Below are 115,343 nucleotides of genomic sequence, written 5' to 3'. Positions count from 1 at the left end.
GAATTCATAGTTGCCACTGTTATAGGCACTCTTCGCACTATCATCATTGTGGCACGCAATACAACTGTCGGCCTGATATTCAGACAACAGATCATAGCCTAGACCAGTGCAACCTTGAACAATATCCGTTTCCATATAACCCCAGGCATTTGCTTCATTGAGCCCGGTGAGCATAAATGCACCCAGCATCAATAACGTGAGTCTTTTATTCATTAGTTCGATCCTTTTTCTCCAATAATTAGAACCAGTGCATCTCCTAGGGCCTGTTAACACTAAGAAGTGGCACCAACCATATGACACTGCTTAATTGTTACAGCGAATAAATTGAACAATCATATAAATTCAACTGCACCTTACAATTGCAATGCACGGTGAAATAGTGAGGATTAAAGGTGGTTGCTTCTGTGAATAGAGACACAAAAGTCATGGGAGTAAAATCCCACTTTGTAAAATCCCCTGGGGACTTCACAACTCTGGCTTTAAATGGGGATCAACACTCAAAACAGAACTTTTGAATTCAAACAAACAATTAGTCACGCTTGACTTCAAATCAGTTAAGATAAGAATCTGATAGGTTCGTCTGTGCAACAGGCATCACAGTTGCTTGTAATAAATGATGTTACTTCAGGTTAACTCGCATACCTGTGCTATGCGTGTTTAATAATCTGATAGTTACAGCCGGAAAAGATAGTGATGCAGATACTGATTCAGTTACCCGCTTCCACACTCTGTTTGATCTCATCGAGCTTGCTAAACACCTGCGTGCTGTTCTCTTCCATCACCTTCAGGCTACGCATGAGGGCGTCATAATCCCGTTCACCTTGCAACAGGTCAAAGATCGCACGGGTGGTTTCATGTACGACTTCATGCGGGCGTTCAAGATCCTTGTAAGCCGCAGAGGAGGAGAAAAACTCACTGCCCTCACCCTCTTCATACCACTTACCGAGCCGACAGTTGTGGTGATCGACAAAATCGAATGCCGGTCGTCCTTGATTGATGGAGAGATAGGTGTTCACCTTCCACAGCAGGTGGTCCAGCTTCGCCAGCCCCATGAATACACTATCCGTGGTGGCGGAGATGTCACCGAAGTAACCCTTTACCTCGCCATTGATGCGATTAAGATTCTGTTCGAATCCCCGCACTTCGTCCTGTACCTGATTGATATATTCGATCAGGCGGGTTGAGTCATTACCAACAGATTCCACATTCTGCTGCATCGATTGGATAACTTCATTGGTCTCGCTGATTGCGGATTGGGTCTTGTCAGCCAAGCCACGCACCTCGTCAGCCACAACCGCGAAACCCCGCCCCTGTTCACCGGCACGGGCCGCCTCGATTGCAGCATTCAGTGCAAGCAGATTGGTCTGCTCCGCAATCCCCTTAATCAGCGCCAGAATTGAGCTGATCTCCGTGGCGCGGGATGACATGCTCTTTACGGAGCCATCAGCGTTGGTGGATAGTTTAGCCAAATCGTCCAGCGACCCGGTAATCTTGGCGATGTCGGTGCTGAGACCTGAAAAATAGGAATGTACATTGGTAGCACAACCGAGGGTTAATTTAGCCGACTCAACAGACCCGGCCAGATCGGACTGCACGATCCCAAGCCCCGCTTTCAACCGCTTGTTCTCGAACTCCATCAGGTCATTGAGTTGAGTTTCACTGGATTCGAGCCACTGATTCGCGGCCAAGATCTGTTCCTGCCCCTCTAGTTGTTGCTCCAGTTCAACTATTCTCTGTTTCAGCTGTTCTTTTTCTGCTTCCAGCTGTCCGATGCGCAGTTTATCGTCGTTATTAAACCATCCCATGGGTGTTCCCTCATATCCCTTGCATAGTGTGTCAGATTTGGTATCGGCCATTCACTAAAAAGCTTTAAGCGACCACAAACAGTAGATTAACTGTTTGAATTCACTCATCTATCAGACCAAGAGAACTGTCTAAGGCTGGGTTTGAACTGCTGGCTTAATCGCGAACTTATATGGGGCACTTTGACGTTTAGCCTCGTACATAGCCGCATCTGCCGCTCCGAGCAAATCATCAGCACTTGGCAATGTCTCCGTATTCAGTGTAGCTATGCCAATACTTGCCCCCACCGATAACCAGCGTCCCTCCCAAGCGTAAGACTCTGAGATAATTGCCGAGGCCTTTTCCGCTATATAGATCAGGTCTTCACTACAAGAGTACTCCTTCACCAGCAATGCAAACTCATCACCACCCAGGCGTGAAAAGGTATCATCCTCACGGAAAGATTTTTTGATCCGCTGCGCAATGACCTTGAGTGTCAAGTCTCCTGCGGCATGACCGAATTGGTCGTTAATTTGTTTAAACCCATTCAAATCCAGCAAATAAACAGCCAGATTCTGTCCATGACGCACGGCATGCGCATAACTACTATAAAATAAATCCATGAAGTAGAGCCGGTTGGGCAGACCTGTCAAGGTATCCGTATGTGCCAGACGTTGTAACTCCTCATTTGCGTGCCTCAGCTCACGGGTTCTTTCCTTAACAGTTTTTTCCAAGGAATGCGTATGTCCACGTAGATCCTCATTCGCAGCTAACAGCGCATTTTGAGTGCCTACAAGTTTTTGCAAAAGATTTCCAAATGTATTCGCGATAGTACCTATTTCATCATCTCGCTTCTCCAACTGGTCTGGAAGAGTTCTCGTTTGTTCCAGATTAACTGATTTGATGTGTTGTAGTAACGCATTCACCGGGAGACCTAAATTCCTTCGAAGAAATTCGAGCACTATTAACGTACCAACAATAGTAAGTACAACACCAACAACCAGCATTTTATTTAATAATGCATTCACTTCCACATCAATAGCGTTTTGATCCACAGTTATCAATACCATTCCGTTCTCATTATATGAAGGGAATTTCAAAGGGTGCCTTATTTGCAGACCACGCTTTTTGGTTACAGATTGCGTGTTTATAACCGATGATTTCTCAAGTGAACTGTTTTGGCTCGGATGATAACCACTTTGATACAGAATGTTACCGTTGTTATCGACAAGGGCTGCGTAACTGATCCCTGGATTGGTTTTAACGATCTCGATACACTGCTGTTCAAATCCGAGAAATTCATCCAGCAGCAAACCGAGCTGAAACAGCCTACGCGCACGGCTGGACAAATCCTCAGCCGCAATTTGCCCACGTTTATAGAAAGAATCGGTATAGTGTTTATTCACCTCCGTGAGCACGAAAGTAATCACCGCCGAAACAATAACGAACATACCAACAATAAAAAGAAACAGGATCTTTGCCCGGATAGAACTGAACATCAGTGCTCCCAGGTATAGTCTGTTATTGCGTCAATAGAGAGGAGTAAATTGACATTTGGCTTGATCCCTAGTTCACGCGCCCTCATCAGATTAATCATGGGGACACCCTCTGTACGAGTCTGTATTGGAATCTCTCTTGGAGAGACCCCATCGAGGAGGATTTTTTTAGCCATCTTTCCTGCCATGAATCCTTGTTGATAACCTGAAACTGCAACTGCACACAAAGTTCCACGTTCAACACGAGTCTGCCAAAATGAGAAATCCGGTAAATTACTGTTTTCTACCACCCAACGTTGAATCTTCTCGTAATCAACATCCTCTCCATTTTCATCCTTTATATTGAATACCCCCAACATTGCGATGGCGTCCACCCTATCCTGTAGCTGCATGACCTTATCTTGAAACTGCTGGAGTGTTTGAACCAAAGTCCAATCTGTTATTTCGACATCCGGTATTTGCCGAACACTGCTGCGCATGCGCCCCATGACTCCTTTCCATGTCGGATCGGCATCCACTATAACGGATATTCGTTTCACATCCGGTACCAGTTGTCGAAGCAGCCTTATAGTCGGAACTATGTGTTCATACTCCATGACACCTGTAACATTATCAGCACCCACGAAATTGTATTCGGACGGATCCCTGTTGACAGCACTGAACACGATCGGATAGTCACTACCAACATAATCTTGAATCAGATATTTCTGCGCATTGTCATCGTTTGCATAGATCAAATGAGGATTCCACTCATCGATTATGCGCTTTGCCTGCTCGACTTTTTTCTCAATCTCAACTGGATTGCTGTTTCGCTTAGTGTCTAGCTCAACGACCTTATATTCAACATCAAGCCCGGCAAAGACCGACTTGAAACCCTGGAACTGTTCACGATTCCATTTCCAGAACGCATGGTAACTCATGACATGGAGAATACGGAATCCACTCTTTTGTGGATCTGCATTGATCTCAGCAGTATTGAACAAAATCGAAAAAAAACAGGCTATCGTCAACCACTTGAGCATAGTTACTTCTCTTCAAACATAACTGGTACCCGATGATATCTTCCAGATATCCATATCCAGTATATAAAGAGACATAGTTGAAAGCGTAAACAGCTAACTATGAACCAACCTTGGAGTTAACAGCCATCATCGAAACAATTCCAATTACAAATACTCATAGCCCACATCAAGAAAGTGTTGAGCTGGTGTACTTTGATTATAGCGATAGAATGCCATATTTGTGCGTGACAATACACTTTCCCTATTAACAAAAGAATCTAATCGAAAGCTTTAGCAACTCTCCCAAGCTTATCATCTACAAAAGTATATACTGCACTAACCTATTGACGCCTGTAACCTTTCACCACACATCATCAACTGAGTGCTGTCGTTAACACGCCATTATGTTCAGTTTTATAGTTACTTCAGTTATCAAGTAGCCTGTCATAACGACAAGGAGAACCACAAGATTAATACATCGATTTGCTATATCTGACAATAACAACCTAAACCGAGGGCGGCGTTTTAGAATCTTCAAAAACGCCGCCCTCAACCACATCGATGTAACTAATTATGCGATGTCAAAACGATCCAGGTTCATCACCTTGTCCCAGGCCGCCACAAAGTCTTGCACAAACTTCTGTTGTGAATCTGCAGCCGCATAAACCTCGGCCAATGCGCGCAACTCGGAGTTTGAACCAAAGATCAGATCCACACGCGTAGCGGTCCAAACAGGTTCACCTGTTACCCGATCACTACCCACAAAGGCATCATCCTCTGGCGAGACGGGCTTCCACGTGACACCCATATCCAGCAGATTTACAAAGAAGTCATTGGTCAATGCCTCCTTCTGCTTGGTGAAGGCACCGTGCTGGGACTGATCGGCATTGCAATTCAAGACACGCATGCCACCAATCAGCACCGTCATCTCAGGCGGGGTCAGTGTCAACAGTTGCGCTCTGTCGATCAGTAACTCCTCAGCCGATACGGTATATTTTCTCTTTTGATAGTTACGAAAACCATCTGTAACCGGCTCAAGCACAGAGAAGGACTCCACATCGGTCTGCTCCTGGGAGGCATCCATACGACCTGGCGTGAACGGTACCGTCACCTCCTGACCGGCATTCTTCGCGGCCTGCTCGACACCCGCACATCCCGCCAACACGATCAGGTCGGCCATTGAGACTCGCTTGTTGAACCCACTCTGGATACTCTCGAGAGTCTGTATCACCTTGACCAACTGATCCGGTTGGTTGACCTCCCAATCCTTCTGCGGCGCCAGGCGAATGCGCGCACCGTTCGCACCACCGCGCATATCGGAGCCGCGGAAGGTCGAGGCAGACGCCCAGGCGGTAGAAACCAGCTCTGAGACAGAGAGTCCGGAATCAAGAATCTTAAGCTTCAGATCGGCTATCTCCTTGTCATCGATCAGTTCATGATCGAGGGCGGGGATCGGGTCTTGCCATATCAGTTCTTCCGCGGGTACTTCCGCACCAAGGTAACGGGCACGGGGGCCCATGTCACGGTGAGTCAGCTTGAACCAGGCACGTGCGAAGGCCTCTGTGAACTCATCCGGATTCTCGTAGAAGCGTCTCGAGATCTTTTCGTAATCCGGATCGAAGCGTAGTGCGAGGTCTGTCGTCAGCATCGATGGCACAAGACGTTTTGATGGATCGTGGGCATCGGGTACTGAATTGGCGCCTGCACCATGTTTCGGTATCCACTGATGGGCACCGGCCGGGCTCTTCGTCAGTTCCCAATCATATCCGAACAGGTTCCAGAAGAAGTTGTTGCTCCACTTCGTTGGCGTGGTGGTCCAAGTGACCTCCAGGCCGCTGGTGATCGTGTCACCAGCTTTGCCTGAACCAAAGCTGCTTGCCCAGCCCAGGCCCTGTTCCTCTATAGCGGCAGCTTCCGGCTCGGCGCCCACCAGTTCTGCATCGCCGGCACCGTGGGTCTTGCCAAAGGTATGACCGCCAGCGATGAGCGCAACCGTCTCCTCGTCGTTCATCGCCATACGGGCGAAGGTCTCCCGAATATCCTTGGCCGCCGCGAGTGGATCCGGATTGCCGTTGGGACCTTCCGGATTGACATAGATCAGACCCATCTGTACAGCCGCCAGGGGATCTTCCAGGTCCCGTTCACCAGAATAGCGCTTGTCGTCCAACCAGGCATTCTCATTGCCCCAGTAGATATCCTTTTCCGGCTCCCAGATATCCTCGCGACCACCCGCGAAACCGAAGGTCTTGAATCCCATCGATTCCAGCGCCACGTTGCCGGTGAGAATCATCAGGTCGGCCCAGGAGATCTTGCGCCCATACTTCTGCTTGATCGGCCATAGCAGCCTACGCGCCTTATCCAGGTTGACGTTGTCAGGCCAGCTGTTGAGCGGAGCAAAACGCTGGTTTCCGGTCCCGCCACCGCCTCGGCCATCACCGGTTCGGTAGGTGCCGGCACTATGCCATGCCATACGAATGAACAAGGGGCCATAATGGCCGAAATCCGCTGGCCACCACTCCTGGGAATCGGTCATCAGCCCATGCAGGTCCCGCTTCAGCCCATCGAGATCCAGGCTCTTGAACGCTTCAGCATAGTTAAAATCACCATCCATCGGATCTGACTTGGATGAGTGTTGGCGCAGAATTTCCAGGCGTAACTGGTTCGGCCACCAATCCCGGTTTACCGTGCCACCGCCTGCGGTGTGGTTGAACGGACACTTGTTACTTTCAGCCATCACATTGTCTCCTCTGTTTATGACATATTGTTGCTCCCACTGAAGTAAAGAATCGCCCCTGGAGAGTGATTTGTAAAATCAAATATTCCTAACGGTATGATAGTTTTTAAATATCACCAAAGAGGCCTGGAGATATCCATGGATGGGGCTCACCCTTGCGTCTCAAATACAAATCTACAGCCAGCGGCGCAACTGGTGAGATCACTCGTCATCCGTATGAAGAGGAGGTAGGGACTCAGGTTTCAAGACTTTAAGCCTCAACGTCAACAGGATGCGACACTGAATCCTTAAAGGAATAAATAACTTGCTTTTGCATGTAACCTTTGTCCACACTTCACTAAAGTATTCGGGCGGCATGACTTAAGCGTCGATAATAATCAAGGTGGACTTAAGCGGTGCAGGGATAACCAAGAAAGATATGGACTTTGCTTTAACGTCAGTGAAACAGATCAAAGGGTTGTTTTTTCTACTCTTGTTCTTTACCTGCACCTGTCAAGTCATGGGGGACGATCAGGCTAGGGTGAAGCCAGCCCACGAATCGAACCCACCACCACTTGGCTACCGCAACGAGCAGGGAGAGGCAGCCGAAGAACCTACCAGTATCAAACGCCATTGGCTGGGCCAGGTACATACCGAATATCAGGATGTACTGACAATCGTGGGAAGCCGTAACATTCCGCCCTTCAGCATGTTGAACCAGCAAGGGGAACCGATCGGTGTTGGTATAGACATGTGGCGTCTGTGGTCTAAAAAGACAGGCATACCAGTGCGCTTCCGTCTCACCGACATCTCAAGATCCCTGGATGAGATGAAGGATGGACGCGCAGGTCTGCATGCCGGTCTTTTACTCTCGAAGGAGCGTAGCGCCTGGCTCGACTTCACTCCCCCGTATCTGGAAACCCCGGCCTATCTATACTACCTGTTCAACAACAGTGAAGATCGTTCACTGAGCGACTTCACAGCTTCACGCATCGGCACACAGGGCCCTATTCCACAAGATCTATTCAGCAGACTCTTTCCCCAGGCGTCACAGGTGATTTTCGAAAATATCCCACAGATGATACACGCCGTGGAACGTGGTGAACTAGATGCCTTTATTGCTGATCGGCCCTCAACCGATTTTGCTCTTCTGCGCCTTGGTTTGCGGGGCGAATTCATCGCATTAGACAAGGTATTGTTCAAAATCTCCTTACGCGCCGCCGTCGTAAAAGAAAGCCCGAAACTGCTTGCGGCGGTCAAGGACGGACTCGGTAAGATCAACCGCCAGGAGATGGACGCCATCCTTGCGCGATGGGTCGACAAGTCGGCACGCATCGCAATCGATCTACCTTTACAATCGTCGTTAAAACTCAATCCACAGGAAGAGGCCTGGCTGCAACAGCACAACACGCTACGCATCGCCATCGATCCCGATTTCGCACCCTATGAATTCACTGACGAACAGGGTCGGCACCATGGTGTATCTGCAGATATGCTCAAACTCATCGGCCGTAAGCTCAATATCGCCCTCCAGCTGATACCAACCAAGAGCTGGGAGCAGACCCTTGATATGGCCGCAAAACGGCAGGTCGATCTCCTACCCCTGGCGAATCGCACCCAGCAAAGAGAGGCGTTCCTCGATTTCACCGAACCCTATCTTCTCTCCCAACGCCATATCATCACGCGCCGACAGCAAAGCGACATCCAGACAGAAGCGGATCTGTCCCAGAAAACCCTGGCACTGCCCAGCGGCTACTCGATCATCTCTATCGTGCGCAAGAAGTGGCCAAAGGTGAAGATCAACGAAGTGGCGGATATTCCGACAGCACTCCAGCAAGTCGCCTTCGGTGCAGCGGATGCCACAATCCTCAGCAGTGGCGTGGCCGGTTACTGGCTGGACAGGCATGAGATCACCAATCTGAGAGTGGCCGGCACCCTGGGTCAACCCAGTCGCCTTTCCATCGCGAGCCGTAATGACTGGCCTGAACTTGCGAGCATACTGGAGAAGGCATTGCTATCCCTTGATGAGGAGCAACGCGACACCATTCGGCGTCGCTGGGTCTTCCTGGATGACGGTGATCAAGACAAGACGCTGTATGGCCTTACCCCCAAGGAGCAGTCGTGGATAGCACAACACCCGGTGATTCGGGTCGGTGTCGAGACCCAGGCAAAACCGATCAGCTTTATGACCGCGGATGGAGATTATCGCGGACTCTCGGCCGATTATCTCAAACTCCTTGAAAGGCGACTCGGCTTGACCTTCACCGTGGTGACCGATAGTGACTGGTCCAGACTGCTCGATCAGATCCAGTCACATGAACTGGATCTGATCGGTACTGTTTCATTATCCGATGAACGCCATCAATACATGACATTCACCCTCCCTTATCATGTCTCACCCATCAAGCTCTACATCCGCAAGGACATGCACATTGGCGGACTTGACAACCTTGAAGGCAAACGGGTCGCCGTGGAAAAAGACTACTGGCTGCACGAGCGACTCTCAATAGAGCACCCTTCCCTGCAACTTCTGATCGTAGAGAATACCCGACAGGCGTTGGAAGCAGTGCAAATCGGCCAAGCGGATGCCTATCTCGGCAGCCAGACCGTGGCCGATCTGCTGATCGATGAATATCGACTGAACCACCTCAAGGCAGTCTCACCCGGTGAAAGCCTGAGCAAGACCGAACTACGCATGGGGGTCAGAAAAGACTGGCCGATACTGGCAAGCATAATTGACAAGGTCCTTGCAGACACCCCCCCAGAAGAGCATCGGATGTTGAAACATCACTGGCTCGCCAGTGAACGGGAACCCATGAACACCTCATTGGTACTCAGCAAAAAGGAGCGGGAGTGGCTGGCTCAACATCAACGCATCGATATCGGGGTGATGAATGCCTGGCCGCCCATGGACTTCATCGATGCACAGGGGCATGCCACCGGTATTGGTGCCGACATTATCCAGGCGTTGAATCGGCGTCTGGGCGGGGTGTTAAATCCCCAACCTGCCCCATGGAATGATATTTATACTGCCGTGAAGGAGAAGCGTCTACCCGCACTCATGGACATCACGCCGACATCCGAGCGCAGGCGCCATTTCCTGTTCACCGATCCCTACCTCACCATACCCCATGTGATCGTAACGCATAAGGGGTACCCACCCGTCCAGAGGATATCGAGTTTGACCGGTAAGCGGGTCGCCCTGGAGCAGAACTTCATGTTAGGCAGAATACTCGCAGATCGTTACCCAGCGATAAAACAGGTGGAATACAGCAACACCAGCGACGCCCTGGATGCGGTCTCCAGGGGCGAGGTGGAGGCCTATGTGGGCAATCGTGCCGTGGCTCTCTACCTTATCGAACACGAACTGATCTCAAATCTCAAGATACAGAGCAAGCTCGATGAGAGTGTCTCGGTCAACGCTATCGGTGTTAGGGATGACTGGCCTATTCTACGCGACATATTGCAGAAGGCCCTGGGTACACTCTCGCACAATGAACTGCGTGACATTCTCAAGAAATGGGTGCCAAGCGCCGAGGAGAGGGAGCAAGCCACCCCGGGGATGAAGCGCTTGCTGTTGAGCCCGCAAGAGCAGTCCTGGCTGGATGATCATCGAGAGATTCGTATTGGTATCGATCGCTTCTGGGAGCCCATCGAGTTCGTCGATGAACAGGGGAGACATCGTGGTATCTCCGCCGATTTCCTCTCCCGTATCCGGGATATGCTAGGCATTGAATTCACCTATTCCACATCCCTCAGCTGGGCCCAGGTAATGGCGGGTGCCAAAGCGGGCGAAATAGACATCTTACCGGCACTGACACCATCGCCGTCACGCTTTGAGTATCTCAATTTCACCCAACCCTATCTTCACTTCCCATTCATGGTGTTCACCCGTACTGACACCCCCTTGGTAACCGGCATCGATGATCTGCATGGTCTCAACATCGCGGTTGAGAAGGAGTATGTGACCGTTGAGTACCTGGAAAAGGACTATCCGCAACTCAACCTGAGAAAGATGGACACCACCGCCGAAGCCTTGCAGGCACTCGCCAGCGGTGAGGTCGATGCCTACATCGGCAACCTGACCCTTGGCAGTTATCTCATCGACAAGCTGGGCCTTGGCAATCTCAAGGTTGCCGCTCCCACCCCGTATGCCAATGATCTGGCGATCGGTGTGCGTAAGGATTGGCCGGAGTTGCAATCGATCCTGAACAAGGCCCTGGCGAGGATCGATGAGAATGAACGGCGCGCAATACGCCAGGATTCACTGGCCATTCGCTATGATGTGGAAGTGGACTATACACTGCTCTGGCAGGTGTTGGCGGTGGCCGGCTCACTGCTGCTGATCTCGCTGCTGTGGACAGCGCAGATTCGGCGCCAAAAGGCGGCCTTTGCGATGGCCAAGGCGGAGGCAGAACAAGCCAACCGTTTCAAGAGCTATTTCCTGGCCAATATGAGCCATGAGATCCGCACCCCGATGAACGCCATAATGGGATTCAGCCACCTCGCCCTGCAGACCCAGCTGACACCGAGACAGTTCCACTATGTGGATAAGATCAAGAGCGCCTCTCACACCCTGCTCGGGGTGATCAATGACATCCTCGATTTCTCAAAGATCGAAGCCGGTAAGCTGGAGATCGAGAAAACCCCCTTTTCGTTGGACGAGGTCATGGAAAACCTGGCCAGCCTGACTGTCATGCGAGCCGATGAAAAGGATTTGGAGATTCTCTTCAATCGCGACCTGAATATACCCGGCACACTGATTGGCGACCCACTACGGCTTGGACAGGTGCTAATCAATCTTACCGGGAATGCCATCAAGTTCACGGAGCGGGGAGAGGTCATGGTCAGCGCGGCATTGGAGAGGCAGGATGAAGCGGGGTTATGGATACGATTCAGCGTCAAGGATACCGGCATTGGCATCGATCAAGCCGAGTTGCCGCGCCTGTTCAAACCCTTCAACCAGTTGGACGGTTCCACCACCAGGCGGCATGGCGGCAGCGGTCTCGGCCTGAGCATCTGCAGGCACCTGGTCAAGCTAATGCAGGGGGATCTCCAGGTCGACAGCCACCCCGGCAAAGGCAGTACCTTCAGCTTTGTCATCCCCTTGGGCAGCAGTGAGGCAACAGTCAAACAGAGCTGGATACCGGACCCAGATCTGCGCGGCCTGAGAGCGTTGGTGGTTGATGACAACCCCACCGCCCTTGAATTGCTCAGTGAACGCCTGATTTCATTCACCTTTGACGTCACTTCCAGCATGAATGCCAGCGAAGCCCTGGAACTGCTGCGACAAGCCGATCAGGACGAGAAAAAACCCTACCACCTGGTCCTGATGGATTGGCGCATGCCGGGACTCAACGGTATCGAAGCCGGTCACCGTATCAAGCAGAACAGCGCCAAGCTCTCAACAGTCCCGGCAGTGATACTCATTACCGCCTATGGACGGGAAGAGGTTATGTTACAGGCGGAAGAGGCGGGGCTGGATGCCATCCTGATCAAACCCGTCAGTCCATCAGTTCTGTTCGATACCCTGATCCGGGTCTTGAATGATGAGGATGAGATCGCCCCCGTCAAGGCCGATGCAACAATGCCTGGTCAACGACTCTCAGGCTCGGTACTCTTGGTCGAGGACAATGTGATCAATCAGCAGGTGGCTCAGGAGCTGCTCGAGGGTTTTGGACTAATGGTGCATACGGTTAGCAACGGCCAGCAGGCGATCGAAGCCATCGACCGGCATCGCTTCGACCTGGTGCTGATGGATCTACAGATGCCAGAGATGGATGGTTATGAAGCAACTCGACGCATTCGTGCCGACACCAGGCACACAGAGCTGCCGTTGATCGCCATGACTGCCCACGCCATGGCCGACGAACGTGAGCGCTGCCTTGCCACCGGCATGGATGAGCATATACCCAAACCGATCGAACCAGCACGTCTCCACAGGGTTCTCAGCCGTTGGTTAAAGCCTGCCGGTGCACATTCAAAACAACAACGCCTGCAGCGTCCGCAGGACCTCAATATAGAGTTCCCCCCCACTCTACCCGGTATCGACCTGCAATGGGGCCTGCAGCGTGTCGGCGGCAATCGACGCCTATTTCGCAACCTGCTTGAAGAATTCGTCACCAACCACAGCCAGGATATCGCGAAACTTGAAAAGAATTTACAACACGCAGAGTTGGACAACGCCAAACGCACCTTGCATACCCTAGAAGGGGTCTCGGGCAATATTGGCGCCCACAGCCTGCAGCAGGCATCGAAAGACCTGCACTTTGAATTGACAAAAGAAGGAAACAGTCCGTTACCACACCTGCCCGATGCCTATCGTCAAACCTTTGCAGAGCTTTTCAATGGACTGCGTAATTTCCTGGAAGAGTCGACATCATCTGACACTCCAGTGACAGACGCAGCCAGCCCCATGCCTGGGGAAAGCCAGGTTAGTATCGACAAATTGATAGCTTCACTCGATGATATGTTGGCCATGGGAGATCCGGATGCAAAGAGGCTATTTAAAACATTGAACCAATTTCTGAAGCAGAAGGATGCGGCTGATCTTACTGACCGCCTGGGGAGTCAGATCCGGGATTACGACTTCGACCTGGCCAGGGAGAGCTTGGCGGCGTTGAGAGCGCACCTAGGGGAGGAATGATATGGAAGCTGACAGAGCAAAAATATTAATTGTTGATGACGAGACGCTGTATATCGACATTCTGGTCGATCTATTGAAAGATGACTACTCGACAGTGGTATCAAAGAGTGGTGCCCAGGCACTGAAGCGGGCTGTCGATGAACCAATCCCCGACCTGGTATTGTTGGATATCCTGATGCCGGGCATGGACGGTTACGAAGTCTGCCGCCTACTCAAGGAGGATCCGCGTACCAGGGGTATTCCGGTGATCTTCCTGACTGTGAAAAGTGAAGTCACTGACGAGGTGAGGGGTTTCGAGCTCGGCGCTGTCGACTATATTGCCAAACCGATGAGTCCGCCCATTGTGCGTGCACGGGTAAAATCCCACTTGGCACTGCACCAAGCTCAACAACAATTGCAGGATCATAACGAGCAGTTGGAACAGCGGGTCGGTGCCCGCACAGAGGAACTCAACCGGACAAAGGATGTGGCTATCTTCTGTATGGCCACCCTGGCCGAAACCCGTGACAGTGAAACCGGCAAACATATCCTGCGTACCCAGAACTATATCAAGGTACTCGCAGATCACCTTAAAACTCATCCACGATTTGCAGATTACCTGCAAATTGATGGCACCATCGAGATGTTAAGCAAGACATCCCCGCTACACGACATCGGCAAGGTCGGCGTGCCCGATCGCATTCTGCTGAAACCTGGCAAGCTCGATGAGGAGGAGTGGATATTGATGCAGAAACATGCCCAATATGGCCATGACGCCCTGTTGCGGGCAGAACAGGAGTTGGGAAGCACCGATTTCCTGCTGATGGCCAGGGAGATCGCCTACACCCACCACGAACGCTGGGACGGTAGCGGATATCCACGCGGATTGAAGGGTGATGACATTCCCATTTCAGGCCGTTTGATGGCAATTGCCGACGTCTATGACGCACTCATCAACAAGCGGGTCTACAAGGAGGCCTATAGCCACGAAACAGCGGTGGAGATCGTCAGACAGAGCGCCGGCAGCCATCTCGATCCGGATATCGTGGAAGCATTCCTCCAGCTACAGGATGAGTTCATGAATATCGCACTCCTCTACCGCGACGACGACTGATCCGGTCGGGATATATGAATAATCCACAGGTCTTGCTAGTCGACAACGGATCCATACAACCCCAGGCAACTCTCAACCTGAGACACCTGGCTGCCGAACTCAGTCAATGTAGCGGATCCAGTGTACATCCGGTCTCACTGCAACATGCGGATAGGATTCCCCATGACCAGCTGGACGGAAACCCTGCCCAGCTACTGGAATCATTTCTCTCGACCCAGCTTAATCATGGGAGTAGAGATTTCCTGATCGTCCCGCTGTTTTTCGGTGTCAGTCGTGCACTGACTTCACTCATTCCCGGTCTGGTGGAGTCACTGCAATCAAAACACGGTCTATTCCAGCTGCATATTGCCGACGTACTCTATCCCCAGCCCCAGGGAGAGCCGAGATTAGTCAGCATCCTGAAGGATCAAATTGATCCACTCATCGCCGGGGTTGTTCAACCACGGGTCATTCTGGTTGACCACGGTTCACCACTGCGAGAAGTGGCAGAGGTTCGCTCGCGCATCGCCTCAGAGCTACGCAATCTGCTCCCGTCCGAGACTCACTTTCTAGAGGCTGTAATGGAGCGTCGTGAAGGGAGCAAATACGACTTCAACGGTGAGCGGCTTGAGCAGATACTGGAGCGTGAGGCGCAGCTAAACCAGCACACTCCTATTGCCATCTCACTGCTGTTTCTCCTCCCTGGCAGACACGCTGGACAGGGTGGTGACATCGCCAGCATATGCAGAGAAACCGAGCAGCGTTACCCTGGACTGAAAATAGACATAACCCCCTTGGTAGGGGAGCATCCCCAACTGATCGGGATTCTACGGGATAGATTGGAATCAGGATTGAAGGCAATGCCTTCCATATAGGACCATGTCTAACGCAGCTCAACAATCATATGCCATCGTCTTTGCCGATATCGTGGGCAGCACCCGTATGTATGAAAATCTGGGTGACAGCCGAGCCAAACAACTGATCACGGAACTGGAGGAGGTCATAGCCAAGGTCGTTGCCGAGACCGGCGGTAATGTGGTAGAGGTTGTTGGCGATGAGGTCATGAGTCGCTATGCGCATGTAAGCGATGCAGTAGAGGGTGCCTGTCTCATGCAGGAGCGGGTCGATGAATATGCAAAACGGTCGGGTATGACTTTATCAGCCAGAATCGGACTCCACTATGGACCCGCCATTGTTGAAGGTGGCCGGATGTACGGTGACTCGGTGAATGTTGCCGCACGCATGGCATCGATCGCCCAGTCCCAGCAGATCATTACGACGGAACAGGTGGTGCAAAACCTGTCCGACGAACAACAGATAATCGTACGCCGATTCGATAAAGTAAAGGTAAAAGGCAAACTGGCGCGAATGGTCATTTATGATCTCTTGTGGCGAAAAGATGATGTTACCTTCCTGCATACCTCGCCACTGACGCAAAGTACGCTGGCAAGAGTCCTGGTCCTGGAATATGGCCATCAGCGCTATCAATTCCAACCCCAGCAGAACAGCATGCATATCGGGCGTGACGCCAGCAATGAGCTTGTTGTCAACGCTGCCGCAGCCTCCAGAGCCCATGCCGTAGTCGAGTACAACCGCGGTAAATACGTGCTTTCAGATACCAGTACCAACGGCACTTATCTGACAAATCAAACCCAGCAATCACTCTATCTAAGGCGTGAGACTGCACCCCTCTTGGGCAGTGGCAAGATCGGCCTGGGAGAACCTGTATCAGATGATAACCAGCATGTTATCAGTTACCATCTCATGGAACCTTGATACAAATACAAATCCTGTTACAAGTGTGATCAGCCACAAACTTTTAACCACATAGAGAAACCTTTTAATCATTTACACCACTAATGCAACTTCGGAATACTGATACATTTACATGCCCTACTCCGCAACAATCCGCCCGCCACAGCTAAGAGCGATATTTTTTGTTCTCCTAAGTCTCTGTCACGCACTGCCGGCATGGGCCGAAGCTCCAACCCTGCCACTCAAACAGAATCAGCCTATCACCCTCGACCAGTTGGAGCAGACCCGTACAACTATCAGCCGTGACGCCAGCCTGGATCAAGGCCAGAAGGATAAGGCTGTCGAGCTACTCAACCAGGCAGACAACTGGTTACGACAAGCCAACAAGGTAAGGGGGGAGATTACACGTCTTGAAAAACTGATCCAGGATGCACCGCAACGGATTCAGGATCTCAGAGCGGACATGAAACGAACCACTGATCTCGATGAATCCCTTGAGGGTTTCATTCAATCATCAGATCTTGCCACCTTGGAAGTACGTATCAGCAAAGAGGAGCTGAACCTGGTCCAGGCGCGGGATGATCAAGAAACCCAGTTAGACGAACTTGCCACACTGTTGGCTGGCAGCAGACAAATCAACACTGAAATCTCAGCGCGAAGCGAGGCCCTGGCACAGATTCGTTCCGATATAGAGACATTACCGCAAAATGAATTAAAGCAGATCAGACAAGCCCGACTGATGTCATTGATGGCTAGAGAAGCACTGCGCGAAGCGGAGTTTGATCTGCTCACGCTCAGGTTGGGAAACCTGAGCCTGTTGACCAATCTCACCCAGGTTCAAAGGGACGCGAACATAGCCCATATCAGCCAGCTACAGGTAAGTCTGAAGCGTCTGAACCAGGCTGCCGCCGAAATCAGGGAAACAGAGGCAAAACAGGCTCGTCAGGCCGCTGAGCAGTTGCAACAGGAGACTGCCTCTCTCCCGCTGCCACTGCAGATCATTGCCAGGGAAAATGCCAAGACCCGCTCCGAACTCGAACAACTTGTGTATTGGGAAAAGCGTGTCCAACAGCAACTGACAGCAACCAAACGCAAATTAGAGCAGATACAGTCTGACTTCGAGCACAGCAACCAACGTGTCGACGTTGTGGGTAGTAGTAAAGCGATAGGAAAGATGTTATCCCGCCGCCGGGCTGCGCTACCATCCCTGAGAAGCTACAGCCGCTCTTCCGCGAAACGTAAACAGGAAATAAACAAGGCCACTGACCGCCAGATCGAGATCGAAGAGCTGCTCCTGGAGCGCGGCAATATCTCAAACCATGTCGACGCTATCACTCAATCGTTACTGGATGACTTATCCGATAAGGAATCGAAACTTCTACAGAAGCAGGCATTATCACTTGCAGGCGCCAGACGCGAAGCACTGAATGAATTGCAAAAGGCCTACGGCCGTTACATCAGTCAACTCACCTCATTTGATCTTGCAGAACGCCAACTGCTGAATTTATCCAAATCTTACACCGACTACATCAACGAGCAGTTAATCTGGATATCAGGAGACGATGTAAGTCAATTGTTCAAACCCACCCAGCTCGCATCAAGCCTTGTTTGGCTTGTATCTCCAGAACATTGGCAAGAGCTGGGTACTGATTTGGTGAGCACAAGCCGATACAATGTCCACTACGCCTTCCTTCTGCTATTGGTTCTTTTAATCGTTGTCTGGAAACAACCGTTCGCGCGACTGCAGATACCCAATCTCGCCAGAGCCACACGTAAAATAGCTACTGATTCGATACGCCTCACTCTCAAGGCGCTGTTTTTCACCCTGGTAAAGATCATGGCCCTACCCGTGCTGATGATAGGCTTAGGTCTGCTGTTGAAAGCACTACCGACTGCTGCACCTTTCACCCTGGCCATGGCCACAGCCCTGATCACGGTAGGTATAACGCTGGCGGCAGCCCTGCTGTTGTATCAATTATGCCTACCCGAGGGTATAGGCACACGTCACCTGCGCTGGAACAACAAGATCTGTCAATCAGTGGCACATGAGCTACGTTGGGCCATCCCCGTGGGTGCGCCACTGCGCTTCCTGATTGCTCTTGGTGCGGGTGAGGGCTTGCCTGTCGAGGCGCTGGCGCTCAGTAGCGTGGCAACCATTGCATTGATGATCGTTTTTATTGCGTTCATCTACCGTTTGTTACGCAAGCAGGGATCACTCATGCTTACCTGGAGCAGCGTGAATCCACATGCCTTGCTGTTGCAATTGCATTTTTTATGGTTCCCTTTTTTGCTACTCATAGGGGTCGGCCTGATCTTCTCCACCGGGTTCGGCTACATGACTCTAACCTTAAGGCTACTTGATCACGTGGAAACAACCATCTGGTTTTTCATCGGCCTGTATACCTTAAGGGAACTGCTACTGCGCTATCTCTATATTGCCGAACGTAGATTACGCTATCACAACGCATTGCAAAGACGGAATGAACTACGTGCTCAGAGAGATCAGGAGCAACCACAAATCGAGGATGAGAGTAGCGTAATTACAGCCGAGATCCCTGAACTGAACTTCGATGCCTTGAGTGAACAGGCGAAAAGACTGGTACGCTTCGGTTATCTACTCGGTTCCGTGATCGGAACCTGGTTGATATGGTCGGACCTGCTCCCAGCACTTGATTTTCTCAACAACATCCAGCTGCCTGTAAATACGAGCCAGATGATCGACGGCGTGATCACAGAGACACCCTTGACGCTACGCGACGTAATAACCGGCGTTGTCATATTAATAATCACTTTTCTTGCAGCCAAAAACCTGCCCGGTGTGCTTGAAATCACCCTGCTCCAACGCCTGCCCCTCGAATCCGGAGCACGTTACGCACTGACCACTCTGCTACAGTACTTCATCGCCGGTACAGGGCTAATCATCGCTTTCAGTCTGATCGGCTTTCAATGGTCCAATATTCAATGGTTGGTTGCGGCACTAGGGGTGGGACTCGGATTCGGTCTACAGGAGATTGTCGCTAATTTCATCAGCGGTATTATTCTTCTATTCGAACGACCAATTCGCGTCGGTGATGTAGTAACCCTCGATTCAACGACAGGTGTCGTCTCCCGCATTCGCATCCGCGCAACCACCATCACCAATTATGACAAGCAGGAATTATTGATTCCGAATAAGGAGTTCATTACAGGCAGGGTTATCAATTGGACCCTGACCGACAAGGTCAATCGGGTCATCATCAATGTGGGCGTTGCCTATGGCAGCGATGTCAATAAAGCTATGGGATTAATGATCGAAGCCGCGGAAGAGAATGAAAACGTACTACAGGACCCCAGGCCAGTGGCTACCTTTGAAGCCTTTGGTGATAGCGCGCTGACCCTGTTACTTCGCGCCTATCTCGGGTCGATGGACAACCGTCTGGCGACAATAACCGCATTGCATGAAGCAATCAATAACAAATTCATCGAGGCCGGTATTGAAATCCCTTTCCCACAACGGGATCTTCATCTGATTAATCCTGATCCATTGGCGGTTAATATCAACACCCCGCCAAAACAACCTTAAAGACTACCATCGAATAATCCGTTAGAGGCAGACAAGCAGAATAAGCGACTCAAGGATTACCGTTTAAAGTAACTCCCACTCTCTCACTTTGCTTTGTGAGACTCAGCATGCTCACCAACTGCTCCGCCGGTAGCGGCCTGCTGAACAGATAACCTTGAGCCATTTCACAACCCTGTTGTTCTAAAAATTGCAATTGACTCTCTGTCTCGACACCCTCTGCGACCACACCAAGACCCAAACTTTGAGCCAACGCTATGATCGCCGATGTTATGGTTACATCGTCTTCATTATCAGGAATATCTTTGACGAAGGTACGATCAACCTTCAAATTATCCAGCGGGAAACGTTTCAGATAATTCAGCGAGGAATAGCCAGTACCGAAATCATCAACAGAGATACTGATACCCATCTCTTTGAAATCATTCAGCGTGGTTATGGTCTCGTTCACATTGCGCATGATGACACTTTCGGTTATCTCCAACTCCAGATATTTTGGATTCAAGCGGGTATTTTTAAGCGCCATCGCGACCGTCGCACTCAAGTCGCGTTGAATAAATTGCATACTACTCAGATTAACTGCTACCCGGATTGGGTTATAACCGGCATCCTGCCACTCCTTGTTCTGTCTACAGGCCTCGAGCAGCACCCACTCTCCAAGCTCAATAATCATTCCTGTCTCTTCCGCGATTGGAATGAATTCCACTGGAGAAACCATACCCAACTCCGGCTCATCCCAGCGCAGCAAGGCTTCAGCGGATACAATCTCACCAGTAGCGAGATCGATCTGGGGTTGATAAAAGAGCTTCATCTCATTGCATGTCAGGGCCTTACGCAGCTTCCCTTCCAATTTTAAACGCGTGGTTGCCAATACGTTCATCTGCTCGGAATAGAACTGGTAATTATTTTTTCCTACCGCTTTGGCATGATACATCGCTGTATCAGCGTTCTTCAGCAACTCCTCAACATCGCGTCCATCCCTTGGGAAGATAGCTATACCGATGCTGGGCGTAATGTAGACCTCATGTCCATTCAGGTTATACGAACGGGCAATCGCATCCTGAACCCTTTTAGCGACCAAAGCCGCCACTTCCGGTTTCTGAATATCCTCGAGTAACACGGTAAATTCGTCACCACCAAGCCTGGCAATATTCCGACACTCTACCTCATCTTCGTAATTAGCTCCCACAAGGTCCGTTTCCCTGAGCTGTCCCTCCAAACGGTTGGTAACATTTTTCAGCAACATATCACCAATATCATGACCCAAAGTGTCATTGATACGCTTGAATTCATCAAGATCAAGATATAAAATCGCGCCGACACGCTGGTGTCGCTTGGCGACTTTAATTGCTCGCGTAACCTGTTCCTTGAACGCCTGGCGATTTGGCAGCTTTGTCAATGAATCGCTATATGCGAGCATACGGATCTTTTCATCCCACTGCTTGCGCTCAGTGATATCTCTGGCGAATACACTCAGGGTGAACATTTCTCCAATTCTAGAACAGGAGATAGCCAGATCGAGGGGGAATTTACGACTATTGTTATCCCTGCCTTCGACTTCCAAGCGGACACCGGTAGGGTGATCCTTAGAGCCCTTGAACATCGGCTCGAGTGCATCTGTCGCTTCGACCAGTGACCGATGGGTAAGGATGAGTTGCAGTAGGTGGACACCAAGCACATCTTCCTCTTTATACCCGAACACCTCAACCGCCTGCTGGTTCCAGCTAAGGATCATACAGTTGGCATCAGCCGTTATCACAGCATCGAATGCGGTGTCGATGACGTGCGAGAATCTCTCGTCTTCTGCTGCGATTGCCGCGTTCGCTTCATCTTCCTTGAGCTGTGCTATGCGCATGTTTCGGTAGACACCGATAGCCAATCCGAGAATCAACAATGACAACATCCATATTGCTAGCACTTTCCACCAATCTATGACATTCACTCTCATCCTTTGGGTGACAGATAAGTCAAAATCAGTTCCATAGATCTCTATCTTTTGCCTGTACTTGAGCGTGCTCAGATCGACTGCCAATCTGGCTATACCGGACTTGCTGAGACGGGATAGAATTCCACCCCCCACCAACTGCTCACTGTCTACCATAGGCAACAGGGACACTTCATACGCTACACCGGGGCCGGCAAGCCCATTGATAAACTGTTCAAGTTCAATACTTAGAACCGCCATACCGTTGAACATATCAAGTCGTTCATGCACCCTTTTCGGAGGGTAGCGGCCAAGGTAGACAGGTTTCAGGACAAAATATTGTGTTTTGCCCGATCTATTTATATCAACAGGTCCGAAAGTTACGATATCGCCGCTTTTAATCGATCGTTGCAGGGTCTCAAATGTACCTGGTTGTCGCATCAGGTCATAACCGAGTAAATTCGCAGAGCGCGGGTCCATGGGTTCGATAAAACTCACCGGCAGATGGTATTTGTCGTTGCTCACCTGCATTCCATTCAACTGCCGATCGTTCTTCAATGTAAAGCTGACATAACCCTGTTCCCGCATTTCCGCCTCGAACTCTTCGCGCCTCTCATCGGGAATTCTTGTCATATGCAATATTCCACAGATGAACGGGTAGGCTTTCAGCATCTCCTGCGAGAATGAGGTCTGCTCAGCGATACCGAGAAAATCACTCGCATGGTACAACCCAACCAGGGAGGTCAAGACTGTTTCCAGGTTCGAGATCCGCTGTGTCAGAGTCCGATGAACCTCACCGGCACGATCATTGAACACACTATCGACCGCTCGCATCTCCACCCAAATCGACAACATCAGGGAGATCCACGAGAACAACAAAACCAACAACCAGAGAACAACAGCCCTATAGCCTGTAAAAACCTTCTCTCTGGAATTAAAGTACATCATGAATTGACTTTCTTCGCCTTTCTTAGCAGTGACTCCGGAAATCTGATTCCGCTCTGTTGCAAGATTGCATGATTAATCCAGATATCCCATTTGCGATTGGAGACAATAGGGATTTCAGAGGGCTTGATCCCATCCAGAATAGCCAATGCCGCCAGTGCGGCCCACTCCCCGTGCTCTTCCGGTATTTTTGTCAAGCCAAGCAGTGTATAGGGCATCATCCAGCCGTGATTGGTCAAGGTCAACGTGGTTGTGTTTTTTACCACGTAATCTGAAACAGACTCCGTATACCAGTCATTAATGCCGGAATTACTCCCAATCACTACAAAATCATAGCCCTGAGCCTCTTTGTAAGCGTCAAGCCATTCCTTGGTTGTATTCACAAGACGATGATCCATCAAGATACCGTGCTTTTCAGCAGCCCGTTTGAATCGATTCAGATTTTTCTTTTCAGTCAGGGTATTCGCTCCAATATAGATTGCCTGGTGGGCACCACCCTGTATATGTCTTGCATTGTCAAACAGCACATCGATAGGCGCCACTTCAACTATCCCGGTAGCATTGCTATATGGAAAACCGTACTCATCCACATTCCAGTTAACACCACAAAACACAAAAGGAACCTTGTGATCCTTGAAAAATGGTTTAATGACATATTTCGCAGCATTATCATCTGCAGTGATCACCACATCGGGTTTCCAACTCTCTATCAACTCTTTTGCTTTTAGCGCCGCCTCTTTTTTTGACTCTTCATCCTTGTGTCGTTTTGTGTCCATATCAAACTGTTTTACATCGCATTTGCCATCCAAGGTTTCACGCAATCCATTCTCAACTCCGTCAGACCATGCATAGCCTTTATGGTAGGAGGAAATAAATAGGCATTTATTGGCCATTGCCTGGCTGAATGGCAGTGCAATAAGCAAAACCAGCATCGTTGCCATCACATTTTTAGCCGTTGGAATTATTACCATATGTAACTCACTCCCTGTCTGATATAGATAGGCACAAATTCTAGGTTTGGTTCTTGAGATGTATCGGCAGGGAATGGAAAACTTTACACATTGATCACTATTTGAGAATGCTAAGCATATAAATCCTATCGATGGTTATATTGTTGATTTACAATACAATAAACAGGGTAAATATGGACATTGGAATGGCTATCACGGATTGGTGGCAGCTTTCTCACGGACTATTTTCCTGATCAGATCCGGGGCCAGCTCTAACTGCCTGACACGTTTCCACAGGCGCTCAGGATTGTGCTCATAAATAGCCAGCAACTCATCAGCAGTGATCCAGCTGAGTTCACGCCGCTTTTTGAACCTACCCACCGCATCGTCCCGCCACTCCCGATTCAACAGATTGACATCCCGATAGGGGAATTCGATGAAATAGGTCCTCCAGCTTTTGGGGTGGATACGTCTACACCACCAGTCCGGATAGATCGACAGGGTCTTTTCGAACAGTGTGTCGACGATAGGGATCTGTTGTTTGACTTGAACGGCATCCCGGCATGCCCGCTGCAGATTCTCGGCGAAATACATGCTCTCGGTCTCCTCGACAAACTCCCTGACCGCAGTCGCCCTATACCCCTCACCGATCCCCAGGCCACCGCCAAAATCGATCAAGTAACCGGCTTTACGGCCACTGAATGTGGACTGAAAGAGAAAAATGAGATCCCCATCATGCACGCAGAAGGGGATTACACCAGCCCCCATTTAAGTACCCCCGGATAATCACTGGAAAATTCCACATGTATATTTAACTCTACTGCTCCGCTGACACTAAACATCGCCATCCGACCATGAATACTTTTTCGATTGCTGTTCGAATATCGACTTGGACAGTTATACAGAAGAGACACATATTAACCTTAGCCCAGGGAAAAATACTTGCTGAATTGACCATCAAGGACCAAACTTTTCTCATGGGTATTGAAACATACAGCCGCCGTCTACTCGCCCCCTTTCACGGATTGCAGCAGATTATCAGCGTGGCAGGCGGTATTGCGGAGAGCATGAATGGCTGGGACTGGAAACTCTATGTGGCCGATGAAAGCATCGTCAGCCATACCGGCCTCTCCGAGATTGTTTATGGCAGTTGGAATCCTGCCCAAGGACTCAGTCGCTCGCGTATCCGCGGTGCCATACCGTCCAACCTGATCGAGCAGATAGGCGATCATTTACTCCATGCAGTCGAGCAACATGCTGAAGAGATACCCTTTCAAAGCATGGATTTTCATGAACTATGGTTGCTCGACGAGCAAAGTGGTCATCCCCTGGCTTTACTCGATAGCGCACTGGGCAGCGATATACGCACCCCTTATGACAACCCTGCCTGGTATCCAGGAGGTCAGGCTGGTAGACAATTCAGCTCTGCAGCCGGCAGCACAGATGAGCTCATCCACCTGGTCAAGCACGCAGCAGGTAAACAGCCAACCGCCATATGGATAGAACGAAATCGTGATGGTTCGGGTATTGACCGACATGGCAAGCACTATCCCGACACGATGTTTCCGACGTTGCTACTGCGTGAGAGTTGGAACGACTCCGCGCAACAACAACTGGTCTCTGATTTTCTGAATTGGCAGGCACCCTGGCTACTGCAGCTGCCACTCCGCCCTGAGATTCGCATACGACTGGAGAGAGCCGCATGGGAACGCCCCCTGGAAACCAGCCGAGTCTACCGGCTGTTTCCCGAGATACTCGATGAGAAAGGCCTGACCACCACCAGGGTCAAGGCCCGCATAATGCATGAGAAACCGCTCACACAGAGCGTCAACGAGCCCTTTTACCCATTCGTCAACGAATAGCTTACAGCGCCTGTCAGCGTTCAAACAACTGCTCCAATGCGGGTCGCATACGCCGGATCTCCTTCAGGCCTTCATCGATTGCCATTTCAGCCTCATCAAACTCCATCAGTCCCAATTTCGACATCCGGGGGGCCAGGGTGATCTCCGGTGGATCACCAGCCATGCGACTTCTAGTTATTCTGTCCTGCATGATATTGATTGAGCTGGCCAGCACCTCATAGAGTCCGGGAACGTTCCGGTTCTCTCCCAAAAGACGGTTCATCAGCTCCTTCTTTCTTGAATAGAGACTGCTCATCACCTGACCGGTGATACGTCCCCAAAGATCATCATCCCTGACCTCAGCCGGCTTATTCTGATCAGCGCTGCTTTGGCGCAGATGCTTACCGAGAATATCCCCATTCAGATTGACAGCGATTACGATATCAGCGCCCATTGCGCGACACAGGGAGACCGGGACCGGATTCGCCAACCCGCCATCCACCAGCCAACGACCTTCATGTCGCAGTGGCGTAAACAGACCGGGAAGACTGATGGACGCCCTTACCGCCTCCATCACCGGCCCCTGACGGAACCAGATCTCCCTACCTGTCTCCAGCTCTGTAGCGACCACCCCAAGCTGGCGTTTCAAGTCATTGAAATCCAGGTCCTTGACATATTCACTGATAAACTCGGCCAGCCTGTCCCCTTGAATCAGGCCGCCCCCCAACAGGGTGGGATCCAGAAACCGGATGATCTCTTTCCAGGTAAGGGAACAGGTCCAGGCCTGGAGCAGTTCCAGCTTATCCGCGGCATAGGCGGCCCCTACCAAGGCACCGATGGAACTGCCACTGACAATTTCAGGCTCGATGCCCATCTCAGCCAGGCCGTTGATAATTCCAATATGGGACCAACCACGGGCCGCGCCACTGCCAAGGGCCAAACCGACTTTCAACTCCACCAGACCACCATCCCTCTCCAATCCAGCACTAAGATGCCACAATCAGCTTACATGGACTGATTATACAGCAGGTCACGGAAGCAGTGATCAGGTAATATCCAAGGCATGCAGCACACGCTGTTTCAGCTCAAGAGGCTGGCGGGAGATCAGCGCGGCCGGCACCCCGATCTTCCTGGTCAGGCGTTGGTAGCTTTCAAAACCGAACGACACCATGAATGGGTGCATCCCTGAACCGACAGCTGCCACATAGTCGCATTTCTCATCGCCTGTTGCGTAGGCCCGGGCAGGATTGATCTGCAAACTCTCACGAATCGCCTGGAACGCCGTCAGCTTCTGCTTTCTCAATGGCAGGTGGATGAGAAAATCGAGCCCCGTAACATCGACCCCATTGCGCAGATAGAGTTTACGCAGGGTCTTTTCCGGCTCATGGGTGATATTGCGGGTAATCATGCCCACCTTGAGATCGGGTTGCGCAATCAGTCTGTTGATCATACCCCCCATGCCTTCAAACAACCTGGCCTGTTCCCTGTAGATCTCAGTCAGGGTGACAATCAGATCGGTACGCTGCTTCTCCTTCAGCTGTTTACGTAGATTTTTCGGCAACTCCTTGAGACCGCCGATATATTTGAAAATCTTACGCCGACCCTGAAAACGTTGTATATCACCGATATCCATATTGTGCGCTGAAAACGCCATATTGATCGCCTCGAACGCATCAATGGTAGTGCCATCCGCATCGAGTATTATGAGTCGGTGTTGATCAAACATGCTCAACAAAAAACAACCTCGGCATGGGTCCCGAAACGGCCGATCCGATTCGCCTTCAGGCAACGACACTCAGTCCAGGCATCGATAATATGCTGCTCTGCCCTTCGATGAGTATCATCCATGAGAATCACGCACTTCTCGCCCAGATGCTCCATCATAGTGGGCAGCAGACCGTAACGACCGCCTGGATTACTGCTGGGTGGACCGTCGCATATCACCAATGAAATCTTATCCACCACCAGGCCTTGGGGTATCAGGTACCATCGGTAACCGTCATAATCCACCAGTGGCGTATGCAGCAAGGTAATATGGGAGAACTCGAGGTAATCGAGGATCTTGCGCAGGTAGTCGTACCAGGTTTTATTATGTTCCAGGACGATAAACTGGCGGCCCCTATCCCGGGTAAGGGCACCCACCAGCAGGGTGGTAGCACCGGAACCGCACTCCAGAACAGCCCCTTTGGAACGAATCGCGTGTCCACCCACATGCCGGAGGTAGGATAATCCTGCAGCATATCCGAGGTTTCCCCAAGCCAGCGCGAGCAACAGAATATCAATGCCGCTCGGTGAGTTACCCATTGGCTTGTCGCGTAAACGGACACAAACCTTTGCCAGCAACATGGCCTTCAATGGGAAAAAAAGCGCTCTCAACCAGTTCATATTTTTACAACCATAATCAACTTCCACTGTAAAGAGATCTTAACCGAATGCTGTTACAGTCATATTGCGCATACGCACTCTAGTGGGCCAAGCGGGAAGACTTTACCGGATTCGAATAATGTGACGCCTTCACTGTGCACAAATATGGTTAAGGAGAGAACATGATCGATTGGGAGCAATTAGATCGGCAGCGGCAGGTCAAGCTCCGGGAGGCCTTTGGCCACCACCTTGACACCCTGCCGCCAAGCTGTTCACTAGACATGAAAATCGCCCGCTTTCAGGAATGGTTGAGCCTGAAGGGTATACAATACAAGGCTCCGGCACAGGAGAGAAATAGCGGCTGAACAGTCTCACCTGTTATATATGCTAGGGCCTTGATTGGCGCTTTTTCAGGCTCAACAGGGCGTATTGGATCAGTGATAACAGGCCCTAGTACTTGTCACGCAATAGCCGCACCAAACCATCACCATAATCGACCACGATACCGTCCCTGTCGATGGCATGCAGGCGATAGCCGTTCACACCAAGGGTGTCGCCTTCACTGTAGCGTCGCATGTTGATAATCACAAATCGTTGCGCCGGTTTCTCATGGTAGACATGGATCGTGGTGTTGAGCTGTTCCAACTCCTCCCGCAAGGCCTGGTCCATCTCCCAAATCAATGGAATCTGTTGTTGTTCCATCTGCTCAGCATCCGCAGCTTCATTCACTCTCGATTCAACTGCAGCAACCTGTTTGTCATCTACATCAGACACGGTTACACCTTGCTGTGACTTCTCCTTAACAGTGTCCCTTTTAGCTACGACCCTGGGTAGTGGCGCTTTAGGTACAACAGCGGGCAGGGGTGATTGCGCCCTGGTTGACTCTTTTACAGTTTGCCTCGGCGGAGTCTGCGCCTGTTCCATACGAGCGGGCTCAGGACGATCCGATATCTTCTTCGGCTGCCGCTTCTGGCTCAACATCGCCTCACTGACCAAGGGTCGCTGATTAGGCTGGCCACTGCTACGTATTCGCTCAGCAGTCAATCTCTCTTTTTGTACCGTCGGTTTGTTTTTTTCTGTCGCTCCGGCACTAGTGTCTTGCACTCTCGCCTGTGTGGCTTGTTGTTTCGTCGGCGTAGGTCCCTGCTGTTCGTTTTGGCCAGGCGTCTCAGGTTTGCTCGCATGATCAGTAAACAGAAACCAGAATATAGCAACGATCAATAACAGGAGTATTGCTAACACCAGCCAGCGTCGCAACGCGGAATGATTCTCATCAGGAAGCGACGTGGTATTAGGCAGGATATCGGTTTTACCCGGCATCCTCTCCTGGGAAGCCCTTTCCAACGCATCGAGTATGGAAGACATATCAGCCCCCCGTCCGGCGCAACACCGGCCTGGTTGAGTCAGTCACGCTGCCATTCAACTGAATTATTGTCTGCCTGCCCACAATGCCGTCCGCCAAAAGACCCTGGGCACGCTGAAAACGCATCACCCGCTGCTGTGTCTCCGCATCGAACCTGGCACTCGACGGGTCAAAACTCGATTCGGTCCCCTCGATGCGATCAAGCATCGATTTCAGCCATGCCACGTCCTTCCCTACATGACCAATACTCAACCTATCACTACTGAGCCTGGGTGGACGCCATAATATGATATAACTGCCGCTCCAGAGTTGATCGATCTCCTCGCGGGAGAAGTCAAAACGGCGGCCATTCAGATCGAGGGTCACTTCACTATCCGTCAGTGAGATTGCAACCACATTGTAGCGTTGCCCATCCTCCATGATCAGCTCCAGCACTGCAGGTCGATTATAGTAAGCCAGATTTTCCCAGGAGCCACGGCCGTAGATACAACTCAATCCCACCTCTTCCGCCTTGTCACAGGATGAACGTGATGCACCTTCCAAGGGATAGACACGCTGCCAATAACTAAACAGAGTGATAAATGCACTGTTTTCATTACCTAACATGCTGCCAAGCCCCGTCTGACCCCCATCCTCCAGGGTTACTTGCTGAAGCTCCGTGACAGACGCAACATGGGACTCAGGGGTGGCCGTGTCTTGAGCAGGCGGGTTTCCGGCTGCCGATGGGGACACCATGTCCATTGGGGCTGGATTGACGGTTTCAGCCGCCCCCGCAACAGACTGCGGGGTGGTTGTCATGGCTTGCTGATCCCCGAGACTCTCCTCAACCGGCACTGTATCGGGTTGGGCCTCGGTCGAAGCGAGGGATGGAACCAAGCGAATCAGTTGATCGGCGTTCCAAGCGAGTAGCACCGCCAAGGTACATCCAAGCAGGGTGACAACAACCCAGGCCCATGTAAGCTGGCGACGGGAACCTTCACCCAATCCGCTCAGTTCCTGGTACACCCGTTTGATCATGCCCCCGGTCACTTGCTTGCCACGCTCGGCATAGGCCATCAACATCCCCCGATGACAGAGGATATTGATAACCCTGGGAACACCCTTGCTATAGTGGTAGATGTTGCGCAATGCAGCGCCGCTGAACAGGGCATGCTGCGCTCCCGCCACCCTGAGGCGATGCAGAACATAGGCCCGGGACTCGGACTTGGAGAGCGGTGTCAGGTGATAACGTGCCGTCACCCGTTGCGCCAGCTGACGCAACCTATCCTGCTGCAATAAGCTTCTTAATTCAGGCTGACCGACCAGAATGATCTGCAGCAGCTTATGTTTCTGTGTCTCAAGATTGGTGAGCAGGCGTATCTGCTCTAGGGACTCGTAACTGAGGTTCTGCGCCTCGTCGATGATCACCACAGTGTGGCGTCCCTGGCTATGAGTCTCCAGCAGAAAGGCATTCAGAAAATCGACGATCTCCTTGATGCTGGTACAGCCCAGGGGGTAGAGAATATTCAATTCATCACAGATTGCCGCCACCAACTCCAAGGGTGTCAGGCGGGGATTGAAGATGAACGCCACATCGACCGCGCTAGGCAGTTCATCCAACAATTTGCGGCACAGCACTGTCTTGCCTGTGCCCACCTCGCCGGTGAGTTGCAAGAATCCTCCACCTTCGGTGACGCCATACAGCAGATGGGCGAAACCATTGCGATGCCTCTCGCTCAGAAAAAGGTACTTTGGATCCGGGGTAATGGAAAAGGGATCCTCAGTCAGTCCGAAATAGTTCTGATACATAGTGGCAGGTTGATTCTCTTGCTGCTTCGCATGTCTCGGTTTGTGGTGTATTTCCAGTGCTCGAGGTTTGAGTATACCTAAACACTTCCAGAGTGTTTTCGGCAAGCAAAACGAGAGTTGAATCTCAGTTTGAGAAATTAGCGATTATTTTCGCCCTTTGTATAAAAATAAATCAGTTACTCGCTGTCTATAGGGTAAATATTGTGAGGTATTTGCCGACTAACTATATGAGACACAAGGGTTACCCCGTATGTTCAGATAGCCGTCCCAGGACCTCATAACTGACGAGAAAAGGTAGCTCAGGGGTGAAATAGTCAATTTATCACAATCAATATAGGTAATTTATCACACTATTTAACTAATTACCTTCAAGATTGACTTGTAATTTATTGATATTTTGCTAATTTTTGTTGTACAAATGACCGATCGAGTTTACGACCATGACTGGCTTATACAAGACCCGCACCTGCAGAGAGTGCCCCCATCAGATCATCAACGGGATCGCCTGTGATTGGCAGCCCGGTGAGTGCCCGATTCAGATTGAAAAGAGACAGAACAAGAAGGTATCCAAGACCAAGGCCTTCTTCCTGACCAATCTGCTCATCGCGGATGATTTTGACGCGGTCCGCAGCAGCAACTAAAGCTTGCCGCTCAACCCTGGACAGCTATCTGGCAATCGCTGCCCGATGCAGTTTAATCGCGATACAGTAGGGACGCTGTGTCTACATCCCTCGTACGAGCGTGGGTGAAATCCCACGCCATAAAACAACCCAATCCAGGCTGTCACCCATCAACTCATCGTCGATCGAATGGCGTCCTCTGTTAAAAACCCGCTTTAAGCGACCATCACCAGAGGGCCGGTGACAGACGACACTCAATCTCAACGATCAAAGGTATAGAAGAAATCTCCAGACTGGGTACGCCCCGTCTCCGCCTCCAGCTGCCAGCGGTCCGTCAGATCATAACGCATACGCACCTTTGTCTCGCTGGTCGCCAGTTCGTTGACATATTGAACATAGAGCCGGGGTGACAGATAGGTACCCGCCACCAGGGCGGCCTCTTCCAGTGAACTCCCCGTCTCCACCCGCAACTCTTCCAGGCCCAGCTGCCGTCCCAATTCCGTGGCAACACTGCTTGCGCCCGTCGCCTGCAGGACCGCGAGCATGCCCGCGGTCTTGCCCGAGGACTCACCCGCCGGGCGGCCGGTGACGATATAGGAGAGGATATCGCTCTCTGACATGGAGGGGGATGAAAACAGCTTCAGCTTGGGCTTTTTCATGGTCCCTGAAATACGCATCCCGGCCTTGATCTCATCAATCTCCCTGACTGCGCGCACATCGAGACCGGGATTGTCCACCGGTGAGTCGGCAAACAGGGCGTATCCCCGCTCGATTTTCAGATCCTGGCCATAGGCCTGGTAGATGCCATCGCTGATGCCCAAGCGCCCACGACCCACAACCGGCCGCCCCGGTTCGTCGATGATCATCAGGCCGCCGGTGAATCTACCCCGCAGTCCGAAGCCGTCGAAACTGACCCGCTTACCCAGACTCAGGCGGATTTCAGCATGCAGCGGGGTATCGGGTTGCTCCTGCTCTGTCTCCGAATCACCGACGATCACCAGGTCTGAACTATCCGAGACCGCCGTCTCCGGCAGAGTGCGCGGCCTGATCCTGGCATAGGGCAGATGAACCTTGCCCTTGAGCACACTCTTTTGCGCACTGTGTTCAAGGCTTAGATCGGGTGAGAGCTGCACTTCCGCCTCTGGCGTGTTCACCAGCAACCACTCCTCTCCCTTGATCTTGATTGTGGAGGGAAAGCCTTTTTCGGCATCCATTCGAGTGGTTCCCTGAATTGATAAGCTCCCCTTTCCGGATCGTACCTTGCCCTCCAGAGTGAGGGTCTTCAGATCCGGGGTCTGCATAAGCATCTCCATGTCACGCAACTCTATGCCCAGTATCGGAATATCCACTGCCCCCCGGGTAAGCTTGGCATCGCCATGCACACTCGGCGCCCGTAGATACCCACCCAGGGTCATATCGACAGCCAGCTCACCTTGACTGTTTTGCAGTTGGGGTGAGAGAGCGGTAAGCATGCTCAGGTCCTTGATCCCGCCTTGGATGGTGCCGTGCAGGATCTGTTCATCGAGGTTCAGGTCAGCCAGGTCAATCTTCGGCAGCCCCAAGGTCAGATTGAATCCGCCCAGCTGCTGCAAGGGCAGGGCCATATCGGCCCGCATGCCCTCCCGGTCGATGCTGGCAGTGGCCTGACTGCCTGAAAAATCCACCTGCTCCTGAGCGGCGCCCAGGGGAAAATCAAGTCCACCCCGGGGGATTGTCAGTTCAGCGTCACCGCTGATGCCAGCCCCGGCATCGGCTTTGAATTGCGCCTCCAGGTCAGCCGCTCCGGCAATCCGCGTCTCATCCGGCAAAAAGGGTTGCAGTAGACTCAATGGCAGCTGACTGGCCTCCAATTTTGACTCCCAACCAGCGTTTTGCCCGGAGAAGCTGGCACAAACCCGCGCCTCCCCCGAAACCAGGCAGAGGGGTTTCAGATCCTGCTCGGCAACACCCAGTCTATAGGTCATGGCCGATTCAAGTCGCCACTCACCCGCCTCTGGCGCCGATAGCTCTAGTTGCTGTAGCTCCCCCTGCAAAATATTCTCCTCATCGATCCCGGAATCAGCCGCAAGGGAGATCTGAGGCACATCCTCACCCACCAGATCGATCTGCAGGCGATGCTCTGGAATACGTCCTTTGACATCGATATCCAGAGATGCCCACTGTTTGCCGAATCCACTCAGATCTTTGCAATGGAGTGCGATTGCCAAGCGCTGCTCGGTGGACATCTGCAGTTCCAAATCACCCTTCAGCTGCCCCACCCGATACGCCGCCAGGCCCAGCTCTCCGGCATCGATATTCGCCTTCAGTGTGGGTGCTTGAAGGGTACCACCCAGATCTCCCTCGGCCTGCAGCATGCCGCTCAACCCAGGCCAAAAGGAGGCCAGCTCCGGGGCATCCACCGACCAGCTCATTGCCAGGCGATCGCCGAGTGTGCCGTCCACTGCTATGCGGTTCCGACCAGTGACCAACTCCAAGCTGTGGATGTTCAAATCTCCCTGTTTGAGTGTCAGCTCTCCCTGCCCATTCACGGCATAGTCCCGCAGTGAACCAGACAGGTCGCTGAGCTGGAACTCAGCATCCGTCTCACCCTCCACAATCCCTCCTTGGGTAACGAGGTTGAATGCCAGGTTACCGGGGAACATGGGGTGTACCAACGCAGGGTCCACCCCTTCCCCAGACAACCCCAACTGCCAAGAGAGCACCGGGCTCCAGGCCAGCTTGCCACTGCCTTCGATCTTACCTTGCGGCAATTCAACCGCCAGGGTCGCCAGGTCGATCTGTTGCCCTGTCCCGGTGCCGGCAGCATCCAGTTGCACTGCACCCACTTCGCGCCTGGAGGCCTGCATCGCCAACTGATAGCGATAGACATCGAGTCTTCCCTGCAGTTGCAAACTGCCCGCATCGCTGCTGATCTCTGTGGTCTCCCCAATCAGCGGCCAGCGCAAACCCTGCCACTGCAGATCGGCAGTGAGTTCACCACTCTGCGCAAGGTAAGCCCCTTCGGCGGTTAGATCCAAACCATCCCCATTACTGATACGCAGCCCACCGATCCGGATGGCGCCCTGGTTGTAATCCCCACGGAGTTCAGCATCGATCTCACCGATCCGGGGCTCTACAAGCTGCAGATCTGCTGTCAGATCCACCACTTCGAAACTGCCACTGGCATGCAGCTGACCCGCTAGCAGTGCCGGAAATTCATGGCTGAACGCCGCCAGCTCACCCCTCTCCAGCTTCAGCTCGGCCCGCCATCCAGGCTCACCCTGCAGATCTGACAACAGTGCCTCCAGCTCACCCTTGAGGGGTGGAGCGAGCTGTTGAGTGAGTTTTATCTGCTGCAGATCCCCACTCAATCGTCCCTCGCCGGCCAGGTCCGGCCCCTCCGGGAGTGCATGGGTCCAGGCGAGATCGATGGCCATCGGCAGTTGTGCATCCAACCCTATAGACCCCTGCAGCGACAGCTCGGATGAGAATCCCGACACAACGAATTGAGAGAGTATGAGGCGATCACCTTCGGTTGCTGCCGAAAGGTTGAGTGTGTCGATGCGTACCGGATCAGCAGCATCTCCCTGAACCAGTTCAAACCCTTCTGATGAGAACCGCGACAGGGTAATAGCCAGGGGCAAGGCAATGCCCTGAAAAGGTTCGACAGGGGGTGTGGCTTCGCTGCCCTTTTGACCCGACGGCAGATTGACACGGGTCTCCTTGAATGAGAGTTCAGCAATATCCAGGTGCAACCCCAACAGCTGGGAAGGCCGCCAATCCAGAAAGATCCGCTCACTCTCGAACCTCAGACCATCCCCTTGTTGATAGACCAGACCGGTCAGCTCCAGGGGGCCGGCCAGACGCCCGTGCAAGATGTCCACCTTGAGATCCCCCGGCGCCAGCCTTTGCGCCATATAAAACAGGCGTCGGCTTCCGTCATGGGTGAACATGAGGTAATAGAGCATCGCGCAGGCCAGTAGCAGGACCACCAGGATGGTGAGGGAAATATAGCGGGCAAACCGTTTTAAGACATCCCTGGTCATAACTCCGGCCCTATGACGATATGCAGGCGCCAGTGGCGTTCATCCTCGACCCAGCCACGGGCGATATCGATCCTGATCGGCCCGACGGGTGAACGCCAACGGGCTCCCAATCCGAGGCTGTAAGCCGTTTCCGAATCATAATCGGGATCAAAGGCATTGCCCGCATCCATGAACAACGCTCCGCTCCATTTACCGCTGATGTGCCGCTCCAGCTCCACGCTGCCGACGGCGAAATAGCGCCCGCCAATCACCTCATCGTTCTGGTCCCTTGGTCCCAGGTCCTGATAACCAAATCCCCGCACGGTGTTATCACCGCCGGCGAAGAAGCGTTTACTGGGTGGCAGCTCAGTCAGATCATCGGCCCAGGTCGCCCCCAGTTCCAAACGATTCAACACCCGCCAGTCGCCGTCACCGAATCCCCGGATGAACTTGGCCGCAGCAGAGAGCTGAAAGAAGTTGGTGGTTGAAAGCAACGATTCCGAGGCGCCTTCAAGACGAAGTTCCAACCTTTTCCCACGTTGGATATAGGCCTTGCCGTCGCTCTTTATGCGCAACCAGCTAATGCTGGGCACCAGCAGGCGCGAGCTGTCCTCCTGTTCACCCACCTCGAAATCCTCATAGCTGTACTCCAATCCCAGGTCGCGCCGCCAACCCCGTTCCAAACCAACCGAATGGCTGGCACTCAGCAGCGCCCGGTTGCCTTTGTTGGTGTCCGTGTCGAAGTGCTCCAATGAGGCCCCGAAGCTGACAAAATCTACCGTCGGGCGTTGCAGTGGAACGATATATTCCGTACTCAGTGTAGTGAGCGGTTCTGAAATCTGCAGCTCGCTACGCATGCGATGTCCGTTACGCCCACGCCGGCGGTTCTTCCAATCCAGGGTCAGCCGAGGCCCCATGTCGGTGGAGTACCCCAGACCGATTCGGTAACGATTGCGTTTGTTGGGTTTCAGATTGATATCGATGGGAACCCTGTCCCCCTCGCGCTGATCACGCCGGGTCACCACCTCGACCTGTTTAAAATACTCTGTATCGATCAAGTCACTCTGCAGACTCAGCAGCGACTCCTGGCTAAAGGGGTCGCCTGAATTGAAAGGGACGAAACGGGCGAGAAACTCCGGATTCATGACCTTCTGCTGCATCCTCACCTCACCAAATCGCAACTGCATCCCGGTATCGAGGTGAAGCGTGATGGATGCGGTATAGCGCTGCAGGTCGACACGCAACTGATGTTGGGTAAAGCGGGCATCCAGATATCCCTGTTCGATAATCTCCGCCAAGATCTGTTGCTTGGCCTGCTCGTAGCGTGTTTGGTCCAGCACCTCGCCAGCCGTCATGGAAAAGCTTTTTACCAATCGCGGATCCTGCGCACCTTCACCGAGCAACTGGAAATCGACTTCGCTCAGTTTCACCGGGGGACCCGGCTGAATATGATATGACAACGAGAAACCCTGATCGGTGCGAACCATCGATGCGGTGACAGTCGGCCTGAAATACCCGAACGGGCGCAATGCAGCCTGAATCTCCTCCTCGGCTTTATCATGCAGCAGGCTCAATCGCGCAGGGTTCATGGATTCACGCTCTCGCTCCCGCTCCACCGAGAGGTAGGCCAGGACGTTATCCTTCAGTTTTGCATCCAATCCATCGACTTTGATTACCACATCAAGGGCATACAGAGGTATTGGGCACAACACCCAGGCTAAAATAAAAACTAGCTGCCGCATATGACTGCTGACACATCTCCTTTGGTTCGCCCGATCCAATCCACGGGGGTTTGGGTAACTATTGATCAAGAGAGTTCCAAGCGCAGGGCGTTTTGAATCTGTCTCTGCATCTCAACCGGCACCCCCGCCTGTTCGGCGAATTGGCGCCAGTTTGAGACCACCTCGAGTACCTCTGCGACGATCGCCTCCCCGCGGCCCCGCTTCATCGAGGCCGACTTGGCGCAGTCCTTGAAATCATCCATGCTGAAGCCGTATCGCTTGCCGTTGAGGGTCATCTGGTGGGTTGCGGTCCAAAGCCCGTCCGGATTGAAGCTGTAGGTCATGTCGAAGGCCGGCGACAGAGACCAGCTACCCGACTTATCCATCAGAAAAGCGATATTCTTGACATGGTCGTCCTGATTGCGGCCGATGATATTGAATGCCATACGGCGAAACTGCTCCTCGGTCGCCTGCATCGGCAGACCCAGTTGGCGTATCACCATCAATGCCTGTTCATAGCTGTAGCCACCCGCCATATTGAAGTCGTAGTGGGCCATGGCGCAGAGGGACTGCATATGCAGCTTTTCACCCCCGTCCAGGCGGTCGAATCGCTTGGTCATGAAGTGACGCCGTCCACCCTCTTCGAACAAGCGCGAATCGTTGATATGGATTCCGCTCGCCTTAGCCATCAGATAGTAGGCATATTCAATGGCGCCGTATCCCTGGGGGTCCTGCAACTCTTTATCCCGGTTACCGCTGACACCGTCGAACTTCAGCAGCCAATATTCGAACCCCTCATCGGCGCTGACCTGACCGGAGCGAACCTCGTTGCTGAGGGGATTCCAGGCGATTACCGCCTTCGCCCGCGCGCCCCCGGCGGAGGTACCGACACGCAGAATATCCCTGAGCGCATGCCCCTTGTCGGAATCGGCGAAAGAGTGGTGCAACTGCTGACGCTGGGTGAGCACCTGGGATGCCAGTTCAACCAGCCTGTCGATCTCAATGGGGCTCGTATAGCGGGTACGGGGTCCGATCGCCGGGACATACTCCAGCGCCCCCATGCCGCGTTGCCCGGTGTAACAAAGACGTTCAATACCATTGAAATCCTGGCTCGATCTTCCTTGGGAGGCGAGCCAGGCGTCGATCAGGAGATTGCCAAACCTGTCTGGCAGTGAGTCCGCCAACAGCCCGGGCAGACCATGAAAGGTCTCCCGGGCAAGCTGCGGAAAACGATACAGACGACTCGACAACGGCATCATCATCGGCGCCACCTCGATACCGCTGTGAACAAAGGCCGGATCATATTCAAACACCGCCGTGCTCTCACCATCCTGCAACGAAACAGCACCTATGGAGCGCCCCCAGAGACGCACCTCGGCAACCGTCGTCACGACTCATCACCCCAGCGCCAGGGCTTATCCTTGTCAGCCTTGTTACGCGGGGTGGATGCCCGCCTGCGCACCTTCCCTCTACGTTTCAGCAGGTCCATCGGCCGCTGGATCTGCTCAGGAAACAGCAGATCCAATCCGGATAGCAGTTCCAACACACGCAGCAGGCGGATCATACTCGACATCTGTGCCGAAGAGCCGGCCTCGATCCGCTCCACGGTACGCTTGGCAACCCCCGCCTGCTCGGCCAAGACCGCCTGGGTCATCTGCATTTCGAGACGACGCTGTAGAATACGCTGGCCTATCTCCGCCAGGACTGCCTCATCTGAGACTAGATCTGATATCTTCATATTCGCCTTATATTAAGAAATAGCTAGGTTCAATCTACTTATATCGTAAATTGTTGCGACCATTAAGGCATTTATTAAATATTTCTTAATATTTGACGAATAATTTACAATTATTATATATATTTCGTCATATATGTCGATATACTACATTGCTATTCTATCTGAATTAGCGCTGCACAGGATCGGGGATTCAGCCGATTCGCACTCGGCCCTGCACGCTTTAGTCGCCGGCGAAACTCGTCAATGCCCAGTTGGCAAGGTAGGCTAGGGTTATGCAGACAATCGACATCCACACCCATCTGCTAAACCGGGAAGTCGCCTTCGATCGCCCATTCGACAGAGCCGCCGTACATCTCTTTGCCCGCAGTCTTGGGGCCGATCCGCGGGCCTTAAAGCAGCAACCCTATCAGACCTATATTGAGGCCATGGCCAGGGCAGTCGCTGAGTCCAACTATGTGCGGAAGACCTGCCTGTTCGGTGTCGATGCCCGTTTCGATGAACAGGGCAGAGAGGTCGATCGAGACAGGACCGTCTGCGCCATGAACGAAGATGTAGTGGCGGTCGCCGCCAGCTATCCCGATCAGTTCATCCCTTTCCTGTCGGTCAATCCAAGGCGGCCCGGTGCCCTTGATCTGATCGACGAATTTGCGGAGAGAGGATGTCGTGGCGCCAAGTTTCTGCAGAACTACTGGGGAGTCGATCTGAATAGTGAACAGCTGATCCCCTATTATGAAAAATTGAAACAGCATCGGCTGCCATTGATTGTGCATATTGGAAGTGAATACACCATTCACTCCTATCCAAGCTATGAACGGGTGGAGATGTTGGATCTACCACTGGGTGCCGGGGTCACAGTGATTGCCGCCCATATGGGGTTGGGGCGTTACGAACACAAATTACGTGCATGGAGAAATCTCAGCAGACAACCCTGTTACTTCGACAGAGACTATTTTCGCTTACTCGAGATGTTGACCCAGTACCAGAATCTCTACGCCGATATCTCCGCAATCCTGGCGCCCTTTCGCGCCAGGGCCTTGCGTCATCTCTCGGAACAGCAGCAGGTACATGAGAAGATCCTCTTCGGTAGCGATTTTCCGGTTCCCTTTACGGTACGCCATAACAGCTTCGACCTGAACAAGGCAACCCGAAGGCGGATCGCACAGATTGAGAATCCCTTCGATCGTTATACGGCGGTGATGCTGGAGTACTTCCCCGCCGAGAGCCCCATCTACCGCAACCATACAAAGCTATTATCCGCTGTCAGCGAAAAATAGAGCGATTGGCTAGCCCTTCAGCGAAGCCACCACCTCAATTAACTTCTCGTTCAGTTCACTGTTTTTAAGCATCCCCTGTTGTACATCAAAGTTGTCATAAAAACTTGGAACAGGGAGGCTGCCCTTGAGCAAGGCGCTAAAGCGGGGAAGCGATGCGGTTGCCAAGGCCAGCACACTGGCGCCACCGCGCGCCCCTGGTGACGTGGAAAGGACCACCACCGGTTTATCGCTGAATATCTCCTTACGTATCCTTGAACACCAATCAAACAGATTTTTGTAGGCCACACTGTATGAGCCATTGTGCTCGGCAAAGGAGATGATCAACCCATCACAGGAGGCTATCTTTGCTAAAAAGTCATGGGCCAATTTCGGCTGTCCAAGCTCCTCTTCCCTGTCGACGCTGAAGAGTGGCAACTCGTAATCGTTGAGGTCCAATATTTCAACTTCTGCATCTTCCATCAGGCTGCAGGCATAGGTCACCAATCGCTTGTTAATCGATTTTTTACTACTGCTCGCTGCGAATGCTAATAGTTTCAAACTTGCCTCCTGGTCAATATGCTATGAGTTTTAAGTTTGACTCGGTTTGCGCACTTGGTTTACCGCTACTGTTTTGTACCGAATTTGCCTGAGTAATGATAGCTGTAAGCCATGAAAGCAATCAGCGCAACGGCGAAAAGGGTGATAACCAAACTGAACTCAACCGCACCCTCCAGGGAAAACACGATGCGTACTGCGGCAATCAATGCCACAACAAGCATGGTTGGAATCAGAATCCATCTTCTCTGCAAAGGCCTTCTATCGGCGATCAGCAACATCACTGCCCAGGAGAATGCAATTACCGAAGCCAGCCCCATGGGGTAAACCGTTACCGATACCCCCATTCTTTCAGGCATCCACACCAGAACTGCAACCACGAAATCTGCAATTGCCGCGATCCAATAGCTCAGTCTCAATAAAAGAACAGCTTTATTCATTTCCCTATGTACCAGGTGGGCGTTGAAATCTAAACACTAAAATAAAGGTCCTTGATGGGGCTTGTGATAATTGGCCGGATGCTGTTTGCGTGTCAGCAGGTTTTTTATATGCCAATGTTCACTCTCCGGCACGCCATCGTCGATGCTGATCTCCCCGCCCTGATTAGTTGCGATGGGTTTTCCATCTTTGTAGAGAATACGATGACCTGCTTGGGCAGTAATTCGCTTGCCGGGCGTAATGATGCCGGTTAGGTTCAGGGGGTCTGCACTGCTGATGCTTACCAACTCATCCTCATCTTTTCTCTTACGCACCTCACGCAGCATGCTCACGGCCTCCGGCAGGGCGAAGTGCTCACCGGCAAATTGCTGCACGAAACGGCCTCCCCTGATTTCACCCCGCGCCTCCAGACGTCGAAAACAATACAGCAGCTCGCGCCATGAGGGTAGATTACTCTCGCGCTCGAGCAGTTTTCTAAATACAACTCCATAGCGGGTTAGCAGGGTCCTGGCGATCTGCTCAATCCGTTGCGACTCCTCCTCATGACCTATTGGCGCACGTATCAACGACCAGCGTCCACCCGAGGCCAGGGGTGCCTGGAGTGCCGTACGACGCGGACTGCGTTTGCGGTTTTTCTCCGGCGTGATCATGGCACGCAAGCCCTGGTACTGGTCCGAGTTGACCAATCCCCAGGCAACCAGTTCGCCCAATGCACCCTCGAGTTGGGTCTTCAGCAGACCGGTTTGCTGCTGCAGATCATCGAAGAAACTGGCGCCCCACTGTTTCAGCACATCCAGCACCTTGATCGCTGTGGCACTCACCCCGTCCGGGACTGTGGTTTCGGCCTGGCACCAGACAGAGAGGCGTGGTCGAAAGACGAATGCCAGTGGTGTGGTCTTGATTGCCGGACTCTTGCGTTTACTCTGTTTGACATCAGTTGGATGCAAACGCAGCCAGGCAAGCTTGCCCGCAGCACACAACTCGTCCAGCTCACTTGAGAAGTAGGGCTGCAGCCGAGCGGGTAATATCTCCCCTTCCCAACTGCCAGCGGGCAGGCTGACACCTTCGAGCTGCAGCATCACCCGTTCCAGGGCAGCCACACCCTGCGCGGGTTCCTCCAATCCCTGCCAACTGAACAGGAAACGCATGAAGTCAGCGGGACTCACCGGTTCGATCTCACTGCGCAACTGTTTCAGGGTGTAGCGGTGGATACGTGCCAGCAGACCCCGCTCGCACCATTCAAGCTTCGATTCCCGTGGATCGAAGTGGCCCTGGATCACGTACCCCTCCTGCTCCAACTCTGTTAACGCCCTTTCCACCTCGGCGGTTGCCAGAGCCAGCGGTTTTGCCAACTGTTCAACGGTAACCGGCCCTAAACACTCCAACCGGCTGCGAAGGATTTCAGTGACGGCTGACGTAACCCTGTCAGCCTCACTTGCTGCTAAGGCCTCTATCTCCGGTGACATGGTATGTTCAGGGCAGATCAACGATAGCGCCTGCAGCCGTTCTGCCGCGACCCATAAAACCCCACTCACATTGGAGAGCCGTGTTGCGCGCCGCTGTCGCTGCAACTCAGCGAGGTAGTGCTGCCACTGCTCGAGCACCTCAGTGGCGATTTCCCCCTCTTCGATAAAGCCGGCGATCAGCAACCCATCGTGGAGTTCATCCGCGTTGCGCGGTTGTGGCCAGGCCTCCTGTCTCACCCGCTCAATCGCCTGCGGATTCAAGCGCCCCAATTCGGCAGCGCTGTGTGGATCCAGGTGGCGTCGCTGTTGTACAGCCAGGGCGCGTCGCTCTTCCGCCGGTGCATCATCGAGGAAGGCGTAGGGTCGGGCGTTGAGGATCTCCAGCGCCATCGGCGATGGCGTGGGCAACTCCTTTGCGGTCACTTGAATGCGCCCAAGCTCGATTGCGTCCAGCACCTGCTTCAGACCCTCGATATCCATCAGCTCATGCAGGCAGTCCCACAACACCTGGTTCACCAGCGGGTGGTCCGGTATCTCGCGATCGCCCTGGATGTTTTCAAAACAGGCAAGCTGGTCCGGAAACACCAGCGCCACCAGATCCTCCGCGTCATTGCGCTGGAAGGGTGCGGGCACCCGCTTGCCGCCGCGCATGCGCGGCACCGCCAGGGAGATATTGGTCACCCAGCGCCAGCGGGTCGGAAACATGGGTGCTGCCAGCAGGGCCTGAATCAATACCTGTTCGACACTCTTTGCTTTCAGATAACCCGCCGGTTCCTCCAGGGGAAAGCTGTGGGTCGGCCCCAGGGAGAGGATCAGGTTGTCCTCGTTGGCGGCCGCCTGCAGTTCGAAATTGAAACGGCGGCAGAAGCGCTTGCGCAGGGCCAGGCCCCAGGCCTTGTTCACCCGGGAACCGAAAGGCGCGTGAATGACGAAATGCATATCGCCGCTCTCGTCGAAGAAGCGCTCGAAGACAATATGTCGTTGACTCGGCAGCACACCGAACAGGGCCTTGGTGGCCGCCAGGTATTCCACCAGCTGTGAGGCGACAACCGGGTCGAGGTCATGGGCCTGCTCCAGGTAATCGAGTGCTGCCTGTTGCCCCCTATCCAGCAACCGGTCCAGGGTCTCATGCAGACGGGAGACCGCTTGGGAGAGCTCCTCACTCCGGCCGGGCGCCTCGCCGAACCAGAAGGGGATCGAGGGGGGTTGGCCGTGGGCATCCTCCACAAATACCCGGCCCTGCTCGATCTTCAGCATGCGATAGGAGAAATTGCCGAGCTGGAAGATATCCCCCGGCATGCTCTCGAAGGCAAAATCCTCGTTCAGGCTGCCAACGAAGAGCCCTTCAGGTTGCAGAATGACATCGTAGTCGAACTGATCGGGTATGGCACCGCCGTTGGTGATGGCCGTCAAACGGGCACTGCGGCGTGGTCGCAGCATACCGTTCACCCCATCCCGGTGGAGATAGTCACTGCGTCTTCCCCGCCGGGTGTGAAAACCATCCGCAAGCATCTTCACCAGATCGATGAAATCCTTCTCAGTGAGATTGTTATAGGGGTGTGCGCATTTGAATACCCGGTAGAGGGACTGCTCATCCCACTCCCGGGCCGAGACCTCGGCGACGATCTGCTGCGCCAGCACGTCCAGTGGATGTTCGGGAATCGGGATATGGTCGAGTTCGCCCCTGCGAATGGCATCGAGCATGGCCACCGACTCCACCAGATCGTCACGGCTGAGGGGGAAGAGCCTCGCCTTGGGGGTTCCTGTCAGTTGGTGCCCGGAACGGCCCGCCCGCTGCAGGAAGGTGCTGATGCTGCGTGGCGAGCCCATCTGGCACACCAGCTCCACATCGCCGATATCGATACCGAGTTCCAGGGAAGCGGTCGCCACCAGGGCACGCAGGGACCCCGACTTCAGGCGCTGCTCGGCATCCAAGCGGTGCTCCTTCGCCAGGCTACCATGGTGGGAAGTCACCGCCTCCTCGCCCAGGCGCCTCGCCAGTGCCGCCGCCGCACGTTCGGCGAGGCGGCGGGTATTGACGAAGACCAGGGTAGTCTTGTGTTGCGTTATAAGCTGCTCGAGCCGGCGGTAGATCTCCTCCCAGGCCTCGTTGGCCATCACCGCCTCCAGGGGTGAACCGGTCAGCTCGATGGCTAGATCCCGATCGCGTACATGACCGGTGTCGACAATGGTACAGGCCCGCTGCAGCGGGTCGTCGTGCTGCCCGGTGAGGTAACGGGCCATCGCCTCGATCGGTTTCTGGGTGGCAGATATGCCGATGCGCACCGGCGGCCTGTCACACAACTGGTTGAGCCGTTCCAGGCTCAATGTTAGATGGGCGCCGCGCTTGTTGCCGGCCAGGGCATGGATCTCATCCACGATCACGCTGCGCACCGTGCGCAGCATCTCACGCCCCGACTCGGAGGTCAGCAGGATATACAGGGACTCCGGGGTGGTCACCAGGATATGGGGCGGGGAGCGTTTCATCGACGCCCGTTCTGCCGTGGTGGTATCCCCGGTTCGCACCAGGGCGCGAATCGGCACGTCCGGGCATCCACATTCCAACAGGGCATCCCGGATACCGTTCAATGGCAGCTCCAGATTCTTGTGGATATCGTTGGAGAGCGCCTTCAACGGTGATACATAGAGCACGTGGGTCTCATCGGCCAGGGGAGATTCCAGCCCTTCACCCACCAGCCGGTCGATCGCCGCCAGAAAGGCCGCCAGGGTCTTGCCTGAACCCGTCGGTGCCGAGATCAGGGTGTTCTGCCCGGCCTGAATCGCCGGCCAGGCCTGGGCCTGGGCCTCGGTGGGTGCATGGAAATGGCGTTCGAACCATGTACTGACAGCCGGATGAAAATGGAACCTGGACATGCCCCCATGATAGCGCTATTTCCTTACCTGGGAGCTAATCCTATACTCGATATACTGTTATCGGCAGACTAAAAAAACGAAACCAGCGGTGGAGGGAGCCTTACCATGACAACAGCACTCATTGTAATCGTCATTCTGATTGCCATTCCCCTGATCTACCTGGCCACCCTGGATGGCAATTACAAGGTGAGACGCTCCCTGGAGATCGCCGCTGGGCAACAAACCCTGTTCGACAAGATCCGGGATTTCAAGAGCTGGTCCGATTGGAGCCCCTGGTTGATGCATGAGCCTGACACCATCCTCGCCTTCTCCGACACACCGGACCAGGAGGGGGGCTGGTACAGCTGGGACGGCAAAACCGTCGGCGCAGGCAAGCTGACCCATGAAAGATTCATCGGTATGGAGAAGATCGAACAGCGGATCGAATTCAAGCGCCCCTTCAAGTCTGTGTGCAGCGTCTGGTGGGAGTTTGAACCGACAGGCGGCGGCGCCACCCTGGTCCACTGGAATATGGCCGGCAGCATGCCCTTCCTGCTCCGCTTCATGGCAAAGAGAATGTCGGACTATATCAGCAAGGATTACGACACCGGCCTCTACATGCTACGCGGCGAACTGGTTGCGGATGCGGAGGTCCCACGCATCACTTTTGACGGTCCTGTGGAACTGCCAAACCAAACCGCGCTGACCATCCCGTTCGATGGTCATCTGGAAGCGATGAAAACAGCCATGAAGGAGGGGTTTCCAATACTGGGCAGATATTTGGATGAGAAACAGCTGACGGCCACAGGCTATCCATTCACTATCTACCACAAGGTCGATCTTAAAAGCATGCATTTCAACTGCGACATGGCGATACCGGTGGCCGCGGAGACCAGCTCTTCGGATTTCGTGATCAAGTCATTTCCCGGTGGTCGCTACTACAAGACCAGCTTGCAAGGCAGCTACGAGTTTCTCGAACTCGCCTGGTACCAGGCCTATGCCCACCTGCAGATGCAAAAGATAAAACCCCAGCATAAACATGCCTCCCGGGAGGTGTATGAGAACGATCCCACCACGGTCAGCCATAGCAATGAGGTCGTTACTTCGATCTACATACCCATCAAGTAGAATTCATGCATTAGACATAAAAAGTCAGACATATGCCTGGCCTTGATTCGACAACCGCATAACCTGGAGCCCGGCATGTATGCCGGGCTCGGCTTTTAAAGCGAAATCCGCTATTTCGCTACCTTTCGCCACTAATAAGTGAGGGCTTCCGCCTCATAGTGGATGCCGCTGCGCTCGGCCTGCTCGCGTATGGCGCTGTAGAGTTTATGGTCAAGTGAGCCCTTGGCTCCACCCGACTTCTTCACTTCCTGTTCAAGATACTCCTTGCGTTGTGCCGACAGGGTATCGATCTCCTTCTGCAGGGCCTGACGCTGTTGGGCCTTCTCGCTGATCACCGCCCGTTGCTCCTGTGGTGCCATGGCCTTTATGGATGCGGGCAGATGGTCCCGGTCGATAGAGTCGAGTTCCACCCGGCCGCTAGCCACATCGTCAACCAGTTCACTGTCACCCAACAGATTGGATTTACCGCTCTTGGTGGCATTGAACGTGGCACGACGGGCACGGGATGCCACCGAGGCAGACTCATGTAACTTATCAGCCGCCTTCAGTTTTTGACGTTTCTTCTCCAGCACCTCTTCCGATCCATAGTAGAGGCGGGTTGCATCCAGCTTCCTGGAGAGCTTGGCCAGATTCTCATCAAACGGCGTGTGAATCGCCACCGCGTTTCCGTCTTGAGAGACCTGGGCGTACTGCCCGAGGCCGGCCAGGGCAATCTTGCTCCAGACCAGGCGTGTCTGGGCTCTGTTACCGGCCTGAATGGTATTGACCACTATCCCCCTGGCGTTGGCCAACTTCAGGGTCTGCGGATACTTCACATCATCCTGATAGTCCATGTGGGGCGGCGCATCCCCCACCAGGAAGACCACACGATAGGCATCCTCATCCTGGCTCCAGGAGATCTTGTTGACCGCATCATGCAGGGCCTGGTTGACACTTTCGGGACCATCACCACCCCCTTCGGCGCGAAAATCCATCAGTGTCGCATAGACCGAGTCGAGATCTTCCGATAGATCCACCACCTGGGTGACGTAGCTGTCACCCCGGTCCCGATAGGCCACCAACCCCATCCTGATCTCAGGTGCGGGCTGGGCCTGGGCCATGGTTGAGGCAATAGACCAGATCTTCTCCTTGGACGCCTCGATCAAGCCCCCCATACTTCCAGTGGTATCCAGGGCGAATACCACTTCTATTTTCGGTTGTTCCTGGTTAATGGTGTGCACCGCCGGCACCTGGACAGGGTCCGGCAGGGGCATGTTAACCGCACCAACATCCTTGAGGGCGGGATAGAATGCGATACCACCGGCGGTAAAGGTGAACAGTGCTGCTGCAATAATTTTCGATTTCATGATCTTCTCCATGTTAACTAACGTTGAGTGGATAGTTTGGTGAGGGCGGCTTGCGCCGTGCGATGGGCGAGTTGGAAACGATCTTCCGCAACGTTTACTGCGTTAACTGATTTGCCCGATCGCTGCCAGGTGTTGGGGATATAGATAAACAGTGCCTGGACGAGAAAAAAGCTCCACACACTGAGAAACAGGTTACCGGTCTGCAGCATCGCCCATACCGCAGCCGCCAGGCCGAACAGCACCAGGCCCATATCAACCAATGCCGAGATGAGACTGGAATAGAAATAGAGGGAGCGGAGCAACCAGATAAGTCCCAGGTGGGCCATGAGATAGATCGGCAGGCTCAATCCCATCAACCAGATGCCAACTGCCGCCGCCAACCAGACGCTCATGCTGGTAAAACGTCCGACCTTTTCACCACTGCGACGCAACAGGTAGAGCACATACAACAATCCCATGCCCGCTATAAGCAGACGCAATATAAAGTCGGTGACGAAAACTGTCGTGAGTGCACTGAACAGCACGCCCCCACCGATAGTGGCGACCAGCGCAACGCCGACGCCTTGCATAAAGCTGGGCCGTTTCATGACTGGGTCCTCCTCTGCTTTTCACGCAGAAAGGCGAGTTCAATGTCATCCTCGCTGACTGCGAACTGCCCCATGAAATCCGGTTCGTTGCAGCTGGTATGCTCGGTCTCCTCCTTATCCGAGCCTGCCAGCAGTTCCGCCTTCTGTCGCATGGAGTCGAGACGCGAGCGATTTTCATCAATACGTTTTTTGAGGGCCTCCCCCGCTTCCTCAAACTCCTGTTGTTTGCGGGCGAGATAGTTGAGATAGCGTTCCGACTCCAGCTTGCGCTTCAACAGGGTCCTTGCCAAAGCCTCGTTACCGGTATCGAAACAGAGATCCAGCTCTTCAGTCACCCGATCGAGTCGTTGCTCAAGTTCACTCTGGCGCGACAGGATCTGCTTCTGCTCCAGCCGCATGACCTTGACCCGTTGATCGTCCTTGGCCAACGCCTCCTCCATATCCCGGACCGCCTGCTTGAGCAGGATTTCCGGCTCTTCCATACGATCGAGAACCGCATTCACGTCGGCTCGAAACAGTTGGGATACACGTGTGATGAGTGCCATGGGAGTCTCCTTGTGTTTGAATGTCTATCCAAAGTCTAAGAAGGAGACGGCATGGCGTGTAGGCAGAATTAGGTAAAACTCCGAAGTGCAGATTTACATAGAATTTACATTTCCCATGGGAAATCTTGTTAGTCTTCCAATGGAGCTATCATTGCTTATCTATGTCTGCTTTTTTACATATGGAGGAATATAGCCACAGGCGAGGGCCCATACCGCGCCCAGATACAGATTAACTTTTAATATTTGCGTTTATTCGCGTTCATTTGCGGACTGTTTTTTTACTACAGCCTTACGAGAAAGAATGGATACAACAGCATGAGCCAAAAACCACGTATTCTGATCGTCGAAGATGAAGAAGCCATCCGGGTGGGACTGGTGGACGTATTCATCTACCACGGTTTCGCCGTGGATAGTGCTGCCGAAGGTCCGGCGGGGCTGCAGAAGGCCCTGACCGGCACCTTCGATATGATCCTGCTCGACGTGATGCTTCCCGGAATGAACGGCTTCGATATCTGTAACCGCATCCGTGAACAGGACAAGGACCAACCCATCATCATGCTGACCGCCAAGACCAGCGATGAGGACATCGTCCATGGCCTGACCCTGGGCGCGGACGACTATGTGGCAAAACCCTTTTCGGTGGCGCAACTGGTGCTGCGCGTGCAGGCCGTATTGCGCCGCTCCCGAAACAGCGCAGCCGGCCATGACCAGATCCGCCTGGGTGACGGGATTGAGATCGATATTCTCAACCTCTCCGGCAAACGCGATGACCAGCCGCTCTCATTTACCAGACGGGAGATGGATATTATCGAATACCTGTTCAGCCACGGGGATCGCCCCGTATCCCGGGAAGAGCTGCTCAACAAGGTGTGGGGTTATGCGAAAAATGCCGATATCGAAACCCGAACCGTGGATATACATATCGCCAAACTGCGCAGAAAGATCGAAGCCGATTCGGCACAACCCCGGTTCTTGACCACGGTGCGGGGCGCCGGTTATCGCCTGTTGGTCGATTGAAATGGCTCGCACCGCCCTCAACGGCCTGAGTAAGAACAAGCTGCGCCTCTGGCTGATGGTGTTTTTCTTCGCCCTGGCCATTCCCAGCGGCCTGCTTGTCTATCAGGCCTACGATCAACTGAAGTGGGAGGCCTTTCACCGCCACCGGTTGCTGGCCGAGGAGCTGGCAACGCGCATCGACAAGGGTTATGCCCAACTCATCGAAGCGGAGGAGCGACGCGCATTCGTCGACTACAATTTTCTCGTGGTTGCCGGCGATCCCAAGAGCAACTTCATTCAACGTTCCGCATTGTCGAACTTTCCCGTGCGCTCCCCGATACCCGGTTTGATCGGTTATTTTCAGGTGGATAGCGAGGGTGTTTTTAAAACCCCGCTGCTCCCCGATTCGACCCTCGCCGCCAGCGAATACGGCATTCAGGCCGAGGAGCTTACACAACGCAAGGAACTTGCGAATCATTTACGGGCCATCCTTGGGGAAAACCGATTGGTAAGCGCGGAGCAGCACGAGGATAGAGCGGGCGCGCTCACTGAAGAGATGGTCACACCTGCTGAGATCCCACTCAGCGACAGTACGGGTTCCAACTACTTTTCCAGCACGGAACCGCGACCCACCCGGGATCGCGAGATAACCGTGGAGAGTGACAAGGCATCCGGGGATGACGGCATCAAGAAAGAGCTTGCTGCGGGGCAGGCTGTCTTTGACCGTCTATCGGAGCAAAAAGTGGATCGCCCTTCAAAGGCGCTTCCTGGGTCCAACGTGCTTGGCCGCGTGGAAGACCTGCAACTGGACAGCTCTTTTGAAGCCGCACAGGCACCTATGCGGCAACAACGGATTGCGCCCAAGACGAAAACAAAACTGGCGAAACGCGCCCCGCGCATAGAGCGCAGTGCCCTGCCCGAACCGGAATCCCTCCCAGCACAATCCACAAGCATGGCTGCCCCACAGGCAGCGGCAGTGGCACCGGCGCCGTTGCGCATCCGCACCTTCGAAAGTGAGATCGACCCCTTTGAAATGAGTCTCCTCGACAGCGGCCACATCGTAATCTACAGAAAGGTGTGGCGTGACAAGCAGCGCTATATCCAAGGCATGCTGGTGGAACAGAGCGACTTCCTGAGTGGCGTCATGGAAACCAGCTTTCGCGCTACATCCCTGGCGCTGATGAGTGAGCTGATCACCGCTTACCAGGGCAATGTGTTGACCGCATTCTCCGCAACCACGGGCGAGCGCTATCAGACCGGCACCCAAGCTCTGCGCGGCGCCCTCCTCTACCAAACCCGGCTTACCGCACCCCTCAACGGCCTGGAACTGATATTCACTATTCAACGCCTTCCCGCAGGCCCGGGCGGCACCGTCATCGCATGGATCGCGGTGATACTGTTTCTGCTGCTGAGTGGCGGTTTCTATGCCATCTACCGCTTGGGGTTGGGACAGATAAACCTGATCAGCCAACAGCAGGACTTCGTGTCCGCCGTCAGCCACGAGCTGAAGACACCCCTCACCTCGATACGCATGTATGGTGAAATGCTGCGCGAAGGCTGGGTAAAAGAGGATAAGAAACGCGACTACTACGACTACATCCACGATGAGAGTGAACGCCTGACACGTCTGATCAACAATGTGCTACAACTTGCGCGTGTGACCCGCAACGGTCTGCAGGTTCAGCTCAAGTCCGTCACGGCAGGTGAGTTGATGGATATGATAGGCTCAAAGATCGAGTCGCAGGCAAAGCGTGCCGGATTCGACCTCAGGCTCAACTGTCCCTCGGACTGTGCAGCTCGAACACTCCAGGTCGATCCGGACTATTTCACCCAGATCATCATCAACCTGGTGGACAATGCGATCAAGTTCTCCGCCAAGTCAGAGATAAAAGCCATAGATATTGAGTGTGGCGTACAACAGGATAGCTCGGTGGTGTTCAAGGTACGAGACTACGGACCCGGGATCGCAAAGGATCAGCTGAAGAAGATCTTCAAGCTCTTCTACAGATCCGAAAATGAACTTACCCGTGAGACAGTCGGGACAGGAATTGGCTTGGCTCTGGTGAGCCAGTTAGCCACCACAATGAAAGGGACAGTTGATGTGGTGAATATAGAACCCGGGGTGGAGTTTCGTGTGAGTTTTTTATCACATTGATGCGTTACCTACTCGGTAACGCCGATTGAGCACCTGGACTTTATAAACGCTTCGAAATCAATATTCGTCATGGGCCGCGCATACTTGAAGCCCTGACCTAATGTACATCCCTCCTTGATCAGGAAATTTTTTTGCTCCTCCGTTTCAATGCCTTCTGCCAACACTTCTAACGATAGGTTTTTCGCCATGCTGATAATGGCCTTCGAGATTGCTATATCATTCATGTCTGTCGTTATATCCGAAATAAACGACTTATCAATCTTAAGACGGGTGAGCGGCAATTGTTTAAGATAACTCAACGATGAATAACCGGTTCCAAAATCATCAACTGCCACTTTGACATCGATGTGGCGGAGCTGGGAAAGGATATGGCTGGTGACATCGGTTGATCGCATCATGATGGTCTCTGTTATTTCAACCTCCAGGCACGATGGAGAGAGCCCGATATTTACGATTTTCTGTTTGATCTCTTGAGCAAGCACGTCGCGATCAAACTGCTTGCCTGACAGGTTGACACTAATGGTAGTATCTTTTGTCAATAGACCTGAATCCTGCCACAATTTCATCTGCTGGCATGCCTCAGTCAATACCCAATTACCCATTGCCAGAATCATCCCAGTCTCTTCAGCCAAGGGAATAAATTTATTCGGTGCAACAAGCCCCATATCCGGATGCTGCCATCTCACAAGGGCTTCGACGCCAATCACCTGGTTGGAAATCAAATCGAACTGAGGTTGGTAATGAAGAATAAATTCTTTATTTTCTAACGCACTATGCAAACTGGAAGCCAGGAAAACACGCTCAACCGCTTTGGCTGTAAGCTCTTCGGAGTAGTAATTAAAGGTGTTTCGGCCCGCATCCTTGGCCTGATACATCGCGCTATCCGCATTGCGAACCAGTTCATCGACAGTTTCACCATGATCAGGATAGATACTGATACCTATGCTGGCGCCAAGAAATAACAGTTGGCCCTGTACCTCAAACGGATCCTTGAGGGTATGCAAAAGCTTCCTTGCTACTAAAGCAGCGTTTGATTCGTGCTTTAATTGCGTAAGGATAACGGTGAACTCATCCCCACCCATTCGCGCAATCGTATCTTCTTCCCTGAAAAGCGCCAAAAACCGAGTCGCGACCTCCTTTAGCACCCCATCACCACAAGCATGATCAAAACTATCGTTTACCTCCTTAAAACGATCCAAATCGATGAATAAAACCGCGAACTTTGTCTTATGTCGGTGGGATATGTGTATGGCTTGACTTAAGCGGTCGGCAAACAATAATCGATTCGGCAGTCCTGTCAATGAGTCATGTTGCGCAAGATGCGCATAGCTGAGCTCTCGCTCCTTCAGCTCATCAAGCAACTGAAGATGCTCCGTTACGTCGTGAGATGTCTCGATAATACCAACAATCTGACCATCATCATCAATTAATGGACTTGCGATGACCTCATATTTTCGTTTTACCCCAGTCTCAGAAACATTAGTATGGACAACTCTATTGGGTATGTGCGTTTTTAATACCATCTCTAATGGACATGGATGCTCACTAGTGTCACATGGTTGATCCCTCTGATGTGTAACCTGATAGCAGTGGACACTTTTTGGATCAAGTCCCAAAGACACCGCGGTACGCTTGGCCGCATTGTTCATCCTTAACACTTTGTAATCCAGATTGACAACCAACACTGGATCCTCTATTCCATCGATCACATGCTGTAAAAAGGTGCGTTCCTCTGCTATCGCTTGCTCCGCCTTCCAGCGGTGCGTGGTATCTATCAGATTCATCAGGCAGAATTTTTCACCATTGGCATCCTTATGCATCACACTATCCGCTCTGATATAACGCTCGCTCTCCTGACTTTTTGCCTTCAAGGGAAATTCACAAGAGATAGTTCCTTCACAGGAAAAGGCCTCACGTAGTTGCTTGAAGAGCACTCGGTTAGCACCTGAGGCCAGCAGGGTTGCAAGAGGGTGGCCCAACAATCCCGAACGCTCCCTCCCGAACATAGCTGCAGCGGCCAAGTTAAGATTTTTTATGGTACCTTTTTCATCAAGGGACACATATCCCACCGGGGAAAAATCGTAAAGATCCGCATATTGATCACGTATGGTTTCGAGTTCCTGCTGAGATTCCTTTAAATCCCGGTTTTGGATTTCCAGCTCGATTTTATGTTGCTGTAGATCATGTATGACGTATTGTGACTCAGCTTCATTCTCTACATGTAGTGTTTGTTCTGACTCTGCGAGCATCCTTTCAAGCTCGTGTCTGCTGAGGTTTCTATAGCGTCCCATAAACTTGGCCTCTATCAATCACTAATCAAGCGCTCTGTTGTCGTTATTGCAACCGGCTCCCCTTGAGCATTCACAAGCGCACTGGCCACTAGCCATATTTGGAGCACAGACCCGTCTTTCGCCATTCGTTCAAGCTGTATAGGTTCGACGTTTTTTCTCTCACGAACAGCCAATTGCAGTCGCTCAAGCTGTGGACGATCTTTTTCACGCACAATCTCCCTAATATTGAGCGCCAGGGCCTCCTCTTCTGTGAAACCGTAGATTCGTTCTGCCGCCGGATTCCAGGCCTTTATATTTCCTGCAAGATCCTGGACGGTGATCGCATCATTGGAATCTCTTACCACCGCCGCCAAATACCGCTCTTTTTCAAGTGATTGCCTAAATCGTTCTACGTCCTTTATGCTATCGATATTGAGAAATGTGACTACCGCACCATCAATACGATTATCCAGGGTTTTATACGGGCGCATGATTACAGAGTACCAATGACCCTGATCATCCTGCACCTCCTGTGTCTTGGTTGTCATGCTGTCGATCACTTGCAGGACATCCGCCTCCAGATTGTTTATTTCAATATTCGGTTTTATGTTACCTATGGGCCTATCCACATCGGCATCGATCAGATTGAGTAGACTCTCTGCTGGCCGGGTAAATTGACGTATGCGTAGATCGCTGTCCAACATGAGGATGGGCAGGTTGACATTGACCATCAGGTTGCTCAGATCGTCATTGATACGGGAGAGTTCCTCATTGCGATTCTCCAACTCCTCGTTGACCGTGGCCAGTTCCTCATTGGTGGATTGCAGTTCCTCCTTAGCGGTTTCCAACTCCTCGTTTATACTTTGCAACTCCTCGTTGGTGGACTGGATCTCCTGATTAGCCGAGCGCAACTCCTCGTTAGTGCCCTCCTGTTCCTCGACAATGGACTGCATGTACTCCCGCGTAGAGAGCACTTCACGCTCGAGCTCGGCATTGCGTAGCGCCAAGGCATCTGCAAAGCCGGAATCTCCTACTTCCACCTCACCATTGGTTTTCCCTTCATTCAACGGAGTCACGCATGGCTCGAACATTACAAGTAGATTGTGTTCGCCATCCACCACACCGCCCAATGACAGCACCTGTATATCGACACGTTGCTCCTCACCGTCGATTCGTAGCAGAACTTTCTCTTTGCGGACTTTGCCCCCTTCTTTGTTGACCTTGTGAATAGCAGCACGCAACTCAATAACCAGGTCAGGATGGGCTATTTTGTATAAATTAAGGGATGCAGCACCTTCTGTGGGCTCTATGTATGGCCAGGTACGACCGAGAAAACGCACAACATTCAGGTCCGGAGTGACGACGATACCCGGCGGCGCATAGGTATCCAGGAGTAATCGTTCTGCCTCCTTCCCTAAATCATAGACTTCAACATCATCAGCGACGCGCTCTGGCAGCTCAGTCCGTATGATTCCGTGATTCACCCGGGTGATCAAATCATCAGAGAGACGGCTAGCCACAGATTTCTTTTGATAGAGTTTGGATTTTTTATCCTTGACAGCAAACAGGTCAACCTGACTGCCGATAGTTTCCGAAGTACCAAGCAGCAGTAACCCATTCGGCTGCAGGGCGTAATGAAACATCTGTAATACCTTTTTCTGCAATGTAGAGCCAAGGTAAATCAATAAATTTCGACAGCTCAGTAAATCAATGCGTGAAAATGGTGGATCCTTGGCGATGTTCTGAACTGCGAATACACACATGTCGCGCAATAGCTTATTCACCTGATAACCGCTAGAAACTTTGATGAAATAACGTTTCAGGCGTTTCTGTGAAATTTCATTCTCTATACTTTCTGGGAAGATGCCACTGCGGGCATTTTCGATCGCTCTTTCATCAATATCACTCCCAAAAATTTGAATGTGGTACATATTGGCACGACCACCAAGGTATTCATGTAAGGCAAGCGCGATGGAATAAACCTCCTGTCCTGTTGAGCATCCAGGTACCCAAACTCGTATTGGCGCATCCACCGGGCGCTTATCCAAGAGCTGAGGGAAAGCGATGTTGTTCAATGATTCAAACGCCTCCGGATCACGAAAAAAAGCCGTGACGTTTATCAGAACGTCCTGGAATAGTGCATCGATTTCCTGTGGATTTTTCTGCAAATATTTTATGTACTGTGAGATCTCATCAAACTTATGTACCAACATACGCCGATTAATCCGTCGTTTCAGAGTTGTATCCTTGTAGTACGAGAAGTCATTACCTGTACGGGATCGCAGTAAAATAAATACTTTATTCAACTGTTCCGGCGTTACGGAGAGAGTCTCTTCTGATTTATCTTTAAAACTCCAGGTCCGTATTGATTTGTGATGGGCAAGCCAGAACAATTCCTTGGCAATTTTTTCAGGGCCGAGCACAAAGTCGACACAGCCGGATGCCTGAGCATTTTCCGGCATACCGGAATATTCAGCGCTTTCGTGATCCTGTGCAAAGGTGATACCACCCGCCTCCTTGATGGCACGGCAGCCAAGAGTACCATCGGACGCAGTACCTGAGAGGATAACACCAATCGCCTGCGCGCCACGATCATCGGCAAGGGCCTGAAAAAATATGTCCGCTGGATTGTAACGTCTAATGTTTTCTTCCTTGGGCAGGAAGATCAGCTGGTTGTGTAATATGGTCAACAGCTCATTGGGTGGGATGATGTAGACATGATCATGTTCAACGACCATACCATCAGTGATCTCCTTGACCGGTAAAGGACAATCCTTGGCCAGCAGTTCTGCAAGGATGGATTTATGATTGGGATCCAGATGTTGAATCAGTACGAATCCAAAGCCTGATTTGACAGGCAGATGCGAAAGCAAGCTTCTGAAAGCCTTGAGGCCACCTGCCGATGCGGCAACGCCAACGACAGGAACTATCGTCTCACTCTCTAATATTTTTTCGATACTTGATTGTGCGGATAGATTTTTCTTAGCAGAGACAACAGTCGCGGGTTTTCTCTTGGATCTTGGCATCGGATGGATAATCCCTCATCGGCAGAGCCTTTCTGTACCACTATTTGAGTACTATTTCAGGCAGATGCCAAGGTGGTTGGGGTGGCTCATTTTATTTTTGTATCGCTTATCATTCAATGATAGAACCACAACACAGCTTCAACAATAGGCAATTCACTGGCTCTATCTAATGTTGGCGCTGGCATTTGAATATCAAAGGCTGCATGGTTAAGCAGCCCCCCTGCCTTTAAACTACCTCGACATCATTTATTACGCACCGGTTCCTGCCATCCGCCTTGGCCTGGTAAAGCGCCTCGTCTGCCTTGCGTAGCAAACCCCCTGAAGATGTATTGCGATTGGGTACCATGGACGCAATCCCTATACTGATAGTGACCCAGTCATTAACCTCGGAATATTCGTGTGAAATTCGCAGGGTCTCCACAGCCTTGCGCAGGCGCTCTGCAACCTGTTTCGCCCCCTGCGAGTTTGTGCTCGAGAGCAACAGAACGAATTCCTCCCCACCAAAGCGTGCCAAACGATCATTCGGACGATACAGGCTTTCAGTAAGTGCGCGTGCAACCTGCTTTAGACATCGGTCACCGGCCAGGTGTCCGTAAGAGTCGTTGTACAATTTGAAATAATCAATATCCACCATCAGCAGGGACAGCGCTTGACCAGAACGTATATGGTCATGCCAGGTAATTTCCAACAACTCGTCAAAGGAGCGCCGATTGGCGATACCGGTCAGCCCGTCTATGCGGGCCAGTTCCGCCAGCTTCTGGTTGGCCTCCCGCAACGCCCGATCGGATGTCAAACGTTGAGTGATGTCACGAAACACCACCACTGCCCCTGTAATATTACCCTCCTCTAACAGCGGTGCTGCAGTCATTTCCACTGGAAAACTGGAATGATCCTCACGCCAGAAAATCTCCTTGTCACTGTAGGTTGTCTTACGCTCTTTAAACGCCTTGCGCACTGGGCACTCTTCCGCTGGGTTGGGTGAGCCATCGGCCTTGGTGTGGTGCACCAGGGCGTGATGATTGACGGACTGTAGTTTTTCCAACGGCCACCCCATCATAGATACCGCAGCCGGGTTAGCGAACAGCATATTGCCATGGATATCGACGCCAAAGATTCCCTCACCAGCGGTTGACAGAATCATCTCATTCTTGTGATTCAACTCACACAGTTTTTGTTCAGTCAAGCGACGCTGCTGGATAGCATTGCCAGCATGAATCAACAGCCTTAACAGCACACCTAGCAGAATAATACCGCCTATGATGCTGGATATTGTCAGGAGGTTGATCAACTTATCGATATAAGTGATACGGGGTGTAATATCGTAATAGATCTCAAAGGCCCCATCGAATGAGCCCTGTTTCGACATGATTGGGACATACGTCTCGACCACATCGGCCTGGTAGAGTTGGCCTTCTGCAGATAATTGATCTTGTTTTACCACCTTTGTATAGGAGTGACCTATGGCAACCAGGCTATGAAAATAGTCATGCTCATTGCGTATCCCAATATCATCGGGATCAGAAGAATAGAGAGTCATGCCATCAGGGGCGAACAACTTGAGTTTAACCAATCCCAAGTGGACCACCGCGTCGTGGCCATGCTGGTTCATGTCCGCCGGTAGTGCCTGCTTCGATAAACGCCTCTCGAGCAAATCCATGTGCACGGCCAGAAAACGTCCTGCACGGATAGCCTCCCGCTCGGTATTGTCGATAAGCGCCTGCTCGAACAGGGGATATACCACGAAGTGGCCAACGGCGGGCAAAATCAGGATGACAACCGCAGACAGCGCCAGAATATAGCGCAGAAACCGGTCTTGAAGAACTAATCTCAGATTATTATGAAACGGCATCGATTGCCTCACTGGATTGCGTGTAGCCTATCCCATCAGGAACTTCCAATATTCCTCTTTGGCAAACTTATCGGCCAATCACCACTAGGCTTGATTGGTCCGGTGATTGATCCCACATATTGAGCAACTCACGGTTCGCCGCAAAGAGCCAATAAACGTCATAAATAAAGCAGCGACCGGCGAACATTTCGAATCAGGGCATGACCTGTATGGCTCGGCCACTTTTATCAATTAAATTTTCTTCCACAGGCCAAATGGATTTCCTCGACCGCCTGAGCACTCTCCACCCCCACCAAGTGCTCCAATAAACAATTTAAAAATAGACGTCTTTTCTCTAATAAAACACCAGACCGGTTATACAGCCCGCTACATGCTTGTCTGATCAGATGTGCGGCATAATCCTGCTTCGCACCTTTTAGATGAACCAGCAGGCAGTCATCATAAGCCTCGTCTGCTGCGTAAATCAGGGTTGAGAAGATTAAAATAATGATCATCACAATTGCACGCATTTGCTTCATAACACTACCTAAACCTATCCCTGTATGCTATTTAAATAATCGCGGCCCACTCAATATAGCCCATACTACAACACTTCCTGACTATACATATCATATGCAATATTTAAAGGTTTGTATCTACACTTTATCATTGCCTGACAGGAGACAAGACGTACCCTGACCCAATACACTGACTGATTCACCCTGATGAGGCTTTGTCTAGGGTACATGTTGTTGGAATGTTTAAACTAAACGGTTCATTGACTTATCCGGAGACTACACCTGATGGATGCGATGCAGCGACTACTCGAAATCATGGCACAACTGCGGGACCCGGATAAGGGTTGTCCCTGGGATTTACGCCAGACCTACAGCACGATTGTTCCCTATACCCTGGAGGAGGCATACGAGGTCGCGGACAGCATCCAGCGGAGAGATATGCCTGAACTGCGTGACGAACTCGGTGATCTGCTGTTTCAGATTGTCTTCTACAGCCAAATCGCCAAGGAGGAGGGTCATTTCAATTTCAACGATGTGGCAAGCGGCATCTGCGACAAGATGATCCGCCGCCATCCCCATGTCTTTTCAGATGCGCAGTATCAAAACGAAGCAGAGTTACGTCATGCCTGGGAACAACAAAAGGCGGAGGAGCGGACGCAACGCAAGGAATCATCTGGCCCCGCCAGCCATATGGACGGGGTGGCCCATGCCCTGCCGGCATTGATACGCGCGGAGAAACTGCAAAAGCGAGCGGCGCGAGTCGGTTTCGACTGGCCGGATGCCAAAGGCGCCCTCGAAAAGGTGCGTGAAGAGTTTGATGAGGTCCAGGCTGAGATCGGCAAAGCTGATCAGGATCGTCTGGAAGACGAACTCGGAGATCTTTTGTTTTCCATGGTGAATGTGATACGCCTGCTCGGTCTGGATGCGGAACAGTCGTTGTGTCGCGCCAACGGAAAGTTTGAAAGACGCTTCCGTGCCATGGAGAGTGCGCTCTCTGAAAAAGGCATAACCAACATGCAAGATCTTTCGTTGGAGCAGCTGGATGCAGCATGGGAGAGGGTGAAACGAAATAAGTCGGGCGCCAAAGTATAGACGTACCATGACAGACCTGGCTTGCTGGATTATCGACGGACGCCGAATCTCGGGGCTGTATGGCTACTGCTCAGGTAAATAATACTCGCCGATCTACAATCGATTTCATCAGCGCAAGTTGAGGCACAACCCTGTCTGACACTGTGTAATCACAGTCTTAAAGTTACAAGTTACCTCTAATCAACAAGCCGTTTTCTCACAGAAAAGCTGTATGACTTAAATATCAGTGACTAGATGGGGCAACCATCTTGTTCAGTGATGCGCGCGGGTTGTTAGATTTGTGGTTGGGTGTCTTGTTTATCTTCCCCGGCTCACTGGGAATTTGCGCAGCGCCAGCGGAGCAATATGTCCAGTGAAGCCGATTGTTATGCACTTGGTTGTTTCTTGTGGAATGAATCACGGTGCTTATCACAAACTGATAAAAGCCACTTTTCCCACTTTTTAATGTGATCAAAACTCGAATCAAACTCAAATTTAACCCATGTATAGCGAGCATTTTCTCCTAGTTTTTTTGGATCGAGAGTTTTGATAGTTTGTACTAAGCTATCATATTCATCTATTTCTATTTGAAACGGCTTCCATGTCGCGCCAGGACTCATGCCGCCTTGCGACCCACCCGACCCAAATATAACGTTAATAATGTGATACGGCGGGAAAATACCACAAGCGCCAAAATACGGAATATCATAAACAAAGGTAGACAGCTCCGAACTTCTCTGTTCTGGATCACCATGAAATTCATGCCTTTCATATTCAACTACTCTCATATCTCTACCATTAGCAATTGCTGGAATTAGAAGGATGAAAAAGAGCAGGTGGTATATTTTCATTTTTAATGTGCATAACGGCCTGGCTCAGCGCGAGCTAGTGAGCGTCCGGCGACCGGAGGGAGCGAATTTGATGTGATTGTTATGTTTCATATGGGTTTGGCAGAATAAATATTACACCTTCTACAGTTATATTTAGCTTTCCATTGAGTGTATCGTCTCGCCATGAGTCGCCACTTGACTTTATGTTGTTTATTTCTGTTTCGGATATAGTCATTGTGCTCTGCCTTGATGCCATACCAAGATTTTTGTGCATTAACGAATCAAGGGTTTTTACCGATGCGCCATCTGGATAAGGAAGCTTCTCTATCTCAGTGTTTTCCTCGATGGTTCTTATTTGCCACAATTCAGAATTCGTTAGCCACAATTGATAAGTGCTTGGCCGTTTAGAGCCTGCCGATGTAGAAATAGGCGACATAGATAAAATGCCTCCATTTTCGGGTATTTTCATGCGGTTTTCGGAATGCTTGAAGAAACTAAACTCTTTTGATGAAGTCACCGATACGAAGGGATCGGGTTTCGCTATTTCTGCAGTTTGCGGATTCGTGAATTCGGGTTCCTTTTGAGCTGCTTCAAATGCTTTAGGTAGGAGATACGTCATACCTACAAACCAAACCACCACAAGTGCAATACCAAAACCTGTACCGAATATGAGCCCATGTAAAAACTTCTTTAGCATCTACTTTCCTCTTGAAACTGATCTTCCCCACCAAAAGTAGACACAGGTTTAAGCACACATCTGCAGGTACTCCTGCTCATACGCATTAGGGCTTTTGTAGCCCAATGCACTGTGTCGACGGTGGCTATTGTAAAAACATTCAATGTAATCAAAGACGCAGGAATACGCCTCGCGTTTGCTGGTGACATCCTCAGCGTAGAGCGCTTCTACCTTAAAGCGTGCGAAGAAGGATTCCATGGCTGCATTATCCCAACAGTTGCCTTTGCGACTCATACTAGGGCGTATCCCTTCATTGAGCAAGAGCGCCTGGTACTCCCCTGAGCGGTACTGCACACCCCGATCCGAATGTAGGATTAACCCAGGCTCCACGTGACGTGATGCGACCGCCATGTTGAAGGCATCCATTATCAATTGGTTAGTCATCGTCGTATCCAGCGACCAGCCGATAATTTTGCGGGAGAACAGGTCCATGATCACCGCCAGGTACACATGCCCCTTCTCCACCTTGATATAAGTGATATCGGAGACCCATTTTTCATCGGGTTTGCTTGCAGTGAAGTTACGCTTCAGCAGGTTATCGCTAACATGATTTCTCGCCAGAACATCTTGGAAGTATTTGTAACCCCTCCCATTCCTGGCCCTAAGCCCTTGTTCTGCCATTAGTTTCGCTACGGTGTTCTCACTGATGGCAAAGCCAGTCTCATTGAGCTCCACCGTCATCCGGGGCGAGCCATAGCGGGATTTAAAACGACTGAACAGGTTAATCAGGAGGCGTTCAGCCTCCCGTTTCCTCAACTCCCGCACACTGGGCCCACGATTGCGCCACTTGTAGTAGCCCGAGCGACTGACATTGGCCCAGCGGCACATCTTCACAATAGCGTGCCGGCTATGCAGGGATTCTATGAAGGCGTACCTCACCATTTGTCTTTGCTGAAGTACGCCGTCGCCTTTTTTAGGAATTCGTTCTCTTCTTTTAGGTCCGCCACCTGCCGCTTGAGCTTGCGGATCTCCTCGCTCTCTTCCATGGAATAGTCCACTCCATTTATGCTATTGAATTGTTTCTCGGATAAACGTTTGTATTGTCGGCGCCAATTGTAGATCTGGCCGGGGTGAATGCCCAACTCCTTCGCCACTTCGGCGGCGCTGGTGTTGGGGCCTTCTGAGCGACGCACGGCCTCCCGGCGGAAGTCCTCGGTGTAGTGGTTGTACTTGTTCTTGCGTTTCTTAGTCATCTTTAAAACACCTCGTTAGGTCGAAATGAGGTGTCTACTTTTCATGGGGAGCTTGGAAACATAACGCCGCATTCAGCGGCTTGTCCGCTGAGATGACTGGTTATGCATTATTTTCTCTGTTTAGTAGTAAGAAAAAAGGTATTAGACAAAAAAGTAAAGTAACCCATTGCCAAAACGGAACAATTATATAAACTAACCCTCCTTGAGCATCTAGATGTATATATAAAGCGTCAATTATTAACCCGAGCCCAAATACAGAAGTTGTGATAGCCAAGATTAATGTTCCTGGTATTGTTATTTGTGACTTAGAGAATTTTATTAAAATTGACAATAAACCATATGGTGATATAGCCCATACTATAAATCCTATTGCTGTTAGTGAGTAAGGCTCCATACTATCTATTCCAATTACTATAGTTACTAAAACTGCCAATCCACAAATTAAATACGAAACTTTCTTCATGTATTACGATGCATAACGCCAGAAATCACCGGAGACGAAAAGCAGAGCGCAGCGGCGCTTTTTGACGTCCGCGTGAATTTGCTTTGTTAGAAGACATTATTGGATTCCTAATTCCTTCTTTATATATGGAGCATATTTTTTATCTTCTTTATTGATATGCCCTATCCACCATTCTTTCAAGAATTTTAAAGTCAATTCTGGTTCTTTATATGAAACAGCCTCTCGAGTGATTTCTAATGTCTTTTTCATCAATCCTTCATGTAAAGTGACATGATCCTCAAATCCAGGATAAGAAGAAATTTTCATAAATGCTTCTTCGGTTTTAAAATGAATATGCGTGTACTCTTCTAAAATGTTTAAGGTTGGCTTAAGTGCGTCAAGCCCTTTACCTTCTTGAATAAAGTAGTGAAGAGAGTTAATAGTGGCAACAATGCCTCTATGTTGCTCATCGATTATTGGTATTCCTAAATTATTACTATCATTCCACGCGATATACAGCGCATATTTCATAATTCCGCTTCCTTTACTCTTCTAACATTACATTAGGCAGAATCTTTACTATTACCAATAGTACGGACGCGGCCTATTGTGCTATTGGCCGATTCGGCATAGCATGAAGACTGAAGTTGAGTAATTTCGGGCAGGATGCCCGAATTAGTAACAAGGAGAGTTTGTATGAATGATGCTTCTGTCATTGTCCCTGACCCCACCGACCGTTTCTTTGATAACTACCTGAAATGTCTCATTAAGGCCTCCATACCTGAGAAGCAATGCCGCTGGTATGTCAAGCGCCTAGAAGATTTCATTAAGGCGTAAAATGGTCACAAAATCAAGGCACTTTCAGCCCTAAACATTCACCACTACTTAGAGATAATAGGCCGCCAAAAGCAGCTCTCGGGCTGGCAATTCCACCAATGCATCGATGCTATACGGATTCTCTATTGTGACCTGTTGCAGACTTCGCAGTGTCAGGATGTCGATTGGGACTATTGGTTTGATTCCGCAAAGCGGCTTGAGGTAGATCACCCGACAACCGCTCGTCAGCTAACTCCTGAGCAATTGTCCTACATCAAAGAACGCAAGGGTGACGGCGCGCTCAATCAGGTGCGTAAGGACCACCACTCCTTACTGGTTCGTTTTACCCAGGAGATTCGACGGCGAAGCTATGCCTACCGCACAGAACAAAGTTATGAACAATGGGTCGGGCTTTTCATCCTGTTTTGCAAGAATCAACCTCCATCTGAAGTGGGGGCTCGCGAGGTAAAACGCTTCCTCGATCACTTGGCCATTCGACGTCGGGTCAGTGCAAGCACGCAAAATCAGGCACTCAATGCCTTGGTTTTTCTCTATAAAAAGGTACTTGAACGTGACTTGGGTGAGCTGGAAGACTTTGCGAGAGCCAAACGACCGCAAAACCTGCCTGTCGTTCTCAGTCGTAATGAAGCAACCGGCCTACTGTCCCAGCTGACAGGCATTCACAAATTGGTTGTCTCTCTACTCTATGAAACAGGCATGCGACTGCTCGAAGGACTAAGGCTCCGGGTGCAGGATCTCGATTTCGCCTATGGGCGTATCCATATCCACCAGGCCAAGGGCAAGAAGGATCGATATGTACCACTACCTAAGGCCTTGGTATCTGAGCTTGAGCAACAGATCCGCGAGGTCGAGCGGTTGCATACTGAGGATTTGGCTGCGGGTTATGGGGAGGTCGTTTTGCCCGGTGCAATGGCACGCAAGTACCCGAATGCGGGCCGGGAGCTCAAATGGCAGTTTCTTTTTCCTTCTGGCCGTCTCTCCGTCGATCCCTACGGCGGGGCGATACGCCGCCACCACCTGCATGAAACTGCGATTCAGAAGGCGGTGAAGCGGGCAGCTAGTGCTGACCAGATCAACAAACGGGTGGGGTGTCATACCCTGCGGCACAGCTTTGCCACCCATCTGTTGGAGGCCAATTACGATATCCGTACCGTGCAGGCCCTGCTGGGCCATGCCAATATGTCGACCACTATGATCTACACGCATGTGCTCAATCAGCCCGGTGTCGGCGTTCTCAGTCCCCTGGATCAGCCTGTCTCTTAGGAATCTAAAGTACGAAATACCAGGGATACTTCCCATAAACATCACGCAAATAGCGCTGCACAAGCCCCTAGGATGACCTTGATACCTCTTAGGTATACCTTATGGATACCTTCGAAGATACCTTGAAGAGGCTTGACCGGCTTCATCGAGGCTCTCTGGAGCCCTAGATATGGACTCACCTAGCTGATGTCGGCTCCGAAAATCCGGCTTCTGCCGGATACGGACAAGCGCCAGCCCTATCCACTCTCCTGGGAAGAACAGGCACGCCTGTTCCGAGAGTTGCCGCCCCACCTAGCCGAGATGGCGCTGTTTGCCGTCAACACCGGCTGCCGGGATGGTGAGATCTGCCGTCTTCGCTGGGAGTGGGAGGTCAAGGTGCCCGCTCTCTGCATATCGGTCTTCATCATACCGGGACGGTATGTGAAGAACGACGACGACCGGCTGGTGGTGCTGAACCGGGCGGCCGAGCTGTCAAGACTGATCGAAGCGGCCGATTCGGTGTGTGAGCAGAGTGGTCAAAAGCCTGAGCTGGTGGTTTTGCGTAGGCTTAGTGTTTTCTAGGAAACTCTGGGCAAGTCGTCATACTGGATTCCGGCATACGCCGGAATGACGGTTGAGAACTTGAGCCGAATTTTCCTAGCCTCACGCAAAATTCACGCAAGGAGTATTTGGATAAGGAAATCGGGAATGGCAAACCATTGATTTGAATGGTGGCCAGGGACAGAATCGAACTGCCGACACGGGGATTTTCAGTCCCCTGCTCTACCGACTGAGCTACCTGGCCTTTGAGAAGAGGGCGTATTAAACCGGGGATGTCCGGTTGAGTCAAGTCCACGCCCCCGCTGAGGCCTATTGGGGACGGTAGTCCGGGGGTAACTCCGCGCCTTCGCCGAAGAAGAACTGCTCCATCTGCTCCTCGAGAAATTTACGCGCCTGAGGGTCCACTGGGCTGAGGCGGTTTTCGTTGATCAGCATGGTCTGGTGCTGCAGCCACTGTTGCCAGGCCTCCTTGGAGACGTTGTCGAAGATGCGCTGCCCCAGGTCGCCGGGGTAGGTGGGGCGCTCCAGCCCTTCGGCCTCACGTTTCAGTCTGACACATTGCACGGTACGGCTCATGGGGCCTCTCCTTTGGATTGCTGTTCACTATTCGGTCTGCCGATCTCTCCGAGGATGCGGCTGACCGGCGCGGCCAGCCCCCGGTCATCGGGCTGTGACAGTTTATACCAGACCCTGGAGCCTTCATCCATGAGGCCCTTTGCAGGGTTTTTCACCGCCACCACCACGGGTGTGATGTCGAGATGAAAATGGGAGAAGCTGTGGCGTCTCGGCGGCAGCTTGTGCCGCTGCTCGACGTCACAGCCCAGCACCTCGCGGCACCACGCCAGCAGCGACCGCTCCGGCGGGCACTCGGGGAGGCTCCATAAGCCGCCCCAGATGCCGCTGGGCGGTCGTTGCTCGAGGAGGATATCGCCGGTTGCATCGGTCAGGATCACCATCATGGTGGCCCGCACCGGTAGTACTTTTTTCGGCTTCGGGGCGGGGTAGCGTGCCACATCCCCTTGGGCCAGGGCCTGGCAGCTCCGGGCCAAGGGACAGGTATCGCAAAGCGGTTTGCCCCGCACGCAGCGGGTGGCCCCCAGATCCATCATTGCCTGATTGTATTCCGCTGTTTGTGTATGTGGGGTGAGTTGCTCGCTCAGTTGCCACAGCTGCTTCTGCACCGGGCTGCTGCCCGGCCAGCCCGGGATGGCGAAGTGGCGCGCCAGGACCCGCTTTACATTGCCGTCGAGGATCGGGGCATAGGCGCCGAAGGCCAGGGAGCGGATCGCCCCCGCCGTGGAGCGGCCGATACCGGGCAGGGATTGCAGGCTGTCCATATCATCCGGCACCGCCCCCTGGTGTCGGGCCATCACCTCACCCGCCGCCCGGTGCAGGTTCCTCGCCCGGGCGTAGTAGCCCAGCCCGGACCAGTGGTGCATCACCTGATCCAGCTCGGCGGCCGCCAGGGATGCCACATCCGGGAAGCGCTGCATGAAGCGTTGGAAGTAGCCAATGACCGTATTCACCTGGGTCTGCTGCAGCATGATTTCGGACACCCAGATGCGGTAGGGGTCCCGCGGGTGCTGCCAAGGCAGGTCTTTTCGGCCATGCTCCTCAAACCAGGCCAGCACCCGTTGGCTGAAGTTATCCACTGCCATCAAAAGAGATTTTTGAGCTTATCCTTCAGCTTGTCTTTTACCTCTTCCGGCACCTTCTCTTCAAGCTTTTCACCGATCTTCTCGTCCACCTTGTCGTCGAACTTCTTCTTCAGCTTCGCCTTCTGCTGCTCCTCCAGGATCTTCGACAGCTGGACGGAGAAATCGGGATCGTTCCAGTTGCCCTTGATCTTCACCGGGATGGGTATACCCACCAGCTCCTCCAGGGCTTCACCCCCCTGTCCGGTGGGCGTATTCACGATCACCGGGCGTACGGTGTACTTCAAACGCTCTTCCAGCAGGTAGGCCTTGCCGCTCCCCTCCAGCCGCAGGTAGGGGGATTTGGCGATCAGACTTTGATTGTTGACCACCCCGTTGACGATGGTGGCGCGGCCATTGAGTTCGGAAAAATCGGTCTGCTCCGGTTCATTCAGCACCAGGGTACCCTCGCCCTTCAGCTTGGCCTTGGTGTCACGGATCATCTTTGCCAGGTTGAAGCCCTTGACCGCGCCATCCCGAAAATCGAAGGAGAACGCCCCGTTGAGACCCCGCTTCAGCTGTTTGATGGTATTGCCCCGGCTGGTCAGCTGCATCTCCAGATCACCACTGCCCAGCAGGGTATCCTTGCCTGTCAGGTCCAGCAGCAGGGGGCCGGAGAGGATCCTCGATACCTTCTGATTGAGCTTCACCGCCGGTCGTTCACCGGTGACATCCAGCTGCATATCCCCCTTCATCAAGCCATCATAGAAACGCCCCACCTCATGATCGAGATTGAGCTTGCCGTCCCGTCCACGCACCTTGAGCTGTATCGCCTCGGCATGCAGTCCGTTCATGACCATGCTGTCGATGCGCAGGGTTCCATCCACCCGCATCTTGCGCAATGCCTCGTTGGGAAACAGGGGTTCGTTCTCCGAACCGGCCTTGGCCGGCCGACTCGGCGCAGCCGTTTCAGCCTGGGGCGGAAGATAGCGATCGAGATTGATGCTGTTCAGGGTAAGGTTGAAGAGGTAGGCGGGCGCCTTGAAGTCGACCATCTCGAACTCACCCTTGAGCTTTGTCTGGTCCAACTCCAGGAGCAGATTCTTCAACACCAGATGATCTGGAGAGGCGGTGAAATCTGAGGTTATATGCAGGGATTGAAGTGCCTCGGCATCGGCTGTCTCCGGTACCGGCAGGCCGAACTGCTGCATCCACTCACGCAGATTGAACTCAGCCAGATTCAGGTCTCCCTTGAAGGTCGGGTTGGTCTGGATGTCCTCACCCTGCACCCGCCCACTCAGCTTGAGTTTGCCTGAGGAGAGTTGCAGTTCATGCAGATCCAGGGTGTTGGTGGTCAGGTTGACCAGCAGATTTCCCTCCAACAAGCTCTTCACCCCATCTTCGGGCAAACCCTCACCGGACAGATCAACGGCCAGTTGCACATCCTGCATGCTGAACAGTTGCTCTTCCGGGTTCACCAGCAACCGGGACGTCAGTTTGATACCACTCTTCAACAACGGTTTCTGGCTCGCCAGATCCATACTGAAATCCAAATCCACGCTACGCCCAGGGGCCAGTTCACCGGTCTCCAGGTAGATATTCTCGATCTGATAGCGCTCCCCGGTGGATTGATCATCCCACACCAGGTTTGCCTCCTTGATGCTCAACCCACCCACGGTGAAAGCCAGCAATCCCGTATCATCCGGAGACACGGGCTCTGCTGCTTCGCCCGACTTATCCCCCTTTGCCTCGCCCAGCATGTCATCCCAGTTGGTAACCCCGCTCTTGGACTTGGCAAGATTGAGTTTCAACCCATCGATGCGCACGGTATCGACTTCCAGCAGCCGATCAAACAGCAGCGGCAGCAGGTTGACCCCAACCTCGGCATGCTTCACTGCGGCGAAATCACCCCCCTTGAAGCCCTCGGCATTGCTGAGTGTCAGACCGTTCAACTCCAATGCCAGGCGGGGAAAAACAGACAGCCCTATGTCACCCTCGATGGAGAGATCCCGACCGGTCGCCTTTTTCACCTCGGCCACGATCCGCTCTTTGTGGTCGTTCGGATCGACAAACATGGGGATCAGAATCACCGCTGCGATGATCAGCAGCAGGACCATTCCGACCAGCCAACCGAGCACTTTGAGTGTTTTGCCCATTATTTACTCCTTATTCATTATCATTCGGGCCTGGGCTTCCACAGTTCCAGCATATCTCAAATCCTGCATCGATACTCTCCCCACAAACCCTGCAGCGCCAACGCTGACCGCTTACAGGTGGACGACTGAAATATTGTTCAGTGAGTTGCTTCGCCCGCGCCAAATCATCATCGTCTAGAACCCAGAGGGTGGGATAGATATCCGCCGGCAGCTCGCCCACGGCACCGCTCAACTGGTCGCCAACGATGACCGTCTCTATCCCCTCCACCTGGAGGTGATCCTTCAAGATCTGCGCTTCCACCCTGTCCGCCGCCTGATAGAGTTCTCGCATTGGAACAACCGCCCGACTTAAATACTATGCTATCCCGTACAACAAGTTCATACCCGGTTCGTAAATTTTTTATTCATCCGGGGTTCTGCCGGTGGTCTTCCAATCACCGCTATCCATCTTGCAAAAGCGGTAGCTGCCGCTGCCTTTGTAGTTACGCGTAATATGCCGGATATAGAGATCCCGGCAGGCGCGCCCATCCACCTCCAGAGTGTTCAATAACTTATACGCACCTTTATGGTTGTTGGCTTCGTTCAGCCAGGTGAACACCTGTCCCTCCTTACCCTGTTGCAGCGCCTTGCCCGCGCTCGCTTTCGCCATTTTCCAGTCCTCATCCGTGAAGTGTTTCGCCGGCAGGAAATCCAACATGCCCAACCCCAACCCATGGCTCTGTGCAGCCATCAGCATCGAAATCAACACAATCAGAAATAAACCAGTTTTTTTCATCATCACTACCTTCGGTTTGCGAACAACCTCTCTGGAAGAGGCCTTGAAAGGCCTATAGACTAACTGCAACCGCCGGTGATTGCTGCACACTATCCCCCACAAAACCAAGGGTTCATCGTGCAACCGCCACCATTAGACTACACCAACGGCAGCCAGCTTTCCCGCGATAAGGTATCCCTGTGTTGAAATATTCGATCACGCTTTTGTTACTCCTGTTTGGCACCCTCCATGTCGCGTTGGCGGAGAAAGGGGAGTCGATCATGTTCCAGCCCAAGGAGCACCCATTCACCCAGGCCCCGCAAGCGAGTGATGAGGAAGCTGGAGAGTGTCCTCGGCTGGCGAAGCAGATCGAGGCATTGAAAGGGAAACCGCAACGGCGACACGCGGCCCTGGAACGTTATCGGTTAATCTGCTCAGACAAGACCCAAATGGAGTGATTTGGAGCGGGTAACGGGAGTCGAACCCGTCTCTCTGGCTTGGGAAGCCAGGGTAATACCGATATACGATACCCGCGAAGTTTCCTTGTGCGATGAACACCACTCCGTACAAGTCTAACCCGCCATGATTTCCCTGTCATGCCGCCTAAACCAAGCCATCACCATAGAGTGTTTCGACCTGCTGCTTGCAATGCCCCAACACCTTCTGCCGCTTGATCTTCATGGTGGGGGTCATCAATCCATTCTCGATGCTCCAGGGATCGAGCAACAGGGAGACCCGGCGTATCTTGGCATACCCGGGGAAATCCCGTAGCGCCATACGGATACGTTTCAATACTGCATTCTGCAGGCGCTCATCTTCAAGGCTGGCTGCCTGTGACGCATCGAGATCATACTCCTCGGCAAATCCGTTCCACAGATCCGGATTGAGTACCACCAAGGCCCCCAGGTAGGGCTTGCCTTCGCCCACTACCATGATCTGCTCTATCAAAGGATCGAGGGCTATCGCCATCTCCATATCCGAAGGCGGGATCTTCTCCCCATTGGACAGCACCAGGATATCCTTGATCCGGCCGGTGATATAGATATGTCCATCCTCATCGATACGCGCCTGGTCACCGGTATGCAGCCAACCCTGGGGATCGATCATCTCGGCGGTTGCCGCATGGTTATTCCAATAACCGAGCATCATTCCCGGGGTCTTGACCAGCAGTTCGCTGTCATCCCCGATCATCACCTTGACTCCGCGCAGGGGCACGCCGACGCTCTCCGGCTTGATGTTATCCATCGGATTGACGCTGATCACCGGGCTGGTCTCGGTCAGTCCGTAACCCTGCAGCATGGGCAAGCCAAGCCCGAGAAAGACCCGGGCGATCTCCGGTGAAATGGCCGCACCACCGCTGACCGCGACCCGCAACCGCCCGCCCAGCTTGTCGAGAATCTTTCCGGAGACCAGCTTGCGCAACAGGGGATGCACCAGCAGTCCGGGAAACCAGCTGCGCCGCCCCATGCGGTATTCGAACTCCTTGAACCCGACCTTCAAGGACAGATTGAAGAGCATGCGGGCAAAGGGGGGTTTATGCTTCAGCTGGTCCTGCACCCGGGCATAGACCCGTTCGAAGATGCGCGGTACCGCGATGATCGCGGTGGGTCTTATTGTCTGCAGGTCCTCCGCCAACTGGGGGATGGAGCGGGCAAAGGAGACGGTGGCGCCGGCCATTATGGGCAGATAGTAACCGCCTGTCCTCTCCAGGGTGTGGGAGAGGGGCAGAAAGGAAAGAAAACTGTCCTGTTCATAGCAGTCGACCACAGTCAGTGAGCCGTGGGCGATGGAGAGCATATTATTGTGACTCAGCATCACCCCTTTCGGGCGTCCCGTGGTGCCGGATGTATAGACGATGGAGGCGAGCGTATCGGGATCGGCATAGCGCCGTTTCAAGGACTCTCCCCGAGGTGGCAGCCAGTGCTTCGCCTCGCGCACCAGATCATCCTCTCCCGGGTTCAGCTGACGCTCCGTTTCCAACACCACCACCCGCTGCAACTGGGGCAGCTCCTCCACCGAGTCGGCCATGCGGTTCCAACGACCGCTGTCCTGCACCAGCAGCAGTTTGACCGCCGCATCACGCAGGATATAGGCGATGGCATCGGCGCGATCGTCTGTGTACAAGGGCACAACGACCAATCCGAGGGAGAGCGCGGCCTGGTCGAACATCACCCATTCGGGACAGTTGCGCAGCAGGATGGCGACCCGGTCACCGGCCTCCAGATCCTCCCCTGACAGGGCCTGACGCCAGCGCGCCACCTGCCGCTCCATGTCCCCCCAGGTGAGCTCGTACCACTGCTTGTTATGCCGGTGATAGTGGCGATAGGCCACCCCATCCGGGGTGCGGCGCACACGTTGCAGAAACAGCCCATCCAGGGTACCGGCCTGTTCGGGGGATATTAGGTCTTCACTCCACTTCACTTCTCGACTCCAGGCATAGAGCTATCGCTCCCAGGCCCTATAGGGCCTCTTATCATTTATTCATTCATAGTCGCGGGCGTTTCCTTTGCGCCAACACAACACATACTTTGTTGTCCAAAGATGATGTAAAATCCTCTCCCAACCCCTGTAGAGACAAGAGATATATGCAGATTTACTTAAACGGCGTGGAAAAGCAAATTCCCGATACAGCGAATATGGCCAAGCTGATCGAAATCCTCGATCTCGCCGGGCAGCGTATCGCTGTGGAAGTCAACGAGGAGTTGGTGCCTCGCAGCAGCTTCGATCAGCACCGGCTGAATGAGCGTGACAGGGTTGAGATCATCCAGGCTGTAGGTGGTGGCTGAAACAGCAGCCCTCACTCCCCATCCAACCCCTATTAAATATAAATCGCACAACTACCCATGCCAAACGATAACCAAAATGACAGCTTCAGCGTCGCCGGACGCCGTTTCACCTCGCGCCTGCTGGTAGGCACCGGCAAGTACAAGGATATGCAGGAGACCCGCGCGGCCATCGATGCCAGTGGCGCGGAGATCGTCACCATTGCGGTGCGCCGCACCAACATCGGCCAGGATCAGGATCAACCCAACATCCTCACCGTCCTCCCCCCCGATGAGTTTACCTATCTGCCGAATACCGCCGGATGCTACGACGCCAAGACCGCCGTCAGGACCTGTCGTCTGGCGAGAGAGCTGCTGGACGGCCACAACCTGGTCAAGCTGGAGGTGCTGGGTGACGAGAAAACCCTCTTCCCGGATGTGGTACAGACCCTGGAGGCAGCGGAGACACTGATCAAGGATGGCTTCGACGTCATGGTCTACACCAACGACGATCCGATCATGGCAAAACGGCTCGAGGAACTCGGCTGTGTTGCGGTGATGCCCCTGGCCGCACCCATTGGCTCCGGTCTGGGCATCCGTAACCGGCTCAATATCCTGACCATCGTCGAAAACGCCAAGGTACCGGTGCTGGTGGATGCCGGCGTCGGCACCGCCTCCGATGCCGCAGTGGCCATGGAGCTGGGCTGCGACGGGGTGCTGATGAACACCGCCATCGCGGCCGCGCAAAACCCGGTACTGATGGCGTCGGCCATGAAAAAGGCGATCCAGGCGGGGCGTGAGGCCTACCTGGCGGGACGCATGCCGGCCAAGCGATTCGCCTCCGCCTCGTCACCCCTCGACGGACTGTTTTTTTAAACACCCGGCAGCCAATCGACACGACTCAGGCCCATGTCCGTTGAACAGCCTCAACGCCCCATTCGCAGTTATGTCCTGAGACAGGGACGATTGACCGAGGGTCAGCAGCGGGCATTCCAGGAGTTGTGGCCCCACTATGGCCTGACCCCGGAGCCACGGCTGCTTAACCTCGTCGCCCTGTTTGGCCGGCAGGCGCCGCTCACCCTGGAGATCGGTTTCGGCAATGGGGAGGCATTGGCCCAGATCGCCGCCCGCCATCCGTATGAAGACTTCCTGGGGGTCGAGGTTCACACCCCCGGGGTGGGCCATCTGATGCTGAAACTGGCTGAACAGGAGACCCATAACGTACGCATCCTGCAGACAGACGCCATGCAACTGCTGCGGCAGCAGATTCCTGAAGCCAGCCTGAATCGGGTCCTGCTCTACTTTCCCGATCCCTGGCATAAGCGGCGTCACCATAAACGCCGCATCGTTCAGCAGGAGTTCGCCGACCTGATCCAGCGGGTATTGAAACCCGGCGGGGTGATCCACATGGCCACCGATTGGGAAGAGTACGCCCGGCAGATGATGGCCGTATTCACCCGGCACAACGGCTTTCGCAATCAGGCCGGAAAAGGTAATTTTTCACCGCGTCCGAAGACGCGACCCCTGACCAAATTCGAACAGCGCGGTCAGCGGCTTGGACACGGGGTTTGGGATCTTCTCTTCGAGCGTACGAGTTGATGGGCAGCCTGACCTTAAAGCAGTTCAAGTCACCCCTACTCGAACCTATTGAGCTATACATCCCGGCGGGGCACTGCACCACCCTGAGCGGCCCGTCCGGCAGTGGTAAATCCCGCTTGCTGAGGGCCTTGGCCGACCTGGATCCGCACCAGGGTGAAGCCTGGCTCGGTGATCGGGAGATGGCCTCCCTCAGTGGTCCGGCATGGCGCAGGCAAGTGGGAATGCTACCCGCCGAAAGTGCCTGGTGGAATGAGAGAGTCGGTGACCACTTCCCCGACATCGACGTCACCCTGCTGTCGCATCTCGACCTCTCCCCCGACACCATGCAGTGGGAGGTCAGCCGCCTATCCAGCGGGGAGAGACAGCGCCTGGCACTGGCAAGACTGCTGTGCAACAGGCCCCAGGTGCTTCTTCTCGATGAACCGACCGCCAACCTGGACCAAAAAAATATCGACCGGGTCGAACAGCTCATTGCCGAGTGGCGCAAACAACACCAAACCGCAGTGCTCTGGGTAAGCCACGACCCCGATCAGCAACAACGGGTCGGTGAGCAAACCTGGCGTATCACCGACGGCCGTCTGCAGGTGCAGAGATGACCCTGATCCAACTCACGCCCCTGGACCTTATCCTGTCGGCAATCCTGGTACTTGTATTGGCCCTGCTGTCGTTACGCCTCTCCCTTGGCATCGAGCGTCAACTCTTGATCGCAGCCCTGCGCACCGTGGTGCAACTGCTCCTGCTCGGCATGGTATTGAAGTTCCTGTTCGTCCAATCCCACCCCCTGTTGATCGCGCTGCTTGCACTGTTCATGCTGTTCGTCGCCGGCTATGAGGTCATGGCCCGGCAACAGCGGCGTTTTCTCGGTATCTGGGGTATGGGGGTGGGCACCCTCTCCATGTTCATCTCATCCTTTACCGTCACCCTGTTGGCCCTGACGATCGTTATCCAGGCCGAACCCTGGTACTCGGTACAGTATCTGATCCCCCTGCTGGGCATGTTGCTGGGCAACACCATGTCGGGCGTGGCCATCGCCCTGGACCACCTGACCCATAACGCCTGGCAGCAGCGGCATCAGATCGAGGCGCGACTGATGCTGGGGCATAGCTGGGAAAACGCCATCCGGGAGCTCAGGCGAGGTGCATTGCGCAGCGGCATGATACCGATCATCAACGCCATGGCGGCGGCCGGCGTGGTCAGCCTGCCGGGCATGATGACAGGCCAGATTCTGGCGGGCGCCCCCCCGTTCGAGGCAAGTAAATACCAGATACTGATTATGCTGCTGATAGCAGCGGGTACCGGATACGGCGCAATGGCCGCGGTATGGATCGGCTCAAAACACCTCTTCGATGATCGGGAGCGATTGCGCCTGGATCGACTAAGCGGCGCGAAAAAATGAAAACATATCCGGTCAGCCGCAACTATTATTTCAATACGTAGGGTGGGGCCCTGCCCCACCGAAATAGCTCAACAATAGATCTGAATTGGTGGGGCTGGGCCCCACCCTACAAGCTACTTGCGAATATCGATTCAATACGTAGGGTGCGGCTTGCCGCACCGTTTAACCATCCGGATAGACCCGCACCATGCTGATGCTCGTAGATCGGTGCGGCGAGCCGCACCCTACGCAAGATAACCATTTGCGTTTATTCGCGTTCATTTGCGGACTTAACTTTTATTGGATCAAGAGGTTTCCCTTTCGCCTCGTATCATCTTGATCACCAGCAGCACCACCGGCAAGCCATGCATCAACAGGTCGAAGATATCGATAGGACGCTGCAGAGTACCCGCCGCCAGCATCTTCAACTTCTCCCAGAGATGGGGCTCCGGCACGAAGGGGGCCAGTCCGAGCAATATCGCCGGCAGGGCGATCATCTGCAGGGGCAACCTGTCCAACCAGTTAAACATCTTCACACACCTATAAAATTACGCTCTTCATCTTACCAAGTTTACCTGAATGGGAATGGCAATGGATTGGTACAACATCATGAACATCGTGTAGGGTGGGGCTGGGCCCCACCCTACGAGCTACTTACGAATATCGATTCAATACGTAGGGTGCGGCTTGCCGCACCGTTTAACCATCCGGATAGACCCGTACCATGCTGATACTCGTAGATCGGTGCGGCGAGCCGCACCCTACGCAAGATAACCATTTGCGTTTATTCGCCTTCATTCGCGGACTGAAATTTTAATCGATAGAGTTCAGCATCCGCTTCGCTGAAACAGCAGGCGATAATCTCGTCAAACTCCTCTTTCCATGCCTGCATGACACTCAACGCCACCTCCGCCGCGTCCCCTTTCGGGTAGCCGTAGACCCCGGTGCTGATGGCGGGAAAGGCTATACTGCGACAACTATTCTCTGCCGCCAGCCTGAGGCTGTTCTCATAACAGGCGCGAAGCAGATCGGGTTCGCCCAGTTCACCGTTTCGCCATACCGGACCCACGGTATGAATGACCCACTTGGCCGGCAACTTGAAACCGGGAGTGATCCTGGCCTCACCGGTCGGGCAACCGCCAAGCCCTTTGCAATAGGCAAGCAGTTCCGGGCCGGCTGCCCGGTGGATGGCGCCATCCACACCACCTCCCCCCAAAAGGGAGCTGTTTGCGGCATTGACGATTGCATCCACCTTCAGCTTGGTGATATCTGCAGTTACAATAGCTATCTGTCCCATACTCTATACCCACATGTCCTATACAACGCTCAACCTGCTGCTGGCCCTGATGATGTTACTCTGGTTCTGGCGCGATACCCTGCGGGTTCGTGAGATCGCCATCCGGATCAGTCGCAACACCTGCAAAAGTCATGGGGTCCAGTTTCTCGATCAGACCGTGGCCCTGCATCGACTGGGCATACGCTGGCTTCGCAGCGGACTGAAACTGCGGCGCGTCTATGCCTTCGACTATAGCCTGGAAGGCTCGGGCAGGCGAACCGGATATGTGGTGATGGTGGGCACGGAAAATGTCAGTCTCCATATCGATCTGCCCACAGCGGGGGTTGATACCGAAGGGGAGTGAACTGGGCGGATCAGAGGCTTACTTGACCACCTTAAGGGATGGCCGCTTACCCGGCGGCGTTGAAGGGTCGGGTTCATCACCCGGATCTTGCTCCAGGTCCACATCCTCTTCGGGAAACAGCATACCCTGGCCATTCTCCTTGGCATAGATACCCATCACCGCATGGGGAGGAAGCAGGATATCCTCTGCTTTACCGCTGAACCTGGCGCTGAAACTGATCCATTCATTACCCAGTTCGAGGACCGAGACAGCGGATGGATCCACATTCAGGATGATACGTCCCTCTTCCACAAACTGATGCGGGACCACCACACCCTCGACTTCAGTATTGACCATCAGGTAGGGCGTCATGCCGTTATCCACCAACCAGTCATAGAGAGCCCGGATCAGGTAGGGGCGGTTGGAAGACATCTCAGTCATATATCAACCGCGCATCTCCTGCTCGGCCTCGGAAAGACTCTTGATGAACGACTCCTTTTCGAACAGGCGTTTTGCATATTCATGCAGTCCGTCCGCACTCGGGGGAATCTCCACGCCCAACTCCGGCAGGCGCCACAACAGTGGCGCGATGGCGCAATCCACCAGGGTGAACTCCTCACTCATGAAGAATGGCTTGGCATTGAACACCGGCGATGTGGAGATCAGGCTTTCACGCAGCTCCTTGCGCGCCTTTGTGGCCTCCTTTTTACCACTCATAATCACATCCATCAGACTGTACCAGTCGTTATCCACACGATACATCAACAGGCGTGAGGTGGAGCGTGAAACCGGATCCACCGGCAACAACGGCGGATGGGGGAATCGCTCGTCGAGATACTCCATGATGATGCGGGATTCGTAGAGCTTGAGATCCCTATCCACCAGGGTGGGAAGCGTACCGTAGGGATTGAGCTCCATGACCTCTTCGGGTACGTTCAGCGGATCGATATCTGATACTTCGTAGGTGATATTCTTCTCTGCCAGCACCAGTCTGACTCGATGACAATAGGGATCGGTGGGATCCGAATAGAGGGTCATCACTGAACGTTTGTTCGCAACTGCTGCCATTTATAGCCTCTCTCCAGAATGTCCTTGGTGCCTGGCAACTAGCCTGCCTGGCTGCGGACAAATAATGTTGTGACATCAAAAAAGGCGCACAGTATAACGCAACTGTGCGCCTTTTTGGCAGATCATGTCGAAAGAGTTTTAGTGGACGTCCTTCCAATACTCCTTCTTGAGCAGGTAGGCCAGGACAAAGAATACCGCAATAAACAGCAACACCCACACACCCAGGCGCTTGCGTTCCATCTGAATCGGCTCGCCGATATAACTCAGGAAAGCAGTCAGATCCCTGGCTACCTGATCATACTCCTGGGCACTGAGCAAACCGGGGCTCACGGGCTCGAAATGCTCGAAGACCTCGTGCTCGTTACCCTGTGAATCCTTCTCCAGTTTGAAGACCGCCTTCTGAGGACCTTGCAGTTCCCACAACACATGGGGCATGCCCACATCTGGAAAAACGATATTATTCACGCCGAACGGACGTTTCTCATCCAGATAGAAACTGCGCAGATAGGTGTAGATCCAATCCACACCCCGGGCGCGGGAGATCACGCTCAGGTCGGGGGGAGGACTACCAAACCACTCCGTACCCTGTTGTTCGGTCATGGCAATCTTCATGGTGTCACCGATCTTGTCAGTGGTGAACATCAGATTTTCCATTACCTCGGTTTCGCTCAGACCAAGATCCCTGGCCATACGGTTGTAGCGCTGATAATAGGCTGAATGACAACTCAGGCAGTAGTTGACAAAGTACTTGGCGCCACGCTGCAGCGAGGCCTGATCACCCAGGTCGATATCGGCATCATCAAGATGCGCCCCACCCCCGGCTGCCATTCCCAGCAATGGGGCCGCGGCTAATAAAAGTGCAACAATCAGCTTTTTCATTCGGTCACCCTCTCAGGCACGGGTTTGGTCTTGTCCAGCTTGGTGTAGATCGGCATCAGCAGGAAGAACGCGAAGTAGTAGATGGTGCCGATCTGGGCCATCAGCTTGTAGAGATCCGTGGTGGGCTTTACCCCGAGGTAACCGAGTATGATGAAGTCGACGACGAAGAGCCAGAGCATGACCTTGTACAACATGCCTTTATACCTGATCGATTTCACCGGACTGCGATCCAGCCAGGGAAGGAAAAACATGATCAGGATAGAGGCGAACATGGCGACCACACCCGGGAAGGCGGAACCCGCGATCGAAGGTACGGCGCGCAGGATCGCGTAGAAGGGGGTGAAATACCAGACCGGCGCGATATGTTCCGGGGTCTTCAACGGATTGGCCGGTTCGAAATTGGGGTGCTCAATGAAATAGCCACCCATCTCCGGGGCAAAGAAGACAACCGCGGCGAACAGAAACAGGAAGCCTGCCACACCGGCGATATCCTTCACCGAATAGTAGGGGTGGAAAGGAATACCATCAGCCGGTGCCGTGTCGCTCCAGCGGTTGCCTTTCGGACCCTTCTTGATCTCGATGCCATCCGGATTGTTGGAACCCACCTTGTGCAGGGCGACGATGTGAATGAACACCAGCGCAGCCAGCAGGAAGGGCAACAGGAAGTGGAGGGCGAAGAAACGGTTCAGGGTGGCGTCGGAGATGACGTAGTCACCACGCACCCAGACACCCAGGTCGGGACCGATCACCGGTACTGCGGAGAAGAGGTTGACGATAACCTGCGCCCCCCAGTAGGACATCTGGCCCCAGGGCAGCAGATAGCCGAAGAATGCGGTCGCCATCATCGCCAGATAGATGATCACGCCGATGATCCAAAGCAGTTCGCGGGGCTTGCGATAGGAGCCATACATCAGACCGCGGAACATATGCAGATAGATCACCACAAAGAATGCGGATGCCCCGGTAGAGTGCAGGTAACGGATCAGCCAGCCCCATTCCACATCACGCATGATGTATTCAACGGAGCCAAACGCCAGATCCGCATCGGGCTTGTAACTCATGGCCAGCCAGACACCGGTGACGATCTGAATCACCAGTACCAGCATCCCCAGTGAACCCATGAAATACCAGAAGTTGAAGTTCTTCGGCGCATAATATTCGGCCAGGTGCTCGTTCCACACCTTGGTCATGGGATAGCGATCGTCTATCCAGCCCATAAAATTTTTCATCATACTCATCAGGCTGCTCCTCCATCGGCACCGATCAGGACCCTGGTATCAGAGAGATATTGATAGGGGGGAATTTCTAGGTTCTTTGGTGCAGGAACGCCGGCGTAGACACGCCCGGAAAGGTCGAAACGGGAACCGTGGCAGGGACAGAAGAATCCGCCTTTCCATTCGGGTCCCAGGTCTTCCGGTGCCACATCAGGGCGATAGGTAGGGGAGCAACCCAGGTGGGTGCAGATGCCGATCGCAACCAGATACTGCTCTTTGATCGAGCGCTGGGTGTTCTTGCAGTAGTCCGGTTGTTGCCCCGTATCATCCGAGTTGGGATCGAGCAAAACACTTTCCAGTGAAGCCAGATCCTGCAGATTCTGCGGCGTGCGGTTTACGATCCAGACAGGCTTACCCCGCCATTTGACGCGCATCAGCTGGCCGGGCTCGAGCTTGCCGATATCCGCCTCCACAGGCGCGCCAGCCGCCTTCGCCTTTTCGCTGGGGGCCCAGGCCGCCAGGAATGGATAGACCACAAAACCGGTGCCAACTGCCCCAACCGCACTGGTAGCAAGCGTTAGGGTACGTCGCTTTTTCAAATCAACGCTATCTGCGCTCATATATCGACTCCACAGATACTGAAATGAGCTGGATTTGGGCCAAAGGGTCCGTACGCAGCCCCATATTCAGGACATTAGAATATAGTTAATAAACCATGAAAATTAACCGAGCATTTTCCATTATGCGGCTTTGCAGGTCAAGGTGGATTAATCGTAATAATGTAATCTGAAAGACAGTGTTACAACGGAGTAACAATCAAACCGGATTTTCCACATCAACAAATCGATACTCGAGGGAAAATCTTTCAGCTAAATGTCTACCCAGGGCCTGTACACCATAACGCTCGGTGGCATGATGCCCGGCCGCAAAGTAGTGTATCCCCAACTCCCTTGCCAGATGTACGGTCTGTTCCGAAATCTCCCCTGATATATAGGCATCCAGTCCCTGCCCGGCGGCCTCCATGATAGCGTCCTGGGCGGCGCCGGTGCACCAGCCGATGCGCTTGAGTGGACGTTCATTCGGCGCAATGTGGGTCGGCCGGCGGTGCAGACGGTCAGCGATGCGCTGTGTAAGCTCTGCCGCTGAAATGGGTTCGGACAGTGACGTTTGCCAGATCAGTGAGCCCTCCGCGACCGGATTCGCCGGCAGCAGGCCGAGCCGCTCACCCAGCTGTCTGTTGTTGCCATATGTCTGGTGGGCATCCAGCGGCAGATGGTAGGCCAGCAGCGCGGTGCGCTGTCTGAACAGGGCGCCCACCCGGTTGGCCTTCACTCCACGCAACGCCAGCCCCTCGCCCTTCCAGAAATAACCGTGATGGACCAACAGGGCATCCGCCCCCCACTCTTCCGCCGCCTGGATCAGTGCCTGACAGGCGGTGACCCCCAACATCAGTTTTTCCACCTGTCGGGCAGCCTCCACCTGGAGACCGTTTGGACAGTAATCGTTAAATTCGTCCACCTGCAGCACTTCATTGCAGTAGGATTCGAGCGATAGGAGATCAATCATGCTATGTTTGCCAAAAAACAGATATCAGTTTGTCTAGATTACTCAATTCGATGCGTATACAAAAATTACTTTCGCTGCTGCTCACTGCCTTGACCGCCGGTCTGGCAGGGGCCTTCGTGGTCCTTTTTATGCTCCCTGAACGGATCGAGGAGAGTCCCACACTCAAGCAACCCCAATTAACCGAACCCGCAATTCAGACCCCGATCCAAACCGGCCCCTTCTCATATGCGGAAGCGGTGGCCCTGGCTGCCCCCTCCGTGGTCAACATCTTCACCGCCAAGATCACTACCGAATCCCAGTCGCTACGCTTTCGGGACCCCCTGCTGCAGCATCTGTTTGGCAATATGTTGCCAGAAAAGACCCGCCAGCGCCTCGATACCAGCCTCGGCTCGGGTGTCATCGTCTCGGAGGACGGCTATCTATTGACCAATCACCATGTCATCGAAGGGGCGGATGAGATCAAGGTTGTCCTGGCCAACGGCAAGAGCGTCAGTGTCAGCATCGTCGGCAGCGATGCGGAATCGGATGTGGCAGTTTTGAAAATCGACAGTGACTCCCCGCTACAGGCCATCAGCATCGACCGCACCAGCGCGCAACAGGTGGGGGATGTGGTACTGGCGATCGGCAATCCCTTCGGCGTGGGCCAGACGGTCACAATGGGCATCATCAGCGCCACCGGCCGTTCCCACCTGGGGATCAATACCTTCGAGAATTTCATCCAGACCGACGCCGCCATCAATCCAGGCAACTCCGGCGGGGCCCTGGTGAATGCCCGGGGAGAACTGATCGGTATCAATACCGCGATCTTTTCCAAGACCGGCGGCTCCCACGGTATCGGCTTTGCCATACCCTTCGATCTTGCAGAAGGCATCATGCAGCAACTGATCACCAGCGGACATGTGGTTCGGGGGTGGATAGGCATTCAGGGGCAGGATGTGTCGGAAAAGCTGGCCGAGGCCTTCAGCCTGCACAATGCAGAGGGAATACTGGTAACCGGCGTCATGGAGGATGGCCCCGCAAGCAGTGCGGGATTGAGACCGGGGGACGTTATCACCCAAGTCAACGACACCAAGATTGAAAACTCCCAGCAGCTGGTCCAGCTTATCGCCAGTCAGCCCCCGGGTACCCGTTTGACCATCGGCGGCTGGCGTGGGAACGAACAGATTCAACTGGAGACCGTCTCCGGGGAGCGCCCCAACCTGGAATAGTGCATGCTGCCTGATACCGCTTCTCCCATCGGCGTCCTATACTGAGAATGGAGAAGAGGAACACAACTCATGAAACACGCCGAAGAGATCGAAAGGATCATCGATACCGTCGGCAAGACGCTCGCCAACAAGCTCTCGCCAACGGAAAGAACCCAGCTGCACCAGGCCTTGATGAAATCCCTGGACGAAACCCCTGCGGGTGGTGACAGGCCTCAATATAAAGAGGTCACGATTCTGCTCTCCGATCTGCGCGGTTTCACTGCCACCACCGAGCGATACCCGCCGGAAACCATCATCAATGTCCTGAATCTCTATTTCTCCCGGATGTGCGAAATCATTTTCAGTTTTGGCGGGAGTATCGATAAATTCATGGGCGACTCAATCATGGCACTGTTCGGTTTGACTAAGCAGAGGGATGACGACCTGGAACGGGCCATCGCCTGCGCAGTGGAGATGCAGCGTGCGATGCTCGAGATCAATTCGGAAAACAGCAAACAAGGCTATCCAAGACTGTTCATGGGCATCGGCATCAATACCGGTAAGGTGGTGGCCGGACATCTGGGCTCTGAACTCCATCATGAGTACACCGTCATCGGGGACGAGGTCAATCTCGCCTCGCGCATAGAGGCCTACAGCCTGCGCGGACAGATCCTGTTAAGTGACCGCGCCTGCAGAATGGCCCAAGGATTCATCGAGACATCCCCTCCGAACCAGGTAATGGTAAAAGGCAAACAGGTGCCCGTTTCACTCTATGAGCTGCAGTCAACCAACCGGCCTCGTCACCTGGAGGTTCCCCGGGTGGAGTCGCGTCGCAGTCCGCGTATCGAAGTCGATTTTCCCATCGCCTTCCATCCGCTGCAGAATAAGATCGTCCTGGATGAGGGCTTTACCGGCCGCGCCGTCGACCTCAGTTACAATGGACTGCAGGCCGATCTACCGGTGGAGCTCGATATCCTCTCGGATATCCGGATCACACTCTATACCTCACTCATGAGTGAACAGAGCAGTCATATCTACGCCAAGATCCTCGATTGTGAAAAGCACGAAGGCAGTTGGCTGAGTCGCATGGAGTTTACCGGCATCGATGACACCGGCCAGGCTGCGATCAAAAACTATATCGACCAGACCATTGGAAGACATTAAATCACAATCGGCGCCCGCCAACCGTTTCAGTTAACTAAATAAAGAGTGAATAGTGGTAAAGTCGCGGTTTTCTCCAGATTTCGTTATCATTTTCGGTCTTTTTTTGTTTTAGGGCCTGTCAACACTGATCCAATCGGCTCTGTTGCACCTGAAAAAGCGCCAATCAATGCGCGAGGAGAGAAGTTTGGTGAATCCATATCAACGACGAGCAATAGCATGGATAAACTGATTATTCGCGGGGGCAACCCCCTGTCGGGCGAAGTACGCATTGCTGGCGCCAAGAACGCCGCCCTACCGATCCTGGCCGCTACCCTGCTGTCCGAAGGCCCCATGCGGGTGAGCAACGTTCCCCATCTGCATGACATCACAACCACCATGGAGCTGCTTGGAGGCATGGGCGCCTCGCTCATGGTGGATGAGAAGATGGGTATAGAGGTCAACTCCAATACCATCACTGAATTCAGCGCCCCCTATGAACTGGTGAAGACGATGCGCGCCTCCATCCTGGTGCTGGGACCCCTGTTGGCCCGCTTCGGCCGGGCCGACGTCTCCCTCCCCGGTGGCTGCGCCATTGGCTCACGTCCGGTCAATCTGCACATCGAGGGATTGCGCGCCATGGGCGCCGACATCGAAGTGGAAAACGGCTATATCCGCTCCCGCTGTGAACGCCTGCATGGGGCGAGAATCGTCATGGATATGGTCACGGTAACGGGTACGGAAAACCTGATGATGGCCGCCGCACTGGCGAAGGGCACCAGCCTGATCGAAAACGCAGCCCGTGAACCCGAGGTGGTGGACCTGGCGGAGTGCCTGAACAAGATGGGGGCCAAGATCTCCGGTGCCGGCTCACCGAATATCACCATCGAAGGCGTGGATAGTCTGCAGGGAACCGAATATGAGGTACTACCCGACAGGATCGAGACCGGCACCTTCCTGGTGGCCGCGGCCATTACCCAGGGCAGCATCAAGATACGCGACACCCGCCCGGAGCTGGTGGATTCGGTACTGCAGAAACTGCGTGAGGCGGGGGCCGAAATCGACCTCGGCGAGGATTGGATCAGCCTCGATATGAAGGGCAATCGTCCCCAGGCCGTGGATGTCTACACGGCGCCCTATCCGGCATTTCCCACCGACATGCAGGCACAGTTCACGGCACTCAATTCGGTGGCCGAAGGGGTTGGCATCGTCACCGAAACCATCTTCGAAAACCGTTTTATGCATGTGCAGGAACTGCAGCGCATGGGCGCCCAGATCAAGCTTGAGGGAAATACCGCAATCTGTACCGGGGCCAACAACCTGACCGGTGCACCGGTGATGGCCACCGATCTGCGTGCCTCGGCCAGTCTGGTGCTGGCCGGACTGGTGGCGGAGGGGGAGACCCTGGTCGACCGCATCTACCATATCGATCGGGGTTATCAAAACATCGAGGAGAAACTGGCCGGCCTGGGCGGTGAAATCAGACGCCTTCCTAGTTAGGAGCTGTCAGCTGCCAGCTACCAGCCAGACCCGGTATCCAGCTGGCCGCTCGCTGCTGGCCGCTGGCCGCTGGCCGCTGGCCGCTGGCCGCTGGCCGCCAGTTAATATATCCTTCCAGCTCCAAATCCGTGCCAAACATAAACTGAGCCATGAAATTCGACGCACCCATTACCATCGCGCTATCCAAGGGGCGCATCTTCAACCAGAGTCTGCCGCTGCTGGCCCATGCCGGCATCGAGCCCGCAGACGATCCGGAGACCAGCCGCAAGCTGATCCTCGACACCAACCATGAACTGGTGAAACTGGTCATCATCCGCGCAACGGATGTTCCCACTTATGTGGAGTACGGCGCCGCCGACCTGGGTATCGCCGGTAAGGATGTGTTGCTGGAGCATGGCGGCGAGGGCCTGTATGAGCCCCTGGATCTGAAGATCGCCCAATGCCGCATGATGACGGCCGGTTACCCTGACAGGAATCAAAACAACGGACGCTTACGCATTGCCACCAAGTATGTGAAGAGTGCGCAGCGCTTTTTTGCCGCCAAGGGGGAGCAGGTGGAGATCATCAAGCTCTACGGCTCCATGGAGTTGGCACCCATCGTCGGCCTCTCCGACCTGATCGTGGATCTGGTGGAGAGCGGCAACACCCTCAAGGCGAATGGACTGGTGCCCCTCGAGCACATCGCCGACATCAGTTCCAGGCTGGTGGTCAACAAGGCCTCCTGGAAGATGAAACACAGCCTGGTCATGCAGCTGATCGATGCCTTTCGGGACGCGGTATCCCAACCCACAACCTGAACATATCGGTGGAATCCGGAATGAGCGACATACGCAAACTATCGACCGCTGATGCTGACTTCCAGCAACAACTCGATGCGCTGCTGGCCTGGGAGTCGGTTTCAGACACCGGGGTCAACGACACCGTGAATGAGATCATTCGGGCGATTCGCAGCGAGGGCGACACTGCCTTGGTGGAGTTCACCAACCGCTTCGACCGCTGGCAGGCAACCCAACCCGGTGATCTGGAGATTCCACTGGAGCGCCTGCAACAGGCCTGGAACAGCATACCGGCGGAACAGCGCGAGGCCCTGGAGCTCTCCGCCAACCGCATCCGCGCCTACGCCGAACATCAGATCATGGACTCCTGGTCCTACACCGAGCCGGACGGCACACTGCTGGGTCAGCAGGTCACCCCCCTCGACAGGGTCGGTCTGTATGTACCCGGGGGCAAGGCCGCCTACCCCTCATCGGTGTTGATGAACGCCATCCCCGCCAAGGTCGCCGGGGTGGCGGAACTGATCATGGTGGTGCCGACCCCGGATGGGGAGCTGAATGAACTGGTACTGGCCGCGGCCCATGTCTCCGGGGTCGACCGGGTGTTTGCCGTAGGCGGCGCCCAGGCGGTGGCGGCCCTGGCCTATGGCACCGAGAGTGTTCCCCCGGTGGACAAGATCGTCGGCCCGGGCAACATCTATGTGGCCACCGCCAAGCGGGCGGTGTTCGGACAGGTGGGCATCGACATGGTTGCGGGTCCTTCGGAGATCCTGATCATCTGCGACGGGGAGACCGATCCCGACTGGATCGCCATGGATCTCTTCTCCCAGGCGGAGCACGATGAAGATGCCCAGTCGATCCTGCTCTCCCCGGATGCGGACTTTCTGCAGCAAGTGAGTGAGAGTATCGACAAGCTGCTGCCGAGCATGGAGCGCCAGGAGATCATCGCCACCGCATTGCGGGTTCGTGGTGCCCTGGTGCAGGTGAAGGATATGGCTGAAGCGGTGGAGGTGGCGAATCACATCGCCCCGGAACATCTCGAGTTGTCGGTGGCCGATCCCCAGGCGATGGCCAAACAGATTCACCACGCAGGCGCCATCTTCATGGGCCGCTATACCGCGGAGGCGATGGGTGACTACTGTGCCGGGCCGAACCATGTCCTGCCGACCTCGCGCACGGCACGCTTCTCATCACCTCTGGGGGTGTATGATTTTCAAAAGCGTTCGAGTTTGATCATGGCCTCTGCGGCAGGCGCCGACAGCCTGGCCAGAACCTCGTCGGTCATGGCCAGAGGCGAAGGACTCACCGCCCACGCCCGTTCTGCCGAGTATCGATTCAAACAGACCAAGGAGTAGGCGGGACAGGTCCCGCCGTCTATCAAGACAAGCAACCGAATCAGGACACCCTCACCATGAGCCGCTACTGGAGCCCGATCGTCAGTCAACTCTCACCCTATGTCCCCGGGGAGCAGCCGCGCATCGATGACCTGGTCAAGCTCAACACCAACGAAAACCCCTACGGGCCATCCCCCCGGGTGATCGAGGCCGTCAATCAAGCGGCTGACGATGGATTGCGTCTCTATCCCGATCCAAGTTCAACCCTGTTACGTGAAACCGTGGCGGACCACTACGGCCTGACACCACAACAGGTCTTTATCGGCAACGGCTCCGACGAGGTGCTCGCCCACGCCTTCTTCGCCCTCTTTCAACAATCCCAACCCTTGCTGTTTCCCGATATCACCTACAGCTTCTACCCGGTCTATTGCCGGCTGTATGGCATCGAGTACCAAACCATTCCCCTGGACGCTGGATTCAACATCGACCTGGAGCCCTATACCCAAGCCAACGGCGGCATCATCTTCCCCAACCCGAACGCCCCCACCGGCATGCTGCTGCCGCTGCAAAAGATCGAGTGGTTGCTCAAGCACAATCGGGATTCGGTGGTGGTCATCGATGAGGCCTATATCGACTTCGGGGGTGAAAGCGCGGCGACCCTGATCGATCGTTATCCCAATCTGCTGGTGACCCAGACACTCTCCAAATCCCGCGCCCTGGCCGGACTGCGCATCGGCTTGGCCATGGGCAATACAGAATTGATCGAGGGACTGATCCGGGTCAAGGACAGTTTCAACTCCTACCCCATGGATCGACTAGCCGCCGCTGCCGCCACCGCCGCTTTCAAGGACCAGGACTACTTCAAACAGGTATGCGCTCAGATCATTGAATCCAGGGAACTGTTAAGCAGCCAACTGCAGGCATTGGGATTCCAGGTGCTGCCCTCCGCCGCCAATTTTCTCTTTGCCCATCACCCCGCCCGGGATGCGTCGGATATCGCCGCAAGACTGCGTGAGAAAGGGGTGCTCGTGCGCCACTTCCGGCAACCGAGAATCAGCGGATATCTGCGCATTACCATCGGTACCCCGCAGCAGAATGAACGTTTGATCGAAGTACTCGAAGGGCTCGGGCTATCGACCTGAATCCTTGGCTAACCTAAATAGGGTTTGCCCAGTTGGTATAAGGAGATCAGTGGCGCCTGCTAAATTCAGACCGCTAAAGGGGCTTCTGACACCATGTGCCCCACGCTTCAGTACGTGAGTGTAGATCTCTGTAGTCTTCACATCGCCATGTCCCAATTGCTCTTGAACTGTTCTTATATCGGCGCCGGACTCCAAACGTATTCAAGGCAATTTTCTGAGTGGCTATCGCAACCCGACGATCCCGTGCCAAGTGCGTCAGAAATTCCACGACTTCAGCATCATGCATATCATTTGGATGCCGTTTTCGATGATGAATAATGTAATACTTGATCCAGTAAAAATATGAATCTATGGTCTGTTTACTGTACCGCCGCACTAACATGTAATCAGCAATGGATTTAAGAAAGGGGGATGAATTACGCATTTGTGCGAGTCCCTTCGTAGCAGATGATGTGATCAGAGAATATACAGTTAGACATCCATTTCAAAGATAATTGAAAGGACAGTGTCCTTTTTAACTGGCCACTACGTAATACATGCTATTATCACAAGGGAATTCAATTAGTTAGGAACTTATATTTTTTACACAATAATTATAAAGGACATCCTGATAATATGTATTAAAAGGGCATTGTCCTTTTAATTCGACTGTTAGCCCTCGTACGGTCATTGCGAAATGAATGAAATAATTACTAATGCTAGAAGATTGCTAAAAGTTAGAATTGATTCCTTGGAGAAAGATGTTAGCTTTTGCATCTTAGAAAACACGAATAATGGGAGCTGGCCAGCTCCTTTTCCGGCACTTCTGTACTGCTTTTCAACAATTGATTTGCTGGGAACATTGTATTGGAAGTGTACGCTTACGGATGAGCAACAACAAAGTTCATGTACATCCAAAATAGATTTTGGGATTACGAATAAGTCTTTGAATTATATGACTGACTACATGAGGTATCCTGAGCTAGAGGCCAAGCTGATTCAAAAAGTGTTTAGACACAAGTTGGTTCATATGGCTCAGCCTCTTCCTAAGGCAAGGTACGGTAAAAAGAATTATAGTTGGCAATATTTTCATAATGATAGAAGCAATCATTTATCAATAGTAAACGTTGAGAATAACACCTACCGATTTAGTGTTAGTATCTGGAGTTTCGTTGAAGATATCAAGGATTCTGTATTTGGCCCAAGAGGTTATCTTGATGGCTTGGCTAGAGATACTCCCGATGGAGAGAGGCTTAGAGATGCCTTCAAAAAGGCATATCAAGAGTTTGAGTAATTTGACTAACAAATGCTTCAAAATGACGCCTGGCGGCGCATTTTAAGCAGGCGTTAGCTGAAAAAGGGAAAAAGAATTGGCCTATATCCTAAAGCACTGGCGCGGCGAGCTTTCGCTGGCGATATCCTTCTGGATTAACGTATTTCTAATCAATCTAGGCATCCGTATTTTTGAAGTATGGTTAACGGAAGCAACCCCAATCGAAAACCCTGTTGTGGCATCACAGGTTACTATTGCCTATGTATTTACAGCGCTTGCTGTTGTTTATCCTTGGCAAATAATAGGGTTATGGCGTTCTGCAAATAGACATATAGAGGAAATGAAAAAGGGATTTTGGCCGGGCGCAGTTAAAGTCTTGGTTATATTAGGCCTTCTTGGAACCCTGGTCAATATGAATGTTTCATGGCCAGTATATAAGGATTTATATCAAATTGGTTTTGGAAAGGATGAATACGGAGATTATCAAGTAGAGTTGACCGATCGCGGAGACCTTATTCATTTGAAAGGAGGTTTAGGTTTTGGAATTGCAAAAGAAGTCAAACAATTGGTGTCTAAGAACCCCAGTGTTAAAGGAATCATACTCGATAGCATTGGTGGAAGAATCTATGAAGGTAGAGAGCTTTCGAAAATTATTCTTATTAATGGACTTGATACTTACACGTTAAAAGGCTGTTACTCAGCGTGTGGTACGGCATTCATATCTGGTAATAAGCGATTTCTAGCTAAAGGTGCAAACCTCGCTTTTCATCAATATAAAGTAGGAACACAAAGTCTTGATCCTTATGTTGATATGCCCGCTGAACAAGAAAAAGATTTACGGATCTATCAAAGGCGAGGTATTAGCCAGGAATTTATAGATAGAATATTCATAGCGAATAAAGATGATTTATGGTATCCAACCATCGAAGAAATGCTAAATGCCGGAGTCGTACACAAAGTTGTAAATCCTTCTAATTTAAAATCCATTGAGTATGGCTCTGTTGATAGGGCCGGCTTGGAAGAGGCGCTCAAAGAATTATCAGCATTTCAAGCCATTAAAAAGTATGAGCCTGACACGTATCAAAAGATCATCAATAATATGGAAGCGCAAATGGCAAATGGTGCAAGCATGATTGAGATACAACAGGGAATTGGAGCTTATATTCAGTTGTTAGCTGTTAAGGCATTACCAATAACAAGTGACAAAGCTTTGATAATGTATGCTCGTGAGACTATAAATATTCTTGCAACACTTGAAAAGAAAGAGCCTATTTTGTGTATAAAAAATCTATATCCTGAACAATACGGATCATTAGAGATAACTAAACATTTATCCAAAGAAGAATTGATGCCAATGATGGATGCGTTGAGTTATGTGATTGCTGATAGCTATGTGACAAATAGCCCGAAGACTGATACCGCCGCAGCAGAAGAATTAATGGCACATATTATTGTTCAGCTAGGTGATGATGCTAATTACTTGGATGCGCAAAATTTACAAAACAGGGAAGAATATTCGAAAGGGTGTAAAGCAATCATTCATTTTTACGAACTAATCTTGTCAAATAACACCAAAATAGCAGGCAATGGGCTGCGCTATGCATTTAGTCCATAGCGAGCTATCAGCTAACAAGGCAAATTCACACGGGCAGTCAAAAGCGTCGTTTGGCTTCCGGTGATTTACAGCGTTGAGGCTGTCGGAAAACCCCATAATCCGATAAAATCACATAGACAATAACGGTGCATGGAGAAAGGAAGATGGCACGTTATAAGGATTACAACTACGATCAGATGAAAATGCTGCCCGTGTCCTATGAGAAACAAATCCTGCCGGGCAGTTTCGAATACTCCCTCTCCTACCTGATCGATAACGAGCTTGATATAAGCGCATTTGACCAACAGTATCAAAACGACAGCACAGGCCGGCCTGCCTATGATCCCAAACTGCTGTTAAAGATCATCATTCTTGCCTATTCCAAGGGCATTACCAGCAGCCGTCAGATCGAACGCCTATGTCGCGAGAATATCGTGTTCATGGCGCTGTCGGCAGACCTGCAACCCGACCACAGTACAGTAGCAGATTTCATCTCCCGCGCCCCTGATACGATAGCCGACCTGTTTGGACAAGTCGTATTGGTGTGTGATCGGTTAGGCCTGATCGGTAAAGAGATGTTCGCCGTTGATGGCTGCAAGCTGCCCTCAAACGCGTCCAAGAGCTGGAGCGGCACACATGCTGAACTGAAGAAGAAACGACAGAAGATCGATCGCGCGGTGCGACGCATGCTGCAACGCCATCGTGAGCAGGATACAGCGGAACAACAACCGGATATCTACGAGCGAGAGCAAGAGCAGATCAAAAAGCTGCGAGCAGCCTCACGTAAGATCAAACAGCACCTGGACACCGAGCCCGAGCGCAAGGGCACAAGCGGGAAGAGGGTCAAAAGCAACATCACCGACAACGAAAGCGCCAAGATGAAGACCAGCCACGGGGTTATCCAGGGCTACACCGGCGTTGCCGCCGCCGACAGTCTACACCAGGTGGTCGTGCACGCCGAAGCCTTTGGGCAAGGCCAGGAACATGGTCTGCTCAAGCCCGTAATAGAAGGGATCAGGGAGACCTTCAAAGAGAGCAGCCCCAAAGAAGAGAGGAAACTGCAAAAGACCAAGATCACTGCCGACTCGGGATACCACAACCGGGATACCCTGGAATACCTGGAAGCCGAAGGCATAGACGGCTATCTGGCGGACACCGGCTTTCGCGCCCGCGACCCCCGGTTCAAGGATCACAAGGCATCGAAAGAGAGAAACAAGCGTAAAGAGAAGGAACGGTTCAGCCAGAGCGAGTTTAAGGTTGACCGCAATAACGAGACTTGCCGGTGTCCTGCCGGAAAGGCAATGTGGCTAAAAGCCCGTCGGGCAAGAATCGGCCATCACCTGTTCATGCAGTTCCAGGGCTACGAACAAGACTGCGACAACTGCGGCTTGAGGAAACGCTGCCTGAGAAACGAGGCCCAGCATACACCAAGGCAGATCAATGTCACACTGGATATCACGCAGGAACAGAAGGCGGGAATCCTCGAACGGATGAAGCGTAAGATCGATAGCCCAAGAGGCCGCCATATCTACAGTCAACGATTAGGTACGGTTGAACCGGTGTTTGGCCATCTCACTGATGCCATTGGGATCAATCGGTTCAGCTATAGAGGCAAAAGGAAAGTTGACGGTCAATGGAAATTGATGATGATGTTACACAATATCCTGAAGATCCACCGGTATGGATGGGAATGGACTTAGAATCGAGAATGAAACAAAGTTTGGTGCAACAATTAAAGAAGTTGATTAATCAGTAAAACAATGAAAAAGCTTTGTCAAAAATTGATCATAGGGAAATCTATTTTCCGAAATCAGGTTTTTCGACAGGCTCGTTATGTGTAAAAAGGAGAACGAAAATGAGTAATGTAGCCGATGCTGTGGCAGGTACTGGCGCCATATTTAAGACCGTTTCAGGTTTGATTGTATTTGGCTTCCTGATCTATAGCCTTTATTTTACAGGCTATTACGAACTTACAATATTCAAGGGCATTTTGGCATTCATCGTGCTATCAATTTTTATCGGTTTTACGTCAATGTTTCCGTTCGGTACTACCTTTGCTCCCATTCTCTTTGAGTGGTGGTGGCACGACATTCCGTTCTGGGATTTCACAACGGCAGCATGGGTTGTCACTGGTATTTCTATGGCCGCAAATATATTGCTTGTTGCAGGCATTGGCCTTTCACAGAATAAACAGGAATAAACAGGGAATAAACAGGACACCCATTCAAAACAGCCTTCACTCTTGCGACCAAATAAATCAAGATAGTCATACCATCTCGTCATAAATAATGGCGCCATATGAACTGGATAAGTGAAAAACTGCCAGATTTTTAGATTAATGTAAGTTTGTTATAGATGATTTCTCACTACTGGTCACAGCATCATCTCAGCCTGGACTGATCACGTTTCTATTTGACTTTTGAAAGGGGGCGCTAGGCGAGTAAGTGCAGTACTGCCCCCAGATTCGGTGTTCGTCGAAACTCAAGTTTTCGACAGGCCGCTTTAAGTGCATGACTGGCTCCCACCAACCCTTTGAAGCGACTCTCGAAATGCTGCGTCATATAAAGCCAATGCTTGGGATCGACCTGTAATCGTTCAAGAACAGGGGATTTGTGATCAGGTATATAACCCCGTTTGTTTTCCAGGATGGCGCGTCCCGTCCAATCGACAAGTTCAAGATAGTCTTTGAGACGAAAGGGTAGTCCCTTGGGCATATCCTTTCGTGGGTAACCGGCAAAAGGTAGCAGACCACTGGGGGCGTTGGAAACTTCAGCACTGTCAGGGGTCTTTCTGAATAGAAGGGATCGTTCTTTAATGGAGGTGTAATCAGACTGCTCGGGTGTCTCTGCCAACCCTGCCCGTACCGGATTGAGATCCACATAGGCCATACAGGCTGTCAGGGCCTTCTCATCCAAAAGTGCCTGGGATTTGTATCGGCCCTCCCAGTAGCGTCCGGTGCAGTCGTCCTCTTGGTTGGCCTGGCGGGCAATCGGTTCGTTGATACAGCGCATGAACCAGCTGATATCGTGCAGCCGTTTGCGCCATTTTGTCAGCAGTTCCGAAACCGTTTCCTGCTCCGCACGGGTAATGGCATCCTGAGAGAGATAACGCTGGACGAGCACAGGCAGCGAAAAGAGACGCTCCCACCGGGTGATCACCTCTTGCTCACTCCACTCGGCGGCGCATTCAGTATCCACATGGAGGATGACGTGGTAGTGGTTTGACATGACAGCATAGGCGCAGATGTCGATGGCGAAAACATCGGTCAGCAGTTTCATGCGATCGACGATCCATTGGCGCCGATGTTTATAGCTTTTGCCGGTATGCGCGTCTACACCACAAAGAAAGGCACGGCGGACACAGCGTGAGACGCAGTGGTAATAGGGGGTTTCTTCCAGTAGAACAAGGGCTTTCCTTGGCTTGGGCATCGTATCACTCCTTGATAGCTGATGATGATTAAAGATTGCCAGATTAAAATATTTTTGGCAAATTGTAGATGGGTGTCCGGTTAATTGTCCGGTTAATTGTAGATGGGTGTCCGGTTAATTGGATTGTTTTTTATTAATTAGTAAATGTAAATAATGTCAGTTAATAATCTTAAAATATCTACTCAATCAGAATTTGATAAATTTATCAAAGATCACAAGCAAGGGTATATTTTTCGTTCAGAGTGGAAAGATTATGGTGACACACAATGCACACCAAAATTGGGACGCTTAGATAAGAATAATCCTAAGAGGATAAACGAATATGATAACTATGAAAAACTTATATGCCGTTACATTGAGCGTATGCCAAAATATGTAAACGATCTCTTTTCTAAGAATACCAAGAGTGATATTAAGTTTGGTGCAGGAAAATGGTTAAGTATTTTCCAGCATCATGGATTTGAAACACGCTTCCTCGATTGGACTTCAGACTTAGATGTTGCACTCTTGTTTCTAATTAACGGATGGAAAAAGTCAGATGATAAAATATCTGAAGCTCTAAAACAATCTGGATTCATATTTGCTATTAAGCTAGATCAAATACAGCAACAAGAAAGAGAAATAAGAGAGAGGATAAGGCCTGGTCAAGGATATTGTGAAAAGGGCTTTAATACTGACTATTACAAGTATTTTTTAGAAAACAAATTAGAAGAAAGCTTGCTATTTTCAGTAGATACACATGGCGTATCTAATCCTCGCCAAGAAGTACAGAATAGCATTTTTACTGTATCAAACAAACTCGATAAACTAGAAAATATTTTGCCTGAATCAGTTGATATGTTAAAAATTGAAGTAACAAGTGAAATCAAAGAATATATTGTTTCAGGCCAAGATAAAATGAATTATAAAAAATTACTAGATCCTTTAACAGAGATTATAAATGAATTTCAAAAAAATAATCGCTTACTAAAATATTAAATATAATTGTATAAACCATACAATGCGTGCCAGCTGACATTTTCGTCAGCGCCCCGTTTTGTGTATGGCTTCGCCATGTTACACAAAATTCCACACCACCAAAAGTGAAGCTGCACTTAGCGTTGGAAGTTTTCAGGTATGAGTGAAATCGAGTATCTCTGTTTTAATAAAGTGAATCTGGAATACTTATTAGAGATTGTCAATGAAGATACCCTGAGAAAACATTTAATTGATCATCACCCTTTTGATAGCGCCAGCCTTCAAGCGTGGATGGAAAATAAAATCAGTATCGATAAGAAGCAAGGTTGTCGTGTTCGAGCAGTCTATATAGGTGGAGTATTAGCAGGTTGGCGTGGTATCAAGCCAGATGATAAAGGCTTTGAAATAGCTATTGTTATCTCGAAAAAGTTTTGGGGCTTTGGTTTACTCATTTTCAAAACTCACATGCGCTGGGCAAACGAGCTAGGGCATAAAGAAATAGTGTTTCATTTACTCGACAGCAGACCCGAATATAAGGCACTAAATAAAATGTCAACTAGAGTTCATAAAACTGAGTTGGCAGGTCGTTGCTTTACAACTTAATATTTTCCGGTAGTTTAGCAATGTGTGTAAAAACTTCCAACAAGGCCAAGCACAATCTTGAAATGCAAAAACGCACTACACTGGACAGCCTACACTGCGCTTCGACTGCCTGTGTTGGTAGCGTTAAACTTCGCGGAAACATCATGCAGACCCTAAAAGAGTATCTTCAATTCAGAAAATTTGTTATGCCACTGGCACTACAATTTTTATTCTGGTGCGGAATTGGTGGAACTCTATATGGCAGCTGGTGGCTTTATGCACACGACAATTGGGCATGGGTGATGTCGCTTAACACTAACTGTTCTCGTTGACAGCGCTAAATCAAATACAGGCCAGGCAATCGCCTCCTTGTTTTCGTCCGCCGATAATTACTTACATGAACCAATTATTGAACTTATTGTTCCCATAAATGGCGAGGGTGGAGCACGATTCGTATTTAACAATCTTAAAGCAGGGACATATTCAGTCAGTGTTGTTTACGATGAAAATGGTGATGGAGAACTGAACACAGGACTTTTTGGTATCCCTTCGGAGCGGATTGGTTTCTCGGACAATGTGAAAGGACTATTCGGCCCCCCTTCTTTCAACAAAACATCATTCACATTATCAGAGTCAAAAACAATTTCTATCAATCTGATTCAAGCCAAAGAGTGACTGCTCAGTGACATTCAACAAGCGTTACAGGATCACATTCCTACTGAATCGCCAATAATTTTACTTTTAGATCATGATAGAGTTCACCTCTATATTCTGGAAAGCATTAACAATGGAGTCATGATAGTGAAACATTATCTCTTAACTTTTTTCGCACTCGCCTTTCTAACAACATCGATGCCGGCGCTCTCTTCCACAATAACAAACGCAGAAATCGACAAGTTCCTGAAGAGTGTTCCCATCACCAGCGACCTGCTCGACAAGGTAAAGGCCAAGATAAAAAAAGACGACGCCCTTTCAAAAAAACTCTCCAAGGCCCAACTGGAGGGCAAGTACACGCGTGAGATGGTGAGTGAACTCAAGGCATGGCCTGAATACCCTGCCCTTGAAGCGCAGGTAAAACAGTCGGGGTTCGACTCTGTCGAAGCCTGGTCCCTGGTGGTTGATCGCGTGTTCGGAGTGGTTTCCAGTGCGCAGTGGGTTGTGCTCGTGGCATCCATGCCCATGCCTAACTCAGATGCCGCACCGGTACTTAACCGCGATACCAATCTGTTTGAATTTTTAAACGATACCAACAACGACGCCAAGTTGCGGGAGAAGTATGGCAAGCAGCTGCAGGAGATGTGTACCAGGATGTGCTACGACCAGTCGGACCTTCCGGTAGTGGGCGCCCGCTTCAGTGAAATCAAGTCGGTCACTAACAAGAAGAACTAACTGCTTGAGGTCCATGCCGCCCCCGGTCCCTTAAACCTCCGCCAATAACCGGTCGATCATCGACGAGGCCTGCCCCAGGTAGCCGCTGCCGAACAGGTTGAGGTGGTTGAGGATATGGTAGAGGTTATACAGGATCTTACGCGTCGAGTAGCCGGGCGCGAGGGGCCAGGCCTCCCGGTAGGCATCATAGAAGCGGTTGCCGAAGCCGCCGAAGAGTTCGGTCATGGCCAGATCCGCCTCCCGGTCTCCATAGTAGACGGCGGGGTCGAAGATGACCGGATCGCCATCCTTGGTATAGGCCAGGTTCCCACCCCAAAGGTCTCCATGCAGCAGTGACGGTTGCGGCTGATGATCGATGAGCACATGGAAGTGCTGCAACAGGCGTTCGCCCTTGTGCTGCAGGGTGCCGCCGTAGCCGTTGCGAGCGGCAAGGCGCAGCTGAAAGCCAAGCCTGTGATCGCGCCAAAAGTCGATCCAGTTGTCCGCGGCCTGATTCTCCTGGGGTGTGGAACCAATGGTGTTGTCCCGAAACCAGCCGAAGTCGGGCTGGCTGTCGCGATGCATGGCGGCCAACTGACGTCCCGCCAGCTCACTGCCACCGCGCCCGCCATGCCCCATCTCGATGTACTCCATGGCCAGGTAGGATTGTCTCTCACTCAAGCCGGAACAGAGGGGCTCCGGGACCCTTATGGTATGGGTCTGGGCCATCGCCCTCAGACCATCCGCTTCCGCCTCGAACATATCCAGCAGGGCGGCGCTATTCAGTTTTACGAAGTAGGTCCTCTCCCCATCCGTCAAACGCACCCCTTGATTGATACATCCACCGCCCACATGCCTGGGTTCCAGGGGATTGAACGGCTTGTTGGATGCCTGCGCGATGTGTTGCGCAATGATTTCCCATTGAGTCACGACACTGCCCTCCCTCGCCTCTGCTGATTTTGCGGATTAATACTATCCACCGTTCCTCCCCTTGCCGAATATGCCTGGATCATCATTCTCTCAGGATGTATGAAAATCCGGGTTAATCACAATCAGTGAAAAATAGTATTGTCGCATTCGTGCGACAACTATCTCCAACCCCCCAATGGCAGGATGATTTGCCCCTGCGTAAGCGGTTACTGACGTGCAAAGCCTTGTTTATGCACACACCTTGTCGTGCTGCAATACAGCATCGACTGACCTGACTTTACAAACACATTAGAACAAACTTATATGCTATAACCGCTTGTAAAAATTGACATAAATCAAAATTGGCGAAAAACTGGTCAAATTAATAGGAATCCAGTGTAGACAAGGCCTTTGGCCTCATATCCTGAAATTACGCACAAAGTTATCCACAAATGTTGTGGAAAAAAATAATTCCTATCCACCAATAGTGATTTAGGTAAAATCCCACCTCCTTTCTACACCCATGATACAGTCTCCGGCATGGCTTCAGACCCTATATTGCAGATCGCTTTGCCTGGTCCCTTAAGGGCGCTTTACGACTATCTGCCACCCACCGACCCAGCCCACAACCCAAGCATCGGATGTCGCTATCAAATCCCGTTTGGACCCAGCAGCCGCACCGGTGTCCTGATCGCGATGAAAGCCCAGAGCGATGTGCCACCGGAGCGGCTCAAACGGGCACTGCAGCAGATCGATCCACAACCCCTGCTTGCAGCCCCGGATCTACGCCTGTTGCATTGGGCCGCAGGCTACTACCAACACCCCCTGGGTGATGTGATCTTCCATGCCCTGCCCGTCACACTGCGTAAACAACACAGCGGTTCCAGGATCAGACACAATGGGGTTCGTCTCACTGCCTTGGGCAAAACAGTCAACCCGGAGTCCCTGCGGCGGGCGCCAAAACAACTCGCACTCTTGCAGGCCCTGGCCCAGGCAAGCGACGGCCTGGATCGTCCAACCCTGCTGAACCGCCACCGGATCTCCCAGGCGGTGATCCGTACCCTGTTGGAGAAGGGTTGGATCGAGGCCTGCCCAATCCCGGAAGCTGTCCACCCCGTCACAACCAATCCGCACAGCATAGACCTCAACCAGGAACAGGGTGAGGCTGTCGCACAGGTAGAGCGCAATCTGGGCAGCTTCAAACCCTTTCTGCTTCAGGGCGTCACCGGCAGCGGCAAGACCGAAGTCTACCTGCGCCTGGTGGAACGGGTCGTTGCCCGGGGTCAACAGGCGCTGCTGCTGGTACCAGAGATAGGCCTGACCCCACAGCTGTTACAGCGTTTTCAAACGAGTATGGGTGCGGGAGTCGCCGTACTCCACTCCGCCCTGGCCGATGGGGAGAGGGAGCGAGTATGGCACGGGGTCAGACGTGCACATCGGCCGATCCTGATCGGTACCCGCTCCGCGGTGTTCACCCCCATGCCCAAGCTGGGCCTGATCATCGTCGACGAGGAGCACGACCTCTCCTACAAGCAGCAGGAAGGCTTTCGCTACTCGGCCAGAGACCTGGCCCTGGTACGGGGACAGCAGTGCGGCTGCCCGGTGGTGCTTGGCTCCGCCACCCCCTCGCTGGAATCCCTGCGGAATGCGGCTGAAGGGCGCTATAGCCGCTTGAATCTTACCCAACGGGTGGGCAATGCCCGCATGCCGCCACTGAAACTACTGGATATACGCAGCGTCCATCTCGATGGCGGTCTCTCACCCGCATTGATCAAGCAGCTGCGTCAGACCCTCGACGCGGGAGAACAGGCGCTGCTGTTTCTCAACCGGCGCGGCTATGCGCCGATGCTGACCTGCCATGCCTGTGGCTGGCTGACCGACTGCCCCCGTTGCGATGCACGCATGACCCACCATCGACAACTGCGGATATTATGGTGTCACCATTGCGGCCATCAGCGCCCTGAGCCGGTCCACTGCCCCAGCTGCGGCAGTCCGGATCTGCGCCCATTGGGACAGGGAACCGAGCGTGTGGAAGAGACCCTGCAGCGCCTCTTCCCCGATACCCCCCTGGCACGTATCGACCGGGACTCCACCAGCCGCAAGGGGTCGTTGGAGCAGCTGCTGTCCCGGGTCAAGGCGGGCGATTTTCCTCTCCTGTTGGGTACCCAGATGCTGGCCAAGGGCCACCACTTCCCCGCTGTCACCCTGGTTGCCATATTGGATATAGACCAAGGACTTTTCGGTGCCGACTTCCGTGCCTCTGAACGCATGGCGCAACTGGTAGTGCAGGTGGCAGGCAGGGCCGGTCGGGCTGAGCGTCCGGGAAAGGTATTGATTCAGACCCGCCATCCGGACCACCCCCTGATGCAGTTGCTGACCTCCAAGGGTTACGAGGCCTTTGCCGCAGAGGCCCTGGACGAGCGGCGCGCCGCCACCTTTCCTCCCTACTCCCACCAGGTACTGCTACGCGCGGAATCGACCAAGGCCGCAGATCCGGAAAACTTTCTCAATCGGGCGATCGAGGTTGGCAGGGCGCTGCATGGCAGCGAACCCCTCGAATTTTGGGGACCGGTACCCGCACCCATGGCGCGCAAGGCGGGAAAGACTAGAGCCCATCTACTGATTCAATCGGCCCAACGTCAGCCGCTGCATCAGTGGCTGGGGAAGTGGGTCTCGGAGATCACGCAGTTATCCGCTGCGCGCCGGGTACGCTGGTCAATCGATGTGGATCCCCAGGAGATGCTCTAACCCTCGCATCAGTTCCCCCCACCCGTACCCTGTAGCAGGTTGGACAGCTCATCCTGGGACATATTGAAGATGCCACCCTCTTGCCGGTCATACTCTGTCACCACGTCATCCATGAAGAGCATCCAGACAGCACCTTTGTCGGTACCGCCATCATCGTCAAGGCTTGCACCAACGGCCATGTCGTTCAAATCGTCACCGTCCAGGTCGCCCACCAGAGCGATGGAGCCGCCGAACTGATCACCGCCATCCAGGTCACCATCGAAGTTACCCTCGGTAGAGGATATCTTCGAGGTTGAGACGACCTCACCGTCGGTCTCCAGGAACAGGACCCAAATCGCACCCTTTTGCGCGCCGCCATCATCACTCTGCTTGGCGCCGACGGCCAGATCATCGGTGCCGTCATCGTTGATGTCCCCAAGATTGGCCAGGGCATTGCCAAACAAGTCGTTGTCACTCAACTCTCCATCGAATGAGGCGCGGCTTTGGGAAATGCGCTTCTTCGACGCCACCGTACCGTCGTTGTTCATGAACAGAATCCATACCGCGCCACGGTCGGTTCCACCATCATCACCACCACTGACACCCACGGCCAGATCGGTTACCCCATCCCCATTCAGGTCACCGATCTCTGTCAAGGCACTGCCGAAGTGATCTCCATCGTCCAGATCAGAGTCCAGGTTACCTTCATCGGAGGATACCTTTTGTGATGAAAGCACCGTGCCATCACTGTTCATAAAGAGTATCCAGACGGCACCCCGGTCGGTTCCACCATCGTCATCGTTGGGCACCCCCACCGCCAGATCCGTGACACCATCGTTATTCAGGTCACCGATATTGGCCAGGGAGTGGGCAAACTGATCATTGTCATCCAGATCCCCCTCGAACTCTCCCTCATCATCCGAGATCTTCTGTTCCGACAGGACCGTGCCTTCACCATCGAGAAACAGGATCCAGACAGCCCCCTTGTCGGTGCCGGCATCGTCATCCAGCGGGGCACCCACCGCGATGTCCCGAAAACCATCGTTGTTCAGATCGCCCAGGGGCGCGACGGCGCGGCCGAACTGATCCCCGTCGTCCAGGTCGCCGTTAAAATCCCCATCGTCCTCCGAGATCTTTTGATGGGTATCCACCTCTCCGTCACTATCCATGAACAGAATCCATACCGCGCCACGATCCTGCCCATTGTCGTCACTGAATGGGGCGCCCACAGCGAGATCGGTGACGCCATCGACCTCCAGGTCTCCGATATTGGCCAGGGCCAGACCGAACTGATCACCCTCATTCAGGTTGCCGTTGAAATTGCCGCTCTCTTCGGAGATCTTTTGCTCGCTATCAACATCGGTCGAATAGGAGACTGAACAACCGGTGACCATCAACACCAAACAGAGCGCGATGGGGTAGAGGTGCAACAGAGGCAGGTGTTTACTAGCTATGTGATACATAAAAATCCCTTATCGATAACCTGTCCGGATATTACGGCTCCACTCGAATGCGAATGGGTAAAGTCTACCCTTCATTCAGAGTATAAGGTATATCCATACAAATCCATTTAGCGTTTACCTCTAATTACACTGTCATCTCAGGAAAGTTCCATGCAGACAATAATAATGGCCCACAAAGCGCCAAAACCACAGGTGTTTAATTTAACCGCATGCCTGGCACAACCATGCAATTGGGCTATTCCGGTTTATTAAGCTTTAATTGAAGAAAACATAGCCAAAAACGCTTATGAAGAAAACAGAGTTTTCCGATTACCGTACCGCCGCGGATGTGGACTCCATTCGTCACTCGTTCCTGGACAATCTCTACTTTGTTCAGGCCCGCTTTCCCGAGGTGGCATCCCTCAATGACTTCTATCTGGCCCTGGCATGGACCGTACGCGATCGCCTATTGAGCAACTGGATCGACACGGCGAGCACCTACTACCGTCAGGCAAGCCGCAGCGTCTGCTACCTCTCCGCGGAATACCTGCCAGGTCCGCACCTGCGCAACGCCATGCTGGCCCTGGGCATCGAGCCGCAGATCCGTAAGGCCATGACAGCGCTTGGGCTGAATCTCGATGAGATCGCCGCCCAGGAACCTGAACCCGGTCTCGGCAATGGCGGCCTGGGCAGGTTGGCGGCCTGTTATCTCGACTCCCTTGCCACCCTGCAGATCCCTGCCATCGGCTATGGCATTCGATATGAGTTCGGCATCTTCGAACAGGCCATCAGGGATGAGCGTCAGGTGGAACTTGCGGACAAATGGTTGCGCGGCGGAAATCCCTGGGAGGTCCCCCGACCGGAGATCAACTTCGAGATCGGTTTCGGCGGCACTACCGATCACTACAGGGATGAGTCCGGCCGTTACCGGGTGCGCTGGCACCCCCAACGCCTGGTCAAGGGGGTGGCCTATGACACGCCGATACCCGGCTATCGCGTAGCCACGGTCAATCTGCTGCGGCTGTGGAATGCGCAGGCCTGCGAATCATTCAACCTGGATGCGTTCAACCTGGGCGACTACGAACGGGCGGTTGACGAGAAGATCGCCTCGGAGACGATCAGCAAGGTGCTCTATCCCAATGACGAACCGATGCAGGGCAAGCGCCTGCGCCTGGAGCAGGAGTATTTTTTCTGTTCCTGCACCATCCAGGACATCATCCGCCTGCTGCTGCAACAGAACAGCTCTCTGGAACTGCTGCCGGAGAAGTTCGCTATCCAACTCAACGATACCCATCCGGCGATTGCGGTGGCGGAGTTGATGCGGCTGTTGATCGATGTGCATGAAATGGACTGGGACGACGCATGGAAACTGGTTCGCAGGAGTGTCTCATATACCAACCACACCCTGCTCCCGGAAGCCCTGGAAACCTGGCCGGTGGAACTCTTTGGCGAGATCCTGCCGAGGCATCTGGAAATCCTCTATGAGATCAACCGCCGATTCTTGGATAGGGTTCGAATGCAAGCACCCGACGATGTTGGTCTATTGGCGAGACTCTCCCTCATCGATGAAAGATTCGGCCGTAGCGTACGCATGGCCCATCTGGCATCAGTCGCCAGCCACACAATCAACGGTGTGGCAAAGTTGCACAGCCGTCTGTTGCAACAGCGTGTATTGAAGGATTTCCATACCCTGGATCCACAACGCTTCACCAATGTCACCAATGGGGTAACCCCACGTCGCTTCCTCATACTGGCGAATCCGACCTTGACCGGGTTGATAAACGATACCATCGGTGACGCCTGGACAAAGGATCTGGCACGTCTGCAGGAGCTGGAGGAGTGGGCCGGTAAAAGCGATTTTCAAGCGGCCTGGCGAGAGGTCAAGCTGCACAACAAACAGCTGTTGGCACAGACCATCCGCAACACCTCGGGCATGGAAGTGGAGGCAACCAGCCTGCTCGATTGCCAGATCAAGCGTTTCCATGAGTACAAACGCCAGCACCTCAACATCCTGCACATCATTGGTCGTTATCTGGATCTGAAACAGGGTTTGTATCCCGACGCACCCGCACGAACCTGGCTCTTCTCCGGCAAGGCCGCCCCAGGCTATCACTTCGCCAAACTGATCATCGAGTTGATCCACGCTGTCGCCAACAGGGTGAATGCTGACCCGGATGTTCGCGATCGCATGCGCATCGCCTTCCTGCCCAATTTCAATGTCAGCAGCGCCGAGAGGATCTACCCCGCCGCCGACCTCTCGGAGCAGATCTCAACCGCAGGCATGGAGGCATCGGGCACGGGTAATATGAAGTTCGCCCTGAACGGCGCCCTGACCATCGGCACCCTGGATGGGGCCAACATTGAGATTCGTCAACGGGTGGGTGCAGAGAATTTCTTTCTCTTCGGCCTCACCGAATCCGAGGTGGCGACCCGGCGCGCCGGCAATACCCAACCCCGCGATCACTATCTCAATGATCCACAACTGCGTGCCGTGATCGATGCCATTAACGATGGTCTGTTTTCCGCTGGTGACGGTAACAGATTCCGTCCCCTGGTGGAGAATTTACTGGGGCATGACCACTTTTTTGTGCTGGAGGACTACTCGGCCTATCGAACTAGCCAACAACATGTGGATCATGTCTGGAATGACAAGTCCAAATGGACGCGGGCTTCGATTTTGAATACCGCCCGCTGTGGCTGGTTCTCATCGGATCGTGCCATTAAAGAGTATTGCGAGCGGATATGGCGGGTTTCTCCGGTCGCGATCAAGCAGCAATCCGCAACCTGATGGAACCCTGTTTGGCCGGTCTAACTCAGATTCGCCAACTCGCTGTGGATTACGTTGATATCCTCGTGCCTGACATCCTTGCCGGTCATCAGGAAAATCACATGGCCACCGATATTTTTGGCATGGCCACCGATGCGCTCCAAGGCGCGCAGGGCCAATACGATATCCACCACATGACCGACACTGCGTGAGTCTTCCATGATGAAGGTGGAGAGCCGGCGCAAGGCGCCCCGGAACTCATCGAATAGTCGCTTCTCCTGCTCGATGACAGCCATTGCAGCCTTGCTGTCCACATCGATAAACGACCGCAGGCTCAAACTCAGCATCTCGTCGACGAAGCTGGCCATATCATAGATATCACTCAGGATCTCATTGCTTGGTGGCGGCTTGCCATTGTCATAGAAGTGAATGGTCAGGTTGGCGATCTTGCGCGCCTCGTCGCCGACCCGTTCCAGGTCGGTGATGATCTTCTGCACCGTCAGGATATCCCGCAGATCCTTGGCCACCGGTTGGCGCTTGGCGATCAGGAGGATGATCTCCTCATCGGCCTTGACGTCGATTTCATTCAACTCCCGATCCCGGTCTATGACCAGACCCGCCTCCTTGGTGTCCTCATCCTTGAGTGTCTGCACCGCCCGGCGCAACTGATCTAAACCCAACTCACCCAACTCGACCACGAGCCGGTTGATGCTATCCAATTCTTCGTTGTATGCCTTTACGGTATGTCCGCTGGTCATCTCATTCATTTGCTTTTATCCCTATCCGAAGCGACCGGTAATATAGTCTTCGGTCAATTTATGCCGGGGATTGGTAAAGATCTGATCCGTCTCACCCACCTCGATCAGCTTGCCGAGATGGAAATAGGCCGTGCGTTGACTCACCCTTGCCGCCTGCTGCATGGAGTGGGTGACGATGGCGATGGTGTAGTTCTCCCGCAGCTCGTCGATCAGCTCCTCGATCTTTGCGGTAGCGATGGGATCGAGGGCGGAGCAGGGTTCGTCCATCAGGATCACTTCCGGGCTGACCGCAATCGCCCGAGCGATACAGAGGCGCTGCTGCTGGCCACCCGAAAGACCGGTTCCCGGCTGATCCAGACGATCCTTGACCTCGTCCCAGAGACCGGCCCGGATGAGTGATTTCTCGACAATCTCGTCCAGGTGCCTGGCATCGTCGCTGAGTCCATGGATGCGCGGTCCGTAGCCGATATTGTCATAGATCGACTTCGGAAACGGATTGGGCTTTTGGAACACCATGCCGACGCTGGCGCGCAGGGGCACCACATCCAGACCGCCGTCGTAGATGTCCTGATCATCCATCTTGATCTGGCCGGAGACGCGGCAGATATCGATGGTGTCGTTCATACGGTTGAGGCAGCGCAGGAAGGTGGACTTGCCACAACCGGAGGGCCCGATCATGGAGATCACCTGGTTCTTGCCGATATCCAGATTGACATCGAATATGGCCTGCTTCTCACCGTAGTAGACATTCACGTTTCTGCAGGTCATGCGGGGATCATCCACATAGATCTCCCCGATCGTCCCACTGCCATGCTGTTCATAGGATGCCTGCATATCGGCCTCGGTTACGGGTTCCGGGTTAAGCGTTTTGGAGACCACGCCACTCTCATTGACTAACTCTTGCATACTTACCTCGCTTGCATTGGCTTACCAACGCCGCTCAAATTTCTTTCTCAGCCAGACGGCCAACAGATTCATACTGATCAGGAAAGCCAACAGCACCATGATCGCCGCGGATGTACGTTCCACGAAGGCCCGCTCAGGGCTGTCGGCCCAGAGGTAGATCTGCACCGGCAGCACCGCCGAGGGATCGAAGGGCCCGCCGGGGATATCCACGATGAAGGCCACCATGCCGATCATCAACAGGGGCGCGGTCTCACCCAGGGCCTGGGCCATGCCGATGATGGTGCCGGTGAGCATACCCGGCATCGCCAGGGGCAATACGTGATGGGTGATGGTCTGCATCGGCGAAGCCCCGACCCCGAGCGCCGCCTCGCGTATCGAGGGCGGTACCGACTTCAACGCGGCACGACTGGCGATGATGATCGTCGGCAGGGTCATCAGGGCCAGCACCAGACCGCCCACCAGGGGTACCGAGCGGGGCAGGCCGAAGAAGTTGATGAACACCGCCAGGCCCAACAGACCGAAGACGATGGAGGGTACCGCCGCCAGGTTGTTGATGTTGACCTCGATGATGTCGGTCCAGCGGTTCTTGGGGGCAACCTCTTCAAGATAGACCGCTGCGGCCACCCCCACCGGGAAGGAGATCAAGAGACAGATCAACAGGGTGAAGAAGGAGCCGAAGGCGGCACCCTTGATACCCGACAACTCGGGTTCACGTGAGTCACCCGCGGTAAAGAATGTGGTATTGAAGTGCTTCTCGATGCGATCTTCCGCCTGCAGCGACTGGATCCACACCATCTGGTTATTTTTGATGCGCCGGTCGCTCTCGGGAACATTCAGATCGATATGCCCCTTGATCAGCATATCCACATCGTCGTCCGCCACCAGCCAGACACTCTGCTGAGTACCGATCAGGGCGGGATCCTGCATCACCATGTCCCGCAGCTGGTAGCTGGCGCCGGTGCTCACCAGGCCATACAGGACCTTCTTCTCACGACGATTGGTGACATCCGGGAACATCTCCCGCAGGGTCTTCTTCACCAGCCCGCCGTAGTTGGCCCCGGAGAGTACCTCAAGGTCTGTTTCCCCTACCGGCGCGATCAGCTCCGGATCGAAGTCGATATCGAGCTTCACATAGGTCTGCTGAAAGGCGGTGTAGCCGTTGGCGAATATGCTGATAAACAGGAACGAGACGAACACCAGGCCGAGGATAATCGCCCCCAGGCCGATTCTCTGAAAACGTTTTTCCCGACGATAGCGGCGCTCCAGACCCTGCTGGACCCGTAGCACCGTATTCTCGTGTTGTTGCTGCTGATTATTCATACTGTTCACGATATTTACGCACGATGTGCAGAGCGATCATGTTGAGGGCCAGGGTGATGACAAACAGCACCAGGGCAAGGGCGAAGGCCGCCAGGGTCTTGGCGCTGTCGAACTCCTGATCGCCTACCAATAGGGTGACGATCTGCACGGTCACCGTGGTCACCGCCTCCAGGGGATTCGCCGTGAGGTTGGCGGAGAGACCGGCGGCCATGACCACGATCATGGTCTCGCCGATGGCCCGCGACACCGCCAGCAGCACACCACCGACGATACCCGGCAGGGCAGCCGGAATGATCACCTGGCGAATGGTTTCGGAACGGGTGGCCCCGAGGCCATAGGAGCCGTCGCGCATCGCCTGGGGCACCGCGTTGATGACGTCATCCGACAGGGAGGAGACAAAGGGGATGATCATGATCCCCATCACCACACCCGCGGCGAGGGCCGACTCCGAGGAGACACTCAGTCCCAGGGAGGCGCCCATGTCGCGAAAGAAGGGTGCCACGGTCAAGGCGGCAAAGAAGCCATACACAACCGTGGGGATACCGGCCAGGATCTCAAGGACCGGTTTCGCCAGGGCACGGAAATGTTTGCCCGCATACTCGGCCATGTAGATCGCCGACATGAGGCCGATGGGAACCGCCACGAACATGGCGATCAGGGTAATCAGAAAGGTACCCGCAAACAGCGGAATGGCGCCGAATACCCCGGAGGAGCCGACCTGGTCCGCTCTGATCGCCGTCTGGGGCGACCACTCCAGGCCGAACAGGAATTCAGTTACCGGAATCTGTTGAAAGAAACGGATCGACTCGAAGAGTACCGACAGTACGATACCGATGGTGGTGAAGATCGCCAGGGATGAGCTGGATACGAGGAAGAAGTTGATCGCCTTCTCAACCCGGTTACGGGCGCGCTGGTGGCGGCTGATGGAGCGTTGCGCCAGCAGGCCGCCGATGATGGCTATCGAAAGCGCCATCACGAACAGGGCCATATCACTGATCCGAAGCAGGGAGGAGTAGTGATCGGCAGCACTCTGCATGATCTCGTCCACCTCCCGGGAGACGATATCACCCTGGGCCAGGTTGCGGACGTCGTTCATAACCAGGTTGAGCCGCTCGGGGGGCAGCTCCCGAATCTCCGCCGGCAGGCCGTCCACCACCATCCCGGTCACCACCGAGCCTTCAAAGGAGACCCAGAGCACGAACAACAGCAGGGCTGGAATGCCACACCATAGGGCGGTATGGAGACCGTAGTAGGAGGGGAGTGAGTGGAGATCCCTGACCCGACCGCTCACCAGATTCAAGGAGCGCTTGCGGCCCATATAGTAGGCCAGGGCCATGATACCCAACAGAACAATGATCAGCGTAGACGAGTGCATGTCAGTTTCCAGGAAAAAAAGCGGCTGTCCCGGATAAGGGGGACAGCCGCTCCTTCAGCACATAAAGCGTGGACTAGAGTTTCAGAGAGGTCTTGGACTCAACGTCACTCTTGAAGGCCTTACGCTCTTCCGTCGGCATCGGGATCAGGCCCTTGTCGGCCAGATAACCGTCATCACCCCAGGCCTTGTCGCTGGTGAACTCAGTCAGATAGTTCTCGATACCGGGGATCTTGCCCATGTGCGCCTTCTTCACATAGAAGTAGAGCGGACGTGAAACGGGATAGCTACCGTCGGCGATCAGCTCGAAGGTAGGCGCGACGCCGTCAACCAGAGAACCCTGAACCTTGTCGGAGTTCTGATCCAGGAAGCTGTAACCGAAGACACCCAGGGCGCCCTTGTTTGCTTCCAGCTTCTGCACGATCAGGTTGTCGTTCTCGCCGGCCTCGATGTACTTGCCGTCTTCGCGCACGGTGTGGCAGACCGACTTATACATCTTCTTGTCTTTCTTCTTCATCGCCTTGATCCAGTCGATCTTCTTGCAGCCGCCCTCCATCGCCAGCTCGGCGAAGGCGTCACGGGTACCGGATGTGGGAGGAGGACCCAGGACTTCGATAGCCATATCGGGCAGGTCTTTGTTGACCTCTTTCCAGGTATTGTAAGGGTTGGCTACCAGCTTGCCGCTGCTGGGATCCTTGGGATCCGGAACCTCTTTGGCCAGCGCCAGGAAGATGTCCTTACGCGAGACAGAGAAGAGAGGGGCGGCCTTGGAGTTGGCCAGAGCGATACCGTCGTAACCCACCTTCACCTCGATGATGTCGTTGATACCGTTTTTCGCACAACGCTCAACCTCGGACTTTTTGATGCGACGCGAGGCATTGGTGATATCGGGATGCTCAACGCCGACGCCAGCGCAGAACAGCTTCAAACCACCGCCGGAACCAGTGGACTCAATCTTGGGGGTCTTGAACTTGGATGTCTTACCAAATTGCTCGGCGACCACGGTTGCAAAAGGGTAGACGGTAGAGGAACCGACCACACTGATGTAATCCCGTGCAGAGGCCATGCCGACGAAACCGGTCAATGAAAGTGCAACCGCTGCTGATATCAGCTTTTTCATGTTTCAATCTCTCCTTCGTAGAGAACCAATAAGTAAAAACTGGCGTGATGATGTATTCAGGCGCTAGAGGATAGGCCGTTAAGATGAATAGAAAATGAGATTAATATTACGGTTTTATTACAAAAACGACGGAGAGAGTAATGTCTTCCACAATAGCCCTTCAGCTATCCTGACCACGGGGAGAACTGGATACGACGATCTCTGTACCAGTAAGGGTTTCAGACTTTGTCCGAGAATCGATACCCGGCACCGCGTACAGTCTGTAACAGCGTATCCTTAGCGGTCGGTTCCAGGGCCTTGCGCAGACGCCGGATATGCACATCCACCGTACGCTCCTCGATGTAAACATTCGTGCCCCAGACCTGATCCAGCATCTGCCCCCGGGTGAACACCCTCTCCCGATGGGACATAAAGAAGTGCAACAGGCGAAACTCGGTGGGACCCAGTTCGACAGCCTCACCGTCAGAGGTGACCCTGTGGCTCACCGGATCGAGGGCAAGACCAGCGCACTCGAGCAGATCCCCGGCAAGCAGGGGCGACACACGTCGCAGAATAGAGCGGATCCTCGCCAACAGTTCCCTGGCGGAGAAGGGCTTGGTGACATAATCCTCGGCGCCGATATCCAGGCCGCGAACCTTGTCATTCTCTTCGCCTTTGGCGGTGAGCATGATAATCGGGATGGAAGCCGTCTCCCGATCCTTCTTCAACCTGCCAGCCAGTTCCAGGCCGCTCATGCCAGGCAACATCCAGTCGAGTAGAATCAGATCAGGCTTGGATTTGCGTATCTGATTGATGGCTTGGGTCGCATCTTCGACGAAATCTGCCTGAAACCCATCCTGCTCTAAAATAAACCGCAGCATCTCACCGACGGCAGGTTCATCATCAACAGCAAGTATTCTCGGGACTGTCATCGCTGTGTCCATAGTGTGTATGAAGGCAGCCATTAAACAGGAGATTTGTTACACAACGATGACAATCCCCAATTCCACAGGGATATTCATTTCAGGGGCCGCTGGGGCAGAACTGCCGCGCTGGCGGCTAAACCACTGCCTCGCTGACCACGGCCCCTGGTTGACCCACTGGCTGGTTACGGGTTGCGGCAGCGATCACCGCATCGAAGAGTTCGGGTTGTGGCCGCCAGAACATGATGCCGACACCGTCTGACTGGGTGTGGGTGACAATTCCCATGACCGTCCAATGCCGACCGCCATAAAAAAACTCCAGCTCGACCATCGCACCCGACAACATGGTCAGACTCCGGGTGTGAAGAAAAATCCCCTGCATGGAGCAGTTGGCTGCATTCGCTGGAAATACCTGCTGCTTGCGATAGCGAATATAGACTTCCCCTTGCATGGGGTAGCGTTTACTGTAGCGTCTCTCGACAGACATGATCTCTTTTTCCTTGGTATTCATAATTACCGGCAAGTGTAGAAACCGGGAATGACAACCGCATGACTGGGAAATGAACCATTTCTGACGGATTTTTAGACACCCCACTCCCCTGAACAGCCCGATTCCTGATATCCTTGCCGCCCTTGAAACCGGCAAATCCACAGACACGATGAAGAAGCAGATCGAGCAACTGGTTACAGCAGCACTGAAACAGCTGACCTTGGACGGGTTGATTCCCCCGGAGACGGGGACTCCGCCCAAGATTGAGCGCACCCGGGACAGCCAACATGGGGATTTCGCCACCAATATAGCGATGGTGCTGGCCAAGCCTGCGCGTACCAATCCCCGGGAACTGGCGCAGAAGATAGTCGACGCCCTGCCCGCGTCCGATCTGCTCGAACGCTGCGATATCGCCGGCCCAGGATTTATCAATTTCACCCTGACCGCGACCGCCTATCACAGCCTGATACCCACCATCATCAAACTGGGCCAGGGTTACGGGCGCAGTGACCTGGGTGAGGGTAAGCGCATCCAGGTGGAATTCGTCTCCGCCAACCCGACCGGCCCGCTTCACGTGGGACACGGCCGG

At 53.1% G+C, this 115,343-nt stretch carries 98 protein-coding genes, 2 tRNA genes and 3 pseudogenes (2 of these 103 only partly in view); 39 read left to right on the top strand and 64 right to left on the bottom strand.

Annotated features, from left to right (window positions below; genetic code table 11):
• From R2K28_RS01290 to katG, 6 genes and pseudogenes are all read right to left on the bottom strand, one after another.
• Positions 1 to 213: the beginning of a putative metal-binding motif-containing protein gene (locus R2K28_RS01290; protein ID WP_316367627.1), read on the bottom strand. The gene continues 744 nt to the left of window position 1, outside the view; the window shows 213 of its 957 coding nt (coding positions 1-213); it begins with the start codon at positions 211 to 213; the stop codon falls past the left edge of the window.
• 494 nt (positions 214 to 707) lie between these two features.
• A complete protein-coding gene (locus tag R2K28_RS20385; RefSeq protein WP_442871457.1) occupies positions 708 to 1,052 on the bottom strand; it encodes a CZB domain-containing protein in 345 nt (114 codons plus the stop codon).
• A gap of 63 nt (positions 1,053 to 1,115) precedes the next feature.
• Positions 1,116 to 1,481 (bottom strand): annotated as a pseudogene (locus R2K28_RS20380) (methyl-accepting chemotaxis protein); the annotation flags it as partial.
• A gap of 453 nt (positions 1,482 to 1,934) precedes the next feature.
• The gene (locus R2K28_RS01280) at positions 1,935 to 3,281 is read right to left on the bottom strand and encodes a diguanylate cyclase domain-containing protein (protein ID WP_316367625.1); all 1,347 of its coding nucleotides are present in this window, start codon (positions 3,279 to 3,281) and stop codon (positions 1,935 to 1,937) included.
• The gene (locus R2K28_RS01275) at positions 3,281 to 4,300 is read right to left on the bottom strand and encodes an ABC transporter substrate-binding protein (RefSeq protein WP_316367624.1); all 1,020 of its coding nucleotides are present in this window, start codon (positions 4,298 to 4,300) and stop codon (positions 3,281 to 3,283) included. The genes R2K28_RS01280 and R2K28_RS01275 overlap by 1 nt, the downstream gene beginning before the upstream one ends.
• Positions 4,301 to 4,850: 550 nt before the next feature.
• Positions 4,851 to 7,013 (bottom strand): catalase/peroxidase HPI, encoded by a 2,163-nt coding sequence (katG, locus tag R2K28_RS01270; RefSeq protein WP_316367623.1) that lies wholly within the window; start codon positions 7,011 to 7,013, stop codon positions 4,851 to 4,853.
• A gap of 439 nt (positions 7,014 to 7,452) precedes the next feature.
• Here katG and R2K28_RS01265 point away from each other — a divergent pair, with 439 nt between their 5' ends.
• From R2K28_RS01265 to R2K28_RS01245, 5 genes are all read left to right on the top strand, one after another.
• Positions 7,453 to 13,638: a transporter substrate-binding domain-containing protein gene (locus R2K28_RS01265; RefSeq protein WP_316367622.1), complete on the top strand. Its 6,186-nt coding sequence runs from the start codon at positions 7,453 to 7,455 to the stop codon at positions 13,636 to 13,638.
• Position 13,639: 1 nt separating this feature from the next.
• The gene (locus tag R2K28_RS01260; RefSeq protein ID WP_316367621.1) at positions 13,640 to 14,731 is read left to right on the top strand and encodes a response regulator; all 1,092 of its coding nucleotides are present in this window, start codon (positions 13,640 to 13,642) and stop codon (positions 14,729 to 14,731) included.
• 14 nt (positions 14,732 to 14,745) lie between these two features.
• Positions 14,746 to 15,585 carry a sirohydrochlorin chelatase gene (locus R2K28_RS01255; RefSeq protein ID WP_316367620.1) on the top strand — a complete coding sequence of 280 codons (840 nt, stop codon included), beginning with the start codon at positions 14,746 to 14,748 and terminating at the stop codon, positions 15,583 to 15,585.
• A gap of 4 nt (positions 15,586 to 15,589) precedes the next feature.
• On the top strand, positions 15,590 to 16,486 hold the full coding sequence (locus tag R2K28_RS01250; RefSeq protein ID WP_316367619.1) for an adenylate/guanylate cyclase domain-containing protein: 897 nt from the start codon (positions 15,590 to 15,592) through the stop codon (positions 16,484 to 16,486).
• 112 nt (positions 16,487 to 16,598) lie between these two features.
• Positions 16,599 to 20,027 carry a mechanosensitive ion channel domain-containing protein gene (locus tag R2K28_RS01245; RefSeq protein WP_316367618.1) on the top strand — a complete coding sequence of 1,143 codons (3,429 nt, stop codon included), beginning with the start codon at positions 16,599 to 16,601 and terminating at the stop codon, positions 20,025 to 20,027.
• 49 nt (positions 20,028 to 20,076) lie between these two features.
• Here R2K28_RS01245 and R2K28_RS01240 read toward each other — a convergent pair whose 3' ends face one another.
• From R2K28_RS01240 to R2K28_RS01230, 3 genes are all read right to left on the bottom strand, one after another.
• On the bottom strand, positions 20,077 to 22,803 hold the full coding sequence (locus R2K28_RS01240) for a bifunctional diguanylate cyclase/phosphodiesterase (RefSeq protein WP_316367617.1): 2,727 nt from the start codon (positions 22,801 to 22,803) through the stop codon (positions 20,077 to 20,079).
• Between the two features lie 89 nt (positions 22,804 to 22,892).
• Entirely contained in the window at positions 22,893 to 23,864 is a 972-nt protein-coding gene (locus R2K28_RS01235; RefSeq protein WP_316367616.1) for an ABC transporter substrate-binding protein, read from the bottom strand.
• Between the two features lie 192 nt (positions 23,865 to 24,056).
• Positions 24,057 to 24,611: a hypothetical protein gene (locus tag R2K28_RS01230; RefSeq protein ID WP_316367615.1), complete on the bottom strand. Its 555-nt coding sequence runs from the start codon at positions 24,609 to 24,611 to the stop codon at positions 24,057 to 24,059.
• A gap of 209 nt (positions 24,612 to 24,820) precedes the next feature.
• On the opposite strand from R2K28_RS01230, the gene R2K28_RS01225 reads away from it, so the two are divergent.
• Positions 24,821 to 25,705, top strand: a complete 885-nt coding sequence (locus R2K28_RS01225; protein WP_316367614.1) for a hypothetical protein — start codon at positions 24,821 to 24,823, stop codon at positions 25,703 to 25,705.
• 13 nt (positions 25,706 to 25,718) lie between these two features.
• Here the strand turns inward: R2K28_RS01225 and rssA are convergent, their stop codons facing one another.
• From rssA to R2K28_RS01210, 3 genes are read right to left on the bottom strand one after another with little or no spacing between them, the layout of a single operon-like run.
• Positions 25,719 to 26,684: a patatin-like phospholipase RssA gene (gene rssA / locus R2K28_RS01220; RefSeq protein WP_316367613.1), complete on the bottom strand. Its 966-nt coding sequence runs from the start codon at positions 26,682 to 26,684 to the stop codon at positions 25,719 to 25,721.
• Positions 26,685 to 26,729: 45 nt separating this feature from the next.
• Positions 26,730 to 27,410, bottom strand: a complete 681-nt coding sequence (locus R2K28_RS01215) for an HAD family hydrolase (protein ID WP_316367612.1) — start codon at positions 27,408 to 27,410, stop codon at positions 26,730 to 26,732.
• A 2-nt stretch (positions 27,411 to 27,412) separates the two neighbouring features.
• Positions 27,413 to 28,069, bottom strand: a complete 657-nt coding sequence (locus R2K28_RS01210; RefSeq protein WP_316367611.1) for a class I SAM-dependent methyltransferase — start codon at positions 28,067 to 28,069, stop codon at positions 27,413 to 27,415.
• A gap of 161 nt (positions 28,070 to 28,230) precedes the next feature.
• On the opposite strand from R2K28_RS01210, the gene R2K28_RS01205 reads away from it, so the two are divergent.
• Positions 28,231 to 28,413 carry a hypothetical protein gene (locus R2K28_RS01205; protein WP_316367610.1) on the top strand — a complete coding sequence of 61 codons (183 nt, stop codon included), beginning with the start codon at positions 28,231 to 28,233 and terminating at the stop codon, positions 28,411 to 28,413.
• Positions 28,414 to 28,498: 85 nt separating this feature from the next.
• Here the strand turns inward: R2K28_RS01205 and R2K28_RS01200 are convergent, their stop codons facing one another.
• A complete protein-coding gene (locus R2K28_RS01200) occupies positions 28,499 to 29,413 on the bottom strand; it encodes a general secretion pathway protein GspB (protein ID WP_316367609.1) in 915 nt (304 codons plus the stop codon).
• 1 nt (position 29,414) lies between these two features.
• Positions 29,415 to 31,199 (bottom strand): AAA family ATPase, encoded by a 1,785-nt coding sequence (locus tag R2K28_RS01195; protein WP_316367608.1) that lies wholly within the window; start codon positions 31,197 to 31,199, stop codon positions 29,415 to 29,417.
• 440 nt (positions 31,200 to 31,639) lie between these two features.
• Here R2K28_RS01195 and R2K28_RS01190 point away from each other — a divergent pair, with 440 nt between their 5' ends.
• Positions 31,640 to 31,840 carry a hypothetical protein gene (locus R2K28_RS01190; protein WP_116445704.1) on the top strand — a complete coding sequence of 67 codons (201 nt, stop codon included), beginning with the start codon at positions 31,640 to 31,642 and terminating at the stop codon, positions 31,838 to 31,840.
• Between the two features lie 239 nt (positions 31,841 to 32,079).
• Here R2K28_RS01190 and R2K28_RS01185 read toward each other — a convergent pair whose 3' ends face one another.
• The 4 genes from R2K28_RS01185 to R2K28_RS01170 form a co-directional block, all read right to left on the bottom strand.
• Positions 32,080 to 35,844 carry a translocation/assembly module TamB domain-containing protein gene (locus R2K28_RS01185; RefSeq protein ID WP_316367607.1) on the bottom strand — a complete coding sequence of 1,255 codons (3,765 nt, stop codon included), beginning with the start codon at positions 35,842 to 35,844 and terminating at the stop codon, positions 32,080 to 32,082.
• Complete coding sequence (locus R2K28_RS01180) at positions 35,841 to 37,565, bottom strand: autotransporter assembly complex protein TamA (RefSeq protein ID WP_316367606.1); 1,725 nt, start codon at positions 37,563 to 37,565, stop codon at positions 35,841 to 35,843. Before R2K28_RS01180 ends, R2K28_RS01185 begins: the two co-directional genes overlap by 4 nt.
• A 65-nt stretch (positions 37,566 to 37,630) precedes the next feature.
• Entirely contained in the window at positions 37,631 to 38,935 is a 1,305-nt protein-coding gene (locus R2K28_RS01175; RefSeq protein WP_316367605.1) for a type II toxin-antitoxin system HipA family toxin, read from the bottom strand.
• Positions 38,932 to 39,282 carry a helix-turn-helix domain-containing protein gene (locus tag R2K28_RS01170; RefSeq protein ID WP_116445701.1) on the bottom strand — a complete coding sequence of 117 codons (351 nt, stop codon included), beginning with the start codon at positions 39,280 to 39,282 and terminating at the stop codon, positions 38,932 to 38,934. The genes R2K28_RS01175 and R2K28_RS01170 overlap by 4 nt, the downstream gene beginning before the upstream one ends.
• Positions 39,283 to 39,554: 272 nt before the next feature.
• Between R2K28_RS01170 and R2K28_RS01165 the strand changes: the two genes are divergently transcribed.
• Positions 39,555 to 40,556 (top strand): amidohydrolase family protein, encoded by a 1,002-nt coding sequence (locus R2K28_RS01165; protein ID WP_316367604.1) that lies wholly within the window; start codon positions 39,555 to 39,557, stop codon positions 40,554 to 40,556.
• Positions 40,557 to 40,565: 9 nt separating this feature from the next.
• Here R2K28_RS01165 and R2K28_RS01160 read toward each other — a convergent pair whose 3' ends face one another.
• From R2K28_RS01160 to R2K28_RS01150, 3 genes are all read right to left on the bottom strand, one after another.
• Positions 40,566 to 41,093, bottom strand: coding sequence for an NADPH-dependent FMN reductase (locus tag R2K28_RS01160; RefSeq protein ID WP_316367603.1), 528 nt, complete (start codon positions 41,091 to 41,093; stop codon positions 40,566 to 40,568).
• 65 nt (positions 41,094 to 41,158) lie between these two features.
• Entirely contained in the window at positions 41,159 to 41,530 is a 372-nt protein-coding gene (locus R2K28_RS01155; protein WP_316367602.1) for a hypothetical protein, read from the bottom strand.
• A 36-nt stretch (positions 41,531 to 41,566) separates the two neighbouring features.
• Entirely contained in the window at positions 41,567 to 45,868 is a 4,302-nt protein-coding gene (locus tag R2K28_RS01150; protein WP_316367601.1) for a DEAD/DEAH box helicase, read from the bottom strand.
• Between the two features lie 105 nt (positions 45,869 to 45,973).
• Between R2K28_RS01150 and R2K28_RS01145 the strand changes: the two genes are divergently transcribed.
• Positions 45,974 to 46,975, top strand: a complete 1,002-nt coding sequence (locus R2K28_RS01145; RefSeq protein WP_316367600.1) for an SRPBCC family protein — start codon at positions 45,974 to 45,976, stop codon at positions 46,973 to 46,975.
• 131 nt (positions 46,976 to 47,106) lie between these two features.
• On the opposite strand, the gene R2K28_RS01140 is transcribed toward R2K28_RS01145, so the two are convergent.
• From R2K28_RS01140 to R2K28_RS01130, 3 genes are read right to left on the bottom strand one after another with little or no spacing between them, the layout of a single operon-like run.
• Complete coding sequence (locus R2K28_RS01140) at positions 47,107 to 48,321, bottom strand: vWA domain-containing protein (protein WP_316367599.1); 1,215 nt, start codon at positions 48,319 to 48,321, stop codon at positions 47,107 to 47,109.
• Positions 48,322 to 48,338: 17 nt separating this feature from the next.
• A complete protein-coding gene (locus R2K28_RS01135; protein ID WP_316367598.1) occupies positions 48,339 to 48,908 on the bottom strand; it encodes a hypothetical protein in 570 nt (189 codons plus the stop codon).
• The gene (locus tag R2K28_RS01130) at positions 48,905 to 49,453 is read right to left on the bottom strand and encodes a PspA/IM30 family protein (protein ID WP_316367597.1); all 549 of its coding nucleotides are present in this window, start codon (positions 49,451 to 49,453) and stop codon (positions 48,905 to 48,907) included. The genes R2K28_RS01135 and R2K28_RS01130 overlap by 4 nt, the downstream gene beginning before the upstream one ends.
• A gap of 315 nt (positions 49,454 to 49,768) precedes the next feature.
• On the opposite strand from R2K28_RS01130, the gene R2K28_RS01125 reads away from it, so the two are divergent.
• Positions 49,769 to 50,470: a response regulator transcription factor gene (locus tag R2K28_RS01125; protein ID WP_316367596.1), complete on the top strand. Its 702-nt coding sequence runs from the start codon at positions 49,769 to 49,771 to the stop codon at positions 50,468 to 50,470.
• 1 nt (position 50,471) lies between these two features.
• The gene (locus tag R2K28_RS01120) at positions 50,472 to 52,604 is read left to right on the top strand and encodes a sensor histidine kinase (protein ID WP_316367595.1); all 2,133 of its coding nucleotides are present in this window, start codon (positions 50,472 to 50,474) and stop codon (positions 52,602 to 52,604) included.
• Positions 52,605 to 52,612: 8 nt separating this feature from the next.
• Here the strand turns inward: R2K28_RS01120 and R2K28_RS01115 are convergent, their stop codons facing one another.
• The 4 genes from R2K28_RS01115 to R2K28_RS01100 form a co-directional block, all read right to left on the bottom strand.
• Positions 52,613 to 54,895, bottom strand: a complete 2,283-nt coding sequence (locus tag R2K28_RS01115) for a sensor domain-containing protein (RefSeq protein WP_316367594.1) — start codon at positions 54,893 to 54,895, stop codon at positions 52,613 to 52,615.
• A 14-nt stretch (positions 54,896 to 54,909) separates the two neighbouring features.
• The gene (locus R2K28_RS01110) at positions 54,910 to 57,900 is read right to left on the bottom strand and encodes a chemotaxis protein CheB (RefSeq protein ID WP_316367593.1); all 2,991 of its coding nucleotides are present in this window, start codon (positions 57,898 to 57,900) and stop codon (positions 54,910 to 54,912) included.
• A gap of 226 nt (positions 57,901 to 58,126) precedes the next feature.
• Positions 58,127 to 59,749 (bottom strand): sensor domain-containing diguanylate cyclase, encoded by a 1,623-nt coding sequence (locus R2K28_RS01105; protein ID WP_316367592.1) that lies wholly within the window; start codon positions 59,747 to 59,749, stop codon positions 58,127 to 58,129.
• A gap of 227 nt (positions 59,750 to 59,976) precedes the next feature.
• Positions 59,977 to 60,267, bottom strand: coding sequence for a VF_A0006 family four-cysteine protein (locus tag R2K28_RS01100; RefSeq protein ID WP_316367591.1), 291 nt, complete (start codon positions 60,265 to 60,267; stop codon positions 59,977 to 59,979).
• Positions 60,268 to 60,531: 264 nt separating this feature from the next.
• On the opposite strand from R2K28_RS01100, the gene mazG reads away from it, so the two are divergent.
• Positions 60,532 to 61,338 carry a nucleoside triphosphate pyrophosphohydrolase gene (gene mazG, locus R2K28_RS01095; protein ID WP_316367590.1) on the top strand — a complete coding sequence of 269 codons (807 nt, stop codon included), beginning with the start codon at positions 60,532 to 60,534 and terminating at the stop codon, positions 61,336 to 61,338.
• Positions 61,339 to 61,703: 365 nt separating this feature from the next.
• On the opposite strand, the gene R2K28_RS01090 is transcribed toward mazG, so the two are convergent.
• The 6 genes from R2K28_RS01090 to R2K28_RS01065 all read right to left on the bottom strand — a co-directional run bounded on the left by R2K28_RS01090 (position 61,704) and on the right by R2K28_RS01065 (position 65,049).
• Positions 61,704 to 62,168 (bottom strand): hypothetical protein, encoded by a 465-nt coding sequence (locus R2K28_RS01090; RefSeq protein ID WP_316367589.1) that lies wholly within the window; start codon positions 62,166 to 62,168, stop codon positions 61,704 to 61,706.
• A 79-nt stretch (positions 62,169 to 62,247) separates the two neighbouring features.
• Positions 62,248 to 62,844, bottom strand: a complete 597-nt coding sequence (locus R2K28_RS01085; protein WP_316367588.1) for a hypothetical protein — start codon at positions 62,842 to 62,844, stop codon at positions 62,248 to 62,250.
• Between the two features lie 48 nt (positions 62,845 to 62,892).
• Entirely contained in the window at positions 62,893 to 63,765 is an 873-nt protein-coding gene (locus R2K28_RS01080; RefSeq protein ID WP_316367587.1) for an IS3 family transposase, read from the bottom strand.
• Positions 63,759 to 64,076 (bottom strand): transposase, encoded by a 318-nt coding sequence (locus R2K28_RS01075; protein ID WP_316367586.1) that lies wholly within the window; start codon positions 64,074 to 64,076, stop codon positions 63,759 to 63,761. Before R2K28_RS01075 ends, R2K28_RS01080 begins: the two co-directional genes overlap by 7 nt.
• 100 nt (positions 64,077 to 64,176) lie before the next feature.
• Positions 64,177 to 64,539 carry a hypothetical protein gene (locus R2K28_RS01070; protein WP_316367585.1) on the bottom strand — a complete coding sequence of 121 codons (363 nt, stop codon included), beginning with the start codon at positions 64,537 to 64,539 and terminating at the stop codon, positions 64,177 to 64,179.
• A gap of 96 nt (positions 64,540 to 64,635) precedes the next feature.
• Entirely contained in the window at positions 64,636 to 65,049 is a 414-nt protein-coding gene (locus R2K28_RS01065) for a bacteriohemerythrin (protein WP_316367584.1), read from the bottom strand.
• 549 nt (positions 65,050 to 65,598) lie between these two features.
• Between R2K28_RS01065 and R2K28_RS01060 the strand changes: the two genes are divergently transcribed.
• Both R2K28_RS01060 and R2K28_RS01055 read left to right on the top strand, forming a co-directional pair.
• On the top strand, positions 65,599 to 66,618 hold the full coding sequence (locus tag R2K28_RS01060; RefSeq protein ID WP_316367582.1) for an integron integrase: 1,020 nt from the start codon (positions 65,599 to 65,601) through the stop codon (positions 66,616 to 66,618).
• 186 nt (positions 66,619 to 66,804) lie between these two features.
• Entirely contained in the window at positions 66,805 to 67,179 is a 375-nt protein-coding gene (locus tag R2K28_RS01055) for a site-specific integrase (RefSeq protein WP_316367581.1), read from the top strand.
• A 147-nt stretch (positions 67,180 to 67,326) separates the two neighbouring features.
• On the opposite strand, the gene R2K28_RS01050 is transcribed toward R2K28_RS01055, so the two are convergent.
• From R2K28_RS01050 to R2K28_RS01025, 6 genes are all read right to left on the bottom strand, one after another.
• Positions 67,327 to 67,402 (bottom strand) — tRNA-Phe (locus R2K28_RS01050).
• Between the two features lie 65 nt (positions 67,403 to 67,467).
• On the bottom strand, positions 67,468 to 67,734 hold the full coding sequence (locus R2K28_RS01045) for an oxidative damage protection protein (protein ID WP_116448459.1): 267 nt from the start codon (positions 67,732 to 67,734) through the stop codon (positions 67,468 to 67,470).
• Positions 67,731 to 68,816 (bottom strand): A/G-specific adenine glycosylase, encoded by a 1,086-nt coding sequence (gene mutY, locus R2K28_RS01040; protein WP_316367580.1) that lies wholly within the window; start codon positions 68,814 to 68,816, stop codon positions 67,731 to 67,733. Before mutY ends, R2K28_RS01045 begins: the two co-directional genes overlap by 4 nt.
• Positions 68,816 to 70,948: an AsmA family protein gene (locus tag R2K28_RS01035; RefSeq protein WP_316367579.1), complete on the bottom strand. Its 2,133-nt coding sequence runs from the start codon at positions 70,946 to 70,948 to the stop codon at positions 68,816 to 68,818. The genes mutY and R2K28_RS01035 overlap by 1 nt, the downstream gene beginning before the upstream one ends.
• 10 nt (positions 70,949 to 70,958) lie before the next feature.
• Positions 70,959 to 71,279 (bottom strand): putative signal transducing protein, encoded by a 321-nt coding sequence (locus R2K28_RS01030; protein ID WP_316367578.1) that lies wholly within the window; start codon positions 71,277 to 71,279, stop codon positions 70,959 to 70,961.
• Between the two features lie 69 nt (positions 71,280 to 71,348).
• Positions 71,349 to 71,678 carry a hypothetical protein gene (locus tag R2K28_RS01025; protein WP_316367577.1) on the bottom strand — a complete coding sequence of 110 codons (330 nt, stop codon included), beginning with the start codon at positions 71,676 to 71,678 and terminating at the stop codon, positions 71,349 to 71,351.
• A 227-nt stretch (positions 71,679 to 71,905) separates the two neighbouring features.
• Here R2K28_RS01025 and R2K28_RS01020 point away from each other — a divergent pair, with 227 nt between their 5' ends.
• Positions 71,906 to 72,160, top strand: a complete 255-nt coding sequence (locus tag R2K28_RS01020; RefSeq protein ID WP_316367576.1) for a hypothetical protein — start codon at positions 71,906 to 71,908, stop codon at positions 72,158 to 72,160.
• A 2-nt stretch (positions 72,161 to 72,162) separates the two neighbouring features.
• On the opposite strand, the gene R2K28_RS01015 is transcribed toward R2K28_RS01020, so the two are convergent.
• Together R2K28_RS01015 and R2K28_RS01010 are read right to left on the bottom strand one after the other, a co-directional pair.
• Positions 72,163 to 72,236: transfer RNA gene (locus R2K28_RS01015), tRNA-Gly, on the bottom strand.
• A 69-nt stretch (positions 72,237 to 72,305) separates the two neighbouring features.
• Positions 72,306 to 74,123 (bottom strand): AMP-dependent synthetase/ligase, encoded by a 1,818-nt coding sequence (locus tag R2K28_RS01010; RefSeq protein WP_316367575.1) that lies wholly within the window; start codon positions 74,121 to 74,123, stop codon positions 72,306 to 72,308.
• Positions 74,124 to 74,287: 164 nt separating this feature from the next.
• On the opposite strand from R2K28_RS01010, the gene thiS reads away from it, so the two are divergent.
• Genes thiS through R2K28_RS00985 form a run of 5 tightly spaced genes read left to right on the top strand, consistent with a single transcriptional unit; the run spans position 74,288 to position 77,459 of the window.
• Positions 74,288 to 74,488, top strand: a complete 201-nt coding sequence (thiS, locus tag R2K28_RS01005) for a sulfur carrier protein ThiS (protein WP_116448793.1) — start codon at positions 74,288 to 74,290, stop codon at positions 74,486 to 74,488.
• A gap of 57 nt (positions 74,489 to 74,545) precedes the next feature.
• On the top strand, positions 74,546 to 75,340 hold the full coding sequence (locus R2K28_RS01000; RefSeq protein WP_116448794.1) for a thiazole synthase: 795 nt from the start codon (positions 74,546 to 74,548) through the stop codon (positions 75,338 to 75,340).
• Positions 75,341 to 75,373: 33 nt separating this feature from the next.
• Positions 75,374 to 76,063 carry a tRNA (guanosine(46)-N7)-methyltransferase TrmB gene (gene trmB, locus R2K28_RS00995; protein WP_316367574.1) on the top strand — a complete coding sequence of 230 codons (690 nt, stop codon included), beginning with the start codon at positions 75,374 to 75,376 and terminating at the stop codon, positions 76,061 to 76,063.
• Entirely contained in the window at positions 76,063 to 76,659 is a 597-nt protein-coding gene (locus R2K28_RS00990; RefSeq protein ID WP_316367573.1) for an ABC transporter ATP-binding protein, read from the top strand. Before trmB ends, R2K28_RS00990 begins: the two co-directional genes overlap by 1 nt.
• The gene (locus tag R2K28_RS00985) at positions 76,656 to 77,459 is read left to right on the top strand and encodes an ABC transporter permease (RefSeq protein WP_316367572.1); all 804 of its coding nucleotides are present in this window, start codon (positions 76,656 to 76,658) and stop codon (positions 77,457 to 77,459) included. The genes R2K28_RS00990 and R2K28_RS00985 overlap by 4 nt, the downstream gene beginning before the upstream one ends.
• A 106-nt stretch (positions 77,460 to 77,565) precedes the next feature.
• Here the strand turns inward: R2K28_RS00985 and R2K28_RS00980 are convergent, their stop codons facing one another.
• The 4 genes from R2K28_RS00980 to R2K28_RS00965 all read right to left on the bottom strand — a co-directional run bounded on the left by R2K28_RS00980 (position 77,566) and on the right by R2K28_RS00965 (position 78,735).
• The gene (locus R2K28_RS00980) at positions 77,566 to 77,700 is read right to left on the bottom strand and encodes a hypothetical protein (RefSeq protein WP_316367571.1); all 135 of its coding nucleotides are present in this window, start codon (positions 77,698 to 77,700) and stop codon (positions 77,566 to 77,568) included.
• A 43-nt stretch (positions 77,701 to 77,743) separates the two neighbouring features.
• Positions 77,744 to 77,968, bottom strand: a complete 225-nt coding sequence (locus R2K28_RS00975) for an RND transporter (protein ID WP_316367570.1) — start codon at positions 77,966 to 77,968, stop codon at positions 77,744 to 77,746.
• Between the two features lie 113 nt (positions 77,969 to 78,081).
• The gene (locus R2K28_RS00970) at positions 78,082 to 78,216 is read right to left on the bottom strand and encodes a hypothetical protein (protein ID WP_316367569.1); all 135 of its coding nucleotides are present in this window, start codon (positions 78,214 to 78,216) and stop codon (positions 78,082 to 78,084) included.
• 6 nt (positions 78,217 to 78,222) lie between these two features.
• Positions 78,223 to 78,735: an O-acetyl-ADP-ribose deacetylase gene (locus tag R2K28_RS00965; protein WP_316367568.1), complete on the bottom strand. Its 513-nt coding sequence runs from the start codon at positions 78,733 to 78,735 to the stop codon at positions 78,223 to 78,225.
• A 13-nt stretch (positions 78,736 to 78,748) separates the two neighbouring features.
• Here R2K28_RS00965 and R2K28_RS00960 point away from each other — a divergent pair, with 13 nt between their 5' ends.
• A complete protein-coding gene (locus R2K28_RS00960) occupies positions 78,749 to 79,078 on the top strand; it encodes a DUF3301 domain-containing protein (RefSeq protein ID WP_316367566.1) in 330 nt (109 codons plus the stop codon).
• Positions 79,079 to 79,096: 18 nt separating this feature from the next.
• Here R2K28_RS00960 and R2K28_RS00955 read toward each other — a convergent pair whose 3' ends face one another.
• From R2K28_RS00955 to R2K28_RS00930, 6 genes are all read right to left on the bottom strand, one after another.
• A complete protein-coding gene (locus tag R2K28_RS00955) occupies positions 79,097 to 79,489 on the bottom strand; it encodes a ClpXP protease specificity-enhancing factor (protein ID WP_316369811.1) in 393 nt (130 codons plus the stop codon).
• 12 nt (positions 79,490 to 79,501) lie between these two features.
• On the bottom strand, positions 79,502 to 80,125 hold the full coding sequence (locus tag R2K28_RS00950; protein ID WP_316367565.1) for a glutathione S-transferase N-terminal domain-containing protein: 624 nt from the start codon (positions 80,123 to 80,125) through the stop codon (positions 79,502 to 79,504).
• A gap of 138 nt (positions 80,126 to 80,263) precedes the next feature.
• Positions 80,264 to 81,004 carry a cytochrome c1 gene (locus tag R2K28_RS00945; protein ID WP_316367564.1) on the bottom strand — a complete coding sequence of 247 codons (741 nt, stop codon included), beginning with the start codon at positions 81,002 to 81,004 and terminating at the stop codon, positions 80,264 to 80,266.
• The gene (locus R2K28_RS00940; protein WP_442871415.1) at positions 81,001 to 82,242 is read right to left on the bottom strand and encodes a cytochrome b; all 1,242 of its coding nucleotides are present in this window, start codon (positions 82,240 to 82,242) and stop codon (positions 81,001 to 81,003) included. Before R2K28_RS00940 ends, R2K28_RS00945 begins: the two co-directional genes overlap by 4 nt.
• A complete protein-coding gene (gene petA / locus R2K28_RS00935; RefSeq protein WP_316367563.1) occupies positions 82,242 to 82,838 on the bottom strand; it encodes a ubiquinol-cytochrome c reductase iron-sulfur subunit in 597 nt (198 codons plus the stop codon). The genes R2K28_RS00940 and petA overlap by 1 nt, the downstream gene beginning before the upstream one ends.
• A gap of 196 nt (positions 82,839 to 83,034) precedes the next feature.
• Entirely contained in the window at positions 83,035 to 83,784 is a 750-nt protein-coding gene (locus tag R2K28_RS00930; RefSeq protein WP_316367562.1) for a Nif3-like dinuclear metal center hexameric protein, read from the bottom strand.
• 50 nt (positions 83,785 to 83,834) lie between these two features.
• On the opposite strand from R2K28_RS00930, the gene R2K28_RS00925 reads away from it, so the two are divergent.
• The 6 genes from R2K28_RS00925 to hisC all read left to right on the top strand — a co-directional run bounded on the left by R2K28_RS00925 (position 83,835) and on the right by hisC (position 90,860).
• Entirely contained in the window at positions 83,835 to 84,992 is a 1,158-nt protein-coding gene (locus R2K28_RS00925; RefSeq protein WP_316367561.1) for a trypsin-like peptidase domain-containing protein, read from the top strand.
• 69 nt (positions 84,993 to 85,061) lie between these two features.
• A complete protein-coding gene (locus R2K28_RS00920; RefSeq protein WP_316367560.1) occupies positions 85,062 to 86,135 on the top strand; it encodes an adenylate/guanylate cyclase domain-containing protein in 1,074 nt (357 codons plus the stop codon).
• Positions 86,136 to 86,351: 216 nt separating this feature from the next.
• Entirely contained in the window at positions 86,352 to 87,611 is a 1,260-nt protein-coding gene (gene murA, locus R2K28_RS00915; RefSeq protein WP_316367559.1) for a UDP-N-acetylglucosamine 1-carboxyvinyltransferase, read from the top strand.
• A 149-nt stretch (positions 87,612 to 87,760) separates the two neighbouring features.
• Complete coding sequence (gene hisG / locus R2K28_RS00910; RefSeq protein WP_316367558.1) at positions 87,761 to 88,408, top strand: ATP phosphoribosyltransferase; 648 nt, start codon at positions 87,761 to 87,763, stop codon at positions 88,406 to 88,408.
• Positions 88,409 to 88,428: 20 nt separating this feature from the next.
• On the top strand, positions 88,429 to 89,739 hold the full coding sequence (gene hisD / locus R2K28_RS00905; RefSeq protein WP_316367557.1) for a histidinol dehydrogenase: 1,311 nt from the start codon (positions 88,429 to 88,431) through the stop codon (positions 89,737 to 89,739).
• A gap of 56 nt (positions 89,740 to 89,795) precedes the next feature.
• The gene (hisC, locus tag R2K28_RS00900) at positions 89,796 to 90,860 is read left to right on the top strand and encodes a histidinol-phosphate transaminase (RefSeq protein ID WP_316367556.1); all 1,065 of its coding nucleotides are present in this window, start codon (positions 89,796 to 89,798) and stop codon (positions 90,858 to 90,860) included.
• Here the strand turns inward: hisC and R2K28_RS00895 are convergent.
• Positions 90,849 to 91,055 (bottom strand): annotated as a pseudogene (locus R2K28_RS00895) (tyrosine-type recombinase/integrase); the annotation flags it as partial. The gene hisC and the pseudogene R2K28_RS00895 sit on opposite strands and share 12 nt — an antisense overlap.
• A 58-nt stretch (positions 91,056 to 91,113) precedes the next feature.
• A pseudogene (locus tag R2K28_RS20375) lies at positions 91,114 to 91,242 on the bottom strand (phage integrase N-terminal SAM-like domain-containing protein); the annotation flags it as partial.
• A 294-nt stretch (positions 91,243 to 91,536) separates the two neighbouring features.
• Here R2K28_RS20375 and R2K28_RS00890 point away from each other — a divergent pair.
• From R2K28_RS00890 to R2K28_RS00875, 4 genes are all read left to right on the top strand, one after another.
• Positions 91,537 to 92,133 carry a hypothetical protein gene (locus R2K28_RS00890; protein ID WP_316367555.1) on the top strand — a complete coding sequence of 199 codons (597 nt, stop codon included), beginning with the start codon at positions 91,537 to 91,539 and terminating at the stop codon, positions 92,131 to 92,133.
• 76 nt (positions 92,134 to 92,209) lie between these two features.
• Positions 92,210 to 93,727, top strand: a complete 1,518-nt coding sequence (locus R2K28_RS00885; protein ID WP_316367554.1) for a hypothetical protein — start codon at positions 92,210 to 92,212, stop codon at positions 93,725 to 93,727.
• A 143-nt stretch (positions 93,728 to 93,870) separates the two neighbouring features.
• A complete protein-coding gene (locus R2K28_RS00880; protein WP_316365261.1) occupies positions 93,871 to 95,406 on the top strand; it encodes an IS1182 family transposase in 1,536 nt (511 codons plus the stop codon).
• 155 nt (positions 95,407 to 95,561) lie between these two features.
• Positions 95,562 to 95,906 (top strand): hypothetical protein, encoded by a 345-nt coding sequence (locus R2K28_RS00875; RefSeq protein WP_316367553.1) that lies wholly within the window; start codon positions 95,562 to 95,564, stop codon positions 95,904 to 95,906.
• 232 nt (positions 95,907 to 96,138) lie between these two features.
• Here R2K28_RS00875 and R2K28_RS00870 read toward each other — a convergent pair whose 3' ends face one another.
• Positions 96,139 to 97,134 carry a transposase gene (locus R2K28_RS00870; protein ID WP_316367552.1) on the bottom strand — a complete coding sequence of 332 codons (996 nt, stop codon included), beginning with the start codon at positions 97,132 to 97,134 and terminating at the stop codon, positions 96,139 to 96,141.
• A 153-nt stretch (positions 97,135 to 97,287) separates the two neighbouring features.
• Between R2K28_RS00870 and R2K28_RS00865 the strand changes: the two genes are divergently transcribed.
• From R2K28_RS00865 to R2K28_RS00850, 4 genes are all read left to right on the top strand, one after another.
• Positions 97,288 to 98,112 (top strand): FRG domain-containing protein, encoded by an 825-nt coding sequence (locus R2K28_RS00865; protein ID WP_316367551.1) that lies wholly within the window; start codon positions 97,288 to 97,290, stop codon positions 98,110 to 98,112.
• Between the two features lie 138 nt (positions 98,113 to 98,250).
• On the top strand, positions 98,251 to 98,694 hold the full coding sequence (locus R2K28_RS00860) for a hypothetical protein (protein WP_316367550.1): 444 nt from the start codon (positions 98,251 to 98,253) through the stop codon (positions 98,692 to 98,694).
• Positions 98,695 to 99,042: 348 nt separating this feature from the next.
• Entirely contained in the window at positions 99,043 to 99,348 is a 306-nt protein-coding gene (locus tag R2K28_RS00855) for a DUF2141 domain-containing protein (protein WP_316367549.1), read from the top strand.
• A 126-nt stretch (positions 99,349 to 99,474) separates the two neighbouring features.
• Positions 99,475 to 100,062 carry a hypothetical protein gene (locus tag R2K28_RS00850; protein ID WP_316367548.1) on the top strand — a complete coding sequence of 196 codons (588 nt, stop codon included), beginning with the start codon at positions 99,475 to 99,477 and terminating at the stop codon, positions 100,060 to 100,062.
• 30 nt (positions 100,063 to 100,092) lie between these two features.
• On the opposite strand, the gene R2K28_RS00845 is transcribed toward R2K28_RS00850, so the two are convergent.
• Positions 100,093 to 100,971: a fructosamine kinase family protein gene (locus R2K28_RS00845; protein ID WP_316367547.1), complete on the bottom strand. Its 879-nt coding sequence runs from the start codon at positions 100,969 to 100,971 to the stop codon at positions 100,093 to 100,095.
• Between the two features lie 519 nt (positions 100,972 to 101,490).
• Here R2K28_RS00845 and R2K28_RS00840 point away from each other — a divergent pair.
• Positions 101,491 to 103,698 (top strand): primosomal protein N', encoded by a 2,208-nt coding sequence (locus R2K28_RS00840; RefSeq protein ID WP_316367546.1) that lies wholly within the window; start codon positions 101,491 to 101,493, stop codon positions 103,696 to 103,698.
• A gap of 8 nt (positions 103,699 to 103,706) precedes the next feature.
• Here R2K28_RS00840 and R2K28_RS00835 read toward each other — a convergent pair whose 3' ends face one another.
• Positions 103,707 to 105,140 carry an integrin alpha gene (locus R2K28_RS00835; protein ID WP_316367545.1) on the bottom strand — a complete coding sequence of 478 codons (1,434 nt, stop codon included), beginning with the start codon at positions 105,138 to 105,140 and terminating at the stop codon, positions 103,707 to 103,709.
• Positions 105,141 to 105,426: 286 nt separating this feature from the next.
• Between R2K28_RS00835 and R2K28_RS00830 the strand changes: the two genes are divergently transcribed.
• A complete protein-coding gene (locus R2K28_RS00830) occupies positions 105,427 to 107,907 on the top strand; it encodes a glycogen/starch/alpha-glucan phosphorylase (protein ID WP_316367544.1) in 2,481 nt (826 codons plus the stop codon).
• Between the two features lie 20 nt (positions 107,908 to 107,927).
• Here the strand turns inward: R2K28_RS00830 and phoU are convergent, their stop codons facing one another.
• The 7 genes from phoU to R2K28_RS00795 form a co-directional block, all read right to left on the bottom strand.
• Complete coding sequence (gene phoU, locus R2K28_RS00825) at positions 107,928 to 108,653, bottom strand: phosphate signaling complex protein PhoU (RefSeq protein ID WP_316367543.1); 726 nt, start codon at positions 108,651 to 108,653, stop codon at positions 107,928 to 107,930.
• A 12-nt stretch (positions 108,654 to 108,665) separates the two neighbouring features.
• A complete protein-coding gene (gene pstB, locus R2K28_RS00820) occupies positions 108,666 to 109,478 on the bottom strand; it encodes a phosphate ABC transporter ATP-binding protein PstB (RefSeq protein WP_316369806.1) in 813 nt (270 codons plus the stop codon).
• A gap of 93 nt (positions 109,479 to 109,571) precedes the next feature.
• Entirely contained in the window at positions 109,572 to 110,870 is a 1,299-nt protein-coding gene (gene pstA, locus R2K28_RS00815; RefSeq protein ID WP_316367542.1) for a phosphate ABC transporter permease PstA, read from the bottom strand.
• Complete coding sequence (pstC, locus tag R2K28_RS00810) at positions 110,863 to 112,245, bottom strand: phosphate ABC transporter permease subunit PstC (RefSeq protein ID WP_316367541.1); 1,383 nt, start codon at positions 112,243 to 112,245, stop codon at positions 110,863 to 110,865. Before pstC ends, pstA begins: the two co-directional genes overlap by 8 nt.
• A 73-nt stretch (positions 112,246 to 112,318) precedes the next feature.
• Positions 112,319 to 113,362, bottom strand: a complete 1,044-nt coding sequence (locus R2K28_RS00805) for a PstS family phosphate ABC transporter substrate-binding protein (RefSeq protein ID WP_316367540.1) — start codon at positions 113,360 to 113,362, stop codon at positions 112,319 to 112,321.
• A gap of 218 nt (positions 113,363 to 113,580) precedes the next feature.
• A complete protein-coding gene (gene phoB, locus R2K28_RS00800; RefSeq protein ID WP_316367539.1) occupies positions 113,581 to 114,273 on the bottom strand; it encodes a phosphate regulon transcriptional regulator PhoB in 693 nt (230 codons plus the stop codon).
• Between the two features lie 127 nt (positions 114,274 to 114,400).
• Positions 114,401 to 114,775, bottom strand: coding sequence for a PilZ domain-containing protein (locus tag R2K28_RS00795; RefSeq protein ID WP_316367538.1), 375 nt, complete (start codon positions 114,773 to 114,775; stop codon positions 114,401 to 114,403).
• A 148-nt stretch (positions 114,776 to 114,923) separates the two neighbouring features.
• Here R2K28_RS00795 and argS point away from each other — a divergent pair, with 148 nt between their 5' ends.
• Positions 114,924 to 115,343, top strand: partial view of an arginine--tRNA ligase gene (gene argS / locus R2K28_RS00790; protein ID WP_316367537.1) — the 5' portion only. Its footprint extends 1,341 nt past the window's final position; the window shows 420 of its 1,761 coding nt (coding positions 1-420); it begins with the start codon at positions 114,924 to 114,926; the stop codon falls past the right edge of the window.

The organism is Candidatus Thiodiazotropha sp. CDECU1 (assembly GCF_963455295.1).
In the GTDB taxonomy this organism is placed as follows: Bacteria; Pseudomonadota; Gammaproteobacteria; order Chromatiales; family Chromatiaceae; genus Thiodiazotropha.
Note: the sequence above shows the minus strand (reverse complement) of the source record. Positions and strands in the feature narration are given on the sequence as shown.

Excerpts from the sequence above, each read along its gene's own strand:
- R2K28_RS20385 (WP_442871457.1), bottom strand. The coding sequence starts at position 1,052 with ATGGGGCTGGCGAAGCTGGACCACCTGCTGTGGAAGGTGAACACCTAT.
- R2K28_RS01280 (WP_316367625.1), bottom strand. The coding sequence starts at position 3,281 with ATGTTCAGTTCTATCCGGGCAAAGATCCTGTTTCTTTTTATTGTTGGT.
- R2K28_RS01275 (WP_316367624.1), bottom strand. The coding sequence starts at position 4,300 with ATGCTCAAGTGGTTGACGATAGCCTGTTTTTTTTCGATTTTGTTCAAT.
- katG (WP_316367623.1), bottom strand. The coding sequence starts at position 7,013 with ATGGCTGAAAGTAACAAGTGTCCGTTCAACCACACCGCAGGCGGTGGC.
- R2K28_RS01260 (WP_316367621.1), top strand. The coding sequence starts at position 13,640 with ATGGAAGCTGACAGAGCAAAAATATTAATTGTTGATGACGAGACGCTG.
- R2K28_RS01255 (WP_316367620.1), top strand. The coding sequence starts at position 14,746 with ATGAATAATCCACAGGTCTTGCTAGTCGACAACGGATCCATACAACCC.
- R2K28_RS01250 (WP_316367619.1), top strand. The coding sequence starts at position 15,590 with ATGTCTAACGCAGCTCAACAATCATATGCCATCGTCTTTGCCGATATC.
- R2K28_RS01245 (WP_316367618.1), top strand. The coding sequence starts at position 16,599 with ATGCCCTACTCCGCAACAATCCGCCCGCCACAGCTAAGAGCGATATTT.
- R2K28_RS01240 (WP_316367617.1), bottom strand. The coding sequence starts at position 22,803 with ATGTTGTCGATTTGGGTGGAGATGCGAGCGGTCGATAGTGTGTTCAAT.
- R2K28_RS01235 (WP_316367616.1), bottom strand. The coding sequence starts at position 23,864 with ATGGTAATAATTCCAACGGCTAAAAATGTGATGGCAACGATGCTGGTT.
- R2K28_RS01230 (WP_316367615.1), bottom strand. The coding sequence starts at position 24,611 with ATGGGGGCTGGTGTAATCCCCTTCTGCGTGCATGATGGGGATCTCATT.
- R2K28_RS01225 (WP_316367614.1), top strand. The coding sequence starts at position 24,821 with ATGGGTATTGAAACATACAGCCGCCGTCTACTCGCCCCCTTTCACGGA.
- R2K28_RS01215 (WP_316367612.1), bottom strand. The coding sequence starts at position 27,410 with ATGTTTGATCAACACCGACTCATAATACTCGATGCGGATGGCACTACC.
- R2K28_RS01210 (WP_316367611.1), bottom strand. The coding sequence starts at position 28,069 with ATGAACTGGTTGAGAGCGCTTTTTTTCCCATTGAAGGCCATGTTGCTG.
- R2K28_RS01205 (WP_316367610.1), top strand. The coding sequence starts at position 28,231 with ATGATCGATTGGGAGCAATTAGATCGGCAGCGGCAGGTCAAGCTCCGG.
- R2K28_RS01200 (WP_316367609.1), bottom strand. The coding sequence starts at position 29,413 with ATGTCTTCCATACTCGATGCGTTGGAAAGGGCTTCCCAGGAGAGGATG.
- R2K28_RS01195 (WP_316367608.1), bottom strand. The coding sequence starts at position 31,199 with ATGTATCAGAACTATTTCGGACTGACTGAGGATCCCTTTTCCATTACC.
- R2K28_RS01190 (WP_116445704.1), top strand. The coding sequence starts at position 31,640 with ATGACTGGCTTATACAAGACCCGCACCTGCAGAGAGTGCCCCCATCAG.
- R2K28_RS01185 (WP_316367607.1), bottom strand. The coding sequence starts at position 35,844 with ATGACCAGGGATGTCTTAAAACGGTTTGCCCGCTATATTTCCCTCACC.
- R2K28_RS01180 (WP_316367606.1), bottom strand. The coding sequence starts at position 37,565 with ATGCGGCAGCTAGTTTTTATTTTAGCCTGGGTGTTGTGCCCAATACCT.
- R2K28_RS01170 (WP_116445701.1), bottom strand. The coding sequence starts at position 39,282 with ATGAAGATATCAGATCTAGTCTCAGATGAGGCAGTCCTGGCGGAGATA.
- R2K28_RS01165 (WP_316367604.1), top strand. The coding sequence starts at position 39,555 with ATGCAGACAATCGACATCCACACCCATCTGCTAAACCGGGAAGTCGCC.
- R2K28_RS01155 (WP_316367602.1), bottom strand. The coding sequence starts at position 41,530 with ATGAATAAAGCTGTTCTTTTATTGAGACTGAGCTATTGGATCGCGGCA.
- R2K28_RS01150 (WP_316367601.1), bottom strand. The coding sequence starts at position 45,868 with ATGTCCAGGTTCCATTTTCATCCGGCTGTCAGTACATGGTTCGAACGC.
- R2K28_RS01145 (WP_316367600.1), top strand. The coding sequence starts at position 45,974 with ATGACAACAGCACTCATTGTAATCGTCATTCTGATTGCCATTCCCCTG.
- R2K28_RS01140 (WP_316367599.1), bottom strand. The coding sequence starts at position 48,321 with ATGAAATCGAAAATTATTGCAGCAGCACTGTTCACCTTTACCGCCGGT.
- R2K28_RS01135 (WP_316367598.1), bottom strand. The coding sequence starts at position 48,908 with ATGAAACGGCCCAGCTTTATGCAAGGCGTCGGCGTTGCGCTGGTCGCC.
- R2K28_RS01130 (WP_316367597.1), bottom strand. The coding sequence starts at position 49,453 with ATGGCACTCATCACACGTGTATCCCAACTGTTTCGAGCCGACGTGAAT.
- R2K28_RS01125 (WP_316367596.1), top strand. The coding sequence starts at position 49,769 with ATGAGCCAAAAACCACGTATTCTGATCGTCGAAGATGAAGAAGCCATC.
- R2K28_RS01120 (WP_316367595.1), top strand. The coding sequence starts at position 50,472 with ATGGCTCGCACCGCCCTCAACGGCCTGAGTAAGAACAAGCTGCGCCTC.
- R2K28_RS01115 (WP_316367594.1), bottom strand. The coding sequence starts at position 54,895 with ATGGGACGCTATAGAAACCTCAGCAGACACGAGCTTGAAAGGATGCTC.
- R2K28_RS01110 (WP_316367593.1), bottom strand. The coding sequence starts at position 57,900 with ATGCCAAGATCCAAGAGAAAACCCGCGACTGTTGTCTCTGCTAAGAAA.
- R2K28_RS01105 (WP_316367592.1), bottom strand. The coding sequence starts at position 59,749 with ATGCCGTTTCATAATAATCTGAGATTAGTTCTTCAAGACCGGTTTCTG.
- R2K28_RS01100 (WP_316367591.1), bottom strand. The coding sequence starts at position 60,267 with ATGAAGCAAATGCGTGCAATTGTGATGATCATTATTTTAATCTTCTCA.
- mazG (WP_316367590.1), top strand. The coding sequence starts at position 60,532 with ATGGATGCGATGCAGCGACTACTCGAAATCATGGCACAACTGCGGGAC.
- R2K28_RS01090 (WP_316367589.1), bottom strand. The coding sequence starts at position 62,168 with ATGAAAATATACCACCTGCTCTTTTTCATCCTTCTAATTCCAGCAATT.
- R2K28_RS01085 (WP_316367588.1), bottom strand. The coding sequence starts at position 62,844 with ATGCTAAAGAAGTTTTTACATGGGCTCATATTCGGTACAGGTTTTGGT.
- R2K28_RS01080 (WP_316367587.1), bottom strand. The coding sequence starts at position 63,765 with ATGGTGAGGTACGCCTTCATAGAATCCCTGCATAGCCGGCACGCTATT.
- R2K28_RS01075 (WP_316367586.1), bottom strand. The coding sequence starts at position 64,076 with ATGACTAAGAAACGCAAGAACAAGTACAACCACTACACCGAGGACTTC.
- R2K28_RS01070 (WP_316367585.1), bottom strand. The coding sequence starts at position 64,539 with ATGAAGAAAGTTTCGTATTTAATTTGTGGATTGGCAGTTTTAGTAACT.
- R2K28_RS01065 (WP_316367584.1), bottom strand. The coding sequence starts at position 65,049 with ATGAAATATGCGCTGTATATCGCGTGGAATGATAGTAATAATTTAGGA.
- R2K28_RS01055 (WP_316367581.1), top strand. The coding sequence starts at position 66,805 with ATGTCGGCTCCGAAAATCCGGCTTCTGCCGGATACGGACAAGCGCCAG.
- R2K28_RS01045 (WP_116448459.1), bottom strand. The coding sequence starts at position 67,734 with ATGAGCCGTACCGTGCAATGTGTCAGACTGAAACGTGAGGCCGAAGGG.
- mutY (WP_316367580.1), bottom strand. The coding sequence starts at position 68,816 with ATGGCAGTGGATAACTTCAGCCAACGGGTGCTGGCCTGGTTTGAGGAG.
- R2K28_RS01035 (WP_316367579.1), bottom strand. The coding sequence starts at position 70,948 with ATGGGCAAAACACTCAAAGTGCTCGGTTGGCTGGTCGGAATGGTCCTG.
- R2K28_RS01030 (WP_316367578.1), bottom strand. The coding sequence starts at position 71,279 with ATGCGAGAACTCTATCAGGCGGCGGACAGGGTGGAAGCGCAGATCTTG.
- R2K28_RS01025 (WP_316367577.1), bottom strand. The coding sequence starts at position 71,678 with ATGGCTGCACAGAGCCATGGGTTGGGGTTGGGCATGTTGGATTTCCTG.
- thiS (WP_116448793.1), top strand. The coding sequence starts at position 74,288 with ATGCAGATTTACTTAAACGGCGTGGAAAAGCAAATTCCCGATACAGCG.
- R2K28_RS01000 (WP_116448794.1), top strand. The coding sequence starts at position 74,546 with ATGCCAAACGATAACCAAAATGACAGCTTCAGCGTCGCCGGACGCCGT.
- trmB (WP_316367574.1), top strand. The coding sequence starts at position 75,374 with ATGTCCGTTGAACAGCCTCAACGCCCCATTCGCAGTTATGTCCTGAGA.
- R2K28_RS00990 (WP_316367573.1), top strand. The coding sequence starts at position 76,063 with ATGGGCAGCCTGACCTTAAAGCAGTTCAAGTCACCCCTACTCGAACCT.
- R2K28_RS00985 (WP_316367572.1), top strand. The coding sequence starts at position 76,656 with ATGACCCTGATCCAACTCACGCCCCTGGACCTTATCCTGTCGGCAATC.
- R2K28_RS00980 (WP_316367571.1), bottom strand. The coding sequence starts at position 77,700 with ATGGTTATCTTGCGTAGGGTGCGGCTCGCCGCACCGATCTACGAGCAT.
- R2K28_RS00975 (WP_316367570.1), bottom strand. The coding sequence starts at position 77,968 with ATGTTTAACTGGTTGGACAGGTTGCCCCTGCAGATGATCGCCCTGCCG.
- R2K28_RS00970 (WP_316367569.1), bottom strand. The coding sequence starts at position 78,216 with ATGGTTATCTTGCGTAGGGTGCGGCTCGCCGCACCGATCTACGAGTAT.
- R2K28_RS00965 (WP_316367568.1), bottom strand. The coding sequence starts at position 78,735 with ATGGGACAGATAGCTATTGTAACTGCAGATATCACCAAGCTGAAGGTG.
- R2K28_RS00960 (WP_316367566.1), top strand. The coding sequence starts at position 78,749 with ATGTCCTATACAACGCTCAACCTGCTGCTGGCCCTGATGATGTTACTC.
- R2K28_RS00955 (WP_316369811.1), bottom strand. The coding sequence starts at position 79,489 with ATGTCTTCCAACCGCCCCTACCTGATCCGGGCTCTCTATGACTGGTTG.
- R2K28_RS00950 (WP_316367565.1), bottom strand. The coding sequence starts at position 80,125 with ATGGCAGCAGTTGCGAACAAACGTTCAGTGATGACCCTCTATTCGGAT.
- R2K28_RS00945 (WP_316367564.1), bottom strand. The coding sequence starts at position 81,004 with ATGAAAAAGCTGATTGTTGCACTTTTATTAGCCGCGGCCCCATTGCTG.
- R2K28_RS00940 (WP_442871415.1), bottom strand. The coding sequence starts at position 82,242 with ATGAGTATGATGAAAAATTTTATGGGCTGGATAGACGATCGCTATCCC.
- petA (WP_316367563.1), bottom strand. The coding sequence starts at position 82,838 with ATGAGCGCAGATAGCGTTGATTTGAAAAAGCGACGTACCCTAACGCTT.
- R2K28_RS00930 (WP_316367562.1), bottom strand. The coding sequence starts at position 83,784 with ATGATTGATCTCCTATCGCTCGAATCCTACTGCAATGAAGTGCTGCAG.
- R2K28_RS00925 (WP_316367561.1), top strand. The coding sequence starts at position 83,835 with ATGCGTATACAAAAATTACTTTCGCTGCTGCTCACTGCCTTGACCGCC.
- R2K28_RS00920 (WP_316367560.1), top strand. The coding sequence starts at position 85,062 with ATGAAACACGCCGAAGAGATCGAAAGGATCATCGATACCGTCGGCAAG.
- murA (WP_316367559.1), top strand. The coding sequence starts at position 86,352 with ATGGATAAACTGATTATTCGCGGGGGCAACCCCCTGTCGGGCGAAGTA.
- hisG (WP_316367558.1), top strand. The coding sequence starts at position 87,761 with ATGAAATTCGACGCACCCATTACCATCGCGCTATCCAAGGGGCGCATC.
- hisD (WP_316367557.1), top strand. The coding sequence starts at position 88,429 with ATGAGCGACATACGCAAACTATCGACCGCTGATGCTGACTTCCAGCAA.
- hisC (WP_316367556.1), top strand. The coding sequence starts at position 89,796 with ATGAGCCGCTACTGGAGCCCGATCGTCAGTCAACTCTCACCCTATGTC.
- R2K28_RS00890 (WP_316367555.1), top strand. The coding sequence starts at position 91,537 with ATGAATGAAATAATTACTAATGCTAGAAGATTGCTAAAAGTTAGAATT.
- R2K28_RS00880 (WP_316365261.1), top strand. The coding sequence starts at position 93,871 with ATGGCACGTTATAAGGATTACAACTACGATCAGATGAAAATGCTGCCC.
- R2K28_RS00875 (WP_316367553.1), top strand. The coding sequence starts at position 95,562 with ATGAGTAATGTAGCCGATGCTGTGGCAGGTACTGGCGCCATATTTAAG.
- R2K28_RS00870 (WP_316367552.1), bottom strand. The coding sequence starts at position 97,134 with ATGCCCAAGCCAAGGAAAGCCCTTGTTCTACTGGAAGAAACCCCCTAT.
- R2K28_RS00865 (WP_316367551.1), top strand. The coding sequence starts at position 97,288 with ATGTCAGTTAATAATCTTAAAATATCTACTCAATCAGAATTTGATAAA.
- R2K28_RS00860 (WP_316367550.1), top strand. The coding sequence starts at position 98,251 with ATGAGTGAAATCGAGTATCTCTGTTTTAATAAAGTGAATCTGGAATAC.
- R2K28_RS00840 (WP_316367546.1), top strand. The coding sequence starts at position 101,491 with ATGGCTTCAGACCCTATATTGCAGATCGCTTTGCCTGGTCCCTTAAGG.
- R2K28_RS00835 (WP_316367545.1), bottom strand. The coding sequence starts at position 105,140 with ATGTATCACATAGCTAGTAAACACCTGCCTCTGTTGCACCTCTACCCC.
- R2K28_RS00830 (WP_316367544.1), top strand. The coding sequence starts at position 105,427 with ATGAAGAAAACAGAGTTTTCCGATTACCGTACCGCCGCGGATGTGGAC.
- phoU (WP_316367543.1), bottom strand. The coding sequence starts at position 108,653 with ATGAATGAGATGACCAGCGGACATACCGTAAAGGCATACAACGAAGAA.
- pstB (WP_316369806.1), bottom strand. The coding sequence starts at position 109,478 with ATGCAGGCATCCTATGAACAGCATGGCAGTGGGACGATCGGGGAGATC.
- pstA (WP_316367542.1), bottom strand. The coding sequence starts at position 110,870 with ATGAATAATCAGCAGCAACAACACGAGAATACGGTGCTACGGGTCCAG.
- pstC (WP_316367541.1), bottom strand. The coding sequence starts at position 112,245 with ATGCACTCGTCTACGCTGATCATTGTTCTGTTGGGTATCATGGCCCTG.
- R2K28_RS00805 (WP_316367540.1), bottom strand. The coding sequence starts at position 113,362 with ATGAAAAAGCTGATATCAGCAGCGGTTGCACTTTCATTGACCGGTTTC.
- phoB (WP_316367539.1), bottom strand. The coding sequence starts at position 114,273 with ATGACAGTCCCGAGAATACTTGCTGTTGATGATGAACCTGCCGTCGGT.
- R2K28_RS00795 (WP_316367538.1), bottom strand. The coding sequence starts at position 114,775 with ATGAATACCAAGGAAAAAGAGATCATGTCTGTCGAGAGACGCTACAGT.